The organism is Brenneria goodwinii (genome assembly GCF_002291445.1).
In the GTDB taxonomy this organism is placed as follows: Bacteria; Pseudomonadota; Gammaproteobacteria; order Enterobacterales; family Enterobacteriaceae; genus Brenneria; species Brenneria goodwinii.
Genome location: NZ_CP014137.1, coordinates 4029594 through 4144936 on the forward strand (window position 1 = coordinate 4029594; position 115343 = coordinate 4144936).

Consider the following 115343-nt stretch of genomic DNA (forward strand, 5'->3'; position numbering starts at 1 on the left):
GGCTGCTGAATGGAGGGCGTCGTCTGCTGTATACGCTTTTGCTGCTGTTGTAATTGTTGCTGCTGCTGTTGCTGCAACTGACTGTTGCGCTGCTGTAATTGCTGATTCAATTGTTGTTTCTGCAACTGTTGATTCTGCTGCATGCGTTGTTGTAACTGCTTCTGACTATTGATGCCGTTTTCATACTGCTGCTGTTGCGTCGATGGCGCCTTCGCCGTGTCGGCCTGAGTAACCAACGGCAGTGAAAACAAGGCAAACAGTAATGCCGTCAGCGTGATTGTGTGCTTCATTCGGTCCTCCATGGCACGGAATGTGCCAAACCGTATCGCTATTCGGAACCGCCTATATTCTCGGTCCCGTTGATATATAGTGTAATCGCTACGAACGGAAACGTCGTGCAGAGTTATCTGCATTCTGTGTCCGTCAGGCTTTGGGCCGCCCATCGGGAATGGTATATACTGCGGCGGAATTTTTCTTTGCGATTGAAGTTATCTCATGTTTCATATTGCGCTCTATGAGCCACAAATAGCGCCAAATACCGGCAATATTATCCGCCTGGCGGCCAATAACGGCTGTACGCTGCACCTGATTGAACCGCTGGGCTTTGATTTTGAAGAGAAGAAGCTGCGCCGGGCCGGGCTGGATTATCACGATCTCGCCAACGTCAAGCGTCATAAAAATTATCAGGCGTTTCTGACGGCGGTCGCAGGACAGCGTATCTTCGCCTGCACCACCAAAGGCAGCCGCCCTTACGATCGGCCAGACTATCAACCCGGCGATGTTCTGTTGTTTGGTTCGGAAACCGCAGGCCTGCCTGACGATATCCGTAACGGCTTTGCCGCCGATTTCCGCATTCGCATTCCCATGCAGCCGGAGTGCCGCAGTCTCAACCTGTCCAATGCCGTCGCCATTATCAGCTATGAAGCCTGGCGGCAAAACGGCTTTGGGGGACGAACCTAGTCGGTTAAGGTTTTTTTCGTGGCGGATTAACCAGAAAAATGACCTCCCCGCGATAGTAGGGGGAAGCCGCAAGCCGCCGTTGCCACTTTTTGTCCCATTTACCGTGCTGCACCAAGCCCAGCCGAAAAGGGATCGTCAACTTTTGCAGCGCGGGCAGGTAGTCGGCATAGTGGGTTACGGTACTGCGCACCTGATAGGTTTGGATCACCAGTTCGTCAATGCTGTTGCGCAACCGGTTCAACTCGGCCACCTCGCCGGTTTTCGACCAATCGAGTAGCCCGGTGATGCTAATCCGGCAATCTTCCGGCAATCTCTGCCGTAATTGTCGTAAAAACGCCGCATATCCCGCCAGTTGATAGCTTTTAGCGTCAAAATCTATCTGAATACCCCTGACCTGATTACCGTGGCGACGCCAACTTTCCTGTAGCTTCAATATGCGGGTAAGGTGCTCATCCGACAGCGACAACGTCGTCAGCCGATAAGACAGCCATAGGGATGTAACGCGTAACTTGCTGGCGGGGATCCCCTGACGCAGAAAAACCACTTTTCCCTGGCGACGAGCGATCTCCCCCTGGTGCAGATAGAGCGTCTGCGCCTGATGCAGCACGCTCTGCGGTCGAACAGCCGCCCATAGCCAGAAGGCCTGATATTGCGCGGCGTCGACGCCGCCGGCCTGGGCCGACGCGCCACTTCGCAACGGCAAGACCAGGAGTATTATCCAGGCTACCAGTAATACTTGAGCTTGTTTGCCCACAGGCTGCCTTTAAACTCGGTTTTCAACTGGGTAAACCAGGATTTACGCGTCGCTTTACTGATATCCTGCCCGCCGCAGTCATTGAAACCGCTGGGCGCATAGCAGTAGACCGCCCGGTAGAGCGCATAGCTTTTATCTTCCGGCGGCGCGTCAGGAGCGGCGATAACCCGCATGTATCCATCCAACCGGTTATACTCCGTACCTTTGAACTGTGTCGGCGCGTTGATTAACTCATCCAGCATATTGCTCTCCCCCCAGTCAAACCCGACGGTATCGCCGGTGCGCAGGAAGAACTCGCCGAGACAGTTAATGGAGCGGGCGTCATTAGGCCGCTGATTCAGCGTGTTCACCACGCTATCCAACGCCGGACATTGATATCCTTCTTCCGTATCGCCGCCGTCCCAGTCAAAAACGGTCAGGTCGTCCAGGCTCCAGTCCATGTTTTCCGAATCTTCCAACGGCGCAATGTCTTTTCTGAGCGCGCTATCTTGCAGATAGCCGGCATAGTCCGCGTGCGTCAGCGACTTGGTTAATAACGTATGCAGAGCGATGGCCCGTTCTTCATGGGTTTGCCGCGCTCCCGTCTGCTGACGCAGCAGGTCGGCGCTGGCGCTGACTTTCAACACCGCGGAACGAAAGCGCAGGTTTTTAACCGGACTATCGGCGGCGAATATCGCTTCCGGGCGTCCGGCCTTAGCCAGCGTTTCGGCCAACGCCAGTTGCAGGAACTGCTGCTGGGTATATTCGGTGTTCAGGGACAGCAGGCGACGCCAATGCATTTCCGCTTCATTCCACCGGGCCTGCTGCTGGAGCGCCTGACCACGCAACACCTGCAGACTAAAACGCGTGGCATCGGTGAGATCCCGCTCGTTAGTCTCCGCAACGCCGTTCACTACGGCGGCATAATCTTTCAACCGATAAAACTGATAGGCGGTCTGCAGATAGTGATATTCGTTTTGCATCCCCGCCTGGTCGAACAGGGTCTGCTGAGCCGCCAACTCTTCGGCGGATAATTCCGGGAAACGCCCCCAGCCGCCGTGAACTGCGCGCAGCCGTTTAAGATCCTGCACCAGCACCAACAGCGGACTATCCGGCGCGATGGTAAAGGTTTCCCGCTCCAACAGTTTGTTGTCGATCTCATCGCTTAATGCCTGTAGATCGCCGGCATTGTCGGCACGGTCCAGCACCTGCTGATAAATTTTGGGTAACGCGTTCAGATCGCCAAGGATCCAATATGCCCGACGGTAGAGTCCCTGCGCGGAGTCAGCATACAACCCCTGCGGATACTGCTTCAGATAATCATCGATACGCCGTATGGCGGACGCTGCCGCGTTCTTATCGGCTTTGCCGGCATCGAACATATTGTATTCATCCAGGGCGGACTGCATCGCGGCGTTAATCGCCACGCGAATCAGCATATAACGAGATGTTTCAGCAACCCACGGTTGTCCGGCCTGGGTCAGCGCCTGAAAACCGTTGTTGTCCTGCTCGAACGCCCCCTGATAGAAAGCCTGGGTATTGATCAGGTAACGCTTAAGTTCGCCCGCATGCCCTTCATCCGGCAGACGGCCAAGCTCAGCGGATAACGACGATGAGGAATAGTCCGGAGACAGGATGATTAAACGCGCCAGGGCAAGCGGCGTGCGCTGGGCATCGGTTAGCTGTTGGTCGGCCAGCAGCACATCAAAAAAGTCTTCGACAGTCGCCAGATCGTTGGATATCTGCCGCCCTTCGCCATCGTTGGACGTCAGCGTAGCGAATTTTTCCTCTACGTCAGACGATAACTTCAATTGACGGGCTTTATTTAACAACGTGCCGCCACCCGCGACGCTCTCCGTTGAAGCCTCATCCGCCGACGGCGCCGGGCCTTCCGTCGCCACCAAACCCATAACGCGATAAGCGGTGAACGGATCGATACGTGAACGCGTCTGGTCAGGAACAGGCTGAGGCACCGGCAGGGCAATATGTTTGCGACTGCTCTGCAGCAGCATCAGATTGGTTCTGGTGTCGTTATCAGGCAAAAGGTAAGGAAATGCCGGCATTCCGCACTCAGCATCAGAAAAACCGCAAATACCGTCAGCGGAGCTAAAAGCGTGGCAGCTAAAAAGCGTGGTCAGTAGACCTGCCAGCAAAGTTAGTCCTTTCATGTACATATTCCTGTTGAATTAAATTTCCGGCCATATTGGCTGCCGGTTGGCTGTTGTTCCCGCTATCACTGGGGATTGCGCTATCCCAGCGTCAATAAGCTTAGCCTATCGATTCAGAAAGATACGGCGGGCGCTGATACTCAGCACCCGGAGAGGATAAAGCAGGAAGGTTTAACCTCAGGTTGATGACAACCCCATCGCGGTAAGCCCGAAGCACCCGGCGCGGTCAACGGCCTGAGGTTATTGCCGTTTATCGTTGATGTAATGGTAGCCAGATAACCAGCCGTAATCCACCCAGCGGACTATCTTCCGCTTTCACCCAGCCCTTATGCTGCGCGATCGCCGTTTCTACGATAGCCAGCCCCAAACCGGTGCCGCCCGATTCCCTATCGCGGGCTTCATCCGTACGGTAAAACGGCCGGAAAATCTGTTCCCGATCTTCCGGGCTGACGCCTGGGCCGTCATCGTCCACTTTGATGGTGATCCCTTGATTATCAACGGAGAAGGCGACCTCGATATGGTGGTGAGAATAACGCAGCGCGTTGCGGACAATATTTTCCAGCGCGCTGTCTAGCGCGGAAGGATTGCCATACAGCGTCCACGGACCGGGAGGATAAGGCACATCCAGCGTTTTCCCCATCTGCTCCGCTTCAAAACTGGCGTCATCCAACACATCGCTCCACAGTTCATCGGCGCGGATAAATTCGCGGGTGAGCTCGTTCTTATGCTGATTACGAGACAGAACCAGCAGGTCGTTGATCATGCTGTCCAGCCGCTGCGTTTCGGTCTCAATACGGTTTAGCTCATTGCCTTCCCCCTGACGCCTGCGCAGCAGCGCGGTGGCCAGTTGCAGGCGGGTGAGCGGCGTGCGCAGCTCGTGCGAAATATCAGACAACAGCCGCTGTTGCGCCGTCACCATACGCTCCAGCGCGCTGACCATCTGGTTAAAACTGACCCCGGTCGCCAGGAATTCCTGCGGGCCGGCTTCCAACTCAGGATGTTGACGCAGGTTGCCCCGCGCCACTTCGTCCGCCGCATATTTCAGCTTACGCGCCGGTTTCGCCAGACTCCAGGCCAGCCATAACAAGAGAGGCGAGCTGATCAGCATGGTAAAGATCAACAGTAATAATGGCCGGTCAAACAATAGGTTAATAAAATCCGACTGCGGACTGCTGGCCGGGCGAATCAGGTAAAGCTGGTAATTATCTTCGCCATCCCGGATAGAGAAGGGCCCCAGCAACTCAACGCGGCCATATTTCTTTTTTTGCGGATGATCGGCATTGTCGGACAGGCCGATAAAGTTACGCACAATTTGCGTTTCATTTTTCTGCGCGCCGAGCACGCGCCCTTCGCTGGTCACCAGCAAAAGACGCTGCCCCGGCGGCGCCCACTTTTCAATCACCCAGAACAAGCGCAACCACCAGCGTAAATCGTTGGCGGGGGTATTCGCCAGATCGGCTTCGATATGTTGCTCCAGCATGATCCCTTGCCGCTGCTCGCTTTCCAGCAGAGCCGTCAACTGGCGTGAATCAAGCTTGGGCACCATCAGTACCAGCATGAGTACCAACGCCAGCGTCAGCCAGAAAATAGCGAAAATACGCGCAGTCAGGCTATTAATCATGCAGCAGACACCATCAGGTAACCCCGTCCGCGCAACGTTTTAAACCACGGCAAACCGTCTTTGCGTTCGGGTAATTTACGGCGCAGATTAGAGATATGCATATCTATCGCGCGGTCAAATGGCGTAAGCCGTTTCCCCAAAACCTCCTGGCTAAGGTGCTCGCGTGACACAACCTGACCCAGCCGCTGCGCCAGCAGATACAGCAGCGTGAATTCGGTGCCGGTCAGATCCAGCACGGTTTCATCAAAGCTGGCTTCCTGCCGGCCGGGATTCAGCCGCAGTCCGTCAACTTCCAGCGTTGGCGCGCCGCTTTCGCCGGACTGTTGCTGATCCGTCCAGTTTGAACGCCGCAAAATGGCGCGAATACGCGCCACCAGTTCACGGTCATTAAAAGGCTTCGGCAGATAATCATCCGCGCCTAATTCCAGGCCGAGAACGCGATCCAGCTCGCTACCGCGGGCCGTCAACATGATCACCGGGGTTTGATGCTGCTGACGCAGTTCTTTCAACGTATCAATACCGTTTTTCTTCGGCATCATGACATCCAGCAATAGCAGGTCAACGGTGCTATCCAATACGCTTAACGCCTGTTCGCCATCGTAGGCGACAACGACGTTAAAACCTTCCATTTCGAGCAATTCTTTCAATAAAGACGTTAGCTCTCTATCGTCATCAACCAACAGGATCTTGTTCATGGTTTCTCTACCTCCAGGGGCAAAATACGTCATAGATTAGCGCTATTCCATGACTTTACGTAGTTTTACATCCTCTGACGCATGTTTGCAGCAAGACGATTAGACTCATATCCATTGATTCACAAAACAGCACGCCAAACCGGGGAGTTATTGATGCCGCAAGTCACAACGTTATCTCTTGCTTCACTGCTGATGTTAAGTTCTTTCACTACATTTGCAGCAGGTTTTGAGAGTGTGTCTGCGAGTAATTGGCATCATGATGACTCTGCCACGAAACAATTTTCCGGTCAGCAAGGGATGTTTGACGGTGTGAAGTTAAGCGAGCAACAGCGGCAACAGATGCGTGACCTGATGCATCAGGGCCGTCAGGACTCCCCTGAGTTTAACGCTGAAGATGTTGAAGCCATGCATAAGCTGGTTATCGCGGAGCAATTTGATGAAGCCGCTGTCCGCGCTCAGATAACCAAGATGATGCAAGTGCAAATTGAGCGCCAGGTTCAAATGACCCGCGTTCGCAACCAGATGTATAACCTGCTGACGCCGGAGCAAAAAAATATTCTGGATCAGAAACATCAGCAGCGAATGAAAGAGATGCGGCAACAGGTTTCAATGCTTAATCAGATGTCGGCGCAATAAGCGGGCATCACCGAGTAACCCTGAGTAGTGTGTAGTTCGAGTAATACCTGTAGTAGATATACCCTGTTTTCCTTGCCATAGACACCATCCCTGTCTTTTGCCCTCCATGATGGAGGGCTTTTTTTTGGTAGTTCATCACGGATTAGCGTGAACCAATAGAAAGCTGCGATTAAGAGATCAAAGCGGCATTTCCCGGTGGAACGGTTAACGATGATGACGGCGTTGAATTGAAGTGAATGCAAATAAAAAACAACCCCAATAACCCTAAAAATATTGCCACCCGGAGTTATTAGGGTTATTGTCGATTTTATCGAAGGGCGGCGGGGCAATAGGGATGGATTTACCAATAGGCACGGTAAAAAGCATCAGGAAACAAGCGGGAATTTAATCCCTTCCCACCTAAAGAGGCTGAATTATGTTTTATCCCATTGCAATCGAAGCGGGTGACGACTCTCATGCATACGGCGTGACAGTGCCAGATCTGCCGGGCTGTTTCTCTGCGGGTGATTCGCTGGATGAAGCAATTACCAACGCCAAGGAAGCAATAACCGGTCATCTTGAACTGTTGATTGATATGGGCCAGGATATTCCCGCCGTGTCGTCTGTCGGTAAGTTGGCGAAGAGGCCGGAGTATGCCGGTTATACCTGGGCCGTTGTTGATATCGACGTAACCCGGCTAATGGGCGGCGCGGAAAAAATTAACGTCACACTGCCGAAAACGCTTATTGACCGCATTGATCGCTGCGTAGCGAGTAACCCGGAATTCAAAAGCCGCTCAGGGTTTCTCGCGCAGGCCGCGTTAGAGCGCATTTCGTCCATTCGGTAAGCGGCATCGTCCCTATGAGCGTGAGGAGAAAATAAAAGCCTTCACCCTCCGCGCCCCTGAATCATTCGGGGAACGGCTGGCCATTGCCGCGGCTGAACGCCAGATTGCAGTGAACGCCTTTATGGATAACGCGCTCACAAAGGCTGAATAAGATCAGTTAGTTGATAATCCCAGTTCTTTAGAAATAGCCTCAGCGGTCGCTTTTAACGGTTTCAACAGTGTTTCCTCGCCAATCTGTTGCAATTTTACCGTAGAGAGGGAAATGGAAACGGCATAGCCAACACGCTGATGAATATCAAACACCGGAACGGCAATACAAGACACTCCCAGCTCATTCTCTTCCCGGTCCATCGCCATGCCTGTCGCACGAATCTGCTCAAGCTCCTTATACATAGCCTGGAGATCGGTAATCGTGTTGCGTGTCAGCGACTTGATTTCATCCTGATGACTCAGCCAATAGTCGGCAATGTAATCAGGCTGACCATAAGCCATATAAATTTTCCCCATTGCCGAACAGTACAACGACAAATGCTGACCAATATAAGCACGGGTACGGAGCATCCCCGTGGTTGGCTCCAGTTTGTAAATCATGATGGCGTGATCGTTTTCCCGAGTGGAGAAATTGACGGTTTCGCCGGTGGCAAGATTCAATGCCTCCAGATGCGGCGCCGCAACATGGATAATATTGAGAGAGGAAAGCGCCTTTTGACCGACGGCGATAAATTTGGTGGTTAAACGGTAGCTACCCGGTGCGGGCGCCGGCGTCACATAGCCGCAGGATTGCAGCCCCTGCAATAGCCGGTGCACGGTGCTTTTGTTTAACTGCGCCAGCTCTGAAAGGTGAGCCAACGGACATCCATTCGGGTAATTACTTAGGATCTCAATAAGTTGGAGTCCACGAAAAAGGCTCTGACTTCCAGCGGGTTTCTCTTTGGCGAGTTCCGTATCTTTCATTATTTTATCCCCTTGTATAACGGTAATTGCGCAAGGTTAACGTAAAGTGAGGTCCACGATAAGCGATACTCACACAGACGCGTGTCCCAATTTTTTCGCCGCTATCTCTCTTTTAAGCCACCGGTATATCTCACCCTCAATCCACTGTCACGCCCCTTTAAAACATCTCTTTCTGTGCGCATAGGGAATTGTGTTCCTCATCACACTAATGAAAATATTTTAATAACATGTTGATATTCTTATTTTTTTAAAATCTCAACGGCTTTGACTTGTAAAAAAATGACCTGTATTATTTTTGAAATCAGATATCACATATTGAAATTTAAAGAACAAAAAAAATACAACCCAGGGATATGTTTCAGGAGAATCCGATGAAAGTCACCTTTGAACAGTTAAGACAAGAATTTGAGCGCGTGCTGATAGCCCGTGGCGTAGAAGCAGAGACGGCATTCGCCTGTGCAACCATGTTCGCCCAGACAACGGAGTCCGGCGTTTATTCCCACGGCGTGAACCGTTTCCCACGGTTTATTCAGCAGTTGGAAAATGGCGACATTATCCCGGAGGCCAAGGCGACAAGGGTACAGGCGCTGGGAGCGATAGAACAGTGGGACGCTCATCGCTCCATCGGTAACTTGACGGCAAAGCAGATGATGGACCGCGCCATTGAGCTCGCAGACAAACACGGCATCGGTTTGATTGCGCTGCGTAATGCCAATCACTGGATGCGCGGCGGCAGCTACGGCTGGCAAGCGGCGGAAAAAGGCTACATCGGCATCTGCTGGACAAATTCCATTGCGGTGATGCCGCCGTGGGGCGCCAAAGAATGCCGCATCGGCACCAACCCTTTAATCGTGGCGATTCCGGGCAGTCCCATCACGATGGTGGACATGTCCATGTCGATGTTTTCTTACGGTATGCTGGAGGTGAATCGTCTTGCCGGGAAACAGCTGCCCGTTGACGGCGGTTTTGATGACGACGGCAACCTGACCCGCGAACCGGGCATCGTAGAAAAAAACCGCCGCATCCTGCCCATGGGTTACTGGAAAGGTTCTGGTTTATCCATTGTGCTGGATATGATCGCTACCCTGTTGTCTGACGGCGCTTCGGTTGCCGAAGTCACTGAGGACAATACGGATGAATACGGTATCTCTCAAATCTTCATTGCCATTGAGGTGGATAAGCTGATTGACGGCGACAGCCGGGATGCCAAGTTGCAGCGCATTGTCGATTATGTAAAAAGCGCCGAACGCGCCGATCCCGATGTCGCCATCCGGCTGCCCGGCCATGAATTCACGCAACTGCTGGCAGATAACCGCCGCAACGGCATCACGGTTGATGACAGCGTTTGGCAAAGAATCCGCTCACTTTAACAGAGAGGAGCCGTCTGATGATCAGCGGACACATTACTCATGACAATCCTTGCGCGCTGCCGCAAGCGATCCAGCGCGGTCTTGAATTCCTGCGCACAACCGATTTTAGCCAGCTACCAACCGGCGTAGTAGAAATCGACGGCCGAAAAATTTACGCACAAATTCTGGATCTGGAAACACAGCCGAAAGAAAATAACCATCCCGAGGTCCATCGTCGTTATATTGATATTCAGTTTCTGGCCAGGGGTGAAGAAATTATTGGTTTTGCCGCCGACACAGGTAACAACGTCATTGCTGAATCATTATTAGAGGAACGGGATATTATTTTCTATCATGACATGGAAAATGAATCGCCGTTAACAATGACACCCGGTAGCTATGCAATATTCTTTCCACAGGATGTACATCGACCGGCCTGTATTTATCATCAGCCGGCAATGATAAGAAAAATTGTAGTTAAGGTTGCGCTGACGGAAATAAATTAATTTATCTAAACGTCTATTCCTGCCGGCAAGATTAGCTCAGTCGGTTAAAAAATGGAAAAGGCTCTGAATTCCATATCGGTGATATGATAATCCCGAAAAAAATGGAGTAAAAAATGTCTGACAAAGAAATCGCCTTTATTGTCGGCGCCTATCCGTGCGCGCCCAGTTTCCACCAGAAAGATGAAGCGATGGAAATAGAGTTCTGGCGTAAATTATCCGATATTCCACATATTCGTGGTATTGAACAACCCTGCCTGACCGACCTACACCCCTATGGCGATGACTTTCTGTTTAAACATTTGCCGCAAAAATGGGAAATAGTCGTGACCGGCGTGATGGAAACGATGCGTCGCCGCGCCCAGACACCCGCGTTTGGTCTGGCATCGGAAGATGAAGACCAGCGTCAGGCCAGCCTGAATTACTATCGCCACGTACTGGATAAAATCAATCAGACCAACGATCGCTTCGGCGCAAAAAAAGTGATCGCCCTTGAGCTACAGGCCGCGCCATTAGCCAAATCAACCGATGTCACCGCCGCCGCTGCCTGTTTCCAGCGTTCGCTACAGGAGTTGCTAAGCTGGGACTGGCCCTGCGAAATCATCATTGAGCACTGCGATGCCATGAATGGCATCCAGCCGCGCAAAGGTTTTCTGCCGCTGAACGAGGAACTACAGGTTTTAACCACCGTTAATCCGCAGGCTAAAACACGCGTGGGAATCGCCATCAACTGGGCGCGTTCGGTGATAGAAACGCAGAGCACTGCTACGCCGTTCGAACATGTACAACAAAGTCAGCAAGCGGGTTTGCTCAAAGCGCTGATGTTCTCTGGTACTACGCGCAACGGTCCTTATGGCGAATGGCAGGATTTACACGCGCCTTTTGCGCCATTCCCGAATGCCAAAGCCGGCTGTCAGGCGTCTTTAATGACCGTTGAGGCCGCCGGGGAGTTATTCCGACAGGCGCCGTTATCCAGCTTAAGTTTCGCCGGCATAAAACTGCTGGAGATCGATCCGTCCGCCGATGTACAACACCGTATCGCCATTATTGAAGACGGAATTAATGCATTATTAAAAGCCCAGCCTGACTCATAAAATTTTAATGTAATAAAAAGATAAAAATAATTAACGAGCGATAATTTAATAAATTATTCATTCATCTGCCGACGGCCAGTTTCACAGAGTGCCCTTTCTGCATAGCAGAAAGAAAGATTCTTCACATTATTGTGAAAGATATTTTAATAATAATGATTAAGGCATGACGTAAAATGAACATAGACTCAAGTACCCTACAAACGAATATTCCCAAAGAACGTTGGCTGAGGATTATCCCGCCAATCCTGATCACATGTATTATCTCTTATATGGATCGCGTGAATATCGCGTTCGCCATGCCGGGCGGTATGGATGATGAATTGGGAATTACCGCATCGATGGCAGGTCTGGCGGGCGGTATTTTCTTCATTGGTTATTTATTCCTGCAGGTTCCCGGCGGAAAAATCGCCGTACACGGCAGCGGCAAAAAATTTATCGGCTGGTCGCTGGTAGCCTGGGCGATTATTTCCATCCTGACTGGCCTGGTAACCAACCAATACCAGTTATTGGCATTACGCTTCGCGCTTGGCGTTGCCGAAGGCGGGATGTTGCCCGTGGTTCTGACCATGATCAGCAACTGGTTTCCCGATGAAGAGCGGGGACGAGCCAATGCCATCGTCATTATGTTCGTTCCGATTGCCGGGATGATAACTGCCCCGCTGTCCGGCTGGATCATCGCCGTTATGGACTGGCGCTGGCTATTTATCATCGAAGGATTGCTATCGGCTTTTGTGCTGATTTTATGGGCATTCACCATTAGCGATCGCCCTCAGGCAGCACGTTGGATATCGGACGCGGAAAAAAACTGGCTGATTGATACTTTGGACAGAGAACAACGCGCGATTGCCGGAAAAGCCGTGAAAAACGCCTCGCTCTCCGCGGTCTTGTCCGATCGCACCATGTGGCAACTCATTGCGCTCAACTTCTTCTACCAAACCGGCATTTATGGCTACACCCTGTGGCTGCCCACCATTCTGAAAGAACTCACCAACACCGGCATGGAAAAAGTCGGGATGCTGGCCATCCTGCCTTTCGTCGGCGCCATGCTGGGCATGTACATCGTTTCACTGCTGTCTGACCGGACAGGCAAACGCAAGCTGTTCGTTTTCCTGCCGTTATCCGGTTTTGCGATTTGCATGTTCCTGTCCGTGACGCTACAGCAGCATATCTGGTGGTCTTATGCCGCCCTGGTGGGTTGCGGAGTCTTCCTGCAAGCCGCCGCCGGTGTGTTCTGGACGATTCCCGCCAAACTGTTCAGCGCTGAAATGGCAGGCGGCGCACGCGGCGTGATCAATGCTCTCGGTAATCTTGGCGGATTCTGCGGTCCTTACGCCGTCGGCCTGCTGATCACCTATTACAACAAAGACGCGGGCGTTTATTGCCTGTCAATCTCACTGGCTATCGCCGCCATCCTGGCACTGCTTCTGCCTGGGAAATGCGACCAACTGCCGGTGTCCCGCCCCCAATTACAAACGAAACGAACCACATTCTAAGTAATTAATCGCGTGGCTGCGGCGTATTGCGGCCACCAGCAAAGGTGACAAAGATGGAATATTGGTTAGGTATCGACTGTGGCGGCACTTACCTAAAGGCCGGGATCTACGATAGCCAAGGGCGGGAACAGGGAATTAGCCGCCAGCCGTTGCCGGTTATCAGCGATCATCCCGGCTGGGCCGAACGCGATATGGACCAGTTATGGACAGCCTGCGTAGAAACGATCGCCGCTGTTTTGCAGCGGTGCCGGATCAACGGTCATCAAATCAAGGCGATCGGCATTTCCGCTCAGGGTAAGGGATTATTCCTGCTGGATAAACAGCACAGGCCATTGGGCCGGGGCATCTTATCCTCCGACCGCCGGGCGATGGATATCGTCCACGACTGGCAGCATGACCACATACCGCAGCATCTTTATCCCCTTACGCGACAAACTTTGTGGACCGGTCATCCCGTTTCTCTGCTCCGCTGGGTTAAACAGCATCAGCCGGAACGCTACCGGCAGATTGGCTCCGTCATGATGGCGCATGACTACTTACGCTTCCGCCTGACCGGCCGGCGGGGCTGCGAAGAAACCAACATTTCCGAATCCAATCTCTATCACATGGATAAAGGCGCTTATGCGCCGGAGCTAGCCGATCTGCTTGGCATTGGCGAAATCACTCCCGCCCTGCCGCCTATTGTCGGCTCTGCACAGGTATGCGGTGAGGTCACCTCGCAGGTGGCCGCGCTCACCGGTCTGGCGGCGGAAACGCCGGTCGTCGGCGGGTTGTTTGATGTGGTGTCCACCGCGTTATGCGCTGGCTTACATGATGAATCAACGTTAAACGCCGTGATGGGAACCTGGGCGGTGACCAGCGGCATCGCTACCGAAATACGGACGAATGAACCCCATCCTTATGTTTATGGACGCTATGCCGATGCCGGACGCTACATCGTTCATGAAGCCAGCCCGACCTCATCCGCTAATCTGGAATGGATAACCCGTCAGTGGGGAACGCCGGATTTTAACGAGATAAACCATGCCGTCGCCAGTCTTCCCAAAGCGGGCAGTGAGGTGATGTTCCTGCCGTTTCTCTACGGCAGCAACGCCGGGCTGGAGATGACCGCCGGATTTTACGGCTTGCAGTCTCTCCATCGTCGAGAGCATTTGCTACAGGCCGTTTATGAAGGCGTTATTTTCAGCCATATGACGCACTTGAAGCGAATGCGTGAACGTTTTCAACAGGTTGATACGCTGCGGGTCACGGGCGGCCCCGCACAATCACGGGTATGGATGCAAATCCTGGCCGACGTAAGCGGACTACCGGTTGAACTCCCCCAGGTAGAGGAAACCGGCTGTCTGGGCGCGGCGCTGGCGGCCCTGGTCGGCAGCGGCGTTTACTCCAGCTTTACCGAGGCGCAGCGCCACCTGCAGCCCGCGTCACAAATCATTGAGCCCGATCCCGTCGCGCAGCCCGCGTATCAAAAAAAATTAATTCATTATCAGTATCTTATTGAAGCATTGCAGAGTTATCACACTCGTTGTGCTTCCCTTACCCCCGCAAGGAGTGATCAATCATGAGCCGACCATTGCTGCAACTGGCACTGGATCATACGGATCTGGATGCCGCGTTATTGACCGCCGCAAAACTCAAAAAGCATGTCGATATTATCGAAGCGGGCACCATTCTCTGTATCTCAGAGGGGTTGGCCGCCGTTCGTAAGCTGCGTGAACTGTGCCCGGAACATATTATCGTGGCCGACTTAAAAGTCGCCGATGCGGGTGAGACGCTGGCAAAACAGGCTTTTTCCGCCGGGGCGAACTGGATGACCGTTATCTGCGCCGCGCCTATCGCCACCGTCGCCAGAGCACAAGATGTCGCCTCGCAATACGGCGGGGAGATCCAGATCGAGCTATTCGGACGCTGGACGCTGGATGATGCGCAAGCGTGGCGCAATCTGGGCGTAAAACAGGCGATTTATCACCGGGGACGCGATGCGCAGGCGAGCGGTCAGAACTGGAGTCAGGATGATCTGAAGACCATGTCCGCCCTGACGGAGCTGGGGATTGAGCTGTCCATTACCGGCGGGATCACGCCTGCCGACCTGCCGTTATTTAAAGATATTTCCGTACAGGCGTTTATTGCCGGGCGCGCACTCTCCGATGCCGAAAATCCGGCCGCTATCGCCACCGCATTCCACCAGCAAATAGACGCTATCTGGGGTAAACGCGCATGAGACATCACCCGCTCGGCATTTATGAAAAGGCGCTGCCTAAATCACTAAGCTGGCCGGAACGACTAGCGTTGGCCAAAAGCTGTGGTTTCGACTTTGTTGAAATGTCTGTTGATGAAACGGATGAACGTCTGTCCCGATTAACCTGGAGCACGGCGCAGCGGGCATCGTTAGTGTCGGCGATTCTGGAAAGCGGCGTGACTATTCCCTCAATGTGCCTGTCAGCCCATCGCCGGTTCCCCTTTGGCAGCCATGACGAAGCCACCCGTGAGCATGCTCAGAAAATCATGTTACAGGCGATCCAGTTGGCCCGCGATCTCGGCATCCGCACGATTCAACTGGCAGGTTACGACGTCTATTATGAACAACAGGATAGCGGCACACGGCAGCGCTTTACCGAAGGGCTGGCATGGGCGGTAGAAAAAGCCGCCGCCGCGCAGGTTATGCTGGCGGTCGAAATTATGGATACGGAATTCATGAACTCCATCTCCAAATGGAAAGAGTGGGATCGCCAGCTTTCCTCCCCCTGGTTTAGCGTCTATCCGGATATCGGCAATCTGAGCGCCTGGGGAAATAACATCCCGCAGGAATTAGCGCTGGGGATCGATCGTATCGCCGCCATTCATTTAAAAGACACCTATCCGGTAACCGCCACATCCAAAGGCCAGTTTCGCGACGTTCCTTTTGGAAAAGGCTGCGTTGACTTTGTCGGCCTATTCCAGAATTTAAAAAAGCTAAATTACCGCGGCGCATTCCTGATTGAAATGTGGACGGAAAAAGCCAGCGAACCCTTGCTGGAGATCATCAACGCCCGGAAGTGGATTGAAGACCGCATGCAGGAAGGAGGTTTCATATGTTAGAACAACTGAAACAGCAGGTATTGGAAGCCAATCTGGCGTTACCTCAACACCATCTGGTGACCTTTACCTGGGGGAATGTCAGCGCGATTGACCGTCAACAGGGGCTGGTGGTGATCAAACCCTCCGGCGTCGAATACGATGAAATGGGCATTGATGACATGGTCGTTGTCGAACTGACCAGCGGCAAGGTGGTTGAAGGAAATAAAAAACCGTCATCCGATACCGCTACTCATTTAGCCCTTTATCAACGTTTTGACGGTATCGGCGGCATCGTGCATACCCATTCGCGGCACGCCACCATCTGGTCGCAGGCCGGGCTGGATCTCCCCGCCTGGGGAACGACGCATGCCGACTATTTTTACGGTTCAATTCCCTGCACACGCCTCATGACCGAACGGGAAATTGCCGGACAATATGAACGGGCAACCGGTGATGTGATTATCGAAACCTTCGTGAATCGCGGCATCGATCCTCTCCAGGTGCCGGCAGTGCTGGTAAATTCCCATGGGCCTTTCGCCTGGGGTAAAAGCGCCGCCGACGCGGTACACAATGCGGTTGTGCTGGAAGAGTGCGCCTATATGGGGATTTTCGCGCGCCAGCTTATGCCGGGGCTCCGCGACATGCAACCATCGCTGCTTGATAAACACTATTTACGCAAACATGGCGCTAACGCCTATTACGGTCAACATTAATTTTCCTGACGGTTTCCCCCTATCTCCACAAAGCGCGGGAAACGGCCACGTGAAGGTGGCCGTTTCTCCTGCACATTAGGCGCTCTGCGCGGCGTTTTTCCCGGCGATGCGGCCAAAGACGATACAGTCGGTCATGGCGACGCTGCCGAGCCTGACCGCGCCATGTACGCCGCCAACCGTTTCGCCGGCGGCGTACAAATGGGGAATGGGCTTCAGATCAAATCCGATCACCTGAGCATCCTGGTTTATCGCCAGCCCGCCCATGGTGTGGTGCACCCTCGGCCACAGACGCGCCGCGTAAAACGGCGGCGTGACGTTTGGCGCCGCATCCTCGAAAATCATACAGTCGAGGTCAGGATCGCGGTGCTGGCTAACGAATCCGTTCCAACGATTGACCTGTTCGACAAACGCCGCAACCGGTATATCGTACGCTTTCGCCACCTCTTCCAACGTGTCATACGCCTTTAGCGAGCCGTTCTTTAATGCGCCTTGCAACTGTCCGGGATCCACCATATTGGTGGTATTGGTCTTATCCGCCATGATAACGGCGGGATGGCCCAGTTGAATAATCGCATCGGCCCGCTCTTTACGGTTACCCGTCTCTTTAAAGAAGCGCTTCCCGGTAGCAGGATCAACCATCAGCCCATAACCGACGACGCGTTCAACGAACTGCGGGATATAGCCGAATCCCTGCTCGTCCGGGCTGGTCCAGGGGCCCAGTTGGATCCAGTCCATCTGGGTATCCAGCGCGCCTATCATGCAGGCCGCCATAATCGCCTCGCCGGTTGCCCCCGGATGATTGGTGGAAGTGAACGCCTCGGTCAGCCTGGGATCGTACATCTGTCGTAACGCCACGCCCTGCGAGAAACCGCCGGATGCCAGCACCACGCCCTTTGTGGCGCGAATGTAGGCGATATCGCCGGACGCCTCGTCCGGGAAGCGGTATCCGCGTCTGACCTCGGCGCCAATCACGCCGCCGTCCCGATCGACAATCAGCCGCAGCAGTTTGGTTCTCTGCTCAATAACCGCGCCCAGCTCTTTGGCCTTCTGCTGCTGTTTCACGATCAGGCCGGAACCTGAACGCTGCGCCAGTTGATGCGCCCGTTTCACGGAATGACCGCCGTGATAGTTGACGACGTTAAACTCCGCGCCGATGCTCTGCGCCCACTCAAGGGCTTCTACCGAATGGTCGGCCACCGTTCTGGCCAGTTCCGGATAATTGAGCCAGTTACCCGCTTTCATCATGTCCTGATACATCAGTTCCGGCGAATCCTGGATCCCCAGCTCTTTTTGCATTTTGGATCCCGCGGCGGCAAGATCCCCGCCGTTAAGCACGGAGTTCCCGCCCAGCAGCGGCATTTTGTCAATCACCAGCACGCTAGCCTTGGCGTTACGCGCCTCAATAGCGGCCGCCAGCCCGGCAAACCCGGTTCCGACAATCAGGACATCCACCGTGGTATCCCACTTCTCCGGCGCCGATGCGGGGACAGGCACCGCCTGCGCCGTCCGGGACAATGCCGCCCCTCCCAGAGCACCAATTACGATGCCGGTTGATTTTAGAAAATGACGACGACTCTTCGGATCATCTGTTGGCTTGTTACTCATTGGATTATCTCCATGTCCAGAAACCGTAAATCACAATAAAAAGCGGAAGATACTCGGGATAATGCGAACGATGAGGCAGGTGATGAATGCAAGACTAAGCACCTGTTTACATTTCAACACAAAGCATGCGGGTTAAACGTGAGTCCCTTCGCACTGTCGTTATTGGCTCAGCGCGGCGGAAGAAGCGGCGGCCACGAGGCGACGGAAACCTCGCGGCGCGAAAGGAAAGGAGAGAAGGATGGCGAATAACGCCCGGCGGTTTACTCAGCGTTGCGATAACGCAAACGCCATGTCAGCAACAGGCCGCAGATCCCCAGTATCGCCGCCGCCAGATAGATTGAAGCAATACCGGTATAGCCCATCAGCACCCCGGCGGCCGGACCAACCACCCCCAGCGAAAGATCGAGGAAAATGGTATAGGTGGCCAGCGCGCTTCCCTGGTTCTGCGGCGATACCACTTTGACCGCCACCACGCCCAGCGCCGGAAAAACCAATGAGAAACCGGCGCCCGCCAACAGCGCGCCCAATTCAGCCACAAACGGCTGCGTCGCGCTCCACACCAGCAATAAGCCGGCGATCTCCACCACAAAGCAGACCAGCGCCACGCGTAATCCGCCAAAGCGGTTAATGCTATTCGGAAACAGCAGGCGAGTCCCCACAAAGGCGCAGCTAAAAATCGTCAGCGTCAGTGCCGCGCCCTGCCAATTTCTGTCGGCGTAAAACAGCGTGATAAAGGTTGCGATCACCCCAAAACCTGCCGACGCGAAGGCGAGAATCATGCCATAGATCCAGACTCTCCCCAGCACTTCCTTAAACGGGATCTTCTTGCCCGGCGTCACCGCTACGCTCGGTCGCCGCAAAGCAAAGGCGATAGCCATTGCCGCTACCAGAATGATGACAATCGACAGCAGTTCCAGGCCGCCGATATGGCTTAGCCACACGCCCAGCGGCGCGCCGATCGCCATGGCGCCGTAGGTGGCGATGCCGTTCCACGAGATGACCCGTCCGATATAGCGCGACCCCACTATCCCCGCGCCCCATAAGGTTGCGCCGGTGCCGGCAAAACTCTGCCCGGCGCCAAGAATTAAACGCCCAATGCACAGTAGTAGTAATGCAAGGGTTGGAGAAGCATCATTCCAGGCGGCCAGAAGATAAAACACGCCGCTCAGCAAGGTGCCGGCCAACCCCAACACCACCACCTTTTTGGGGCCTTTCTCATCGGCATAGCGCCCGGCATGGGGCCGGCTCAGCAAGGTGGAAAAATATTGCAGACTAATCACCAATCCCGCCCAAAAAGCGCTGTAGCCCATGTGATCATGAACATAGCCGGGTAATACCGCGATCGGCAAACCGATGGTCAGATAGCTGGCGAAATTGAAAATAACGACGGACACAATACGTAAATTCAAACGTAATGCACCAACAGCAGATTCTGGTGGAGACGAAACAGACATGAGGCCTTTTACTCACTATCACACTAAATAATTCGAGTTGCAGGAAGGCGGCGACGCAGCGAATCCCCGGGAGCTTACACCAATAAGTGACCGGGGTGAGCGACAAATCTGCCGGGAGCAGATTTGAACGCCGCTAGCGGCGGCCCCAACGGGCGAGGCCCATGGATGGGCCGAGTAACAAAGCCAACGCACATGCGACTTGAAGTATGACGGGTATAAACGTCATTGCTTAAGGCAAAAACATTAACCACAGCTCGCATTGAAGCGTTCAAGTATAAACAAGCGTTTCCCGGCTTTCACGCTCAAATAATGCTAAAAAGTAACGGGAGTCATTATTAGTTTGTGCATTCAAAAGGATGCGAATTGGCGATAAACCAGAGAAATCGTAACGTTCTCATCTTGTTGGTTATAATTAAGCTAGCCACGCAACATCAAATCCAAGCACAGGAGAAGTTCAATGCCAGTACCGGCAGACAAAGAGCGTCACGCTCAGCCGGCCCCCACGGAAAAAAAAGAGGGCGAATCACCACAACAATCTCGAACCCTTTTAAACCGCAGCAAAAGGTGGGCGGAACGTATTCAGGCTATCCCCAGCGTGGCGCATATGATCCGTGCGGGAGAGCGTTTTAATGACCGGATGGGAAACCAGTTTGGCGCCGCGATCACCTATTTCTCCTTTTTGTCCCTGATACCCATCTTAATGGTGTCCTTTGCCGCCGTCGGTTTTGTGCTGGCTTCCAATCCGGACCTTTTGACGGAGTTGATTAACCGCATCGTCAACAGCATCAGCGATCCCAATCTGGCGAACACGCTGAAAAATACGGTGAACACCGCTATCCAGCAGCGTACGACGGTCGGGATCACCGGGTTACTCATTGCGCTGTATTCCGGCGTCAGTTGGATGGGAAATTTGCGTGAGGCGATCCGTGCGCAATCGCGCGATGTCTGGGAGCGTAACCCGCAGGATGAAGAGAAAATCTACTTTAAATACACCCGTGATTTTTTATCCCTGACCGGGCTGATGATCGCGTTGATTTTTACCCTGTTCCTGACCTCCGTTGCCGGCACCGCGCAGAATATGATCGTCAGCGCATTGGGGTTGGAGGGCATTGAATGGCTGCGTCCGGCGCTGACTCTGATTGCTTTATCGATTTCGATTCTCGCCAACTACTTACTGTTTTTATGGATCTTTTTTGTATTGCCGCGGCATAAGCCGAAACGTAAGGCGCTATTCCGGGGAACGTTACTTGCCGCCATTGGTTTTGAAGCGATTAAGTTTGCCATGACCGTCTCGCTGCCCAAGCTGGCAACCTCGCCCTCCGGCGCCGCCTTCGGTTCGGTTATCGGGCTGATGGCCTTTTTCTATTTTTTCGCCCGGCTGACGCTCTTTTGCGCCGCCTGGATTGCCACGGCGAATTATAAAGGCGATACCTCGACGGACCGTAACGAACAGCCGGACAACGCGCAGTAACGATCCAGAACAGGAAGCAAATCCGTCTTTATTGAAAGATGAAGAGGATATCGACATAGTCTCAATCGACAGTATTAATACTACAAACAGGAGCCTCTATGCCGTACGTCAATATAAAAATCACCCGTGAAGGCGCAACCGCCGAACAAAAGAAAACCCTGATCGCCGGCGTGACCCGGCTTCTTGCCGATACGCTGGGGAAAAACCCCGCCACCACCGTCGTGGTAATCGAGGAAGTGGACACCGATAACTGGGGGATCGGTGGGGAAAGCGTCACCGATCTTCGCAAAAAATAGCCGCCCGGCCCAGATCATCACCGGCAAAATGGATCGGAGCGATCTTTGTTTTCCGATCCATATCATAAAAAAATAAAACATCATTTCAACGCTATTGACTCAGCGTCTCGTTATGTTGAGACTGACGGTAATTCCTGCGTTTTACTGACTCCTTATTTTTCAAACAGGCCAGCGTTGATGACAACTAACAACATCGCCGTAATCGGCGAATGCATGATCGAACTGTCGCAAAAAGGCACGGATCTGAGCCGTGGATTTGGCGGCGATACCCTGAATACCGCCGTGTACATTGCCCGTCAGGTGCAACCCGATGCTTTGGGCGTGCATTACGTTACCGCACTCGGAACCGATAGCTTTAGTGAAGAGATGATCGCCGCATGGCAACAGGAAGGGGTACAAACCGACCTGATCCAGCGGCTGGATAATAAGCTGCCCGGTTTATATTTCATTGAAACCGACGACAGCGGCGAGCGCACATTCTACTACTGGCGCAATGACGCCGCCGCCCGCTATTGGCTTGATAACGCGGATGCAGAAAAAATCTGCCGGGAACTGGCGCATTTTGATTACCTCTATCTAAGCGGTATCAGCCTGGCGATCCTGAACGCCGAAAGCCGCCAGCGCCTTTTGGCTTTATTGCTCGCCTGCCGCGCCAATGGCGGTAAAGTTATTTTTGACAACAACTATCGCCCGCGTCTGTGGCAAAGCAAAGAAGAAACGCAACAAGCCTATACCGATATGCTGTCCTGCACCGATATCGCGTTCCTGACGTTAGATGATGAAGATATGCTGTGGGGAGCCAAACCCGTCGCCGAAGTGCTTGCGCGCACCCATGGTTTGGGCGTGACGGAAATTATCATTAAGCGCGGCGCGGATTCCTGCCTTGTTTCGCAACCGGGGCAAGAGTTGATCGATGTCCCCGCCGTGAAACTGCCGAAAGATAAAGTGGTGGACACCACCGCGGCGGGCGACTCCTTCAGCGCGGGCTATCTGGCCGTGCGCCTGAATGGCGGCAGCGCGCAGGAAGCGGCGCGGCGCGGACATCTCACCGCCAGCACGGTTATTCAATATCGCGGCGCGATTATCCCACAGGAAGCGATGCCGGTTTAAGCGCGAATACAACATCAATCAATAAAGGCAGGTCGTGGTTTACGCGCCTGCTTTTTTATATTCTCGTAACCTGTCGTAGTAAATAAAACAATTAACATAACAGACTAAGAACAATAATTATTAATTCATTGCCAGGTAATTATATAAAAATAAATTAATATTTTCACTAAGCATTATTCTTTTATTTTTCTGATAAAGAAGTTGAATATATTTATCAGACAGACATAATACGTGCCATTAGCAAAGCGCTACGACGTAGAGTGTGTAATACGGCCCGCACGGATATGCGAATTGATGAGGACATCAAAATCCACGCTCTACAAATTTAGCGATACATGCTTGTAAGAAAATTGGCTATTCATAATTTAATGGATTGAAAAGCCTTCCACAGGACAAGGAAATAATTAACCGAAGGAATTGGCTATGTATCATAGTGATTTGATAATTCGTGACATGCAGGCTGGTAAACTTATGGCGCTTCAACTTGAAAAAGCGCTTTCAGGCGTCAAGGTTCAGGTTCTTGAACAGGCCGATAAAATTGGTGATGGTGCTACCCGCTTGTTATATTACCTGTCATGTTATACCGACAATTATCAGGATATTTGCGCAAAACTGAAAGTAGAAGACATCAGATTTTTTGATGGTCTCCAGCAACTTATTAAAGATAGAAACATTATCTTAGAAATGTTCAAGGTTTATATTGAGTTACTATTTGAGAATAAAACGCCACAACAACTTGAGTATATCAAACGTTTATTGATGAAAGCCAATGTATATATTTCCACTAGTACTCTCACTAATCAGGCATTTGCGTTGGGGATAACGATGGCAATTTGTCTGGGGTTTAATGTTAGCATGCATATTCGCAGCAGGGTCGGTAGCGTATCTGGAGCGGCTGCCGGAGGCCTCGGGATTTACGGCATCATTCAGGATGCCGCAGACAGTGCCCAACGGCTACAGATGATGAGTTCCGTGTATTATCAGGCTCTGTATTTGCGAAATTTAGAAATGATGTACTTTTTAATTGAGCCCATCTTTATAAAATCCAGCGCGTTTAAAACAAATATTTTATCGGATGATGATGTAGCGAAGACCATCATTAACATGGTAAAGTGATCATGATTAACTTTCTGAAGCAGTGGTTAAAATCTCAGGCTAAATATTTTTTCTGGACCTATATTCCGATACTCCTAACGTTGATATTTGGTATGTTCATGGTTAATTATTTCCGTGATATTGCCATACTTGCCATTGGGTTATTCTATTTCGGATTGCTGGTCCTTGTTTTTTTTCTCAGTAATTAAGTCTATGTCTACTCCAACCCACTGTGGGCGGACAGACGAAACGGTTGATGTGGCAAGCCACATAATTAATATGGTGCGATAATCATGATTGATTTCTTAAAGCAATGGCTTAGAGCGCAGGCATCATTTTTCTTTTGGACATATGTTCCATTAATTATTACTGTAATTTTCGCCATGCTTATGGTTCATCATTTCCCTAGTATTGCAATTCCATTAATAGGAATATTTTTTGTTTTAATGGCGATTTTTGTTTTTTGGATTAAGCGACCTCGCTAACTATTTAACTTTAAAAAGGAAATCTTGTATGTCCACCCCGGCTCATCTTTGGTTAACAAACGAAAACGGATCGCCTATTGTTGGCGGATGCTTAATGCCGACACGATTAGGTTCAATAGAATTACGTTCAGTAAGCCATAATGTCACTATTCCTGTAGATCCTAATATGGGGAAATTAACAGGGACAAGAGTTCATGCGCCGATTACTATACAAAAGGAATTCGATCAAACAACACCTGTGCTTTTTCGTGCACTATGCCAGGGAAGAACGCTTAAGTCTGCAACGATAAAAATGTATCGTATTCTTGATGCTGGCGTTGAGAGTGAGTATTTTAATATTCTCCTTGAGAACGTAAAGATAACAGCAATTTCACCCTCTTTGCTTCCTAATGGAATGACCAGCACCCATCTGGAAAATATAGAATTACGTTATGAAGCTATCACCTGGAAACACACCGAGGGTAATATCTTATACAGAGATGCGTGGAATGAGCGCATAACGGCTTAGAATCTATTCCATAGGACTATTTCATTTTTCATTATTACCTTGGCAGTGATTGAATAAACTCTATTGCGTATTTTTGTGCGCTGTCCGTTGCCAAACTGGCCGCGCCAATCACCGCCCACAGGAAGCGATGCCGGTTTAACACGCGGCGAAATTGCGCATCTGGTCATCAATTCCACCAGTTGAAAGTTCCCCTGCGCGGGAAGGGAGCAGATCCGGCGTTTTCAATGGGTTAGTTCCTCCCCCTGACAAGGGCTGTCTCTTAGTCACATTTTTATGCGGACTTGGAGATAGTTTCGTGCGCCACAATGCCGCTATGTCTATGCTATGTCGTAGCACGCGCCCGACATAGGGGGCTCAAACGCCAGCCCCCTATGAACCCCGGCTTCCGGCTAAATTATGTCGCTGCGCGATGCCTTCGGAATCGGATCGCTCTTACCGAACCGCCAGTGACGCGTTCCCGACGCGGCACTGGCTTGAACCGCATCCCTGCGGTTCATTCGGGAGCCCTCCGCTTCCTCAGCATAATTTCTTACGCCGGGTAACGGCAAAGTCCCTCATAGCCCCTACATTTGTGTATAAGAGACTGCTGACAAAGCCCCTAATATACCTCTGTCATCCTTCACGGCCCCAGCGCGGTCATTCCCGCAGTAGTAGGCGGGAATCTCCTGCTGAAACCGTAAACAGCCATTGGCTGATTCCCGCCTACGCGGGAATGACGGGTTTGGGAAGGTTTGTCATCAACCTCCGGCCGCTTACGCGGCCTTATATTAAAGGTTACTGCGCGGCGGGCGCTGCCGCTTCCTCTTGCGGTTTGGGCTCTTCCTCGGCGGCCGCCGGCGTCATAATTTGGCTATAGGCCGCCTGAAGCTCCTTCATATGAGCCTCCGGCTCGCCCTGCTGCTGTATCAACATCAGAGTGGCGTCTTGCGACAACCACTGATGCAACTCCTGATTCAGCGCATCCAGCGTCAGCCCAGATAAAGCCGTCTGCCGTAATTTTTGGTACTGTTCCGGGGCAATATCCACCACGCCGTTTTGTTGCGAGCGTAAGCGCTGCTCCATTAGCACATCCGTACTGGTGCGGGCATAGGTGGCGAATAGCTTGCTCAGTTCATCGGTTTTACGCGCGATCAGCCCATCAAATTCCTGCTGTGTCAGCCCGTTATCCCTCAGCGCCGCCAGCTCCTGAGCCAAAAACGTCATCGCCGGCGTCACGCTGTCAATACCGGGAATATCCATATGAATGGCGCACTGCGCGCGGGTATAGAAGACGTTACAGTTGAAACGGAGGTTATTGCCCTTCTGCGAACTTTTCTTCAACGCCTGCTGCACATGCCAGAATAGGGCTTCTCTTGCCAAATCGCTCTGCCAGTAACGAGCCAACGCTCTATCGTCCCGAATGGGGTGCCACGGCATATCCCACACCAGCGACAGCGTGTCTTGCTGCGCGTTCTTATTGATCAGACTAATGGCCTGGGGCGGTAATGGGCTTAACGTCGGCACCGGCGTCGGATCTTCGCGTTTCCCCTGTAGCGATGAGAACGCTTTACTGATTTGTTCAACGATACTGCGGTGATCAACATGACCGACGATATAGAGCGTCATGGCGTCCGGGGTATACCAGGTTTTATAAAACTGCCGCAGCGGCTCGCTGCTTAGCGGCGGGGTGACCTCCTGGCCGGGATCGTGGGCCAACAGCGTGGATCCCTTCAGCCGATAGCGCCAACCGGGATCTTGCGGGTTGACCGGAAAGGTCGCCACCCGATCGGGCCCGTTTAACGCCGTGTTGATGCGTTGATCGTTGATATCTAACTGACCGACCGTTTCCGATAGCCAATTCAACGCTTCTTTCAGCAATTCCGGCCGATTATTCGGCAAACTCAGGTTGTAAAAGGTGAAGTCATATGACGTGACCGCCGGCGGCAACGTCCGCCCGCCCTCCTCTGCCGGTGTCCACAAAGAAGGCAATTGCGCTGCCGAAAAGCTATCCCCGGGGGTTAACGCCAATCGGGGAATAAAATGGGCGAATCCTGATTGCTGAGTATTTTCAGCCAGAGAACCGGTATTCACCATCAGACGTAACTCGACCCTGTCGCCCGGCCGTTGCGGGGTCGTCAGTAACTGCCAGGTAAAACCATTATCAAGTTTCCCCTGCTGCCAGGCAGGATCGGGTTGTAGTGTTTCAGCCTGCACGTTGCTGCCGGCAACTGCCAGCAACATTCCACCAACTAAAAGTCCAATTTTGGTGCCCTGCATGTGAACCCCTACTTAATAACTATCCAGATTGTTGTTGATAATAATAGCGGCCTTGCGCTTGCCGCCAAAACACTCTCATGAATACATCACGGAAAATGGGAATGGCGAAGTGTACCATCCCCTTGGACCACGCGCTTTCATCTATGTCACTCCAACCGACTAAATAATGTTCAAAAAAGGGAAATATTGATATTAAACAGATTGATGATGCGCTCATCGTCATCGGATCAGGACAACGTTAGGGGTGGTTGCCCGCAATCGCGCCGGTTTTTACGGCATAGATATTCATGCATGGGAACGATGAATGCCGGCGGGCATACACAGCCCGACATTCGACAACGATAATTTACATTTTCTCCTTAATTTTTCCACGATTCGTTAAACATTACCGGATAAAGTAAATCACAGCAGACATGCTGCAATAATAATGATTTAAGTCTTAACACTATTCGGTTAAATATTGAGAGAGTCAGGACGATCGCCAGGGAAAGCGGCCCTCCTGCGGAAAATCGCATTCCCGCATGTCCGTACCGTCAGACTTAAAGGATTTTTGCAGGATAACGTTACCTGTCACTGATTCTGACCGTTCATACATGGCGTATAAAACTCTGCTGAGGAGCTGTATTTAAATGGCGAATTTTTTTATCGATCGCCCCATTTTTGCCTGGGTATTGGCAATTTTACTCAGCTTGTGCGGTACTCTGGCGATCGTTTCGCTCCCCATCGAGCAATATCCCGATTTGGCGCCGCCCACGGTACGGATCAGCGCCAACTATCCCGGCGCTTCCGCCCAGACCATTGAGAACACCGTGACGCAGGTTATCGAGCAGAGCATGACCGGGCTTGATAATTTGATGTATATGGCGTCAAACAGCAGCAACACCGGACAAGCGCGGATAACGCTCAGCTTCGAGGCCGGAACCAATCCGAACGAAGCCCGCCAGCAGGTGCAGAACCAGCTGCAATCGGCGTTGCGAAAACTCCCGCAGGCCGTGCAACAGCAGGGGGTCACGGTCAATAAAACCGGCGATACCAATATCCTGATGATTGCCTTTGTTTCCACCGACGGCAGCATGGATAAACAGGATATTTCAGACTATGTCGCCAGTAACATTCAGGAACCGCTCAGCCGCATCAACGGCGTCGGCGGAGTGGACGCCTACGGATCGCAATATGCGATGCGTATCTGGCTCGATCCCTTGAAACTGACGGACTACTCGCTCATCACCGCGGATGTGGTCTCCGCCATCGAGTCGCAAAACAGCCAGGTTTCCGTCGGTCAGGTGGGGGGAACGCCATCGGTGGATAACCAGCTGTTGAATGCCGCCATCAATGCCCAGTCGCTGCTGCAAACGCCGCAGCAGTTCCGTGATATTACCCTGCGGGTCAATAAGGACGGTTCCGCGGTCACCCTGGGCGACGTCGCCGAAGTCGAACTGGGCGCGGAAAGTTATGACTTTCTCAGCCGATATAACGGCCAGCCGGCTTCCGGTCTGGGGGTAACGCTGGCATCCGGGGCCAACGAGCTGGAGACGGACAAACTGGTGCGTGCGCGTATCGAGGAGCTATCGCACTACTTTCCCCGCGGGCTGGAAGCCAAAATCGCCTTTGAAACCTCCCCTTTTGTTAAGGCTTCCATTACCGATGTGGTGAAAACCCTGTTTGAAGCGGTACTGCTGGTATTTCTGGTCATGTACCTGTTCCTGCAGAACTTCCGCGCCACGCTGATCCCCACCATCGCCGTACCGGTTGTGCTGCTGGGCACCTTCGCGGTGCTTTACGCCTGCGGATTCAGCCTCAATACCCTCACCATGTTCGCCATGGTGCTGGCGATCGGCCTGCTGGTGGATGACGCCATCGTGGTGGTGGAAAACGTCGAGCGCGTTATGAGCGAAGAGGGGCTTTCCCCGCGCGAAGCGACACGAAAATCCATGGGCCAGGTTCAGGGGGCGCTGGTGGGGATTGCGATGGTGCTGTCGGCGGTATTCGTCCCCATGGCCTTTTTCGGCGGGACGACCGGGGCGATTTATCGCCAGTTCTCCATTACCATCGTTTCCGCCATGGTCCTGTCGGTGCTGGTGGCGATGATCCTCACCCCGGCCCTGTGCGCCACGCTGCTCAAGCCCATCGCCAAAGGCCATCAGCACGGACGCAAAGGGTTTTTCGGCTGGTTTAACCGCAACTTTAACCTCGGCGCGGCGCGTTACGAGCGCGGGGTGGCGAAAATCCTGATAAGAAGCGGCCGCTGGATGCTGCTTTATCTTGGCATCATCGGCATCATGGCGTTCCTGTTTATCAAACTGCCGACCTCCTTTCTGCCGCTGGAAGACAAGGGCGTGTTCATGACGCAGGTACAATTGCCGCCCGGATCGACGCAGCAACAGACATTGAAGGTGGTAGACAAGATTGAGCGGTACTACCTCACCCAAGAGAAAGACAACGTGGTATCGGTATTCGCCACCGTAGGTTCCGGCCCCGGCGGCAACGGACAGAACGTCGCGCGTCTATTCGTCCGCTTGAAAGACTGGGATGAACGCACGTCGGCGGACAATAGTTCCTTTGCGATTATCGAGCGCGCCACCAAAGCGTTTCGCAACATCGACGAAGCGCGGGTCATCGCCAATAGTCCGCCGTCCATCAACGGTCTGGGCAATGCGGCCGGCTTTACCATGGAATTGCAGGATCACGCCGGGCTGGGCCACAACGCCATGATGCAGGCGCGCGACCAACTGTTATCGATGGCCGGCGATAATCCGGCGCTGACCCGGGTACGCCATAACGGTCTGGACGACAACGCGCAGTTGAGGATCGATATCGACCAACGCAAGGCGCAGGCGCTGGGCGTCTCTATCGACGATATCAACAACGTACTGCAAACCGGCTGGGGCTCCACCTATGTCAATGATTTCATCGATCGCGGACGGGTGAAAAAAGTCTACGTGCAGGCCGCCGCCAAATATCGCATGCAGCCGGACGATATCAGCAAATGGTATGTCCGCAACAGCGATGGCGGAATGGTGCCCTTTACCGCTTTCGCCCACACCTCATGGGAAAGCGATTCACCGCGTCTGGAGCGTTATAACGGCTACTCCTCACTGGAGATCGTCGGCGAAGCCGCGCCTGGCGTCAGCACCGGGACGGCCATGGACATTATGGAAGATCTGGTGAAAAAATTACCGGAGGGTCTTGGCCTGGAATGGACGGGGATGTCCTACCAGGAAAGGCTAACGGGCGCGCAGGCGCCGGCGTTGTACGCCATTTCGCTACTGGTGGTGTTCCTGTGTCTGGCCGCGCTGTATGAAAGCTGGACCGTTCCTTTTTCGGTGATGCTGGTGGTGCCGCTCGGCGTGCTGGGCGCATTGCTGGCCACCTGGGGACGGGGGCTGGAGAACGACGTCTATTTCCAGGTAGGGCTGTTGACCGTTATCGGTCTGGCGGCGAAGAACGCCATTCTGATCGTCGAGTTTGCCAATGAGATGAATCAACAGGGACGGGATCTGGTTGAGTCAACGCTGATAGCGTCGCGCCAGCGGCTACGGCCCATACTGATGACCTCGCTGGCGTTTATTTTCGGCGTGCTGCCGATGGCGACCAGTAACGGCGCCGGTTCCGCCAGCCAGCACGCCGTGGGAACCGGCGTCATCGGCGGGATGGTTTCCGCGACGATCCTTGCCATCTTCTTGGTACCGTTGTTCTTTGTCGTGGTCCGCAGACGCTTCCCGCTGAAAGCGAAGGAGGAGTAACGCCTTAAAAAGGTTGCAGAAAAACGCACAGGAAAATATTAGCCGCTTATATATATCCAATGAATATAAGTAAGAAGAAACCATAATAGAAAACAATCTACCGTCGCGATTAAAGTAACCGATTACTGTCTGAAGAAACGGGTTCAGGGTATCGGGATGACGGCATTACTGGATATACGGGGGTTGAGCGTTCATTTCCCCGGACATGTGGCGGTGGATAACCTCGACCTGCGTATCGCGAAGGGAGAGATGCTGGCGCTGGTGGGGGAATCGGGCTGCGGCAAGTCCACCACGGCGCTGAGCATTATGCGGTTGCTGCCGGCGCAGACAAAAATCAGCGGCGCGATAACTCTCGGCGGCAAAGACTTGCTGCGTCTGGGAGAACGGCAGTTGGCCGAGGTGCGCGGCAACGACATCTCAATGATTTTTCAGGAGCCGATGACTTCACTGAACCCGGTGATGTCTATCGGGCGTCAGGTTGAAGAAGCATTGACCCTGCATCTGACGCTAACCCGGGCGCAGGCGCGCGCCCGCGCGATTGAACTGCTGAAACAGGTCAAACTGCCCGACCCTGAGAGCCGCTTCGACGATTACCCCCACCATCTATCCGGCGGACAACGCCAGCGCGTGATGATCGCGATGGCGATCGCCTGTCAGCCCGATCTGTTAATTGCCGACGAGCCGACCACGGCGCTGGATGTGACCATTCAGTCGCAGATACTGGCCCTGCTCGATGAACTGCGGCGCGAGCTGAATATGGCCGTGCTGCTGATCACCCACGATCTGGGCGTGGTTTCCCAGTGGGCCGACCGCGTGGCGGTGATGCATAACGGCCGTAAGCTGGAGGAAGGCCCGGCCGATCGGATATTGCTCCATCCGCAGCATACCTATACGCAAGGGCTGCTGCATGCGTCGCTGCATCTGGAGCAGGATGCGCATTATCGTCAATCACGGCTGGCGGAGATCCGCTACAGCGACGAACAGGGCTTCACGCTGTTTCAGCCCCCGGCGCGCACCGCGGAGACAGCTGCGCCGGCGAGCGCGCCGCAGCCGCTGCTGGCGGTCAGCAACCTGACGGTAACCTATGAATCCGCACAGGGCGATCTTGCGGCGGTAAACGATGTGTCCTTACGGCTGCACGCCGGGGAAACGCTGGGGCTGGTAGGCGAATCGGGCTGCGGCAAATCCACGCTGTCGCGCGCCATCATGCGGTTGGAGCAGGCGCAGAGCGGCCAGATCGTCTTTGACGGACAGGATCTGCTGGCGCTGTCGCGCCGCCGGCTGCTGCCCTGGCGTAAGCGTATCCAGATGGTGTTTCAGGATCCTTACGGCTCGCTCAATCCACGCCAAAGCATTGATGAGATCCTGGGCTACGCGCTGGCGATCCACGGCATCAAAGAGCGGGGCGAACGCGAGCGGCGCATCATGCGCATTCTTGACGATGTCGGCTTACCCCAGTCGGCGCGCCAGCGCTACCCGCACGAATTCTCCGGCGGACAACGTCAGCGCATCGGCATCGCCCGGGCGCTGGTATTGCGTCCGCAACTGCTTATCTGCGATGAACCCGTTTCCGCCCTCGACGTTTCCGTACAGGCGCAAATCATCAATCTGCTGGTGGACTTAAAGGCCGAACTGGGGCTGACCTACCTGTTTATCTCCCACGATCTGGCGGTCGTGCGCTATATCGCCGACCGCGTTCTGGTGATGAACGGTGGGCGCATTGTGGAAGAGGGCGATCATGAACGCATCTGGCATCATCCCCAGCATCCCTATACCCGGACGCTGCTGGATGCCGTGCCGGGACGCCAAAACCGCGGGCAGCGGCCATCCGCCGCCCCGTCATTCGTTTCCGCGCTGAGTTGAGCGGTTGACTTACTTCGATTTTATTGACAGGCACAGGGGCAACAAATAATGAATAAACGTCCATCAGACAGCAATATCGACGCGCTGGTCGAGTATGAACTCAACCGCCGCAAGTTTCTGGGCATCTCCGGCGCCATTCTGGCATCGGGGGTATTTGGCGGCATCTGGCCGAGCGAGAGCGCGGCGGAAGTCGGCAGCCTGCCGAATACCGTGACCGGCGCAATACGCGGCGGCACGCTGGAGGCGGTGGTGCATCCCGAACCGCCGACGCTGGCGTTCTTTATCAACACGTCGACGCCCGGCCGTACCGTCGTCAGCAAGATTTTCGACGGACTGTTCGACTACGCGCCGGATCTGACGCCGCGCCCGCAGCTGGCGGAAAAGGTGGCGGTATCGGACGACGGGCTGACCGTCACGCTATCTCTGCGCCGCAACGTGCTATGGCACGACGGCCAGCCTTTCAGCGCGGCCGACGTAAAATTCTCGGCGGAAAATGTCTGGAGACAATACTCGCCGTTCGCCCGCCGGGTGTTCCAATACCTGTCCGCCGTGGAAACGCCGGATGAACATACCGTGATCCTGACGCTTTCCAAACCCACGCCGGTGGTGCTCAACGCGCTGGACGTGGTGGCCACCCCTATCCTGCCGCGTCATCTGTATGAAGGCACGGATATTCCCAACAATCCATACAACAACAAGCCCGTCGGCACCGGGCCGTTCGTGTTCCGCGAATGGCAGCGCGGCAGCCACATCGCGCTGGAGCGATTCGATAAATACTGGCAGCCCGAGCGCCCGTTCCTGGATAAGCTGCTGTTCAAAATCATCCCCGATGTTTCCGGACGCGCCACCGCCTTTGAAACCGGCGAAATCCAGTACGGCGAACGAAATCCCGTCACCTTCGCCGACGCCGCCCGTCTGGCGCAACTGCCGAATCTGACGCTGGATACCGACGGCTATAATGGCTTCGCCACCTCATTCTGGCTGCTGCCCAATCTGCGCGATCCCATTCTGAGCAACCTGAAGGTACGCCAGGCCATCGCCCACGCCGTCAATAAGGATCTGCTGGTCAGAACCGTGTGGGGAGGCTACGCCAAACCGGCGACCGGACCGGTATCCTCGCAGCTCAGCACCTTTTATACCGCCGACACCCAGCAGTATCCGTTCGATGTCAAAAAGGCGCAGGCGCTGCTGGATGAAGCGGGATACCCGAAAAAAGCGGACGGCTGGCGCTTCAAGCTGAACCACGACTTCATCCCGTTTGGCGATGACTACCGCCGCACCGGAGAATTCGTCCGTCAGGCGCTGCGCGCCATCGGCATCGACGTCACGCTGCGCGCGCTGGATCTGGCCACCTGGACGACCAACATCTTCAAGAACTATGACTACCAGCTTGCCAGCTCCTGGGGCGTGAACTGGACGGATCCGCAATTGGGCGTCGAACAACTCTACTGGTCCAAAGCGGAAAGCAAGGGTACGCCCTGGACCAACGCCTCAGGCTACGCCAGCCCGGAAGCCGATCGTATCATTGAGGCGGCGCAGATCGAGGTCGATCCGCAAAAACGGCTGGCGCTCTATCACGATCTACAGCGCATTGTGCAACGCGATCTCCCCCAGATTAACCTGTTTGAATTCAAATGGTTCGGCATCTGGGCCCGCAACCTGCGCAACGTGACGGATACCTTCAACCACAGTCAGAATAATTTCGCTCATGTATGGCTGGATAAAAAAGGCGCCTGAGCGAGGGGCGTAACACCATGACGGCACGTATTTTTTTCCGGCTGCTGCAGCTGGCCGGGGTGGTTGTCGGCATCGCCACCCTGAATTTCTTTCTGCTTAAGGCGCTGCCCGGCGATCTGGTGGACGTCATCGCCAGCGAAAGCGGCAGCGCGACGCCGGAATATATCCAGCAGCTACGCGAGCTCTACGGTCTGGATCGTCACATCACGGCACAGTGGGGATCGTATTTGTGGCAACTGGCGCAGGGCGATCTGGGCTTTTCATTTCGTTTCGGCGAGCCGGTATTGAATCTGATCGTCGATCGGCTGCCGGCGACCCTGCTGCTGGTGGGCGGCGCCCTGTTGCTGTCGGTGGCGGGCGGCGTCCTGCTCGGCGTCGCGTCGGCGCGCCGTCCCCACGGCATCGCGGACTCGGCCATCTCCATGCTCTCCACCATCGGTTACTCCGCGCCGATGTTCTGGGTGGCGCTGATGTTGATCGTACTGTTCGCCGTCAAGCTGGAGTGGCTGCCCGCCAGCGGCTGGCAGGATATCAATGCGGGCTACGCCGGGGTGGATAAGCTGCGGGATATTGCGGCGCATCTGGTGCTGCCGGTGCTGACCCTGACCATTTACTACATGGCGGTTTACGCCCGGCTGGCGAGAGCCTCAATGATTGAAACGCTGTCCGAGGATTTTATCCGTACGGCGCGGGCCAAAGGCGCCCGCGAAGGACGTGTGATTTTCACCCATGCGTTGCGTAACGCCATCATCCCGGTGATCACCATGCTGGGGCTGCAAAGCAGCGCCCTGCTGGGCGGCTCCATCGTCGTGGAAACCGTTTTCGCCTGGCCGGGGCTGGGGCAACTGTCGTTCGAGGCGATCAAAAACCGGGATATCCCCATCCTGCTGGGCGTATTGCTGTTCAGCAGCGTACTGGTGGTGGTGTCGAACCTGCTGGTGGATATGGCGCACGCCGGGCTTGACCCGCGGGTGCGCATTACCGGCGGCAGGCGAAGAAAAACCGTAATAAGGAAAGAGAGGTAATATGCGTCGCTGGTTATTACAGCCGTCCGCGCTGATTGGTCTGGCGGTGCTGGCGCTGGTTGTCGCCGCCGCCTGCCTAGCGCCCTGGTTTTTCCCGGACGACCCGATGAACATGGTGGCGGAGCCTTATCTCTGGCCGGGACAGGATCCCCAGTTCCCGCTGGGAACCGATCTGATGGGGCGCGATCTGCTGGCGGGCTTACTGCACGGCGCGCGCGTGTCGCTGTTGGTCGGCGTGACATCGACCGTGATCGCCCTGTTTATCGGCATTGCCGTCGGCGTGGTTTCCGGGTTTTATCGCGGCCCGGTAGATCGAGTGCTGACCGGCATTACCACGCTGTTTCAAACTATCCCGGCTTTTTTGCTGGCGATTATTCTGGTGGCCGTGCTACAGCCCTCCATCGGTACAATCACCTTTGCGCTCGGCATCACCTCCTGGACCAGTATCGCCCGCCTGGTGCGCACGGAGTTTCTGTCCCTGCGCCAGCGGGAGTTCGTGCGCGCCAGCATTTCCCTGGGAGCAAGCGATATGCATCTTATTTTTCGCGAAATCCTGCCTAACGCCTGGACGCCGGTGGTGGTTTCCACCGCCCTGCTGATCGCCAATGCGATTCTCTCCGAAGCCGGATTGTCTTTCCTCGGTCTGGGCGATCCGAATGTGGTGAGCTGGGGCTCGATGATCGGCACCGGGCGGGATGCGCTGAGAACCGGCTGGTATATGACGGCCATTCCGGGCGTCGCCATCATGCTGACGGTGATGGCGCTGAATTTGTTGAGCGATGCGCTGCACACCGCGCTGAACCCGCGCCTGCGCCGGCGGCGTTCAACGTTTTCCATACTGTGATTCGGCGCGCGGGTTCGCCAGACGTCCTACGCTGAAAAAAACTTTCCCCACTGCACAAGCGTACAGTGGGGAAAAGCGGTACGGGCGGGAAAACGTGGATTATGACAACGTCGTCGTTTCCGCCGTTTTATCGCCTTTATTATCGGTATCGCCTTTATCGCCGGAAAGCACGGCGTTCATCTGATCTTGATCCAGTTCACGGCAATATTTCGCCACCACGATGGTGGCTACGCCATTGCCAATCAGGTTGGTCAGCGCGCGGGCTTCCGACATGAAGCGGTCAATACCCAGAATCAACGCCAGCCCCGCCACCGGCAGATGGCCGACTGCGGAAAGGGTGGCCGCCAGCACGATAAACCCGCTGCCCGTGACGCCCGCCGCCCCTTTGGAGGAGAGCAGCAACACCACCAGCAGGGTGATCTGATGCCAGATGTCCATATGGCTGTTGGTTGCCTGAGCAATAAAGACGGCGGCCATCGTCAGGTAAATCGAGGTGCCGTCCAGGTTGAACGAATAACCGGTGGGAATAACCAGGCCGACCACCGATTTCTTACACCCGACCCTCTCCATTTTCTCCAGCATGCGGGGCAGTACCGATTCGGAAGAGGAGGTTCCCAGCACGATCAGCAGCTCTTCCTTGATATAACGAATGAATTTAAAGATGCTGAATCCCGTCGCTTTGGCAATACTGCCCAGTACCAGAAACACGAACAGCAGGCAGGTGATATAGAAGCAGAGAATTAGCTGACCTAACTGCACCAGCGTGCCCAATCCGTATTTGCCGATGGTGAATGCCATGGCGCCGAACGCGCCTAAAGGCGCCAGCCGCATGATCATATTGATAATGCCGAAAATAACTTTGGAGAAACTTTCGATCACATCAAATATCATCTTGCCCTTTTCACCCAGGCGATGCAGCGCGAAGCCAAACATGACCGCAAACAGCAGTACCTGCAAAATATTTCCGCTGGCAAACGCCCCGACCGCGCTTGCCGGGATCACGTCCATCAGGAACGGAATCAACCCCTGCTGAGCGGCCTGCTGGGTATAGACCGCCACGGCGGAGGCGTCCAGAGCGGCGGGATCGACATTCATACCCGCGCCTGGCCGCACCACGTTCACAATGACCAGCCCGATGATCAGGGCAATAGTACTGACGACCTCGAAATACAGCAGAGCGGCCGCCCCGGTTTTACCCACGGACTTCATACTTTCCATGCCGGCGATACCAGTCACCACCGTACAAAAAATGACCGGCGCAATAATCATTTTAATTAATTTAACAAATCCATCGCCCAGAGGTTTCATCTGCTCACCGATTTCGGGATAGAAATGGCCCAACAGTATCCCTATCGTAATAGCAGTAAGCACCTGAAAATAAAGACTTTTAAAAATAGATGTTTTCATACTTATGTCCTATGGTAGGGAGACACAGGTGATTAATAGAGTATATATAGGAAATACCACCTGTGATTGCGCCGGAAAATAACACCGCAATAATAGTCTGGAAATGTTTTCTAACTTTAGTTTGTGAACGTTTGGTTAAAAACTAGAGAGGAATCGCTTCAGCTGAGATGAATACTAAACATTAGCGCAATTTATTTGCAACAAAGAGTCAAGTTACGTAACACTCAAAAGGCGAAAACGCCATTTAGGACCATCAATTTGGCGGCAAGAGACCGCTAATAGTGAGCGTGTAAAATAATGATCTGCCTATTCATTTGTAAAAACGTGAACGCCATTCTTTCTATCGTGACGAGCCAATTGCATAGCAAGATGCGCCTGTGACAGGAAAAGCGCCGTGCGTTGCATCGCGTTTATCGCGGGAACATCAATATTGAGCACTCCGGCACAAACACGCGGATAAGGCTGGCTATCCGTTAACCGCAATGATGCGTTTATTTGCTGAATGACGCGCTGGCCCCAGGTCTGGGCCGGCTCTCCGCCTATCTGCCGATTTCCCAATAGCGCGAACTCGTCTTTATCCAGATAAGCCAATAAAACAGGCTCCTTTCGCCCCAGTTCATCAACCGCCGCTTGCAGTTGATTAACCAGGTTAACCGTCATATCGGCCGGCGGATTGCCATGGTCGGCCGGCGCCGGATCAACACCGATCACCATCAGGCTAAGCGGCGCGTTTTCCGCCAGCCGCTGTTGCAGGCAAACCATAAAATCGGCTTTATCCGGTAAACCATATTGCGCCGCGGCAGAGGTCAGAGATTGCGCCGCCAACTGCTGATTGCGGTTATAGCTGCGAACCAACATGCCAAGCTCATCATCTTTATGCCATTCCGGCAGCGTCAGCCGATGGTGGGGGATCTTTTCCGCCGTCAGCCCCTGTAACTCGGCAATAATCGCCCGCAGCGGATGCACCATCAGCCGGTTCATGCACCAGGTAATGGAGATGGATAAAATAAGCGCCAATAGCAGATAAGTGGCCAGCATGGTCGAGAACGTACTGATAATAAACTGAAACATGCGATAAGAATCGGCCTGCAAGACCAGGTGCGCCAATGGCGTCGAATTTTGCGTCTGCGGCGGGGAATAGAGCGGCACGGAAATACGTATCGGCAGTTCAAAGATCCTGGCTATCCACGCCGGCACCGCGCGTTCGGTCGGGAAATCGGCATGCAGCGTCTGAAACTCATCGGGCAAAAGCACATCGGCGCGGCTCAGAAAACCGGCCGGCAACAAATTGTTCAGAATATCTTCGGCCCGTTGCACTTCCCCCTGCAGCACGGCCTCCGTTAACGGCTGGCGCACAGAGTAAGCGATAACCTCCAGTTGCCTGGCGTAATCGTCACGACGTTGATTCACGAAGTGAAAAAGCTGTATCACGATGAAAAGGCTGATAGTCACCAATGCCACAACGGACACAGCTGTCATCTGCTTAATAGTTAACGAACGTCTAAGCCGCAAGCACTTTCTCCGTCAATTCCAAATTGCTGCCGTGTTTCTCACAAGAAAACCCAATCTGTCGCGAACGCATCCGACCAGGGGCTTAAAGTAGTTAAATTGGCGTCTTTCATCTCTGACGTCTGATAAATCCCGGCTAGTATAAGGCAGCCGCCCTTCGCTCCAATGCTGTTTTCTTCTTGTATCTTCGGGATTTCATCTTAATCCTAAGCCCCTGACAATGCAGGATCCACCTTTACGCCTCAGAATATGAGGCATCCCCATGACAAACCCATGGTGAACAAAAAGTAATGGGGCGGGATGAAGAATTGATGAAAGCGGAAATGACGGGGTGTAAAGAAAGATGACGCGCCGCTCAGCGTATTACCGGCAGGGGAAGCAACAAGCGCAAGCCAAGGTTGATGACCAAGACCTTGCCTACAAACCCGTTCCCCGCATGCGCGGGGATGGCGACCATAAGCCAGGCTGGTCAACGGCCAGAGGCGGAGGCAACCCCCGCCCGGACACACATAAATTACTGCGGATAAGGCACCCACTCCCCGCCATTAAGACGAATATAAGGTTTACCCTGATACGGCATGACAACCGCGTTTTCATTCTCTGAAATCGCTTCCGTTTGCGGTAAGTCTTTTACCAATACCGGCCAGTCAATTACCGGCGCAGAGAAGACTTTTCCATCCACCATGCGTGAAATCAATGCGGAAATGGCCAGGAAACTGCTCTTGGATTTAACATCCAACGGCGTGCTTTGCGGCGGAGCCTGTAAACCGAACAGCTTCACGCCGGTGGGGACATGAGTAATGCTTGGGCTGGGTATCTCGCGCAACCCGGACATCTGCATTTTATCGCCCACCAATGCCGCCCCATGTTCCGGCACGACGACGACCATGACTTTTCGTCCTGACTTTTGCAGCGCATCGAAGAAAGTATCCAATTGATCGAACAGAATTTTCGCCCGTGGTCTGAAGTCAGCCGATTTATTCGTGCCGACAAAACGGTTACCGTCATGCAGCGGAATCAGGTTGAAGAAGGTCGCGTTGCGCCCTGTCCCTGAACGATTATTCAACCAGCGGTTAAGTAACTCCAGATCGTTATAAAGCGGCTCGCCTTCAAATGAGGCCAGCTGGTAGCTGATTCCTGCCTGAGACATCATCGTCGACGGCAGCCCCCCGTAATCATGGAGCCCCTGCAGGTAACTCCCCGACAGGGAGGACGCGCCTGAGTGATCGAGCATCAGTTGCTTTTCAAAGCCCAGCTTAGCCAAATTATCAAACAGATAGCATTGTTGATTTGCGGGTTGATATAAATCGTGATGCGACTCCTGGCCGCAGCTTGCCCGCAATAAACGAATGGCGGCAGGCCCGCTATAAGCCGTCGCTGAATTGAAATTACTGAACAGAATATCGAACTTACCCCACAGCGGATGATTCATCAGCTGTGAGTCCTCCATATCCGACCACGAAAGCGAACAGATATTGATAATCAATAAATCAAAGGGTTGCGCATCCTCAGGCAGCGACTCGGGAAAGGCCGATACCCGTTCCTTTTCCCGCGCATAAAACTGATTCAGGTAGGCGGTCAAGTTCTCATTGGTGGGCGGAAGGTCATCGGCGGGCAACGATAGCGCCGCGCCGCCAGCCGGGCTTGACGAATTGCCGGCAACCGCCGCCGTCGCATTCGGCGTCAGAGAAACCATGGGGCCGGTGAGATGAACCACGTTTAACCATCCCAGGATGGCGACGGTAAATACCGTTATGCGAATCCATTGGCAGAAAAACAGATAAGCCACCACCATCACCAACGCGGCGCCAACCATCTGCCAGTTAACAAATCGATTGATTAACTCCAGCAAATATAGCGCGTCGAAGTCTATAAGGTAGCCGCCCTGATGAAAAATCGTATTTATTCCCGGCAGCCACGTATCGTGATAAAACAAGCCGATCCCGATCGGAATAGCAATAATATGCCGCCAACGGTGCAACCAGAGCGGCGGAATCGGCATCAATAAAAACGCCAGAAATACCAGATTAAGTAATGGGTGAAAATTAAGATAGCCAAACCATAGCAAGGCGAACTTAAGTAAAAAGTAGAGATTCCAGCCGCCCAATCCACGCCAGTAGCGCCACGCATTTTGATTTTGTTGCGCATGTGTTTTTTTCTCGTTCATTTTATTTCTTAATTTTTGATAAAAAACCGTCGCGCATCAACATGCCGGCGGATTTAAGGTATTTCGGTGGTAATAACCGGTATTCCCCATACTGAAGCCAGCGGGGAATAAAATGATGCGCGACGTAGCCAAGCGTAAAAAACACTACGGCGCTCAACAATACCAGTTGAACGATATCGCTCAGGTTTAGCATGTATTTTCTCTCTGTTCTCCGGTGAGTAAAGAAATAGTGACAGGTTGGCGGCGGACTATCTGATTTGCCGGTGATAGCGGTTTCCGATGTGCGGGAATATCATTATTCGTCGCGGATATTCCGTCATCCCCGCGGCTTGCGGATAATGCGCTAATTTCAGAAAAGATTTGTGGATCCTGCGACCACACCACGCGATGACTGAATATTTCATCCACCGATAAACGAAAAATTGTTTTCAACGCCATATCAAGTTCATTCATCCGGCAGGTGAAAAGAAATAGCAATAAACGCCCTTGAGATAGGGTAATAACATCGCCGAAGCGCCTTAAGTGGCAAATGGTCAATGCCTGAGCGGCACGCAACCCGGCAACCGGACGCAACGCCACCAAAAGACCTTTGCTTCCTTCCGGGATCATCGTGTTGCTCATGAGCTGGTTAACGCATTGGGCAAATCGGTCGGGCGGTAGATAGCCCTTAACGTTTGAAGGCCGCGTCATACTCAGCAACGGCTCGATATCCGTGGCAATAAGCCTGGTGAAATGCTGTCCCTGTACGCTTTCAAGGCGGGAAAGAAAACGGGAAAGCGGCTCGGTATACGCCACGATGGTATTGGCGCCGCACGCCAGCAGCAGACGTTCATCACTGGATCGCAAAGCGTGCCTCATTTCCCGCACCACCATTTTCAGCATGTTGCCCCGCTGGCGGCGCAAACGGTGAATTTGTCTGGCCAGGCCGTCCACCTGACTGGTTTTATGAAGCGCAAAAACCAGGGTTGCGGCATGGGCCGACATGCCACGATCGGTAATTTTTTGATTTTCATCAAAAAGATGCCAGCTGCCCGATAAAGCCGGCGCGCCTTCCAAAACGCTTTTTTCCGCCAGGAACAATCCCTCATCATTCAGGAAAGGCGCCGGTAACCGTTCTTCATCATCCACCACCCGCCACCCTTCCGCTTCCGGCTGCAACATCTGCACCTGGTTGGCCGTCATGCCATTTTCCGTGCTCCACCAGGACACCGAATAGAGTGCGCGATCCTGCTGCCGGTACAGGCTGGCTAAACCAGACAATGCGCGATGCTGGGAAATAAGCATATTTCCCAACTTGCCGGTATCGCCGCCATAGCTAAGAATGATCAACGTACACTGCCGCTGCCGTAACCATTCGCCGGTTTCGGTCACCCAGCGCTGAATTTCTTCCTGGTCGATATTCCGCCAAAGACTGGCCGGCGCATAAAAGACGAATAACCATTCTTGCGGCTTTAATTCCCGCATCAGGTCATTAGTGAAATGAAATAACGCTGCCTTTTTTTTCGGTAAAATATAGTAAGGGAATTGTTTTAGTTTGGTTAAAAATAATGACGTAAATAGTGGTTCGTTGTTTTCGCCGCAACAGATTAATGCCGCGCGCGCATTATTGGTTTGCGCGCTAATTAATTGCCGGCAAAATAATACGGCATCCAACTGCCTTTCAATATTAACCCAATAAAAACCTGGCGGCTGTAGTAATGATATTTCATTCCAAAGCCGCCGGACACCTAATGAAAATGACTGTGTCATATGATAATTTTCTTTTCTGACAATGCCGTTATGATCTATCATAAATAACAATTGAGACGTAGACTTTAACACTACATTTTGAAATCTCAACCTTCAGTTATATAAATAGGAATGTTCTCTAATAAGCTATTTATATCTTAATTAACCCGAACAGAGGGAACGCGTCGTTATTGGAAATTTCTATGAGATTATTACTAAAATTAGCGATCGGGATAAAAGCCAAATATGTCAGCAGCGGGTTTAAATGCGCCCGGTAGCGGTTCCAGTAAGGTTTATATCCGGGAAATAACCGGATAATCAGGCTTACGTTTCCGTACCTAAAATATGTATGGATATAATTGTTACCCCCCACAACTATTATCAAAAAATAAGCCTGTTTTTCAGAGAAATTGGGATGAATGATAAAATTGAGTATTCGCAAACGGTAGTCTATGCCGGGTTGCACGACGATCTGCGTGTATTAAAGCAGGCTTTTTCGTTGCCGGAAATAAACTATATAGACATATCTCTTCAAACACGTTTAACCCAAATGATGAAACGCTGGCCTCTGCTGGCGGAACTGCAAGCGTCGACGGGGAGCCGCTGAATATGCCGGTAATTGTATTACAAGGTATTCGTGGCGGCGTAGGAACAACCTCCGTTGCCGCGGGGCTGGCGTGGGCGTTGCAGCTGTTGGGCGAAACGGTACTTGCCATTGACTTCTCGCCGGATAATTTATTGCGGCTCCATTTTAATATGCCTTGCGCGCAATCCAACGGCTGGGGGCGCTCGCAAGTGGATGGCGCGCATTGGCAACAGGGCGCGATGCAATATGCGCCCAATCTTGATTTTCTGCCGTTTGGTCAGCTCAATTTAATCGAGATCACGGCGCTGCAACAGCATTGCATCCACTCCCCCCTTTTCTGGCAGGACAACCTGGCGCAGCTCAATGCGCACGGAAAGCACCGATGGATTTTGATTGACGTGCCGGCGGATAACAGCCCGCTGACCCGCCAGGCGCTGGCCGCCGCCGACGCGGTTTTGCTGCTTCTTACGCCCGATGCGAACTGCCATGTGCGCTTACACCAGCAGGCATTGCCGGATCGGCGCCATTTCCTGGTAAACCAGTTTTCTCCCACCAGCGTGTTACAGCAGGACTTGCATCAGCTATGGCTGCATACGCTTCCACATTTGCTGCCGCTGGTGATTCACCGCGACGAGGCGCTGGCGGAATCGCTGGCGGCGAAACAACCGCTGGGAGAATACCGCGCGTTAAGCGTTGCGGCGGAAGAAATCATTACGCTGGCGAACTGGTGCCTGATCAATCTGACGAAAGAGGCGGTATGAACCAGATACTACGCTTTTTTCTCGCGCCTGCGGCCTATCAGGCGATGCGAAAACGCTATGACGGTTATCGTCGCCAGGGGGCATCGGCTTTTACCGCTTTTCTAACGACGCTGCTGGCGATACTTGGCTGGATATTCCTGCCGTTGGGATCCGATAGCTGGCAACAAATTCGGCAATCACGCCGCCATTGGTTTGCGCATATAGCGCCGCGCCGCCCCCGCCCTGCCGATCCCCTGCGCTATCTGATACAGGGGATATGGTTATTGACCGTCAGGAACGGACAAACGGCGGCGCCCGGCAAAAATTATTTTTCCGGGCTGCGACGCCGCCTGCAACGCTATAGCGACGGATTGCCAGGCCTTTTCCCACGCGGCGCGCATTCGGCGGCCTGCGCCGATACGCAAGCAGAAAACCAGGCCGCCGCTCCCCGCGCGGCAACGGGTTTGCAGACGCTATCGCTTATCGTCATCAGTCTGTTATGCGCCGCTCTGGCCCTCCTGTGCATCACTCAGCCGTTCGATCTTTTATCACAGTTTATTTTTATGCTGCTCCTGTGGAGCATGGTGATGATTGTCCGCCGCATACCGGGGCGCATGCCGACGCTAATGATGATCGCGTTCTCCCTGACCGTTTCCTGTCGTTATATGTGGTGGCGTTATACCGCAACGCTCAATTGGGATGACCCCTTGAGCCTGACCTGCGGCGTGCTGCTGCTGGTGGCGGAAACCTATGCCTGGGTCGTGCTGGTGCTGGGCTACTTTCAGACCATCTGGCCGCTTAACCGTGCCCCGGTTTCCTTACCGGCGGAGAGTGGAAAATGGCCGACGGTGGATCTGTTGGTGCCGACCTATAACGAACCGCTGGAGATAGTAAAATCAACCATTTACGCCGCCATGGGCATGGACTGGCCAAAAGATAAACTCAATATCTATATCCTTGATGACGGCAGCCGTCCTGAATTCAAAGCCTTCGCCGAAGACGTCGGCATACGCTACATCGCCCGCACGACCCATGAACATGCGAAAGCCGGGAATATCAACCACGCGCTGAAACAGGCTAAAGGCGAATTCGTCGCCATTTTCGACTGCGACCATGTCCCCACCCGTTCATTCCTGCAATTAACCATGGGATGGTTCTTTAAAGATAAAAAGCTGGCGATGTTACAAACGCCTCACCACTTTTTCTCGCCCGATCCCTTCGAGCGCAACCTTGGCCGTTTCCGCCGCACCCCCAACGAGGGAACCCTGTTCTACGGCTTGGTGCAGGACGGTAACGATATGTGGGATGCCGCCTTTTTCTGCGGCTCATGCGCCATTCTGCGCCGTAAAGCCCTGGATGAAATTGGCGGCATCGCGACCGATACCGTCACGGAAGACGCCCATACGTCGTTGCGCCTTCACCGGCTCAACTACACCTCCGCTTATATTCGTATCCCGCAGGCCGCCGGACTGGCCACAGAGAGCCTGTCGGCGCATATCGGACAACGCATCCGCTGGGCCAGGGGAATGGCGCAGATCTTCCGGCTGGATAATCCGCTGTTGGGAAAAGGCCTGAAATTGGGGCAACGGCTATGCTATGCCAACGCCATGCTGCATTTTCTGTCGGGTATTCCCCGTTTGATTTTCCTTACCGCGCCCTTAGCCTTTCTGTTATTGCACGCCTATATCATTTTCGCCCCGGCGGTAACCATCGCCCTGTATGTTTTCCCGCATATGGTTCACGCCAGCCTGACGAACTCTCGCATTCAGGGGCGTTACCGCCACTCGTTCTGGAGTGAAATCTATGAAACCGTGCTGGCGTGGTACATCGCCAGGCCCACCACCGTGGCGCTATTTAACCCGCATAAAGGCAAATTTAACGTTACCGCCAAAGGGGGGCTGATAGAGGAACAGCACGTTGACTGGATAATCACCCGGCCTTATCTGCTGCTGGTGCTGTTGAATATCGCCGGGCTGATAGCCGGAATATGGCGTCTGTATTGCGGCGCCCCCGAAGAAATGATGACCGTTATCATCAGTCTGCTGTGGGTTGTCTACAACATGACGATCCTTGGCGGAGCCGTCGCGGTTGCCGTAGAGACGAAACAGGTGCGCCAGTCGCACCGGGTGGAAATGTCGATGCCTGCCGCGGTTCTCTGCGCTGACGGCCACCTCTTCTCTTGCATAATGAACGACTATTCCGACGGCGGCGTAGGGATAGCGATGCGCGCCCCCGGACTGCTGCGGGAAGGCGACGACGTTTCCCTGTTATTAAATCGCGGCCGCCAGGAGTACGCCTTTCCTTTTAAAGTCACCAGAGTCGCCGGCAATAAAATCGGCCTACAGATGGCGGAACTGACCACCAGACAACATGTTGATTTTATTCAATGTACCTTTGCCCGGGCAGATACCTGGGCACTATGGCAAGACCGCGTCCCCGAAGACAGACCGCTCGAAAGCCTGCGTGATGTACTGCTGCTGGGCTTCCGTGGCTACTTACGTATGGCGGATTACGCGCCCCCGGTTATCCGCAGCGTCATTGTCGCTTTCACCACCCTGATTACGTGGGTGCTGTCGTTCGCACCGCGTTACGTGGGGAGAAGCCCGACATGATGCCGCCAACAAAAATGCCGGCTTATACGCCCTCCGCAAGGCGGTAACGCTCTATTCCCTCTCGCTAGCGCGAGACAGGCTTTTAATATCGATGATGACATGATGACGAAAAAAACTACCTGGTTTACCGTAATTGCCTTAGGCATCAGCTCGTTGTCTCAGGCCGCCATTACGCCGAGCACTGAGACGGCAGCCCTGCCCCAGCCCACCGTAAGCGCACCGATATCGCCGGAGACACCACCGGACAACCGCGCGCCCGTACGCAGCGTAAAGCTGCCGTTCGCCCAGATTGCGCCCTCGCCGGGCGCCATTTCCCTGCGCGGCACCAGCCCGTACGGGCAGATCGAGTTCGGCGTACGCGGCGATGAGGTGGTTACGCAGGCCGCGCTCGATCTGGAATTCACCCCATCCCCGTCGCTGACGCCCATCGAGTCGCACCTCAAGGTTTATCTGAATGATGAACTGATGGGGGTCGCCGGCATCACCCAGGATCGGTTAGGCAAACCCAGCCGGGTGCAGATGCCGATCGACCCTCGCTATATCAGCGACTTTAACCGTATACGGCTGGAGTTTATCGGTCATTATCCGAACATTTGCGAAAGCCCGGCCAGCTCTTCGCTGTGGCTGGACATCAGCAAATCGAGCGCTCTCGAACTGCGGTTCCAGACGTTACCCCTGAAAAACGAACTTTCTCCTTTCCCGGCGCCCTTTTTTGATAACCGGGATAACCGGCCGTTGACGCTGCCGATGGTATTCAGCGGCCAACCGGATCTGGCGCAACAGCGTGCGGCGGCGATCCTGGCGTCCTGGTTCGGCAGCAAAGCCCAATGGCGCGGGCAATCATTCCCGGCCATGTTTAACCAACTGCCGGATCGGCATGCCGTGGTGTTCGCCACTAATGCGCAACGCCCGGACTTCCTGCGCGATATGCCGCCGGTCAATGCCCCGACCGTTTCCATCATCAACCATCCGGACAACCCGTATACCAAACTGCTACTGGTACAAGGCCGTGATGACAGCGATCTGATCACCGCCGTGAAAGGCATGGTGCAGGGCAACATCCTGTTCCGCGGGCAGAGCGTCACGGTGGATAAGGTTGAACAGCTGGCGCCGCGGCAGCCTTACGATGCGCCGAACTGGGTACGAACCGACCGTCCGATGACCTTTGCCGAACTGCAACAGTATGAAGGACAGCTGCAAACCAGCGGTACGGTGCCCTACCCTATTGCGCTGAATCTGAACCTGCCGCCCGATCTTTTCCTGATCCGCAGCCAGGGTATCGATATGAAGCTGAAATATCGTTATACCGCACCGCAACTCAAAGACGGTTCCCGCCTGAGCGTACACCTGAATAACCAGTTTGTTCAGGCGTTCTCGCTGGCGCCGGAGCACGATCAGGATTCGCTGCTGCTGCGTTTGCCGTTGACGCAGGGATTATGGGATTCAGATAAGAACCTGAAGATCCCGGCGCTAAAACTGGGAACCATCAATCAACTGCGTTTTGATTTCACCTACACGACGCTGCTTGCCAGCGGCGCGGCCGGACGATGCGAAACCTACACCCCGGTCGTCAACCACGCAATGATTGACGGCAGCTCAACAATCGACTTTTCCGGCTACCGTCACTTTATGCCCATGCCGGATCTGAGCGCCTTTGTTACCGCAGGCTACCCTTTCAGCCGTTTGGCCGATTTGTCGCAAACGCTGGTCCTGATCGATAAACATCCCACGGCCTCGCAGGTCAGTACGTTGCTTAACGCCTTAGGCAGCATCGGCGCACGCATCGGTTACCCGGCGTTAGCCATGCAATTAAGCGATGACTGGGTAGAAGCCGGCAAGCAGGACGTTGATATTTTGCTGATCGGCGCCATCCCTCCCGAACTGCGTAATGATGAAAAAATCAATCTGTTGGTGAATGCCGCCCAAAGCTGGGTAAAACAACCGGTGCGCCAGGCCGCGATGGCGGACATGGGCGCGCCGGCCGATGACGTCAAGCCAGACACCAAAACGGCCATCAGTTCCGAAGCGCCGATGTCCGCCATCATCGGCATTCAGTCTCCCTATCACGATCGGCGCAGTATTGTCGCGCTGCTGGCGGATAGCCCGCAGGGCTACGCGCTGTTGAATAATGCGCTGACCGATGACGGCAAACGCGCCGCCGTGTTCGGCTCGGCGGCGGTTATCCGCGACTCCGGCGTCAACAGCCTGCTGGTCGGCGACGTCTATTACGTCGGCCATCTGCCGTGGTGGGAGCGAGTCTGGCATGCGCTGGCGACACACCCGGTATTGCTGGCGGGCATTTCCACCCTGACCGTCGTCGTCATCGCCTGGTTGTTATGGCGCGTGCTGAAGAGAATCAGCCGTCGCCGTCTGTCGCCCGATGAAAAAGATTAAACCTCATGAGGATACTGAAATATTTAAGCCGCAGGCTGCTGTGGGCGTGTGTCGCCCTCGCCGCCGCGGCCCCGATGGCGCAGGCTACGGAAGCGGTTTCGCCGCAACAGTTTCTGATAGAACAGATACACCTGGGAGAGGCGCGCTACAAAGACGATCTGGTGCGTCAGTCGCTTTACCGTTTGGCGCTGATCGACCCGAATAATCCGGAGATTATGATGGCGCGGATGCGCCTGGCGCTGCGTCAGGGCGATCAAACGCAGGCCCGTCAACAGCTGGAAAAACTGCGCGCGATCGCGCCGGACTCGGCGATCTATCGTCAGGCGGAGATGCATCTGGCGCTGACGCGGCAAGACGTCCGGCAAAAGCTGCAGCAGGCCCGTCAGCTAGCAAGCGCCGGCCGTTACGCCGACGCCAAAGTTCAGTACGATGAACTGTTTCACGGCGAGCCGCCCACGATAGAACTTGCCGTTGAATACTGGCGTCTGACCGCGCGCTTGCCAGACCAGGAGCCGATTGCCATTAAGCAGTTGGCGGCGCTGGATCGGCTTTATCCCGGCAGCGTGCAGCTACGCATCGCGCTGGCCCGCCTGTTATTCAGCCAGCACCATAACGAGCAGGCTTACGATATATTGCGGCAACTCGCGTCAGATTCCGCCGGCGCCGGTTCGGCAGGATCACTGTGGCTGGAAATCGTCGGCAGAATGGACGTGACGCCGCAAAGCGTTGATGCCCTGCAACGCTTTATCGAGGTATTTGAGGGGAGCGCTCAAGCCGAAACCGGCCGCCGAATGCTGAAAAAACAGCAGGCCATGCTGGCCGATCCGGCCTATCAGGCGCGGCTCAGCAGCCTGGAGAAAATCAGCAGGGGCGATAGCGGCGCCGCCGTTATCCACGAGTTGAACAACGCGTTGGCCGCATCGCCCAACGACCCTGAACTCATCGGCGCCATTGGCGTAGCTTATTTGCGCGCCGGTAATCGGGAAAAAGCCTTAAGCCAGTTTCAACTGGCGCTACAGGCCGATATAAACCATCTGAACGCCGGCAAATGGCAAACGCTGATCAAAAGCACGCGCTACTGGCTGACGATAAAAGAGGGCGACGACGCGTTGCAGGCCAACAACCTGATGCTGGCGCAACTCAAATATCTGCAGGCCCGACAACTGGATAATACCGACGCTTACGCGCCGATCGGTCTGGGCGATGTCGCCGTCGCCGCCAAAAACGACGCCGCCGCCGAGGTCGCCTATCAGCAGGCTCTGCGCCTCGCGCCCGGCAACGGCAGCGCGTTGCGCAGGCTGGTAAACCTCCACCTGCGCCAGTCGCCGGAAAGCGCGCTGTCCTATATCAACGGGCTGCCGCGCGATCAGCAAGATGCGCTGCGCGATACGCTCAATAGCCTGCGGCGCGATATTGCCAAGCAGCAGGCGGAGCGGTTTTTCGCACGGCGGCAATGGGAGCAGGCCGCCGAACAATATCGTCAGGCGCGGCAGTGGGATCCCGACGATATCTGGCTGGCTTATCGCTATGCTCAGACCTTGCGTAATCTGGGACACTGCGATCAAGCTGACGGCATGTTGCAAAACGCGGCCTCTCAGCCCCCCGCCAATGCTGAGAAAAACTATGCGTACGCGCTTTATCTCTCCTCGACCGATCGAAACGCGCAGGCGCTGGCATACCTTAATACGCTGCCCACCGAACAGTGGAACAGCAACATGCATGAACTTGCACAGCGCCTGACGCTGCAGCTGACGTTGGCACAGGCGCAAGCGATGCGCGATGCGGGCGATGAACGCGGCGCGATAGCCTATCTGCGCCGGCAACCGGCCAACCGGCGCATCGATCTTGAACTGGGAGACTGGGCGCTGACGCGCGGCGAATACGATGACGCGCTGGCGGCTTATCAACAGGTCATCGCACGTGAACCACAAAACCCCGACGCGCGACTGGGCGAGGTTGAAGCCTTTATCGCGCAGGGAAGGCTGGACGAAGCCCGCCAGCGCCTGCAGCAGCCCGCCGGGCAAACCGATAACACGCTCAACAGCCGGCGCAGGGTCGCCAACGCCTGGCAGGCAGTCGGCAACACCGAACAGGCGGCGGCGCTTTTTCAACGGCTGCGCATCGACGCGCAAAAAGACACGCCCGGACCAGACCAGGCGCTGGTTTACCGCGATGCCGCCCGCTTTGAACGGCGGCGATTACAGCCGGAACAGGCGCAACAGGATTATCGCCGGGCGATGGTCGCCGGCGGCATCACGCCGGTTGCGCCGCAGGACAACGCCGCCTACACCAGGCTAACGCGTAGTGACCCCAGCGATGACTGGCTAAAACGCAGCGTTCGCGCCGACGCCGCCGACCTGTATCGCCAGCAGGATATTAACGTCACGCTCGGCCACGATTACTGGCGTTCCAGCGGCACCGGCGGCATTTCCAACCTGAAAGCGCATGACACTATGCTGCAGGCGGACATGCCCTGGTATGACGGACGGGCGTTTCTGCGTACCGATACCATCCGCATGAATGCGGGCTCGTTCGCGCTAAACAAACACGGTTTCAACGATGCCGGATTCGGCACCTGCGCGGATCTGCAATGCGCCAAAGGGAAAAAACAGAAAACCACCGGCACCAGCATCGCCGCGGGCTGGAAAAACGATCGCTGGGAAGCGGACATCGGCACCACGCCGATCGGTTTTGAGGCGGTCGATATCGTCGGCGGCATCAGCTATAGCGGCGACTGGCGGAATATCGGCTGGACCGCCACCGCCTCACGCCGTCCTATCTCCAGCTCATTGCTGGCTTTCGCCGGCGCCAAAGATCCGGGAACCGGCGTTACCTGGGGCGGCGTACGGGCAAACGGCGCCGCGCTGGGGCTAAGCTATGACCGGGGCGCGCAACACGGCGTCTGGAGTCATTTCAGCGCCCATCAAATCACCGGGAAAAACGTTGCCGATAACCTGCGCCTGCGCGCCATGGCGGGGTATTACTACAAAGTCGTCAATCAGGACAACCGCCGGGTTACCGTCGGCCTCAACAATCTGTGGATGCATTATCAAAAGGATCTGAGCGGTTATTCGCTCGGCCAGGGCGGGTATTACAGTCCGCAGCAGTACTACTCCGCCAGCATACCGGTTAATTACCGCCAACGTACCGATAACTGGTCGTGGGAAGTGGGCGGTTCGGTTTCCTGGTCGCACTCCTCCACCAAAGACCAGCGGCGTTATCCGCTATCCAGTCTGGCCGCTAATGCCGGATTGACTGACGGTGACAGGAACTACGTTGAACCGGGAGGCAACAGCCACGGATTTGGCTATACCGTACAAGCGGTGGTCGAACGCCGGCTTAGCGCGCACTGGACGCTGGGGGCCGGCGTCGATATTCAGAAAGCCAAAGACTACACCCCCAGCCACGGCATGATCTACATACGCTACTCCGCCGCCGGCTGGCAGGGCGATCTGGACAGCCCGCCCCACCCGCTGACCCCGTATGCCGATTTTAAGTAGCGCTATCCCGTTCGGCCGAAAACGTCACTTTCGAGGTTCCCCAAGCGAGGGGAACCTTAGCCTGCCTGAACAACGGCTTATACCTGCCATCCTTACAGATGACACAACAGAATTTTTTTGCATGCCGTTTAAACATTAAAAAACCTAACCATTTGATAAGTATACATACATATGTCAACCGCCATCATATCTACTGATCTTTTAACTATTTAGGTAATAATGGGGATGACTTTCATAAAAAATCATACACATTAAAGGTCATTATATTAAATTTCTCTAACTATATGATTTTTAATAGCGAAGATATTCACCTTATGTAAAATTCGCGCCAATGTAAATTAACGTAAGGTTTTTGTTTGTTTTGTGTAAGCATCGCACTCTTTTAGGTCTCCTCTTGCTATTTGTTGTCTCCCCATCTCTGGCAATAGATGACGTCACTCCGGCAGATCGGAATACGTTAGAACTGCGGCAAAAAGCCCTGCTCGAACAAAATAAACAACAACGCAAAGCGCTGGAAAACGCCGTGCAGATCGGCGAACCCGCCGCCTTGCCGGTAAACGCGGACGGCCCCTGCTTTCCCATCCATAACATCGCGTTTAACGGCGCGGTACATCTGTCTTCTCACGATAAATCCGCTTTACAACAGCGTTATCAAGATCGTTGTCTGGATTTAGCCGCCATTAGTAACGCGGTGAGAGAAACCACCAACCGCTATCTCACCCACGGCTACATCACCAGTCAGGCCTATTTGCAGGAACAGGACCTCGCCAACGGTACGCTGACCATCAGCGTCAGCGAAGGCAGATTGGAATCCATCCAGTTAGAAGGGGAAACACCGTTGCCGGTAAAAATGGCTTTTCCCAGCCTGGCTGACCATATCCTCAATCTGCGTGATTTAGAACAAGGTATGGAACAGCTTAATCGCCTGCCTTCTCAACAAATCACCATCGATATTCAGCCAGGGAAACAGCCGGGGAGCTCTATCGCGGTACTCAGACGCACAACCCGCGCATTACCGGTTGAACTTTCCATCGGCGCCGACAACAGCGGGCAGAAAAGCACCGGCCGGGAACAACTTTCCGCCAGTCTGGCGATCGATAATCCGCTGCATCTGGCCGATCGCTGGTGGCTGACGGCCAGCCGCGACAGCGCGTTTAGTCACAGCTACGGCAGCCGCGCCCTGTCCGGCGGGACTTCCGTCCCTTACGGCTACTGGACGTTCAGCTACCAGTATGCCTGGAATGAATTTTTTCAGCCGACGCCCATCGGCGATGAGCATTACCGCTATGCAGGCCAAAGCAACACACATCGGCTCAATGTCAACAGAACGATGTACCGGGATGGTAAACAAAAACTGGCGTTGGAAGGGGCGCTGAACCGCCGCCGTACCGAAAATCGGCTGGCGGGAGAACGCCTTGACGTCAACAGCCCGACGTTGAGCGGCGCCAGCGTCGACCTCAGCTACAGCGCCGCGCTAGCGGGCGGCTATATCACGCTCAACCCAACGCTGAGCCACGGCTTGAGAGCCTGGGGAGCGACCGACGATACAGATGAAGCGAGCGAACTGCCGCGCAGCGAATTTCGTAAATTTGGACTGAGCGCCAGCTATTTCTATCCGCTGACGCCCTCGCTGTATTTCCTCACCTCCGCCTATGGGCAAACCACGCCCGACAACCTCTATCCCAGCGAGCGTATTTCCCTCGGCGGAGAGTATTCCGTGCGGGGTTTTAAAGAGCAAACGCTGACCGGCAACCGCGGACTTTACTGGCGCAATGAGCTGAACTGGCAGTTCGCCGCTCTGCCGCTGTTGGGTAATCTGGCCCTCACCGCCGCCCTAGACAGCGGATGGATCTCAGGCAAAGCCGGCAAGGTGGACGGCGGCAATATGACCGGCGCCTCGCTGGGTTTATCCGCCGCCTCCCGTTGGACTAATCAATCCATTTCACTCGGCGTGCCGCTGCATTTCCCGGATGAACTGCACCCGGATAACGCCGTGCTTTACTGGCAGATCACCCTGCCCGTCACCGCTTTTTTTCATTGAGTTAATCGCTTACAGCAAAAGGAAAACAAGGAAAGTCACATGGAAAAATTCAATAATCGCGCCACGCGCGGGCTCAGCTATCTGCTGATATACCTGACCGCCATGCAGCCGCTACACCCGGCATTCGCGGCTTTGACGCCGGATAACCCCCGCACGCAGGTCAAAAATACGGGTAACATTCCGGTGGTCAACATTGCCGCGCCGAACGCGGCAGGCATATCCCACAATACCTATAAAGACTTCAGCGTCGGGACGCCGGGCGCGGTGTTGAATAACAGCACGGCGGCGGGTAAATCACAGTTAGCCGGCCAGCTTGGCGCCAACGCCAATCTTAAAGGCAAAGCCGCGGGGTTGATTATCAATGAAGTTACCGGCACCGCCCGCTCTAACCTGCAAGGCAAAGTGGAAGTGTTCGGCAACAAAGCCAACGTGCTGATCGCCAACCCCAACGGCATCACCTGCGATGGCTGCGGCTTTATCAATACGCCTGCCGTCACGCTCACCACCGGTAAACCGCTGCTGGATAAACAGGGCGCGCTTGACGCGCTGGAGATTAAAAAAGGCGGCATCACCATCGGCGGCAAAGGGCTGGACGGCGGCGGCGCCAATTACGTCGATATTCTCAGCCGCGCCGCCGAACTGAACGGTAAAATCAACGCCAAAAACCTGAGCCTGACGCAGGGTAGTAATCGGGTAAACCTGAAAACGGGAGTGATCTCGCCCATCAATGGCGAAGGAGCCAAACCGCAACTGGCGGTGGACAGCAAAGCCTTAGGCGGCATGTACGCCGAACGCATACGCCTGATCGCCACTGAAGAAGGGGTGGGTGCGAATCTCGCCAACCTGACCAGTACGCAACAGGACATTACGCTGAGCGCCAAAGGCAAGATCCAGTTAGGCAATACCAGCGCCAAAACCGATTTAAATCTGGATGCCAGGGAAACGAATATTGCCGCCGGTATTAATCTACGCAGCGGACGGGATATGACGCTGTCCAGCGCGACGCTGAACAATAACGGCAGCATCGTCTCTAATGGGGATATGCGAATATTTGGCGATACGGTACGCAACGTCGGCAACAAGGCCGTTATGCATACTAATAAAAATATGTGGATACAGAAGGACGCCGCCGGAAATAAGAGCAGTAAAGTCGAAAACCGTTCCGGGACGATAAAGACCAATTTCGGGGATTTGGTGATTCGAACGGGGCAGTTGGAGAATGTTAGGGACAAATTTTCCATCACCGCCACCATTTCCCCGACAGATAATAAAGATCTTGACCGCTGGTTGGCCGATGGCACTGAATTTGTCCCTGACTACCATGGATATTGGCGCAAGGTGGAATATCTAGCAAACATTGAAGATAAAAACTTCAAATGGGTGGGACATCTGGACTTCAAAACGTCGCTCTTTGCGAACAACGCAAAGTCCAGGTTTTTGGTTACCGCTGACAGCCATCCCGGTGAAATCCTTTCGGGCGGCAGCATATATATTAATGCGGCCAATATCAATAATAATGTCAGCGCCATCAAAGCTGCTGGAGATTTGATATTAACCGGCAATGAGCTGAATGTGCGCGGTGACGTGACGGGGGAATTAAATGATTATGTCAGGTTTTCACCAAAGAGAACCACTCCTATTCCGCTGGGTGCAAAGGTAACCGGCCGGAGCAGAACGAATAGAGAAATTGGTTACGTCCATGACGCACCGCAGGAATCTTGGACCGTGACCGGTTATTATTCTTCATTGCTACAGGCCGGCCGTAGTTTGACTGCGGATTTTAAAAAATCAATCAATATTATAACTCCACAAAAATACGACACCAGTAAAGCCAAAGAGATTATCGCGCCTCCACGTTCCAATGTGCTAAACGCCAAAAACATTCTGCTTCATGCCAATACCATCACTAATAACGAAGTTATCCGAGCTGGCGGCGATATTACTCTTTTAGCCAATGACCTGATACAGTTCGATCAGGGAAGCGTATACGCCGGGACTCATTTATCAATGGCGGCAGTTAATAACATTAATTCCTGGCAAAGTGAAGTTCAAGGCAAAGACGTTACGCTTACTGCCAGAAACGGCGAAATAAAGTTCCGGACAAGCACTGGCCCGCAGTTTTTCAACGCCGACGGCTCCCGCCGACTGGCCACCTTGTCCGCCAGCGGCGACCTGACGGTGACGGCGGGCACGGACATTCTCCTGCTTGATACTGTGCTAAGTCCAGGCCGCAATATCGCCCTGAGCGCCGGGAAAAATATCGCCGTCGAGAATGGCGACGCCCTGCTGTCCTACAAAAAGCCCGGAAAAACTGTCACTGCGGAGCAGGAACGAGCGAAATTTAACCAGCAGTTGGCCGCCACCGGCCGGTTCGACGCCACCGGCTCAATAACCCTGAACGCCGGCGGCGCACTTTCCCTACAGGGCGCTTACGTCAAGGCCGGTAAGGATATCGATCTGAGCGCGGCGCAGGGCGTCGACCTGAGCCCCCGGACGCTGCCCGACACACTGGCGGCGCTGTTCCCTTCCTCGCGCACACCGGAGATGAGCAGCTGCCTGAACGCCGGTAATAACCTGTCCGTATTCAGCGGCGCGGATATCGCCGCCGGCGCGGCGCAAATCACCGCCAAAGGGCATACGGTGCTGTCGGCCGGACGGAATATCCTGTTGCCGGCGCCGGCCTATTCATCCATCCACAGCGGAAACGACAACAACAAGGACGACCGCCATATGACGCCGCTGGTGCAGGGGGAACAGCGTCTGACGCTCTCCGCCAACGGCGCGATGACCGCACAGGGAGCGGCGTTGCGCTCCGCCGGCGACGTCACGGTGTCCGGAGGCGGCAACCTGCGCTTCGAGTCGGTGCGGAATCACACTTATCGCGAAGAAGGCCGGTCATTTACTGAAACCGCCGCCCAGCAGCCCACTACGCTGGACAGCGGCGGCATCCTGACCGTCCTATCCCGGGGCAGCATTCTGTTCCAGGCCACGCGGCTGGTGGCCAAAGGCGCGATGGACGTGGCGGCGCAGGGCGGCTATCTGTTCGCCCAGGCGATGGAAGAATCCAGCCACTACGAGAAAGTCACCAAAAAACGCAAATGGTACGGCAAGAAGAAAACCATCAGGCAAATCAGCCACAACGTCACCAACAAAGTGACGGAATTTACCGCCGGCGGCGATATCAACCTGCTGAGCCGTGACGACAGCACCTATGAAGCCAGCAAAATTAACGCGGGGAAAAACGCCAGACTCACCAGTACCAAAGGCAAAGTCAATTTCAAAGCGGTAAAAAACACCACTTTCGAACAGACGATTACCACCTCGAAAGGTTTTTTTATTAAGAACGCCGACAAGGGCTACACCAAAGACACCTGGCTGCTGCCGAAAATTTACACCGGCGGCAAACTGACGGTTGATGCCGCAACCGGTATCACCGCCGATGTCAAAAACAAAAACGTCCGCTCGCTGCAAAATGCCTTGCTGACATTGGGCAACACGCCGGGCACGGCATGGATGAAGGGACTGAACACCCGCAAAGATGTGCAGTGGAACGCGGTACAGGATGCCTATAGTAGCTGGAATCAGAAAAGCCAGAGCCTGAACCCGGTGGTCGGCGCGGTGATCGCCATTGCCGTCGCCGCCGTCACCGCCGGCTCTGGACTCGCCGCGATGGCTGCTAACGGCGCGGTTACCGCGACTGGCACCGCAGGGATGACCGCAACCGTTGTCCAGGGCGCGGCCTACTCAGGAATGACCGCGCTGACCTCACAAGCCGCCGTGGCGCTGGTTGATAACAAAGGCAATCTCTCCAAAACATTGCAGGCAATGGGCCGCAGCGAGTCGGTGAAATCACTGGTCACCTCAATGGTGATTGGCGGCGCGCTGTCCGGTTTTGACTCTGTGATGGGTTGGGATAAAACCGCCCACGGCGCCACCCCCCTCGATCCCGCCAAAGCCAAACTCCCCGTACTCAGCAACGGTGACTGGAGCAAGGTCGCGCAACGCGTCGCCGGGCAGTCGGTGATCCATTCCAGCGTAGGTACAACCATCAACGGCGGCAGTTTTAAAGATAATTTCACCAATGCCCTGCTCGCCAACGTCGGTAATCAAATCAATGCCGAGGGCGTCGGCCTTATTCATCAGTCGGGCTACGTGCAAAATACCGTCAGTAAAGCGCTTAGTTACGCCTCCGTCTCCGCGCTTGCCGCCGAAATAGGCAAAGGCGATGTCAAAGGCGCCGCCGCCGGCGCCCTGGCGGCTGAACTGGCAACGGCAGTGATGGGCGATACCTTTACTGACCCCGATACCCGTTACGCCAGAATACAAAACAGCGCGAAATTTATCGGCGGGTTGGCCGGAGCTATAGCAACAAATAAAGCTGCCGGCGCCAATAGCGGCGCCAACGCCGGTGAAATCGTCGTGGTGAATAATTATCTGAGTGACAGTCAAAAGGCACAAAGAAACAAGGAGTTTGACAACTGCAAAGGCGACCTGAAATGCAAAGTTCAGATCGGCGTTAATTGGGATGCTATTGATATTACGCAGGAAAGCGCTTACGGCGTTGGCATATTAGCCGGCGTTTCTTCCGGATTGATTGATAGCGTTCGCTCCCTTCTGGCGCTGGGACTCAATCCCAACGAGACACTGGGCGCATTGAAATCACTGTTTAACAACGGCGATGTATTAGGCAACGTCACTTCCGCAGTCAAACAGTCATACATTGACCGTATCAACAAAATGGAGAATGAATACCAGAAAGCCGGACCTTTCGGGGCGTTTAACTCCGGTGTTGAAGGCGGTAAACTGGTCGGGGATATTGCCGGTCTGGTCGCCGGCGGCGCCGGTATCGCCAAAGGCGGTGCGCTACTGACGGAGAAAATTGTTGCGAAAACCACTGGTATGGTTGAAACAGCATTAAAATCTTCGGTTGTTAATAAAATTCTTGAAGCAGATCGGATTGGCAGTGGACTGAAGCCAGATCCTACTCATAGAGGTGCTAGTTACTTGAGCCGTGAACAATTGATGGATGGAAAAGTTTTCACTATCAAAGGTGGTGATGGTATAGAAAGAAAATTACTGCAAGCTGAAGGTTCCTTTAATGATAAGAAAGGTATATTTGAATATATCTATGATAATAAAGGAAACGTTACTCACCAACGATTCATTGAAAGCGGCAGTATTACTGGCATTCCTAATCAACGGCCACCGAAGGTAAAATGATATGAATTTATACCCAATACCGTTTGATTTTATTGATAAAAAAACTCATTTGTCATGGCATGAGGTGAAATGGGGTTATGAAAATAACCTCATTACATCGGAGGTACCGATAAAAAAAGCGGAAGGAATAGTGTTAACAGGTAATTACACCGATACTGAGCTTGAATTATCATTTATCATACCTGGTCAAACAGACCATATAGCACCTTTTCTAAAGGCAACTTGTTCAGAAGTTGAACAAGAAGATGATTCAATAATTAAACAAAAATGGCTATTTATTGTTCTTAGCTGGCTTTGGTGTAATCGCAATAATTTTGATGATCCATTGGGTGAAATAGAAAATATTTATGCTGATTTTGATTATCCTAGTGAAATAGAAGGCTTTGTTAAATATATGCCTCCGTCAGATGGATATGACCCATCAGCGCATACCCGGGTGGAAAACATTAACCGTTTAATGAATAACTGGGAAGAATATTTAGAAAAAGTATCTATCATATTTAAACATTAAAAACCCCCCGCCCTTGGCGGCGGCAATGTCAAAGGCGCGGCGGCAGGCGCGATGGCGGCGGAACTGGCCGGGATTATCATCAATGATAATTTGGTGAAAACAGAAGGCTGGCAGGAGCAACAGGCACAAATTAGCCGTGTCGCCGGGGCCTTCGCCGGGACGCAGGCAACCGGGAGAACCAGTGGCGTAAACAGTGGCGCCAATGCTGATGAAATTGTCGAACGTTTCAATCGTCAGCTTCATCTCGACGAACTACGGGCAATCAAAGAACTGGCCAAAGGCGACAAGAAAAAAGGAGAACGCCTGCTGGCCGCGTCCTGCCGCAAGGTTAACTGTGTCGCCCAGGAGTCTTTAAGTTCCGCTGAGCGTCAGCAATATGAAACGCTGATGAAAAAACACCCGGCTACCCACACGGAAGATGGCTTGCTCGCCAACTACTGAGTGCAAAAAGAGCGGCAACGTACCGGGAATTATCCGCTTTATGCCGGGTATGATATGCAGCAGTTGTTCACCTATACGATCGGTGACAGTATTTCTGACAGCCAACTATTTGCACGTAATCAGTGGGTTGAAAATGCCAGTACCATCACCGGCTGGTCGAAAGAATCGGTCGAAACGCTGGGAATTACAGTATCGATTGCCAGTACCTTCGCAGGGATGGGAAAAGCGAATGTTGGCAACCAGTATTTATCCACAAAGCTCGTCGCCCCAGCAGCTGGCTGGAAAAGTTATCTGGTTAATGAAAAGACTATTCAGCAGGCGGCAACATTTAAAAAACAGATAACTGAATTAAGAGCTGGTTTATCTTCGGATCCCAAACGTAGTGGCAATGTCGCTGTCGCATATATTAATATTCCTGGTATGCCGAAAACACTGGCTGCACACAGTGGTGTGAATGTACCTGGAAAAGGTTTAGTTGGTAAAGGAAGTGAGAACTTCAAATACCAGGAGATACCAAATAATAAAGGAATCCCAATAGCCAGAAATACGGACTCTGAATATAAAATATTGGATAATCTTTCAGACAAACTAGGTAGTAACGTGTCAACTAAAGGAGCTGTGACCATTTTTACAGAGCGCCCAGCCTGCGGAAGTTGCTTGGGAGTGGTAGAACAATTTCAACAAAATATCCGGGCATCAAAGTGGATGTACTTGATAATAATGGTGTTATGCTTAGACCTGGAGCAAAGAAATGAGCTACGAAAGAATTAGCTATGACGAAATAAGGGATTCTTTTTTAAGATATTATTATATCTATTGTAGAAACAAGCTTGACTCATTTAATCGTCGAGGTGAAGGGTGGAGCGAACATGAATCAGAGATAGGCTATGCTTACTATCAATTTGAAAACGCTTATGAATTAGAGATAGAAAACTTGATGCTTAATGTTCTCACATTGGTTCTTATGGCTGGAAGAGGACCGGAACAAGTAGAAAAAAACCTCAGGAAAGATATCAAAGATATGCTGTCAGAGCACAAACTCGATGAGCTTATTGCTGACATCAGTGAAGAGGAAAGACAGGATCTTATTTATGACATGTCTTTATTAAAATTGATTTGATCCATTTCCCTTTTATGTCTCGGCAAAGCCCAACTATCCGTTGGGCTTTATTACGTACAGCCTTATGCCATTAATGGCGGCAGAAAGTTAGCGATCGATGGAACAAAACCGCACAACGCGCCGCCGAGCAGTCGGCTATCAGTTCCACCCGCTGACCCCATATGTCGATTTTAGGTAGCGATTTGACAGAGGTCTGGAGCCAGTTCGGCGCTGCACAGAGCATCTGGCGGTTCATCGTCACGACACGCCAACCGGAGACCTCCTCCTCTGTCAATCAAAAAAACAACAAAAATGTTGTGTTACATAACTTTCATGATATTCTGTTACCGGTTTCAATAAATCGAAGGTGTTATATGTTCAATTACCCGGCATTGGTGAGTTTTGATGAAGACTCAGGACAGTATGAAATTCTTTATAGAGATTTCAAAAACTTAACATCCACCGCATTCACAGAAGAGGATATCGTTCTGGAAGCGGCCCGTTGGTTAACAGAAATTATTGGAGAATATATTGATGCAAGGATACCGATTCCGCAGCCGTCAGCGTTGCAGCACGACGAAATACGTATCCACCTTCCCGTATTGGTCAACCTGAAAGCGGCGTTGCATAACGCAATGATCCAGACCGGTACGCGAAAAGCGGATTTGGCTCGCAAGCTTAATCAGAAAGGACCGCAGATAGACCGCCTATTGGATGTGAACCATGCGTCAAAAATTGAAACATTAGAGCAGGCTTTATATTTACTCGGCTATGAAGTTTCTGTTTCCGTTGCAGAACTAGATGCTTAATCTATTGGATATAATGTAATAAAAACAGATTATACCTGGTAAATTAACTATTATTTTCATGCATTACCGCGTTTTCTATTTTTATTATTTAAACTCATTAAAAAAGCGTATAAACAGAGCGAAAAAACCGTATTCTCAACGAGTTTACGGTTTTCGCTCATGAAATGGAATAAACTCATTCATCTGTGGCACGATAGGTTAAAAACATTGCAGAACAATAAAAATTAGTAACCTGTAAAATAATTATTAATTTAAACCTTTTCCCCAGATATAACCCGCAATATTTCAAAATAATTTTCATGAATTGAGTCACAAAATAAAACATCTATATCTCGCTATACTGATCGAATACTAAAAATAAATTAAACGCTGTTAATTAACATTACTGGAGCAAATATCATGTTTAAAACTTTATTTGAGCCTAAGAAAATAAATCAGTGCGTTATCCCCAACCGATTGATTGTTACCGCAATGGTGGCCAACTACTGTCATTCCGACGGCACCGCCTCCGATCGGTATATCGCCTACCACGAGGAGAAGGCGAAAGGCGGCTGGGGATTAATTATCACCGAAGACTATGCGGTCAACCAGCATGCGATGGGATATCAATACATTGCCGGCTTATGGCACGACGACCAGATAGCGAGCCACAGAAAATTAACGGATACCGTGCATCGCTATGAAAGCAAGATTTTCGCCCAAATCTATCATGCGGGCCGGCAGAGCTGCCGCGCCGTCAACGGCGGAATGCAGCCGGTCGCGCCTTCCGCCATTCCCTGTCCGTGGCTAAGAGAGATGCCGCGTGAACTATCGACGACGGAAATTCAGCAATTGGTCAAAGATTTCGGCCGGTGCGCGCGGCGGGTCAAGCAGGCGGGTTTTGACGGCGTCGAAATTCACGCGGCTCACGGCTATCTGATCGCCGAGTTTCTCTCTCCCTATGCCAATAAGCGCGTCGATAAGTACGGCGGCTGCCTGGAAAACCGGGTACGGTTTTTAAAGGAAATCTATCAGGAAGTTCGGCGTAACGTCGGGCCGGACTTCCCGGTGATCGTGCGCTTTTCCGCCGACGAGGGCTTTCTTGGCGGCCGCGATATCTCCGAAGCGCGGGTGTTGGCGCAGCTATTTGAAGAATGGGGGCTGGATGCGCTGGACGTATCCGTCGGCGCTTACGGCGATCACAATAAATACGGCACCGTATCCCCCATGTATGTCGGCCATGCCTGGACGGCGCCGTTGGCGGAAGAAATAAAAAAACTGGTGAACATTCCGGTAATTACCGCTAATCGCATCAACGATCCAAGAATGGCGGATACCCTGCTGACGATGGGGAAAGCCGACTTTGTCGGCATGGGACGGGGTTCGCTGGCCGACCCGCATTTACCCCGCAAGGCCAAAGCCGGCGAACTGACGTCGATTCGCTACTGCATCGGATGTATGCAGGGCTGTACCGGTAGTCTATATCTGGGCGAGCCGCTGAAATGTCTGGTCAATCCGTCGCTGGGAAGGGAAGGCGTTCTGGACTACAGCCAAACCGCAATGCCCAAAAACGTTTTCGTCGCCGGCGGCGGGCCGGGCGGGATGGAGGCCGCAAGGGCCGCCGCGATGCGTGGCCACCGCGTGACGCTGTTTGAAAAGCGCAGCCAGCCAGGCGGACAATTTCTTTCTGCGGCCTACCCTCCCGGTAAAGGCGAGTTGGCGACCTATACCTCATGGATGATTGAGGAGTTGGAAAAGCTGAACGTGACCATAAAATGCAATACCGAGCTGACAGAAGAGATAATCCGGCAGGAGAAACCCGACGCCGTGATTGTGGCGACCGGCGGCAAACCGGCTATCCCGCCGATTAAAGGCGTCAATCTGCCTCACGTTGTTCTAGCGGAGGATGTGTTATTGGGCAACGTGACCACCGGAAACAACATTGTCATCGCCGGCGGCGGCGAAGTGGGCGGAGAAACGGCAGCGCACCTTGCCATGCAGCAAAAGAACGTCGCCATTATTGAAATGCGGGATAATCTCCTACAGGAGTTGGACGGCGTGAGTAAATTACACGTCTTAAAGCTGCTCGATGAATTCAACGTTAAGCAATATCTGAATACCACGGTCGCCGAAATCACCGAACAGCATGTGGTGGTTGAAAATCAGCAAGGACGCATGAATATCGCAGCGGACACCGTAGTGCTGGCGCTGGGCTATATTCCCGTTAACCAACTGGCGAAACAGCTAGCTGAATACGGCGAAAATGTTGCGGTAATCGGCGGGGCGGTGAAAACCAGCAATGCGCTGGTGGCCATCCGCGAAGGATTTGACGCCGGTATGGCGGTGGTTTAACGCCGCACGTTAAAATCCCGGCAATCATAACGGGGCGAATGACCGTTCGCCCCGTCGCCGCAGTTTTAGCCGACGGCCTGATAGTAAAACGGGCAATAACACTCGGTGGTAAACCACCTTGTCGCTTGTCAACCGGCTCGCCAGCAGCGAACCTCAATGCCCTGCGCCGTCGACTGCATCGGCTGTCGCCGCTCGCATCCGGCCGTCGCCTGCGGGCAGCGCTCGCGGAAAAAACAGCCCTGCGGCAACACGCGGTTGCCCGGCAGTTCGCCTTTTCGATCCTCTACCTCGCCGTCCAGCGAACTGTCCACGCGCGGCACCGAATCAAGCAACAGTTTGGTGTAAGGGTGTTTGGGCGCGCAGAGCACCTGCTGAGCATCGCCCAATTCGACAATTTGCCCCAGATACATCACCGCGACGCGGTCGCTCATATGACGCACCACCGATACATTGTGCGAAATCAGCACATAGGTTAGTTCGCGCTGCCGCTGCAACTTCACCAACAGATTGAGAATTTGCGCCTGAACGGAAATATCCAGCGCCGACGTCGGCTCATCCAGCACGATGATATCGGGCTGCGACGAGAGCGCGCGGGCAATGGAAATTCGCTGGCGCTGACCGCCGGAAAAAGCATGCGGCAACCGATCCAAATATTCCGAGCGAATACCCACCAGTTCCGCCAACTCCACCGCTAATTCACGGCGTTCGCGTTCGCTATTGTGTTTCTGTAGCCAGACCGGTTCGGTAATAATGCGCCAGACGGGTAAACGCGGATCCAGCGAGGAAAGCGGATCCTGAAATACCATCTGCATACCGCTGCCCAGCCATGAGGTCGGACTGCGGGCGCGGGAACACTTGCCGGCGGCGGGCGCCAACATGCCCATCAGTAACTGGGCCAGCGTGCTTTTACCGCAGCCGGACTCGCCCACAATGCCCAGCGTTTCCCCGCGAACAATGCGCAAATCCAGACCGTTTAGCGCATGCACCTGTTCGGTGACTTTGCCGCGCCAGTTTTTCCGGGCGGGGAAATTGACGTGAACATCCTGTAGTTCAAGCAAAATATCAGACATGTTCCGCCTCCCGTTGCGGATGCCAGCAGGCGGCGAGTTGTTCACCGGCGCCGCAGGACGTTAATGCGGGTAGCTGCCCGCAGCGCGCATCGGCGGCAAAACAGCGATCACGGAAAGCGCAGCCGACCGGCAAAGACGCCAGATTAGGCACGGTGCCCGGAATAGCGGGCAGCGGCGCGCGCGGCGCCGCTTCTTCCGGCGCACAGCGCAGCAGGCCAATGGAGTAGGGATGGACGGGATGTTTAATCACATCCCGCGTGGCGCCGCACTCTACCACCCTGCCGGCGTACATCACATACAGCCGATCGCAAAGCTGAGACACCACCGCCATGTCATGGCTGATAAACAGCACCGACGTACCGCTGGCGCGCGCTTTCTGCTGCAGCAGACGCAGCACCTGCCGCTGCACGGTGACATCCAGCGCAGTGGTCGGCTCATCGGCGATAATCAGCTCCGGGTCGCAGGAGAAGGCCAGCGCGATCACCACCCGCTGGCGCATGCCGCCCGACAGTTCAAAGGGGTAGCGCTCCATCACCCTGGCGGCATCGGAAATCTGCATTTCATTCAGCAGGCTGATGGCCTTTTCACCCGCCGCTTTGCGGGTAAGGGGCTGGTGCTGGCGGATCACGTCGGTCATCTGCTGTCCGATACGCCGCGTGGGATTCAGCGCCGTCATCGGCTCCTGAAAGATCATCGCCACTTTTGCGCCGCGCAGTCGCCGCATCTGTTTCTCGCTGGCGTTCAGCACATCCTGACCGAGAACGGTAAGACTGCCGCCGTTGATGAGATAGCTGTTGGGCGGCAGCAAACGCATCGCCAGCATCGCCGTCACCGACTTACCGGAGCCGGACTCCCCCACCACGCCGACAATCTCGCCGCGTTTCACCTGCAGTGAAACCTCGTTCAGCGCGCTGACCTGGCCGTTATACACCGGGAAGCTCAGCTGTAAATTATCGATATTCAGAACGTCGTCACGCATTAGTGTCTCCCTCCGCTTTTCGGGTCGAGCAGGTCACGCAGGCCATCGCCAAACAGGTTAAATCCGACGGCGGTAATCAAAATCGCCAGGCCGGGGAAGGTGCAATACCACCACTGGTCGAGCACATAGTTACGGCCGTTGGCGACCATCGCGCCCCACTCCGCCGTCGGCTGCTGCGCGCCAAGACCGATAAACCCCAGCGTGGCGGCCATCAGTATGGCGGTGCCGATATCCAGCGACGCCTGCACAATCAGCGGCGGCAGCGCATTGCGCAGAACGTGCCAGCTAATCAGATGCCAGCGCGTGGCGCCAAAAATTCTTGCCGCCTGGACATAGGCCAACTGACGCACCACCAGAGTTTGTCCGCGCGCCAGGCGGACATAAAAGGGAATGCGCACGATGGCGATCGCCAGCATCGCGTTAAACAGGCTCGGCCCCAGCGCGGCCGCCAGCGCCATGGTCAATACCAGCGAGGGAATCGACAGCATGATGTCCATGATGCGCATAATCAACGCGTCGGCCCAGCCGCCCAATACGCCGGAAAAGCAGCCCAGCAGCGAACCGATAATGCCGGAGAACAACACCACCGCCAGACCCGCGGCCACCGACTGCTGGCTGCCGACCAATACGCGGCTGAACAGATCGCGCCCGACTTCGTCCGTGCCGAACCAGTGCTGCGCCGAGGGCGGTTGCAAACGGGCCGCCAGATCGATGGCGTTGGGGTCCAGCGGCGTTAACCACGGCGAGAAGATCATCATCAGCAGCATAACCAGCATAATGACGCCGCCGATCAGCGTCAGCGGGCTGCTTTTCAACAGCCAGAAGCGTTTACCCCAGCGCTGTCGCCATTCGCTTTTGCGCGGCGCGGCAATAGTTTCGTTGATTGACATCATTGCGCCCCTCCACGTCCAATGCGGGGATCGATCCATAAATAGAGCAGATCCACCACCAAATTAACCACCACATACGCCAGTGAAACCACCACCGCGAACCCCATAACCGCAGGAAAATCAAGCGACTGAATCGACGACACCACATAAGCGCCCATTCCGGGCCAGGAGAAGACGGTTTCCGTCAGTACCGCGCCATACAGCAGGTCGCCCAGGGCCAGCCCCAGCACGGTTACAGACGGGATCAGCGCATTGGGCAACGCATAGCCGAGGATGACGCGCCAGGCGGGCAGGCCGCTGGCGCGCGCGGTGCGAATATAATCTTCGCTGAGCTGCTCCAGCATGGCGGAACGAATTTGCCGCGCCACAATCCCCAGATGCACGAACGCCAGCGTCAGCGCGGGTAAAATCAAATGCTGCAGGCTGTTCCAGAACGCTTCCCCGTTCCCCTCCAGCAGCGAGTCGATGGTATAAAAGCCCGTCACATGCCGCGGCGGGTCGAGCCAGTCATCCAGTCGTCCGCCGCCGGGCAGCAAATTAAGGTGTCCGTAAAACAGCACAATGACGCCCAGCCCCAGCCAAAACGCAGGGGTAGAGATCCCGGTGATCGCCAGTAAACGCACCAGATGATCGAGCCAGCGGTTGCGATACACCGCCGATAGCACGCCGAGCGGCACGCCCAGCATCAGCGCCAGCAGCAGGGCGCAAAAGGCCAGTTCCAACGTTGCGGGAAAGAACGCGCGTAAATCGTCCAGCACCGGACGGCCGGTGCGAATGGAGGTTCCCAGGTCGCCATGCAGTAAATCGCCGACATAGCGGTAAAACTGAACATACAGCGGCTGATCCAACCCCAGTTGCTGGCGGATGTGCTGCACGATCTCGTCGCTGGCGCGATCCCCGGCCAGCAATCGCGCCGGATCGCCGGGGATCAGGTGGGAAATAATAAAGGTGATGACGCAAACCCCGGCCACCACCAGTATGAGTCCCCAACAGCGCTGCCGTAAAATGCTCCAGAAGGTCATATCAAGCCCCCAGTCAAAGAACAGGGCCAGCCGCGGCCCTTAATAAAAGTGTTGCTTATCTTCTTATTTGCTCATCGTCGCGACGTTAAACACCTGCTCCAACATCGGATTGAAAACAAAGCCTTTTACCTCTTTGTTCATCGCGACCTGATAGTTTTTCTGGAACAGATAGACGTAGGCGGCCTCATCGATGACGATCTTCTGCGCCGCCTGATAGTCTTTGGTGCGCTCGGCCTGATCCGCCGTAGAAACGGCTTTTTTCAGCAAATCGTCGACGGTTTTGTTGTCATAAAAAGAGCGGTTGCCCGGCAGGCCTTTCTTATCGGACTCGAACCAGTAGTTCATAAACATATAGGGATCGGCGAAGTCAGGGCTCCAGTTGCCGATGGCGATGTCGTAATCCCCCTTGCCGACGCGATCGCGCATGGTGGCGTTGGCCAATTTCTCCAGCTTGACGTCGATGCCCAGGGTTTTGAGACTCGCCTGGGTGGAGATGGCGATCGGCTCCCAGTTGGCATCGCTGTCCGAATAGAGGAATGTCAGGCCGGATGGTTTCTCGGCAACCTTGTCATAGGCGGCTTTCGCTTTTTCCGGGTCGAAGCTGTACTGCATGGCTTGCGCGTCGTAGCCCCACATCCCTTCGGGGATCGGGCCGCGCATCTGTTTGCCGTTGCCGCCAAGGAGACCGTTCACCATGCCCTGATAATCGGTTGACCAGGAGACGGCGCGGCGCAGATCGACCTGATTTAGCGGCGCCTTGCCGTTGTTGAGATAGAGATAGGTCACGCGCAACGACGGATATTCATCGACGGCGACGTTCCCCTCTTTCTTCAACGCCGCCAGCTGATCGACCGGCAGCGATTCGGCAATATCAATATCGCCGCGGGAAAGCTGCAAACGGCGGGACGCGCTCTCGCCGATGATCTTCACGGAGACGCGTTTAAAGGCCGGTTTCGCGCCGTGGTAGTGCGGATTGGGAACCAGAACCAGCTGCTGCCCTTTCTGCCAGCGCTGCAACATATACGGGCCGGAACCGGCGGTGTTCTCCGCCAGCCAGCCTTTGGCGTCATCGGCGCCGTGCTCTTTCATTACCGCGGGATTAATTATCGCGGCGCCATCGTTAGCCAACGTGTAAAGGAACGGAGAAAAAGGCGAACTAAGGGTAAAACGCACCGTTAGAGGATCAACCACTTCGACGTTTAAATCCTTCGGATAAGCCTCCGACGGCCCTTGTCCAATCTTCAGCAAACGCTCGAACGAGAACTTGACCGCCTCCGCCGTGACCGGCGTGCCATCAGCGAATTTGGCATCGTTTTTCAGCGTAAAGGTCCAGACTTTCTGATCGTCGGAAGCCTGCCAGCTTTCCGCCAAATCGCCTTCCACCTCCGTGGAGCCTTTGCCATTTTCCGTTTTATACTGCACCAGGCGCTGATAGGCGGGATAAGTGACCGTCCAGTCGTTATTATCAATGGTGACCGCCGGATCGAGCGTCTGCGGATCGGCAGCCTTGCCAATCACCAACATATCCTTTGGCACCGCCGCCAGGACTGGCGTGATACTCATGGCAATCGCCGCGGCGATCAACGCCGGTCGAAACAATGAAACTGCGGTAGTCGTTATCTTCATGACAGTGCTCCTGGTTTCAAAAGTAAGTTAAGGGGTGGTGACGTTTTGCGGGGCGATGCAGCTAAAGCGATCGCTTAACAGCGGGTAGGCCGTAGAGTCGGGCAGTTCGAAGTGCCACCATTCACTGGCGATACCGATAAAACCGCCGCCGAACATGATGGCGTTCAGCAGCAGACGATTACGTTGCGCCGCAGGCGGCACATCCGGATGGTAAGGGTGAGAACGTTCATTCATCTCATCAAAGCCGGTGCCCATATCCAGAACCTGACCGTTTTCGTCGATCAGCGTGACATCAACGGCGGTGCCGCGGCTGTGATTGGAGCCTAACGAGACCTCCACCACATACTTCGGATCCGGACAGGCCAGCCACAGATACTCTTGCGCTTTCTTTGGGCGATAGGCGTCGTAAATCAATAACCTGACCCCCGCCAGCGCGGCGATGTCCACGCTGCGCATCAAAGCGCTGGCGGCCTTGGGATGCAGCAAACAGCGATTTTCGCTGTAAATAGTCTGGCCCGTAATATTATCCGGCGTTGCATACTTCATATCGATGCGCACCTGCGGCATTGCAGAACAAACATCAACCAATTCAATTTCTTGCGTCATATAACAGACCTTGTTTAATGTTCAAATTGCCCAAATTCCTGTTGCAGCCGGCGGTTTAACGCCAAACGCGACTCCAAACGTTCGCCGAGCCGCTCCACGACGGCCGAAAGCAGCAGGTTAAATAAGCAGCTAAGCGGCGCCAGTGAATCCCAAAAATGACCGGTATCGGTATGCACCTGTAATAAATCCATGGGGTAATCCCGCGCCCACGGACACCAGATATCGGTAACCAGCGCCAGCGGCAGATTGCGCTCGCTGGCGGCCCGGCAATACTGGCGAGCCACCGCGGAATACGCGCGCGTATCGGTAACCACCAGATAGGGCCGTTCAAATTCCGAGTTAAGCGACTCCACCCAGGTGCCCGATAGGCCATCGACATAGCTGACGCGCGGACGCAGATACTCCAGATGGCTGAAAAACGCGTTGGCGATACCGCGCGTGGACTGGATGCCCAAAACAAATACCGCTTCCGCCTCGGCCAGCTGCTGGCTGACCCGGGCGAAGGTCTCGCTCTGGGCTAACTGATAAACCTTGGCGATGGCATCCAGTTCAAGCTGCAGCGACTGGGAAAAACGGTCTGATAACCCGTGCTGCTGCCGCCATGAATCGAGGCGGTCAATCACACCCCAGGGTTTATAAGGAATGTCCGGCGCAGTGCGCAAACTGCTTTTGGCATCTTCCAGGTTGCGATAGCCCAATTTGCGTAAATAGCGGCCCACGGTGATACCGCTGGTCCCCGTCGCTTTGGCGATGCTATCCGCGGTTTCAAACGGAATCTGATCGATATGCGTGAGCAGCCAACCGGCAATACGCTTGCCGCTTGGTGTTTGCTGGCTAAAACTCGCTTCAATTCTTGCGATTAATTCCGTTTTCTCCGCCATCTTGCGCCCCGATGTTATTTATCTGTCATTTATCCAAATGATGTTATGCAAATAACAATGCAGGGTGCGTGCCAGGTTTGATCAGAGGCGAAAAGGGCACGCTGGCGGTACGTTGGAGAAATAAAGGGAGAAAGAAGAAGGGAAGAAAAGCGCAAAAATTGTGCGCGGACGATCAATTATGGTGCAAACTAATAACTGGCTAAGCATTTTCGCGAATTAGCCATCTGCATCCGTCAGGAAACGGCCCCTGGCGCTCAGAAAAAAGGATCTCAAGAAGATCCTTCTTTCTGGCATCAAATCACCACCTCAGTCTTGAGGTGGGAAGGAATGTTACAGCCTCGACCATTTCACCCATGTCGTAATAAACACACATCGTCAGCGGAATATGAAAATCCTCGACCGTAAAACGCTCAATCCAGCCAATTTCCATCTTTAAAACAACTTTTGGCGGATTACTTTTATCAGGGTCGCCAAAAGTCTCATGGACCCATCTGCGGGACATATTTTGTTGAAGTGGAGAAGGTAACTCATTAGGGAAAACCCAGTCTTTTTTTTCTGTTTTCAGCTTTAACACTATCTCACTAAGAGACTTATTAGCGTCATTATCAAACGTTAAAAAAAGACCTTCTTTTTTCATTTCCAGAGTCAGGTAAGGATCGCACTGCGTCCCCTGCGGCGGGGTTTTATACGTAATAATTCCCGCATCGCGGATAGCCTGCCAGGGCTTTTCCAGACTGCATATCAATGCTTCAATATTCACCGTCATTTGTATAACCCCAGTTCAGTATTAATCCTGTGCATCTCTTTTCTTGCTGCTTCCAGCGCGGCCTCTGTCGCACCATAATCCTGCATCAGCACCGGTTTGATTTGGTCAAAGTCCTTGTCGATGGCCGCTCGCAGATTGTGCGAGTCTGGCCCCATCTGTGAGCGATTCCGTCCGCCATAGGTCGCGCTATCCTGACGATGAACCTTCTCTGGAACAGCAATAGCTGCTACCTGATCCACCATAGCCTTAATTTTGTCAGGATGAATATCTGGAAACTCTCGTTTCAGATACAAAACCACGGCCTGCCGTGACGGCATATGATCCACATGATAAAGCCTCTGTCGTGTGCGTCCGTTAAAATCACGATACGGCTTCACCTCCAGGAATTCCACCGGCGGCTTGCTCAGGTACACGTAGATCGGAGGATGCACGTTTCCCGGAAACACCAGAATGTAGTCCCGGAAGTCCTTCTCCTCCGGCGCGGGCGTTGTTGTTACCCTCACATCGTGCGTATCCGGATATTCCAGCCCCGGTACCGTCACCGTCACCGTGCCAACCGGGGCCGAATCATTCCCGGTATGCCAGCCTTCGGCATCGCTGCTGCCCGGCGCATCCGCCGGTGTCCAGGTGATCAGCGGTTTGCTCAGTTCTCCGTCTTCCCAGAACTCATAGCCGCCACTGAGGTTTTTCTCCAGCAGCCGCACTTTCACCCGATCGCGCCCGCTGTCCGGCCCAGTGTGATACCCCACGGCTTTCAGCCGCCCCGTTTCCAGGTCGTCCTCCCAGCGGTAGCGAACCCGCGTCGGCACCGTTCCCTTACGACCGGCTACGGCCAGCAGATTATCCGCCGTCAGCAGATCGCTTTTCTCGCCCTTCAGCATCGACTGTAGCACTACCCCCATCACCACGAACGGCAGGTTCATCGCAATGCGCCCCTGCCACACCTTCGGCCCGGAAAGGTGCTTCATCCGGTGCGTCAGCGCCTGTGCCGCATCCTGATTCGCTTTGCCCATCGCGCCTCCGGCAGAGGCTGCCATCCCGGCTTGCGCGCTACCGCCCATCACCACCGGCGGGGGCGGCAGGGGCATCGCTTCGGCCTCGCCGAAGAAGAAGCCTGTCACCTTATCGAACAGGGATTTTTTCTTCTCAGGCGCTGCGGCTTCCGCCTTCCCGGTCGCTGGCTGTTTCTTCTTCGCCGTCTGTGCATACTGCACTGTTTCACTGTCTGCTGTCGGTGATGGCGTGGAGGATGTGGAAGGGGAAAAAGGCAGCGACTGATAAAAACTCATCGTCGCAAAGTTTTCCTGCGGTTCTTCGGTCGTTCCGGCATCGTTGCATCCGGCGCCACGCAGACAAGATTTCGCAAACACCGGCGGAGGAACCGGTTTTACCGGCGCGGGCTGAACAGCCGGGGCAGGAGGAGAAGCGGCCAGCTTCGCCTGTGTGCCGAACGGATCTTTCGGCAGGTCTTCCACCCAGTAGCTCGTATTGGCAATAACCTGATTATTGGGGCAGCGGCACAGCACCCGGTCACCGGTTGCCACATGGGTTTTCCCTATCGAACTCCAGTGGATGGCTGTTCCCATTATCTGGAAAGCGCCTTTACATTTCGGACACAGCGCCATATCACCGGTCATGACCAACGAGATCCCGTTATCACTGAAACCGGATGTGGCGCTGATTATCTGCCCGCCGCTGGTCGTTTTATCGCCCAACTTCGCTAGTTGTCTTGACATGATCCCTCATGAATTAAATGCTTATAAAACCAGCGCATTATACAGGAATCATGACTTGACCAAAAACTGATCGTCAGCCCCCGAAACGGGCCTGGTGCGCGGGGCATCCCATCCCCACGCGATATCAAACGCGGTTAATGGCTCACGCCTGCGCCAGTTTCGCCACCAGTTGCGTTTTATTCAACGGCACGCAATAGCAGGGCGTATCGCGTTCAAAACGCCAGCCTTGCGCGAGCGCGCCGGCATCCACGCTATCAAAACCGATCTGATGCAAAAATTCGGCGACCTGCCGCTTCGCCTGCGCGTCATCGCCGGCAATCGGCAGCGCGCGGCGATCGGCTGCTCCCGCGGTTCTGGCGTCGTTCAGCAGATCTTTGGCATAGATGGCATTAAACGCTTTCACCACTTTCGCCCCCGGCAGCATTAGCGCCAACATTTCGCTGGTGGTGGTTTCATGGTTGTCGAGCTGCGGATAGCGTCCGTCCCGATCCGGGTAGTAATTGTTGGCGTCCATTACCACTTTTCCCTGCAGGGCATCGGCAGGCAACGTCTTCAACTGGTTAAACGGGATCGCCACCAGCACCAGATCGCCAAATGCGGCAGCCTGCTCTACCGTGCCGCCTTCGCATTTCAACGTACGCAACGTGCTGAAAATCGTTTCCGGGCCGCGAGAGTTGCTCAGCATCACCTTATGCCCCGCTTTTATCGCCAGTTCGGCCACGCCGCGGCCAATAAACCCTGCGCCAATTATTCCAATGTTCATTTCTCACCTCTGATAAATACGGTCGATAAATCCACGATCGGTGGGTGTAATGACAATATTTGATTACGAATAACGGATAAATAGGCCTTTCTTTACGACAGATGAAACGATAAGTTTCTAATCGGGCATCGTTAGCGGAGGAAACGTAATGGACAGACTCACCAGCATGGCGGTTTTTATTAAGGCCGTCGACTGCGGTTCGTTTGCCGCGGCGGGCAACGCGCTTAATCTTTCGCCGCAGATGGTGGGTAAGCATGTATTGACGCTGGAAACGCAGGTCGGCAGCACGTTGCTGCACCGCACCACCCGCCGCCAGAGTCTGACCGAGGCCGGGCGCCTGTACTATCAGAGCTGTAAACGGGTTTTACAAGAAGCGGAAGACGCCGATCGGCTGATGGCGTCAATTCATGCCGAACCCGCCGGGCTGTTGCGGGTCAATGCGCCCGTCACTTTCGGCGCCTGTAGCCTGATGCCCGCCGTCACCCGCTATATGCGGCAATATCCGCAGGTTCAGGTGGAGCTGACGCTCTCGGATCAGTTTGTCGATTTATTGGAGGATGGCTATGAAGCCGTGCTGCGGATCGGTCGGCTTGATGATTCCTCGCTGATTGCGCGCGAGTTGATGCCTTACCGCTGCGTGGCCTGCGCCTCACCCGCCTATCTTGCCGAACGGGGCATGCCGCTCAAGCCGGCGGATCTGCTGGAGCATGAGTGTCTGGGATTTACCTACTGGGCGAATAAGCCAACCGGAAACTGGGTCTTCGCCAAAGAGGGCAAAACCGAGCATGTGCATATCAATAGCCGCCTGCAAATCAACGATAGCAAAGCGATGCTCAGCGCCGCGCTGGAAGGCTTCGGCATTGTATTGGGCGCGGAAGTCTTGCTGAACGAGGCGCTGGCGCGCGGGGATTTGGTGCGTATCTTGCCGGACTATGAAACGCCTTCACGTCCGATGCATCTGCTGTTTCACGGCGAACGCCATCTGTCGTCGCGCCTGCGCACCTTTGTCGATTTCATCATGCGGGAATTTAGTCCTCACCCGCAGGCATAGCCGACGCCGCGTCCCACCTGGCCGTCCGGCAGATCCGTCTTTATCACCATTTTTTCTGCACAATAAAGGGGCAATGGCGCACTACCGCCAGGCAAAGGGGATAACGTTTATCCCCTGTGCTAACGATTTACGCCTCTGGCGCTTTTCCATAACTTATTAATTTTTACTTTATTAACAATAAGATAATGATTATCTCCTCATTCTATTTCCCAATTTGACAGACTGGCACGCATCATGCTTATGTAATTTCATGCAAGTTACTTGAATAAAATGAATGCCACTTTCACCAGGGGAATACTATGATACGACGCAAGTTCACCACCGCCTTTTGCGCGTCCGCACTGTGTGTGGCCAGCGCCCTTGCCTTTCCCGTTCACAGTGCCGACCTGCTGGATAGGATAAGCGCCAATAAAACCATTACCATCGCCACCGAAGCCCGTTATGCCCCGTTTGAGTTCGTGCAGGACGGGAAAATCGTCGGTTACGATGTTGACCTGATGAACCATATTCTGCAAAAACAGCTGCCGGACGTGAAGGTGAAGCAGTTGGACCTGCCGTTTCAGGGCATTCTGCCGGGGCTGGACGCGAAAAAGTTTGATTTCGTGGTGACCGCCGTCACCGTGAATAAACAGCGCGTCGCCCATTTTGCCTTTACGGTGCCGATAGCCGAATCCACCGTCGCCCTGCTTAAGCGCGAAAATGATACCTCCATCACCTCGCTGGACGATCTCAACGGCAAAGTGGTCGGTTCACAGGCCGGCTCCGGCCAGTTGCAGATTTTGCAGTCGTTTAACCAGCAATTAAAAGCCAGCGGCAAGCCCGGCATCAAAGAAATTAAACAGTACGTCTCCTTCGATGAGGCCTATGCGGATTTGGCGAACCGCCGTCTTGACGGCGTCGCACAGTCGTTGGCGAATCTCGGCCCGCTGATCAAAAGCCGCCCCGGCATCTTCAACACACTGCAACCGATGCTTGGCCCTACCACCTACTTCGGCTGGGTAGGCCGTAAAGACGAAGACAGCGCCAGACTGGTAAAAATGTTCAGCGACGGCATTGCCGAAGCCAACCGCGACGGCACGATGAAAGCGCTACAGGAGAAATGGTTTGGCTTCACGATGACCGTTCCGGCGGATCAAATGCCTGAGCCGAGTCTGTAAGGGAGACGCATGGCGGACTTTTACGCACAGTTCCTCTCCTGGTCCCCGGTTCTGCTCAACGGCGCCGTCACCACGGCATCGTTGTGCCTGACCGCTATCGTCGCCGGTTTCTTCGTCGGAGTGGGCATCCACCTGATGGAGCGCAGCCGGCTGCGGCTCTGCCGGGGGATCGCCGGCGCCTGGGTCAGCCTGTTTCGCGGCACGCCGGTACTGGCGCAGATGTTACTGTGCTTTTATTTACCCGGCGAACTGGGGCTGGAAATTTCCAGCTATCTCGCCGCCGCTTTAGCCCTGACGCTGAATACCGCCGCCTATCAATCGCAAATCCTGCGCAGCGGTTTTGCCGCCATCCCGCCCGGTCAACTGGAGGCCGCGGCGATCTGCGGTCTGAGCGCCCGCCAAACCCTGTGGCGCATTCAGGTGCCGCAGGTGCTGCGCCTGACGCTGCCGTCGCTGATCTCCGAGTTGATCGACGTGGTGAAAGCCTCCGCCGTGGTGTCGATTATCGCCATCACCGATCTGATGCGGGTAGGCCAGCAACTGGCCTCGGCAACCTATCAGCCTTTGCGGGTTTATATCGCCACGGCGCTGGTCTACCTGCTGCTCACCAGCCTGCTGGCGCTGGCGGGCCGCTATTTTGAACGCCGTTGGGTTAAGGAAAGAACATGAACGAGCTGCTTCTCTACTTACCCGACTACCTGCGCGCGATGGGCGTTACGCTGTGGATCAGCGCCTGCTCCGCCGCATTCGGCGCGCTGCTCGGTTTCTTACTGCACGCGGTGTGCCGCAGACAAGCATGGCTCTATGCCGCATGGCGGTTCTATGTCTGGGTGATTCGCGGCACGCCCTATCTGGCGCAGTTGGCGGTCATTTACTTCGGTCTGCCGTCGGTCGGCGTCATGCTGAGCGCCGTCGAGGCCACCATTTTATCGCTGACCTTGTACAGCGCCGCCTACTTCAGCGAGATCTTCCGCGCCAGTTGGCAAAGCATTGCCCGCGGCCAGTTGGAAGCGGCGGCGGCGCATAATATTTCGCCGTGGCAGAGCTTCTGGCATATCCAAACGCCGCAGGCGATGCGCTTCAGCCTGCCGATGCTCGGCAATCAGTTCATTCTGACCATAAAAGAGAGCGCGGTGGCATCGGTGATCACCGTTCCCGAACTCACCATGACGACGGGACAGATCGTCGCGAATACCTATACCTATGTCCTGCCCTACGCCTTGCTGATTCTGAGCTACTGGCTGCTGGCGCAGGGCGTCAGTCTGAGCGTTCGCCTGCTCAGCCGCTGGCAAACCTCGAAAGGATAACCCTATGGCAGAAACGCTTATCGAACTGCGCGGCGTCGGCAAGTCATTTGATGGCAACCGGGTGCTGAAAGATATCAATCTGGCCGTCAGCGCGGGCGAGATCGTCACGCTGATTGGCCCGTCTGGCTCAGGGAAAACCACCGCCTTACGCTGCATGAACTTTCTGGAAGCCTATGACGAAGGCGAAATCTGGATTAAAGGCCAGCTATTGGGCTACAGCGGGCCGGGGCGCGAACCGCGGCATCGTGATAGCCCGGCGCTAATTGCGGAAGTCCGCCGCCCGCTGGCCATGGTGTTTCAGCAGTTCAACCTTTGGCCGCATATGACCGTGCTGGAGAACGTAACCGCGCCGCTGGTGCTGGGGAAAAAATTATCGCGTCAGGAAGCGCGGCAACGGGCCGCCGCCGCGCTGGCGCAGGTCGGCATGAGCGAAAAAGCCGCCGCCTGGCCATCCCGGCTGTCGGGCGGGCAACAGCAGCGCGTAGGCATTGCCCGCGCGCTGGCGCTGGAGCCGGAACTGCTGTTGCTGGACGAGCCGACGTCGGCGCTCGATCCCGAACGGGTCGAAGAGGTGCTGGATGTGATCAAAGCGCTGGCGCAGAAAGGCATCACCATGGTGATGGTGACCCATGAAATGTCGTTTGCCGCCCATATTTCGTCGCGCATCGTTTTTATGGCTGACGGCGGCGTGGTGGAAAGCGGGCCGCCCGCTGCGCTGTTCCGTAATCCGCAAACCGAACGCCTGCGGGCCTTTCTCGCGCCGTGGTTTCAGCGCCCTTTACAATTAGATGAATCAGGATGCGCCGATGGTCAGTGAACAAGGAAAGCGAGCCGCGAACGGCGTCAGTCAGGCGCGTTTACTCAACAATCTGGCCGCGTTGGCCCGCTTCGGCGCGCTGCCTTCCGGCGGGGTAAATCGGCAGGCGCTCTCCGCCGACGATCTTGACGCACGCGCCTGGCTGATCGAACTGGCGCTATCGCTGGGCTGCGAGGTGTCCACCGATGCGTGCGCCAATCTGTTTATTCGCCGCGCGGGAATGCAGGATCTGCCGCCGGTAGTTACCGGCAGTCACATTGATACCCAGCCGAGCGGCGGCAATCTGGACGGATGCTACGGCGTGATGGCGGGCATCGAGTGTCTGAGCGCGCTTAATGAAGCCGGGATAACGACCCAAAGGCCGCTGGAAGTGGTGGTCTGGACCAACGAGGAAGGCAGCCGCTTCGCCCCCGGCGCGATGGGCTCCAGCGCCTTCGTTAATCCAGACTGTCTGGCCGGCTATCTGGATAACCAGGATCGGGACGGCGTCACCGTCAGCGCGGCGCTGACCAACTGCCACCGCCGCTTTGCCGATCTGCCGCGCCGCGTTAAATACCCGATGGCGGCATTTATCGAGCTGCATATCGAACAGGGGCCGGTGTTGGAACAGGCCGGGCTGTCGCTGGCGACCGTACAGGGCATTCAGGGCGTCAGATGGTATCAGATCCGCTGCGTCGGCCAGAGCGCCCACGCCGGCACCACGCCGATGAACCGCCGCGCAGACGCCATGACGCTGGCGCGCCGTCTGACGGATCGCATCGAACGCGCCGTGGCCGATGTACCGGCCGACCAGTTGCGCTTAACCTTCGGCTGCTGGCGGGTGGCTCCCAACGCCATCAACACCGTGGCGGGCGAAGTCAGCTTCACCATCGATTTCCGCTCCCCCGACGACGATGCGTTAACCCGCTTTGATGCGCTGATAGCGGGGCTTGCCGCCGACAATGTGATTGTTACCCCATCGCTGCGCCAGCCGCCGATCGCGTTCGATGCGCATCTGCTGGCGCAGCAACAGGCGTGCTGCGACGCGCTGGATATCCCGACCGCTAAACTCGTTTCAGGCGCGTTTCACGACGCGATGTATCTGGCCCAGCACTGCCCGACCAGCATGTTTTTCGTTCCAAGCCGTAACGGCGTCAGCCATAACCCGGCTGAATATACCGATCCCCATTCGCTCTGGCTTGGCGCCAGAGCCCTCGCCTGCTGTCTGACAGAACTGGCAAACCCATTAACAGGAGTCAATTCATGAGCACGATCAACTACCCTGCCTGCTGTGAAAAAGATAACGGCACCGCACTCGGCACCAATGCCACCGCCACCTCGCCGATTTCCGCCGACGGCACGCCGACGCCCGGTGAACTTTACACCGTACCGGCCCGCTGCGGCCGCGCCGTGCGTCTGCAAAAGGGGCAGGTTATCCGCATTATCAACACGCCGGGAAGCCAGGTGTGCGATACCTGGCTGTTCAACAGCGACGATCTGAGCGAGTTCTCCTCCATGGAACACACGCGCGCGTTCATTGACAAAATCATCCCCCAACCGGGCGATGTCTTGGTCACCAACCATCGCCGTCCGATCGGCACGCTGCTGACCGATACTTCGCCGGGCATTCACGACACCATGATTGCCGCCTGCGATCTGTTCCGTTACAGCAATATGGGGATCACCGAATACCACGACAGTTGCGCCGACAACATGCGCCTGGCGCTCAACGCCATCGGCCTGCGCGCCCGCGAAGTGCCGCAGCCGCTGAACCTGTGGATGAATACCCCGGTCAACCCCGATTACACCATCTCCTGGCTGCCTACCGTCAGCAAAGCGGGCGATTATGTAGAGATCCGTGCCGAATTAGATTGCATCGTGGTCATGTCCGCCTGTCCGCAGGACATCGTGCCAATCAATGGTTGTAATCCTCAGCCAATTCATTTTAGTGTAATTGACTAATCAGCCATGCTGCCCGTTGTCAGGCGGACGACGAGCAGCGCTTACTTTCACAATCGACAACTCGTTATGAAAAAAAACGGCGATACCGGCAATACTGTATTATCCAATCTGGGCATGCGGCTACGGCACGCCCGGCTGGCGCAGGAAATGACGTTAAAACAGCTGGCGAAGAAGGTGGAGTGCTCTGAAAGCCTGCTGTCTAAATTGGAAAACGAGGTGGCGACGCCGTCTCTGGCCATGCTGCACCGCCTGGCCCACTCGCTGGAAACCAATATTTCAGACCTGATGGCTGAAAACTGGGTCGCGGACTCACCGGTGCTTAAGCCGGAACAGCGGCGGCGAAAACGTTTCCTGCAACGAAATAAACAGGGCGGCATTGAACTGGAAAACCTGACGCACAACCATAAAGGCGGCTTGCTGCAGGGGAATATCCACATTATTGAGCCGGGCGTTGCCAGCGATGGCCTGATTGAACACCACGGCGAAGAGATGGGATATGTGATATCCGGCGATATCGAATTGTATCTGGGGGAGGACACCCACCGTTTAACCGCCGGAGACTCCTTCTATTTTCCCAGCCACATCCCCCACGGCTATTGCAATATTGGTAAAACGGCCGCCCACGTGCTGTGGGTCAATACCCCGGTCACCTTTTGAATCGCGTATTTTCTCCCTTCCAGCCTGGCCGATGCCATACCGCGGCCAGCGCGTAATACCGGCGCTGGTTTAGGTTTAACGGCCACGGCATACGGTATAACGCCCGCCAGGCTGCGTTTAATCCGTTCGCCGCGTCGTGTCGCATGATGAATCCTTGACCTTTTTTAGTGCGAAATCTCAACAACCTGCTCCATTTCTGCACAGCTTATTCCGGCGGCCCGCCGCATTAGGGCGACTGCGGCTCGGCGAACGGAAAATGAACGGAAAATACGCACGGTTTTATCCGCCGCCTTTTCCGTTTCTCCACCATCACGAATCACGGCGAAGGCCCGGCCGGCGCGGCTCAAACGCTGTTTTCCCCCTCTTCGACGCCATAGCCGAACCACGCATCCCAGCCTCTGTTTCTCCTTTCTTTAGCCACAAACAAAAAGCAGGCATGAAATTTGCTTTAATAAAAATCAAGTTACTTGAAAGAAAGTTAATTTAATTGAATAGGAGAATAAAGATGGCCACCTTGCTTACCCCGCGTCCCTTTACCGTACTCCATCGGATAGCGGCCGTCGCCGCGGTTTCGATAACGCTGGCTTACGCCAGCCTGGTCAACGCGCAACCGTTGAAAGTGGCCATCGTGATGGCCGGTAATATCACCGACCATTCGTTTAATCAATCCGGCTATGAAGGCGTGATGCAGGCGGGCAAAGCGCTGGACATCGAAGTCGCCTACAGCGAGAAAGTGCCCCAGCCCGATCAGGCGCAGGCCTTGTCAGACTACGCCCGCCGCGGCTACGACATCGTGATCGGTCACGGCGGCGAGTTTCAGGACGCGGTTGACCGGGTCGCCAGACGCAATGCCAACACGCAGTTCCTGATCGTCAACGGGACGAAAAGCGGCGGTAACGTCTCCACGCTGGCGTTTGACATGAAAGATATGGGCTATGTCATCGGTTATATCGGCGGTAAAAGCTCGCAAACCGGCGTCGGCGGTTTTATCGGCGCGCAGAAAATCAAAGCCTACACCGACCTGAACGACGGTTTTGTCGAGGGCTTTACCGCCGCCCGCCCGGACGGCAAGGTGTTAAGCGCCTGGACCAACGACTGGGACGATCTGGCGAAAGGCAAAGAAGCGGCGCTGAACCTGATTGACCAGCAGGCGGACGCCCTGTTCCCGACCATGGATAACGCGGTGCTTGGCAGCCTTCAGGCGATAAGAGAGAAAAATAAGCAGGGTTTCGGCATTTACTATGATGCGCTGCAGGACTGGCCGGATAATCTGCTGCAATCCGCGGTGCTGGATATGCGCGGCGCGCTGTTGGCGATTCTGACGCAGGCCCAGAAAGCGCCGCTGGCGGGCAAGACCTATGTCTACGGCTTCGAGACGCCGGCGGCGTTCCGCCTGGGCAGCTACGGCAAGGGCGTATCGGAGCAGACCAAAACCGAGGTTGCCGCGCTGATTGAGGAGATCAAGCAACGCAATGCCGCGGCGGCTCAGCCATAATGGATTACCTGCGCATTGACGGCCTGAGCAAACGCTTCGGCGATTTCACCGCGCTGGATACGGTTTCGCTTCACGTTGGCAAGGGCAGCATCCATGCGCTGCTGGGTGAAAACGGCGCCGGTAAAACCACGCTGATGAATATCCTGTACGGTCTGTACCAGCCCGACGGCGGGCAGATCAGCCTGGCAGGCGCCCCGCTGAGAGCCTCCTCGCCCAAGCAGGCGCTGGAAAACGGCGTCGGGATGATCCACCAGCACTTCATGCTGGTGGATAACCTGACCGTGCTGGAAAACGTGATCCTCGGCGCCTCCGGCGGGCTGCGATTGCGGCTGGCGGAACACCGCCGCAAACTTATCGACCTGAGCGAACAGGTGGGCCTGGACATCGATCCCGATCTGCCGATATGGCAGTTACCTATCGGCATGCGCCAACGGGTCGAGATCCTCAAGGCGCTCTATCGCAACGTCGACCTGCTTATCCTCGACGAACCCAGCAGCGTTCTCGGCCCCGAAGAGATAGACGCGTTTTTGCAGATCCTGGACAGGCTGCGCGGCATGGGAAAAACCATGCTGTTCATCACCCACAAGCTGGACGAAGTATTCCGGGTCTGCGACCGGGTGACGGTGCTGCGGCGCGGCAGAGTCGTGGGAAATGCGGAGATTGCCGAGACCACCCCGCAGGCGGTTTCCCGGCTGATGGTCGGCCGCGAGCTACCCAAGCCGCCCGCGCTGCCGCCGACGCCGCCGGGCGAGGTGGTGCTGACGGTTTCGTCGCTCTGCGCCAACAACGATCGGGGAATAGCCGCGCTGCGCGATATCTCGTTCCAGATCCGCGCGGGCGAAGTGCTGGGTATCGCCGGCGTCGACGGCAACGGCCAGTCGGAGCTGGCCGAAACCATTACCGGTCTGCGCCAGCCCACCTCCGGCGATATCAGCGTGCGCGGAGAATCGATGCTGGGCCATGACGTCGGCGCACGCCGGCAGCGTTTCAACGTGGCCTACGTCCCGGAAGATCGCCATAGCACCGGTTTGGTGCTGGATTTCTCCCTGTGGCAGAACGCCATGCTGCGCGACGCCCGGCGCGCGCCCTTTGCCCGCAACGGATTGATCGACGCCCATACGGCTCAGGAAATCACCCGTAGCTGGTGCGAAAAATACGATATCCGCATGCATACGGTGAATCAGAAGGTGCGCTTTCTGTCCGGCGGTAATCAACAGAAGTTAATCTTTGCCCGCGAAGTGGAATGCGATCCGGCGCTGCTGGTGGTGATGCAGCCATGCAAAGGACTCGACGTCGGCGCCGTCGAAGCCGTACAGCGCGTGGTGCGCGAACAGCGTATGCAGGGCAAGGCGATACTGTATATCTCGACCGAACTGGATGAAATCATGGTCATTTCCGATCGTATCGGCGTAATGTGCGCCGGCCAGCTTACCGGTATGTTGACGCGCGCCGAGGCGACCACGGCACGCATCGGCGAACTGATGACCAGCGATGTGGTGGAGGGCGTCAACCATGACTAATCTACGGCAGATACTCTACGGTTTACGCATGGTACTGGCCGTGCTGGCGGCGTTTGCCGTCGGCTCGTTGCTGATTCTGGCGACCGGCCACAGCCCCATCTACGCCTATCACGCGCTGTTTCAGGGGGCGTTTTTCGACTACTACGGCCTGGCCGATACGCTGACCAAAATGAGTCCTATGCTGCTGGCCGGGCTGGCGGTCATCATTCCGATGCGTTGCGGCTTGTTGAACGTGGGCGGCGAAGGGCAGATCTATATCGGCGGGCTGGCGGCGGCGGCCGTCGCGCTTTATCTGCCGGCGGCGCCCGCCTGGCTGCATCTGCTGCTGTGCCTGCTGGCCGGCATGCTGGGCGGCGGGCTGTGGGGCGCGATCCCCGGCTACCTGCGCGCCGCCCGCGGCATCAACGAGGTGATAGTGACGCTGCTGATGAACTATGTCGGCATCAATATCGTCAGCTATTTCGCCGGCGGCCCGATGATGCAGGCAGGCGCGCCCTACCCTTACTCTTACGAAATCAGTGAAAGCCTGTGGCTGCCGATTTTCCTGCCGCAGACCGATACGCATATCGGCGTGTTCATCGCCGTCGCGCTGAGCCTGTTGGTGTTTTGGGTTTTACGCTACACCACCGTCGGCTTTTCCATGGCGGCGGTCGGCAAAAGCCCGAAAGCGGCGCACTATGCCGGCATGTCCATCAAACGGCATTTAATCGGCAGCATGATCGCCGGCGGCGCGGTGGCCGGGCTGGCGGGGGCGATAGAGGTCGTCGGCGTCAAATACCGGCTGTATCACCTGTTCAGCCCCGGCTATGGCTATGACGGCATCGTGGTGGCGTTTATGGCCAGCCTTAATCCGCTGTTCGCCACGCTATCCGCCTTTTTCCTGTCCGGCTTAAGCACCGGGGCGCAGTATATGCAACGGGCCATCGGCCTGGATGTCACGGCGATCGAAGCCTTGCGCGGCCTTATCGTTATCTTTGTCGCCGCCGGTCTCATCTGGAAGATCAGACAGCAAAAACCGCCTGCCGCCGTTAATCCGCCGATTCTTTCTTCCCTTTCATCCCGGAGTCAAAAGTGATGGATGCCACCTATCTCGCGATCGTCTCAACCGGGTTACGCCTGTCCGTACCGCTGATCTTCGCCGCGCTGGGCGGCATCTGGTCGGAGCGCGCCGGCGTGTTCAATCTGGCGCTGGAAGGCAGTCTGCTCAGCGGCGCTTTCGGCGCGGCGTTGGGCAGCTTCTACTTCCACAGCGCCTGGGCCGGACTGGCGGTCGGCCTGTTCGCCGCCGGGCTGACCGGCCTGCTGCTCGCGGTGATGACCGTCTGGCTGTCAATCAATCAGATGGTGGCGGGCATCGCCATCAACATGTTCGTTATCGGCATCACCGCCTTTCTCTCGCGCATCGTGTTCAGCGGTCAGGGCGCGTCCGACAGCCTGACGGGCTTTACCGCCGTCGCCATTCCCGGACTCTCCTCGCTGCCGGTGGTGGGGAACCTGTTGTTCAATCAGGATGCGCTACTGTATCTGATGTATGCGCTGGTGCCGCTGGCCTGGTGGCTGTTATTCCATACCTCCTGGGGGCTGAATCTGCGCGCCACCGGCGAGTACCCGCGGGCGGTGGACAGCGCCGGCCTGTCGGTATTTGGTATTCGTTTTATCAGCGTGATCGGATCCGGCGCTATCGCCGGTCTGGGCGGATGCTACCTGGTGCTATCGCAGGTGTTTATGTTTACGGAACACATGAGCGCCGGCAAAGGCTTTATCGCACTGGCCGCGCTGATACTGGGCCGCTGGCACCCGATCGGCGCCGTGGCGGCCTGCTTGTTGTTCGGGCTGGCGGATGCGCTCCAACTGCGGCTGCAATTCAGCCATCCTGACGTACCCTATCAACTGTTCGTCGTTCTGCCCTATGTCGCGTCGATCGGTGCGCTGATTATCTTTGCCGGGAAAATCAAGCCGCCCGCCGCCGCCGGAGAACATTACCAGCGCGGGGGAAAATAACGCTCGCGCCCTTTTTTTTCACTTTATCGCCAGGCAATGCTATGACAACAAAACACAGTATGATCAAAAACCCCATTCCGTGGCCCAACGGCGCGCGCTGCGCCGTGGCGATCACCTTTGATGTGGACGTGGACAGCTTTCTCCATCTGCAACGTCCGGCCGACAGCTATAAGCGGGTCAGCACGCTTTCAACCCTGCAATACGATCCGCAGGTCGGCGTGCCGAGGATCCTGCAAACGTACCGCGAACTGGGTCTTAAGCAGACGTTCTTCGTGCCGGCGTGGTGCATTGAGCGTTATCCGCAGATGGTGGAAGCCATCGTCAGCGACGGCCATGAGGTCGGCCACCATGGCTATATCCATGAACACGTCAACGAGCTTAGCGAAGCCGAAGAACGTTTCTGGCTGCGCAAATCCATTGAGATTATCGAACGCCACACCGGAAAACGTCCGCGCGGCTTTCGCGCTCCGCTGTATAACTTTTCCCCGGCCACCACGGATCTACTGATAGAAGAAGGGTTTCAGTACGATGCCTCGCTGATGGGAGACGACATGCCTTATCTGCTGCGCGGTAACAAAGGGCATCTGGTGGAGCTGCCCACCCATTGGGCGATGGACGACTGGCCGCCGTATGTGCATATGAGCGATATCGACTACGTGATGCCGATCCGCTCGCCGCAGGAGGCGATCGGCGTGTATAAGGCCGAATTCGACGCCATGTGGGAGTACGGCGGTCTGCTGGTGGCGGTGTGGCACCCGTTCGTCACCGGACGGCTGGCCCGCTGGCATGAAACGGTGCGTTTTATTGAATATATGCAGTCGCGCGGCGGCGTATGGTTCGCGACGCTTGAAGAGATCGCCGCCCACGTGAACCAGATCCATGCCGCGGGACAGGCGCCGCTACGCGAGGAATCCATGCCGCCCTATCCGGGGCCGGTCACCTACGACAGGTTCTGATGCGAGATCAATCCGCGCCGCAATTGGGCTTTGGGCTACGAGCCGGCGCCAACCGAAGGATGGCACTGGTTTGTTGACATTGATTTTGTAGGCATCCCTTAGCCCCACAGGGGCGCCCCGTCCTCACATTGAATCAATAACCGATGGCGGCTCCCGCCGGACGGCGGATGTCGTTGGCGCCGTACAGATAGCCTTCGCGCACTTTGCCGGATAGCGCGGAGTCATTGCCGGAATTGGCGGGCGTCACCCCCGCCACGCCTGGCAAGCCGACCAGAATCAGCTCTGCCGCGCCCCAGGGCGTTTGCTCGACCATCTTGTACCCCCGCAGTTTCAGCAACGCCAGCGTATCCGCCGACAGGCCGCGTTGTTCGTAATAGACCTCATCCGGCAACCACTGATGGTGGATGCGCGGCGCGTCAACCGCCTCCTGCGGCGCCATGCCGTGGTCGATGACATTCAGCGCCGTTTGCAGCGTAATCGAGATAATGCGCGAACCGCCCGGCGAACCGAGCACCATGAATACTTTTCCGTCTTTCGTCACCAGCGACGGGCTCATGGATGATAGCGGGCGCTTACCGGGGGCGATGGAGTTACGCTCTCCCTGCACCAGTCCGTACAGGTTTTTCTCCCCGACTTTGGTGGTGAAATCATCCATTTCGTCGTTGAGGAAGAAGCCGGTGCCCGGCGCAATGACCACCGCGCCAAAGCGGCCGTTGACCGTATAGGTGGTGGAAACGGCGTTTCCCTGATTATCAACAATCGAATAGTGGGTGGTTTCCGGTTTCTCATGCGGTCCGATCCCCGGCTCCACCTGCCGCGACGGCGTGGCGTTCTCCGGCTCGATTTTACTGCGGATTTCCGCAGCGTAATCTTTACTTAACAGGCGATTCACCGGGTTGCGCACAAATTCCGGATCGCCCAGATAGGTATTGCGATCCATATAGGCGTGACGCATGGCTTCCGTCAGCACATGCACGGAAGCCGCGGAATTAAAGCCCATGGCTTTGAGATCGTAACCTTCCACGATATTCAGAATTTCACATATCGCGATGCCGCCAGAGCTGGGCGGCGGCGAGGAAACGAACGTATAACCGCGGTAATCACAACTCACCGGCGCGGTTTCAGTAATGTGGTAATTGGCGAAGTCGGCCGCCGTCAGAATACCGCCGCCCTGTTTTGCCGCCTGCTCGACCGCCAGCGGAATTTTTCCCTTATAGAAAGCGTCCGGGCCGTTATCGGCAATGGCCTGCAAAGTATTCGCCAGATCGCGCTGCACCAGTTTATCGCCGGGCTGCAACGGGCTACCGTCAGGACGCAGGAAGATACGCGCGGATTCCGGATCGTTTTTAAAACGCGCAACCGTGGTATCCAGAATGTCGGTGTCCGCCCTGGTGAGTTCAAAACCGTAGCGCGCCAGCTTGATCGCCGGCGCCATCACCTGTTCGCGGCTCAGCCTGCCGTACTTTTGCTGCGCCGTATCCAGCCCCAGCACCGTGCCCGGCACGCCGGCGGCCAGATAACCGTACAGGCTGGCGCCTTTCTTCACGTTGCCCTCGGCATCAAGGTACATGTCGGCGCTCGCCGCGGCGGGCGCGGTTTCACGAAAGTTAATGAATGTATCTTTGCCGTTCGCCAGATGAATGGTCATAAACCCGCCGCCGCCGATATTGCCGCAGCAGGGGTTAACCACCGCCTGGGCATAACCCACGGCGACGGCGGCATCAATGGCGTTGCCCCCCATCTTCATGATATCGACCCCGACCTGCGAAGCCAGATACTGCGAACTGACCACCATGCCGTTTTTCGCTTCCACCGCCGGGGCGGACGCCGCCTGCAACGCTCCGCTGAACAACAATGCCGTCACGGTCAACGACACGAGCAATTTCCCTTTTTTCATAATAACCGTCTTCAGTCCTGTTGATTTTGCTTGAAAAGTGACGAGGTTTACTCTTGCGAATCTGCAAAGTTCGCGCCAACAGTGCGCTGGGCAAAAAAACACGCGCACTGCCGGGCAGGTAACCGTAAAAGCGTAGAAAATAGGCGGGAGAATGGCGAAAACGCGATGCGTTTTTGTGAAGCCGCACAACAAATACGCCCCGTTTAAGGGCAAAGGCTAAGCATGTTTCGCCAATCGATATGTCCACAGACGGGAACCAAATACATTGATTAGCAGCCCCAGCATAATCATCAGGGCGCCCACTATCTGTAATCCGGACAGGGTTTCGCCAAGGAGCAGCGCGGTGCTGACCAGCCCCACGACCGGCACCAGCAAAGAGAGCGGCGCAACACGCCAGGTTTCGTAACGCGCCAGCAGGTTTCCCCAAATGCCGTAACCGACGATCGTCGCGATGAACGCCAGGTAAAGCAGCGACAGAATGGTTGGCAGTTGAATATTCACCAGGCTGTCGACAATCAGCGTTTCCCCCTCGAATAACCATGAACAGGCGAAGAAAGGCACGATGGGGATTAGCGCGCTCCACACCACCAGCGACATAATTTTCACGTTACCGTTCCGGCTCATAATCACCTTGTTGCTGATGTTGCCGAACGCCCAGGACAGCGCGCCGGCCAACGTCAGCAGTAGTGTAACCAGCGTCATGCCGCCCGCCGTTTGCGTCACCGGCCGGCCTTCGGCCAGTACCACTATCCCAGCCACCGCCACCAGGATACCCGCGATATGGTTCCACCTGAGTTTTTCCCCCAGCAACACGACGCCGATCAGCAGCGTAAAAAACGCCTGCGCCTGTAAAACCAGCGAGGCAATGCCTGCCGGCATCCCCAATTTAATCGCGCAGAACAGAAAAGCGAACTGACCGAAGCTCATCGTCATACCGTAGGCCAGCAGCCAGCGGAAAGGAATGCGGGGAGCCGGCACAAAGAAGATGGCCGGTAACGCCACCAGAGAAAATCGCAGCCCGGCGAGCAGAAAAGGCGGCATACCATGCAGGCCGACCTTAATCACCACAAAATTCACGCCCCATAAAATCACCACACAAAGGGCGAGCAGCCTGTCTTTTACCGACATGATGAGCTCCTTATTTAAATAACAGCAAGAAAAATAACAGCAAGAACCGTCATCGCACATCCGACGATAACGTCCTGATAAAGAGGGACATGGGTAAACACGCTACATGCAAAATAACAGCACGAATATAAACAGATCGGCGCGATTTGAGATATTACAGATGTGATTAGCCGCTGATCGATGAGTTAACCAGCAAGGGGAATGCACATAACCGGCGTTCTCTTTTTTTCACAGACGCGCGCCCAACCGTCAACGCCCCCGGCAAACGCCATTACGCCCGACTCCACCATGGTTACGCCAGATTTAAATAGTTTATCCCTATCACAATATTAATATTATTCAATTTTATCTATTAACAGACACCCTCTAAGATGGGTCATCCGTTAATTGGATCGCTGGCTGTATGAGTAAGCCTCTTGAAAATGGCGATGCATGCTGGTGATGGAGATTCTGGCGGCGCTGATGACCACATCCGGGCCACCGAAGCGTATACCTAACCCGGTTGCAGGGAGACAGATCGGCAAAAAGCGGAGTTTCCTGCAACAAAATTTCGAGCCCGATACCAGGGACCCGGCCATCCGGCAAAACCGGATAACAGATTACTCAGAATATAGGTAGGGGATATTATGTCAACTGAAGCGAAGTGCCCATTTGATCATGGCGCCGCCGCCAAACTCACCGCCGGCGGCGGCACCACCAACCGTGATTGGTGGCCTAGTCAGCTACGCGTCGATCTGCTGAGCCAACACTCATCCCGATCGAATCCGCTGGATCCGACGTTCAACTACCGCGAAGCATTCAAGAAGCTGGATTACCAGGCGCTGAAGAACGACCTGCGTAAATTGATGACGGATTCGCAAGAGTGGTGGCCCGCCGACTTCGGCCACTATGGTCCGCAGTTTATTCGTATGGCGTGGCACAGCGCCGGCACCTACCGCGCCGCAGACGGGCGCGGCGGCGGCGGTCGCGGCCAGCAGCGTTTCGCGCCGCTGAACGCGTGGCCTGACAACGTCAATATCGATAAATCCCGACGCCTGCTGTGGCCGATCAAGCAGAAATACGGCCAGGCGATCTCCTGGGCCGACCTTTTTATCCTGACCGGCAACGTTGCGCTGGAGACCATGGGTTTCCGCACCTTCGGTTTCGGCGGCGGCCGCGAAGACACATGGGAACCGGATCAGGACGTCAACTGGGGTTCCGAAAGCGCATGGCTTGCCCACCGGCCGGCCGATAAACTCGACGATAGCCTCGGCGCCACCGAGATGGGCCTGATCTACGTCAATCCGGAAGGTCCGAACTCCAGCGGCGATCCGGTCGCCGCCGCTCACGCCATCCGCGTGACGTTCGGACGCATGGGGATGAACGACGAAGAAACCGTTGCGCTGATCGGCGGCGGGCACACCTTCGGCAAAACCCATGGCGCCGCGCCGGAATCGCATAAAGGCGCAGATCCTGAAGCCGCCGGCCTGGAAGCGCAAGGCCTTGGTTGGGCTAGCGATTACGGTACCGGACACGGCGGCGATGCCATCGGCAGCGGCCTGGAAGTCATTTGGACGCAGACGCCGGCGCAGTGGAGCAACTACTTCTTCGAAAACTTATTCAAATTCGAATGGGTACAGACCCGCAGCCCGGCCGGCCTGATCCAGTGGGAAGCCAAGGACGCCGAAGAGATCATTCCCGACCCGCACGATCCGTTTAGAAAGCGCAAGCCGACCATGCTGACAACCGATCTATCGCTGCGCATTGATCCGATCTACGAGAAAATCTCGCGCCGGTTCCTGGAAAATCCGCAGGCTTTTGCCGAAGCATTCGCCCGCGCCTGGTTCAAACTAACCCACCGCGACATGGGGCCGCGTTCACGCTACCTCGGCCCGGAAGTTCCCAGAGAAGAGCTGATTTGGCAGGATCCGCTCCCTGCCGTCACTCATCCGCTGATTGACGAGACGGATGCCGCGGCACTCAAGGCCAGAATCCTGGAGGCGGGTCTGACCGTATCCGAACTGGTTGGCACCGCCTGGGCTTCGGCCTCCACCTTCCGTGGCGGCGATAAGCGCGGCGGCGCCAATGGCGCGCGCATCCGCCTGGCGCCGCAGAAGGATTGGGAGGTTAACCAGCCCGAAAAACTGGCCCAGGTGCTGAGTGTTTTGGAAAGCATCCAGCGCGAGTTCAATCAACAGGCGGGCAACGGTAAACAGGTGTCCCTGGCGGATCTGATCGTGCTGGCCGGCAACGCCGGAATCGAACAGGCGGCGAAGTCGGCCGGCTATGAGGCGACCGTCCCCTTCACGCCCGGCCGCACGGATGCCTCGCAGGAGCAGACCGACGTCGATACCTTCTCTAAACTCGAGCCAGCCGCAGACGGCTTCCGCAACTACGAGATGGCCGGACTGACGACGCCCGCCGAGGTGGTGCTGATCGATAAGGCGCAGCAACTGACGCTGACCGCGCCCGAGCTGACCGTACTGATTGGCGGCCTGCGCGCGATCAACATCAATGCCGACGGTTCCACCCACGGCATCTTCACGGATCGGACGGGTACGCTGACCAACGATTTCTTCGTCAACCTGCTGGATATGGGGACTACGTGGAAAGCGAATCCGGCCAGCGCAAACCTGTATGAAGGACGCGACCGCGTGACCGGAGAACTGAAGTGGACCGCAACGCGCGCCGATCTGGTGTTCGGTTCAAACGCGCAGTTGCGCGCTCTGGCGGAAGTGTATGCCAGCGCAGACTCCCAGACGAAGTTTGTTCAGGACTTTATCTCCGCCTGGCACAAAGTGACGATGCTGGATCGTTTTGACCTGGCGTAATACCAAAGATCGGAACTGACCTATCTCCCGCCCGTCGCCACGCCGGGCGGGATTTTTTTGTCCGGCGATGGGGCGGTTTGTCTATCACGCATCGGTATGAACCGCACCGCGCTGACGAATCCCGCGCCGGCGCCTAATCAGGCTCAAATTTCCCATAAAAAAAGCGCCCAGATGACCATATCATCAGGACGCCTCTCTGACCGGGCGGGTTGTCTCTTACCCATCAACGCATGGTCACAAACTCTTCCGACGCCGTCGGGTGGATGGCGACCGTGTTATCGAAGTCTTTTTTGGTCGCGCCCATTTTCAGCGCCACCGCAAAGCCTTGCAGCATTTCGTCCATACCGAAGCCGATACCGTGGATGCCCACAATCTTCTCATCCTTACCGACGCAGACCAGCTTCATGCGGCATGGCTGACGATGCTGCGTCACGGCGGTGTACATGGCGGTGAAGGAAGAGGTGTAAACCTTCACCTTGTCGTCGCCATACTGTTCGCGCGCCTGCGGCTCGGTCAGCCCGACGGTGCCGATCGGCGGATGGCTGAAAACCACGGTCGGAATGTTGCTGTAATCCAGATACTCGTCCGGTTTGTTATTAAACAAGCGCTCCGATAAACGGCGGCCCGCGGCAACGGCGACCGGGGTCAGTTCCACCGCGCCGGTGTTATCGCCCACGGCGTAAATGCCCGGCACGTTGGTGTTCTGGAAGCGATCGACCCGAATATAGCCTTTCTCATCCAGCCCGACATCGATGGCGCCCAGGTTCAGGTTATCCGTCGCCGGCTCGCGGCCGACAGCCCAAATCAGGCAATCAACGGTTTGTTCCTTGCCGTTTTCCAACCGCAGCGTCAGGCTGCCGTCAGCATTTTTCACCACGGCTTTGGGGATCGATTCGGTATGCAGCGTCGGCCCTTCGCTGCTCATCACCTCAACCAGCGTCTCAACAATCAGCGGATCGAAGCTGCGCAGCGGCGACTGTTTACGCACGAACAGATGCGTTTGCGAACCCAGCGCGTTCACGACGCCGGCGATCTCAACCGCGATATAGCCGGCGCCCACGATAGCGGTGCGTTTGGGCAGGGCATTCAGTTCAAAGAAACCGTCGGAATCAATACCGTACTCGGCGCCGGGAACATCAGGCCGCACCGGGCGTCCCCCCGTTGCGATCAGAATGTGGTCGGCGGTGATTTTCTCGCCGTTGACCTCCACGGTATGCGTATCGACGAAGCGGGCAAAGCCGTGAATCACATCCACTTTGTTTTTGCCCAACGCGTTATTGTAAGACTGGTGGATACGGTCAATGTAGGCGCTACGGTTGTTAATCAGCGTCTTCCAGTCAAAGCGGTTAACCGTAGTATCAAAACCGTAATCCGGGCCATATTGATGGATCGCTTCGGCAATCTGCGCCGCATGCCACATCACTTTTTTCGGCACGCAACCGACGTTGACACAGGTACCGCCCAGATATTTCGCTTCGATCAACGCACATTTTTTCCCATACATCGCCGCGCGGTTAATCGAGGCGATCCCGCCGCTGCCGCCGCCAATCGCCAGGTAGTCATAGTGTTTAGTCATCAGAATATCCATGCTTGGGTAAATAGAGATTTTTAAAGTGTAACGTCTGAATCTAGCGCGCCGCAAAGGTTATACCTATGATTGCGATAGGAAAAAACCGCGGCGATGGTTTTGCGTATCCCGCCGTCACCGGCTAACCGAACCCGTTACTCCGCTACAATCTGTTCAACGCTCACATGCCCGGTGCCCGCCGGAACCAGCACGTTGTGCAGCCAGGGCAGCACGCTTTCCATTTGCGCCTTCAGCTTCCACGGCGGATTGATCACCACCATGCCGGAAGCCGTCATACCGTGCCGATCGCTATCCGGCAACACCGCCAGTTCGATCTGCAAAATGTTGCGAATACCGGTAGCCTCCAGATCTTTCAGTAACCGTTTGATCTGCTGCCGCAGCACCACCGGATACCACAAGGCAAACACCCCGGTGGCGAAGCGCCGGTGGCCTTCCTGAATCCCTTTGACCACCGCCTGATAATCCGTTTTCAACTCATACGGCGGGTCGATCAGAATAAAACCGCGGCGGGACAACGGCGGCAGCTGCGATTTCAACTGCTGGTAACCGTCTTCACGTAATACCTTGGCGCGGGCATCGTTCTGAAACTCATTGCGCAGCAGCGGAAAGTCGCTGGGATGCAGCTCCGTCAGATGAATTTTATCCTGCTCGCGCAGCAGCTGGCGGGCGATCAGCGGCGAACCGGGGTAATAGCGCAGTAGATCATTATGATTATAGGTGCGCACCGCCCGCATGTAAGGCGCAAGCTCGGCGGGAATGTCGTCACGCTGCCAGATCTTGGCGATACCGTCCAGATACTCGCCGGTACGCGCCGCATGCTCGCCACTTAGCTGATAACGCCCGGCTCCCGCGTGGGTATCCAGATACAGGAAGGGTTTTTCTTTTTCTTTCAGCGCGGTAATGATCAGGCTCTGAACGGTGTGTTTCACCACATCGGCATGATTGCCGGCGTGAAAACTATGGCGGTAACTTAGCATAGCGACTCTTGCTTTCCGGTGAGATATTTTATGAGAAAAATCAGTTAATGCTTTTTACTCCCCTGCACCGTTCCGCGACAATCTCAGCGTGGCGGAAAACAGAGAGAACAGGAAAGAAAAGCCATGATGCACAGTATACGGTCTGCCGGGAAAAATATCCTCACAATGCGGCATCAGGCCGCATGCCTGATGGGGAATGACTCACTTCATTATAATCTTTATACTTTTCATCATATTGTTTTTTGAGTATCGCCGCTTTTAACACATAGAAAACTATCGATATTAGCGAACATCAAGTACGATTTTCCGCCACGTGCGATGACATGGGACCTTACTGATATGGAATCAGAACACCAGCGTTGGTTACTGGCGCTTTCCGCCCCTATGGCTGCGCTCAATCTCAAATATGGCGCCAATTACGGCGTCCATTCGCTTTATCCCCCCGGATCGACCGTCAATATTAGCGACTCCTGGGGAATCGATTCCCGCGACTCCTTGATCGCCATGATCAATAGAATGACCGATGACGGCCATGCGGAGAGTCTGGCTTATCATTATTTCCTGTGGCATCACATCTCACTGGCGGACTGGCAGGATTACTGCGCCCATCAACCGCCGGAACAACAGGCGGTGATGACGTTGATCGGCGAAACGGCAGTGCTGTGCGGCGAAGGGGGAATACGCGCCTGGGATCTGGGGAGAATGAGCTTTCTGAGCCGGGTCGGCGTGTTAAACGGGTGGATTAATGAAACGGAAAGCCTGTGGATCCATACCCGGTTGGCCGACCGCGCCCGCTATTACTACCGCAGTTGGCAAAATTATTTCGCCGCCTTTTTCGTTGGCCGCACCTATTGGCTGGCCTCGGATGAAGAAGATCCGACGCTGCAACGCTATGCCCATAGTCACCACACCGAAGATCCAAGCTACATCAATCAAATCAGCTCGCTTTACACCCATCCCGACAGCCCGATTCATGACCTTGAGTGGGATGTTGATGTTTTTCAAATCGACAGGCCTGAGTCGCTATCAGGAGTAGAGATATAATGGACGCGCGTTGCTGGCAGATACTGGGCATACAGCCAACACCAGATCAAGATATTATTCGTCAGGCTTATCGGCAAAAAGTGCCGCAATTCCACCCGGAAACCGACCCGCAAGGCTTCCAACTGCTGCGTCAGGCGTACGATACCGCCTGCAAACTGGCGCAAACCCCGGCACCCGAAAACAGCGTTGAAGACGAAGCCGATACCCCGGAAGCCGATAGTGAATTAACCTCGCTACAGGCCGCCTTTGATCAACTGTTGAGTAACCCGGCGCAGCGGTGCGACCCGCAATATTGGCAACGTTATATTCACTTACTGAACCAGCACAATGTAGACGTCATTGACCGCATTCGCTGGCCCATGCTGCAACGTCTTTATCAGGAACCCGGACTCTCAAATCACTGCGCCCGGATACTGGCCGAACGTATGCGTTGGCAACAGCGCCTGCCCGAACTCGCCGAAGGCCCATCGGAGGAAATCAGAAATTTTCTGGACTCGCTTGAGCAAGACGACCTGTTCGATTTTTCAGTCTTATCGCACCTTAGCCTGCCCGCTCAGTTGCAAACCATCACCTACTTTCAGCAGGCCAACGGACTGTTTTGGAACCGTCCGCCGTTTATGCTGAAAGCCCTGCTGGGCGGCGCCACCACCATTTACTGGCCCGACACGCCGGATCTGATGCTGCGGTTGGCCCGCTGGCACAGCTATGCGCAAGAACCCAGTAGCCAATTGCGCGATTACTGTCTGCAACAGATGGCGGAAAAACCGGAAGATGATGACCGGCTGTATCTCGCCGCCCGTCACTGCTCGCTGTGCGATGACCAGCAACAAGCATTCACGCTCTGGTTCAGACTTTATCAGCGTAACGGCCATCCTCAAGCCGAACAGTGGATTCTAAACTGGTGCTTCCGCTATCAGAACGATCTGCTGCCTTTGCTGATTCATTCGCTCAATCACACGCCGGCGCCCGATCTGGCGGGTCTGCCGGTTGATGCGCCGCAACAATCCTTCTTTATTTCGCAACACAATACGCAAATGATGACGCGCTGGGGGCTGGCGCTACAGCAGTCTCCCGCCCCGCGGGCGAGAGACTATATACTGTGGAAACTGGGTAAACAGGATGTGTCGGTCATCTACCGCCACCTGTTGCAAAACGACGGCGGCGGCATTCCCCAGATGCTCTACTGGCATGCCTGCATGCTGACGCTAGGCGATGAGCGCCTGTTGCAAGACATATTGGATCAACCGCAACCGGAAGACCCGCTGCACGCCCTGATTCTCCAGGGATTACAAACGCAGGCTGCGCAACGGCTGTCATGGCTGAGGTCATCCGCGATTATTCAATCTTTCACCCAATGGCTGGCAGACCCGGCATCCCCGCTGCCTGAGGCGTTCAGACAGGAAGACTCGGCAAGTTGGCGACAGGCTCAGGCCTGGCTTCGGCAATATCGTCCGTTGTCGCCGGACAGCCTGCGGAAACTCTATAACGAGGAATTACCGCAGCAGCGGATTGAACCGATAAAAGATTGTCTGGCCGATCTGTTGCCCTATGCCGAGATCGATCTTGCCCGCGTCGAAGAAAACATCAGCGCCCGGGATTCGCTACGGCAAGCCATACTATTAACCATCATGCTGGACGATCCGCTGGATGACATCATCACCGACGCCCTGCCGACGCTGCCCCAGCCGACGCCGGCGCACCCGGCCTATTCGCTCTTTACACTATTAAATGAGGCGGACAACCAGCAGGATGAGGCGATAGCGGCGTTGAAGCAGCGGTTAACGTTGAGCGATCCGTTGCATTACCGCTATTGGCTGAAGCTGCCGGTTTCGCTGGAAGAGTATGTCGACAATCCGGAAAGCGTCTGCTTTTTAGCCGCCGACGATTTCTACCGCAGCAACCGGCATTGGCAAGCCACGCTGGCGCAATCCCCCGTGATTTATCAGCTGTTCTTTCATGCCCTTTACGCATTACTGAGCGAGGGGGAACCGGCCGAGCGGCATCGTAGCCATCTGGAACAACTGGAGGTCAACACTGAACTGGAGGAGCAAATCAGAAATGAACTGCTTAACGGGCCGTCAGAGGCGTTACCCAAGCTGTTAACACAGCTTTCCAGTGATAAAAGGATCACCCAGACAGGCGGCATTCTATGCGATTTATCTACGCAGGACAGCAAGTTGCCCGATAGTAGCGAAGAGGATTTTTTGCTCGAATACGTCAACTATCCGCATGAAAATATCACCCTGCGGTTGATAGCGAAAACGTTACTGCAACTGACCAAGCAACGGGAAAGTCATTTCAGAGCGACTGCTCCGGCCAAGGCAAGCCACGTATGGCAGTTCTGGCGCCTCAATAGCCGCCTCAACCGTCGTGGCTATCTGCTTCAGGCGGGGCTGGGCAGCATAATTATCCACTACGCAGGTCACTGGATCCCCCCGTCCATTCCCTATCACCACCTTGTGCCGCTGTTGCTGATAGTATGCAATGTCTTTATCGCAACGCGCCGACGATTTAATGATATGGGGCATAGCTCGCCGCAAAAGGGGGCGGTCATTACTATGTTGTTGCCTATATTGCTGCTGTTACCGTTAATCGGGCCCGGTTCGAAGGGGTGGAATAAATTTGGACCACCGCAGTAACAGGCAAACAGCTAAACATCCGCAAGCGGTACCGCCATGTACCGCTTTATTGAATTACCATTGTATTTCATCCAGATCCCGCTCAATACGTCGACGCGTCTCTTCAATCTCCTGCGTATTCTGCGCCGCCAGTTTCCGCTCGAACTCACGTAGCCAGTCGCCGATCAACGCGCGCTCATCCGACCGGGATTGCGCCCAGGACTTCTCCAATCGGGCCAGCAAATTGCGATTAATCAGATTGTCTCTGGGGTGGATTTTCAACGCCTTTAAGCGTTGACGGCTGGTCTGCTGTTGCTGCTGACTCAACCCCGTAGGACTGCGGTCAATCACCTTGGTGAACGTATCTCCGCTATCGGGCAAATTGACATCCACTTCAAGCAATCCGTTGATGTCATAGCTAAAACGAACATCAATAGACTGGCGACACGCCTGTGGTTTTATCGGCATATCGAATTCATCAATAAAGACGTTATTGGCGACATAGGGGCTTTCCCCCTGATAGATGGCGATGCGGATATTATCCTGACCGGGCGAGGCCGTAGAGAAAGTTTCTATCCGCGAGGTCGGTACGACGGTATTTCGTTCCAATATCGGCGAAAACAGACCGTCCTGCGTATCGTTTGCCGTTCTGATGCCTAAGGTGTACGGACAGACATCGGTCAGGATCACTTCCTCAATATCCTGTTCGCGCAGCCGACAGGCGGCCTGCACCGCCGCGCCCTGCGCAACCACCGTATCAGCATCCAGATGTTGATACGGCAGCTTGCCGAAGAGCCTAACGACCAACTTCTGAATAACGGACATTTTCGACGCCCCGCCCACCAGCACAACGTGATCCAGCTGTTCGGGCTTCAAACGCGCATCATGCAACGCTTGTTCAATCGGCGCGCGTATTCGGTTCAGCAACGGTAACCAGGCCGCTTCTATCGATCGCTCATCCGAAACCATAGGCCAGTCTTGCTCCCGCCAGTGCCAAAGCATGGCGTTCCCGGCGACAGGATAACCCGGCTGGCACTTAAGGGCTTCGGCATGACTATACAAACCAGCCAGCTCCTGTGCCGGAATATCTCGCTCATCCAGTTTCCACTGATGCAAACAGGCTTTCACTATCGCCTGAGTAAAATCCTCGCCGCCGAGATAGTTATCACCCGCCGAGCTATGTACTTCAATCAAAGGAAAAGCGTATTCCAGCACTGTGACGTCAAAGGTTCCGCCGCCCAGATCGAATACCAGAGTCCGGCCCAGCTCCTGCGTGTGCAAACCATAGGCCATAGAGGCGGCGGTCGGTTCGTTAATCAGCCGCACCGCATTCAACTCCGCCAGTTCCGCCGCAAAACGCGTCTGTTTGCGCTGCTCATCGCTGAAATAAGCGGGTACGGAGATCACCACATCCTTGATGGCGCACCCAAGAAAACTTTCGGCGTCCGCCTTGAGCGATTTTAACACCATGGCTGAAAGTTCGGTGGGGGAAAAGGTCTGTTCGCCGAGCCGGAAAGTTTTTTGACTTCCCATATAGCGTTTGAACAGCGATGCCGACAGATGGGGATGCGTAGTCAGACGAGACGCCGCGGGTTTGCCAATCAGTATGCTGCCGTCATCATCAATACTGATCGCCGACGGCGTGGAGTATTCATCCAGCGCGTTCGGGATCAGCTGCGCTTTCCCGTCCCGCCAGACGCAAATCAGGCTATTGGTGGTTCCCAGATCGATACCAATTGCCAGAGAAGTATGCTGGGAATGAGTCATGCTGTTGTTCCTTTTTATTCCCTTAACCGATGCGCGGGGGATCGACGACAACCTGTGCGGCGAAGGCAGACACCAAATTCAACCTGCCAGGCGATGGCCCGACAGTATAAACATAACCGCCTGACGCAGAAAAGGATCCCTGTGTTTTCTTGGGTGTGGATGTTCGTTTAACGCAGCGCCAAACTCAGTGTTGGCAAGAAACGGGCATGGTATTGGCGGGAAAACACAGAAGGCGGCGAATAGCGCCGCCTTCTGCGAAGAGAGACTTGCGGATTAACCCCAGACTTCGTCGGCGATGGCTTTCACCAGCGCGATTTTCGCCCATTGCTGTTCTTCCGTCAGAATGTTGCCCTCTTCCGTGGAGGCGAAACCACACTGGGTGCTGAGACACAAACGCTCCAGAGGAATATAGCGGGTCGCTTCGTTGATGCGGTTAATCACCGCCTGCTTATCTTCCAACTCGCCCACTTTCGAGGAGATCAGCCCCAGCACCACCTGTTTATTGCCGGAAACCTGTGCCAGCGGCGAGAAATCGCCGGCACGTTCGGTATCAAACTCCAGGTAGTAGGCGGAAACGTTCTCACGGGCGAACAGAACATCGGCCACCGGCTGGTAACCGCCGCTGGCCGCCCAGGATGAGTGGTAGTTGCCGCGGCAAACGTGAGTGGTCAGCGCCAGATCCGCCGGAGCGCCTTCAATCGCGGCATTGTTGGCCTTCAGATACAACTCGGCCAGCGTATTAACCTTGCCATTCTTCGGCACTTCGCCGTGGGAATGACCGCAACCGCAGCCGTCGGTGGATTTCGGCGTATCCGCCGCGCCCGAACCGGCAAATTTCGGGTCGACCAGCATGCCCCAGGTGCAATCATCCAGTTGCAGATTGCGGCAACCGGCGGCATAAATTTCTTTGATGAACGTCTGATACGCCTTGGCGATATCCGCCACCAGTTCGTCTTCCGTCGGGTAGATCTCGGCGGTCAGCGCCTTGTTATCCGGGCGCTGGAGTTCCGCCAGAAATTGAGCCGGCGACGGAACCGTCATCCGGGGCACGATACCCGGTTCGGCAAACTGGAGCAGAAATTTGAAATGTTCGACAAAAGCATGGTTCTCGCCGGAAATTTTCCCGGTCAGACGGGCCGTTTCTGGGCGTGTTTCTTTATCCGCAAACACGTATCCCTTGGAGATAGCCGCTTTTTCAACGCCGTTCAGCGCCCACATAAAGTCCAGATGCCACCAGCTACGACGAAATTCCCCATCGGTGATCACCTGTAATCCGGCGCGTTTCTGTTTTTCCACCAGTTCGGTAATCGCTTTGTCTTCAACGCCTTTAAGTTGCTCAGCGGACAATTCGCCTTTGGCAAACTGGGTACGCGCGTCATGCAGGTACTGAGGTCGAAGGTAACTACCGACGACGTCCGCGCGGAAAGGAGGGGTTTGCTGTTGTAATGTGCCCATATTGATTCAGTCTCTGTTTTTCATTTTAGGATGATGAAAAGAGACTACCACGTAACATTCCGGCCTTGAGCTGAAAACTCTTCACCAGAAATAACGAACTTGAAATTTCTTCATGATGTCGGTTGACCGCTCATCATAAAAATAGCGGAAAAGAGAGCGATGCATTCGCCGCAGCAGTGGGAGCATCAACCGGGAATACGGGTGATGAATTCATGCCAATCGCGCCCGCCGCCATTGATTTTAACTATAATTGACCTCATCTTAATGGTTAATCAGCTATTTATATCGGCCTTGTCGATCCCATAACATCAGGACTGCGCTATGACGAACCCATTACTGTCCCCCTTTACCCTTCCCCCCTTTTCCAAAATTAAAACGGAAGACATTGTCCCGGCGGTAAAAGACGCACTGGAAGCGTGCCGTCAGACCGTGGAAAACGTTGTCGCCCAGCCAGGCCCGTTTACCTGGGATAACCTCTGCCAGCCGCTGGCCGACAGCGACGATCGCCTCGGCCGGATTTTTTCGCCGATCGGCCATCTGAATGCAGTAAAAAATAGCCCGGAACTGCGCAGCGCCTACGAACAGTGTCTGCCGCTGCTGTCCGAACACAGCACCTGGGTCGGCCAGCATGCCGGACTCTATCAGGCGTACCGCAGCCTGAAGGAAGGCGAACATTACGCCGCCATGAGCGTGGCGCAAAAGAAAGCGGTCGATAACGCCCTGCGTGATTTTGAGTTATCCGGTATCGGCCTGCCGCCCGAAAAACAGAAGCGTTACGGTGAAATCGCGGCCCGGCAGTCCGAACTGGGCTCGCAGTTCAGCAACAATGTGCTGGACGCCACCATGGGCTGGAGCAAACTGATCACCGACGTATCCGAGCTGGAAGGGATGCCGGAAAGCGCGCTGGCCGCCGCCAAAGCACAGGCGGAAGCCAAAGAACAGGATGGCTGGCTGCTGACGCTGGATATGCCCAGCTACCTGCCGGTGATGACCTACTGCGCCAATCAGGCGCTGCGCGAAGAAATGTACCGCGCTTATACCACTCGCGCCTCCGATCAAGGGCCGAATGCCGGCAAGTGGGATAACAGCGATATCATGGCGGAAAAGCTGGCGCTGCGTCATGAACTGGCGCAACTGCTCGGCTTTGCGAGTTATGCCCATAAGTCCCTGGCGACCAAAATGGCGGAAAATCCGCAGCAGGTGATCGATTTTCTCTCCGATCTGGCCAAACGCGCGCGTCCCCAGGCGGAAGAAGAGTTGGCGCAGCTACGCGCTTTCGCTAAAAAGACCTACGGCGTCGCAGACTTGCAGCCGTGGGATATCACCTACTATAGCGAACAGCAGAAACAGCATCTTTATTCCATCAGCGATGAGCAGCTGCGTCCCTATTTCCCGGAACAGCGCGTTGTCGAAGGGTTGTTCGAAGTGGTTAAGCGCATCTATGGCATTACCGCCAAAGAGCGCAAGGACGTGGATGTATGGCATCCGGAAGTGCGTTTCTTCGACCTGTTTGATGAAAATGGCGAGCTGCGCGGCAGTTTCTACCTTGATCTCTACGCACGCGAACACAAACGCGGCGGCGCCTGGATGGATGACTGCGTCGGCAACCTGCGCAAAGGCGACGGCGAACTGCAAAAACCGGTCGCCTACCTGACCTGTAACTTCAACCGTCCGGTTAACGGCAAGCCGGCGCTGTTCACCCATGACGAAGTCACCACGCTGTTCCACGAGTTCGGTCACGGCCTGCATCATATGCTGACCAGGATTGATACCGCGGGCGTCGCCGGGATCAGCGGCGTGCCGTGGGATGCCGTCGAGCTGCCAAGCCAGTTTATGGAAAACTGGTGCTGGGAGCCGGAAGCGCTGGCCTTTATCTCCGGGCACTATGAAACCGGCGAACCGCTGCCGCAGGAACTGCTGGATAAAATGCTGGCGGCGAAGAATTATCAGGCGGCGTTGTTCATCCTGCGCCAGCTCGAGTTCGGTCTGTTCGATTTCCGTCTGCATGCGGAATTCGATCCGGCCAAAGGCGCGCAAATTCTGCCGACGCTGGCAGAGGTCAAAGCGCAGGTCGCGGTGGTGCCAAGCCCAAGCTGGGGGCGCTTCCCGCACGCGTTCAGCCATATCTTCGCCGGCGGTTACGCGGCCGGTTACTACAGCTATCTGTGGGCCGATGTGCTGGCGGCGGACGCCTATTCCCGCTTCCAGGAAGAAGGCATTTTCAATCGCGCCACCGGTCAATCTTTCCTGGATAACATCCTGTCGCGCGGCGGTTCCGAAGAGCCGATGGTGCTGTTCAAACGCTTCCGCGGCCGTGAGCCACGGCTCGATGCCATGCTGCGCCACTATGGTATTAAAGAGTGAATGGCGTTAAAGGATGAGTATCTGCCTGATCGCCGAGGAAGGCGCCAATAACGGCGCTTTGACCGCGCTGGCCGAGCGCTGGGGGTTGATATCCGATCCCGCAGCAATCATGGCTCTGGTGCTGACGCCGGCGCGTCTGGAATTGCGTAAACGGGACGAACCCCGCCTAGGGGCGGTCTATGTTGATTTCGTCTCGGGCACGCTGGCACATCGTCGCCGTTTCGGCGGCGGACGCGGTGAAGCGGTCGCCAAGGCGGTCGGCATTAAAAAGGATTACCTGCCCGATGTGGTCGATGCCACCGCCGGGCTGGGGCGCGATGCTTTTGTGCTGGCTTCATTAGGGTGCCGGGTACGAATGCTGGAGAGGAACCCCGTGGTGGCGGCGCTGCTGGATGACGGCTTGCAACGCGGTTATCAGGATGAGGAGATCGGCCGGTGGCTGCGCGAGCGGCTGACGCTGCTGCACGCTTCCAGCCTGCACGCATTACGCGACATCACGCCGCCCCCGGACGTTGTCTATCTCGACCCGATGTTTCCACATCGGCAAAAAAGCGCGCTGGTGAAAAAAGAGATGCGGGTGTTTCAATCGTTGGTGGGAGCGGATGATGACGCCGATGCTTTGCTGGCTCCCGCTCGGCGGCTGGCCAAAAAACGCGTGGTGGTAAAACGGCCGGACTATGCGCCGCCGCTGGCAGGCATTCCCGCGCAATCGATGCTTGCAACCAAAAGTCACCGCTTCGATTTTTATCTGCCGCAGGCACAACAATAATACCAATCCTCGCTTGTGCGAGGATTGGTCGCTATGGCATGACACCCCGCCTTAAACCTATCAGCCGGCAGCCGGCAGCCGTTTGCCGCCCTTTATTCTTCTTCTGCTTCGTCGTCATCCCGCAACGGCACAATCAACATATCGATATGTACCGTGTTAATCAATTGACGTGCGGAAGACATGAGTTTACTCCAGAAATCCTGATGATGACCGCACAGCACCAAATCCATATCGTACTTCTTGATGGCATCAACCAGAATTTGCCCCAAATCGCCGCTACCGCTCAGTGTCTGAGTAATGGGATAACCGGCATTCTGGGAAAGCTCAAGCAGCGCATGCTGGGTTTCCTCAGAGATCCGTTGCTGCATATCACCCAAATTGACGTCGATAAGCCCAGTGTAAAGATCAGAGTAATTCACATCGACGTGAATTAAAGACACTTTCGCGTTATACGGTCTGGCCATGGAGACCGCTTTTTCCACTAACACTTTGCTTTCCGGAGAAAGGTCAACAGCAACAAGGATATGTTTGTAAGCCATAATAAGACTCCTTCCGTAAAGGCTAACATTGGTTAAGCAGATTTTCTGCTGCCAATCTGATATTTAATAGCGATTTATATGATAGCACTTTGCTGCCTCACGGTATGTTTAGCAGATCACAACGCCATGCTTTAGCAAATACCGTACAAGATTACCCAGTAATGGAAAGCTAACATCTTGATTCTTCCATTAAAGACCTATTTTAAATCCTGTCAATATTATGCGCTAGTTTAGTAGAAAGCGCTTCTCTTTGCGCTGAAAGCACATAGTTTGTGCTTCCCTTCCCGGCATTACGGCAGAGAAAGTCGTCTAATGCGTCGATTTTGCTGTAACTGTAGAAAAAAAAGACGTTCCTCTTCTACAATAAAAATGAGGGGCACGCTACATCACATCCCTCAGGGGAGAAGCAACGATGGGGCCGTGATGCGTTGGTCATCCGGTCGCGCGATAAAATCACGTGGAGAACGTGTGGCATAAATATTCGCAGGCAGGCAATTGATTCTGACGAATATGACACTTATCCGGGAGGGAAGCATGATCAGTACATTTGCGCTTTTCTGGGCTTTATGTGTTGTCTGCATCATCAATATGGCGCGATATTATTCCTCATTACGCGTATTACTTCTGGTATTACGTGACTGTGATCCATTGCTTTATCAGTACGTGGATGGGGGTGGATTCTTCACATCGCATGGTCAACCAAGCAAACAAATCCGACTGGTACGCTATATCTATGCTCAGCGTTATCTTGAGCACCACGATCCTGAATTTGTGCGCCGCTGTGAAAGGGTGCGGGGTCAGTTTCTGCTTACAACCGCTTTGTGCGGATTGGTGGTTATCAGCCTGATAGCGATGCTAATTTGGTATTGAAGAGATGGGCTGTTATCGACAGTAAAAGGCGATCCGTTAAGAATCGCCTTTTTTATTTTTCGCGGGTTCTCGTCTACGGCCGCAGAGCAAGACGGCCGAAAGCCGCCTAATCAACGGCCTTTTTTCGTGACTAAATGAGTTTCAATGCCAGCCAGTACAGGGTACCCGACAATATCAATGAGACCGGCAGCGTCAGTACCCAGGCCAACAGGATATTTTTCACCGTCTTACCCTGAACGCCGCCGCCATCGACGATCATCGTTCCCGCCACCGCGGATGACAACACGTGGGTAGTGGAAACCGGCATCCCGGTATAGCTGGCGACCCCAATCGACAACGCGGCGGTGACCTGCGCCGATACGCCCTGTGCGTAGGTCATTCCTCTCTTGCCAATTTTCTCACCAATAGTGGTGGCGACCCGGCGCCAGCCCACCATCGTACCCAGTGAAAGCGCCAGCGCGACAGCAACGATGATCCAAATCGGCGCATATTCGACAGTCTGCAACAAGTCCTTACGCAGATTGCTCAGGTAGCGCTTATCATCAGACTGCGTTTCCGGCAGCTTAATAATCCTATCCATGGTATCAGCTATACACATCAGCAACCGCCGCGTCTTGCCACGATCGTAGGCGTTTAACTGCTCATAGCTTTTCAGGTTATTCAGCATATTCTGCGTCTGTTCGATAGCCATCATGACACGGGAGCTATCGCAGTAAAACTCAGTCGCGCCATTCTCATCGGCCGGAATGCTTTTTTCCTGGGTTGGAATAAGCGGCGGCGACAGATCGATAACATGCCCCAGCGCGGCGCCATGCTGAAGATAATATTCCTGCAGGTTAATCACCGAATCGCGGGTACGGCTGATGTCATAGCCGGACGCATTGATATTGACAATAAATCCGGCCGGCGCCACGCCGATCAACACCAGCATAATCAAACCAATACCTTTCTGACCGTCATTGGCTCCGTGCGAAAAACTGACGCCGATGGCCGATAAGATCAGTGCGGTGCGCGTCCAGAACGGCGGTTTGCGTTTGCCATCCTGCTTTTCACGATCGTTTGGCGTGAGATGCACGCGTTTACGTTTTTTACTGTTATTCCAGAAATTACGTAATAAAAAAACCATCGCGCCGGCAATAATCATCCCGACGATCGGCGACAAGATTAACGACAGGAAGATACTGATCATCTTGGGAATATTGAGCGCATCCATCACGGATGTATCCGTCAGCAGGGCATTGGTTAAACCGATACCGATGATAGCGCCAATCAACGTGTGCGAGCTTGAAGCGGGAAGCCCGAAATACCAGGTTCCAAGGTTCCAGATAATGGCGGCAAGCAGCATGGAAAAGACCATTGCCAGACCATGCGCTGAACTGACATTCAGCAACAAATCCGTAGGAAGCAGATGAACAATGGCGTAAGCAACGCTTAGTCCACCCAACAGTACTCCCAAAAAGTTAAATATTCCCGCCATAACAACAGCGAACTGCGCTTTCATCGCACGGGTGTAAATAACGGTAGCAACGGCATTGGCTGTATCGTGAAAACCATTAATAGCTTCATAAAACAATACAAATAACAAAGCCAGAATCAACATCAGGCTAGTGTAATAATCCAGTCCGGCAAATAAATGTAGCATAAACGTTAGGCCATTGGTGGTCATGAACGCGGCGCATTATCTGCGACAAGCGGTGGTGGGGAAAAGAGAAATATGACATTTTTTTGACTTAGCATATTATGCCATAAGGCAAAAAAGATGATTAATTAATAAAAATCAAACAATTATAAATTTTTACCAAACCATGTAAATTGTTACGCTAGTATCTGACTGAAGCGAACACTACAATTTGCCGCCCAGATGACCGTCGGCCCCGCGCATCAGGGTAGAAAATACGCGAAATCATATCGGAGAATTTATTGTGGAACAGTTTGACGTCGTCATCATCGGCGCCGGCGCGGCGGGATTGTTCTGTGCCGCACAGGCCGGACAACGGGGGCTACGCGTTCTGCTGCTCGACAATGGCAAAAAGCCCGGACGGAAAATCCTGATGTCCGGAGGGGGGCGCTGCAATTTTACCAATCTGTATGCCGAACCTGCCGCCTATCTGTCCCTGAATCCCCATTTCTGCAAGTCCGCTCTGGCGCGATATAGCCAATGGGATTTCATCAGTCTGGTCAATAGCCACCATATCGCCTATCACGAGAAGACCCTCGGCCAGCTATTTTGTGATGATTCAGCCCAACAGATCGTCGATATGTTGGTTAAAGAATGCGAACAGGCTAACGTCACGATCCGTTTACGCAGCGAAGTGGCGGCGGTGGAAAAGGCGGACGACGCATTTACTCTGCAATTAGCCAACGGGACGGCGTTGCGCAGTTCGGCGCTGGTGATTGCCAGCGGCGGCCTGTCCATGCCGGGTCTGGGGGCAACGCCGTTCGGCTATCAAATCGCCCGGCAATTTGGATTGAATGTGTTGCCCACGCGCGCCGCGCTGGTGCCTTTTACGCTGCATAAGCCACTGCTGGAGCATTTACAGACGCTCTCCGGCGTTTCCGTACCGGTGGCGATCGCCGCAGAGAATGGCGTAACGTTCCGTGAAAATATCCTGTTTACCCATCGTGGGCTTTCCGGCCCCGCGGTGCTTCAACTCTCCAGCTATTGGCAGGCCGGCGAATTCGTGACCGTCAATTTTCTGCCGGATCAGGATGTTGCGGCGCTGATTAATGATGAACGGCTGGCGCACCCCAATCAAAGTCTGAAAAACACGCTGGCGCAGTGGCTCCCCAAACGATTGGTCGAGTGTCTGCAAACGCTGGGGCAATTGCCAGACGTCACGTTGAAACAATTGAATAGCGCCCAACAGCGGCAAATCGAGAAAACTATCGGGCAGTGGCAGGTACAACCTAACGGCACCGAAGGTTACCGAACGGCAGAAGTCACCATGGGCGGCGTCGATACCCGCGAGTTATCATCAAAAACCATGGAGGCCAGCAAAGTACCGGGACTGTACTTCATCGGCGAAGTGGTTGACGTAACCGGCTGGCTGGGCGGCTATAATTTCCAGTGGGCCTGGAGCTCGGCCTGGGCCTGCGCGCAAGCGCTTCTTCCCGCAAGCTCGAAACGATAGCCGTCGTTGTTGGTCATGTCCTATCGTCATGACATCGCAAAAAGGGCGTTCATAGAAACGACCTGCTTCGCACCGGGTCACAAATCATCAGTAAAAACAATGCATTTTACTGGCTTTACAGGCTTGCCACCGCTGATGACTCACGTATCCTCATCCAAGGCATTGGATCCGCGAAAAAGGAGATGCGGATGATTTCCGGACATGGCAAGAAGCGTAAAAGCCATTGGCTTCTATTATTGATCGCGGGTGTGTTGCCGCTGCTGCTTGGGCTGCTGTTTACCTTTTTTGAATCTCGCATAATGGTGAGACGAGACCTTGAATCTACCGCACAAATCGTCATGTTTCATGCGGAACACATCGCCGAACAAGCATGGTCGATGGTTGCCGAACTCAATCAGTTGACGGGGCGGCCATGTAGCGCCATCAGCGCCGACCTACAGCACCTTGGTTCGATATTCTCCTACTTTCGCGTGATAGGCGTAACCCGAGGCGGCAAAGTTTACTGTTCGTCGATGCCTCACAACATCCCAACGCCGATGGATATTGCGGTTCAGCACTCTCTATCTGCTTCAACCTCTGAACGATGGAGTCAATCCATCAATAGAGTATTCAACGTAAGAGAGCGGCCAGCGATCGTTTTCGCTCAGTTGCCCCCACGGGGTTATGGATCCTATGTCGTGGTCGATTCCCGGCATCTTACCGATCTGATGCGCGCGGTCGGTCAGGTGCGCAAATATTTGCTGACGTTAACGGTAAACAAGGGGGATCCCATCCAGATTGGTCGGCCAATCCCGCCCCATTCAGGCTTTTTTCCCAACATGGAATTGGTCCTCAAATCAAATCAGTTTCCGATTACCATACGCATAGCCGCCCCGGTGGATGAATCGATAAGAACCTGGAAACAAACGAGTTTTATTTTCCTTCCTCTTACGGCCGTTCTGTCGCTGATTTTCACCGTTATTATATGGCGCAGGCAAAAACGGAAGCACTTTTTCCAGGATAAAATTCGCAAAGGGATGGCTAAAGGTGAATTTTCCGTCTACTACCAGCCGATTTATAACGCCAAGTTGCAAAACTGCACGGGCGTTGAAGCCCTACTGCGCTGGCGGCGCAGCAATGGACAATGGATCAAGCCTGAAGTGTTTATCGCGACCGCCGAAAAAGAAGGCATGATTATTCCCATCACTCGCCACCTGTTTGATCTTGTCGCATCAGATATCGCGAGCTGGGGGGTAAAGCCGGGGTTCCACCTTGGCCTCAATGTGGCGGCGGAACATTTACACCACCCGGATTTCGTTGCGGATGTCCGCGACTTCGCAGCAAGAGTCGCGTCATATCAGTTGAACATTACGCTGGAACTCACGGAACGGACCCTGATCAGCACCGGCGTCGACGTAATACAGCGATTACATCAACTGCGCAAGGATGGATTCCGCATCTCAATTGATGATTTCGGCACCGGTCACTGTTCGCTGTCGTACCTGCAAAATTTTCCGCTGGATTTTCTGAAAATCGACCGGGGGTTTGTCAGCGCCATCTCGTCGCCGGATGAGGAAGCGCCTATCCTTGACGCCATCATTAACCTCAGCCATCGCATGAAACTGGGAATGGTGGCGGAAGGCGTCGAAACCGCCGAACAGCTGGCCTACCTAAAACAACGCGGCGTTATTTTCATTCAAGGATTTCTGTACGCCAAACCCATGAGCAGCGAATCCCTTATCGTCTGGCTTCATTACAACGGCGACAGATCGCTGGAGAGGATGATAAGTAAAGAACATTAGAACATAACCGGCGGGGATCAACGCCTGCCGGTTATGGTTGGCGACGGTAGGAAATCAGAAGCGGTAGCCAACGCCAACGTTGAAACTGTCGGCTCGTACATCAAAGATCTTCGTGCCTTCATAACCAACGTCAATCACCCAGTTTTCGACAGGCGCGACCTGCACGCCAAAACCATAGGCAAAGCTGGTTTTCTTTTCGCTGCCGGATTGACGCATTACGTCGCCTTCTTCCCAGCTCGACTTACCATAGCCAATACCAGCCAGACCATAGACGCTGACAATGTCGTTAAAGCGGTAAGACGGCCCTGCCATCAATGAGTAATATTTAAACTTATAGGTGTCATTGCTGGAATTTGGATAATAATCGGTCTGTTTTGCCCCTAAATAGGTGAAAGAACCGATAATACCGACGGCGGAATCGCCCTGATAATGGTACTTGGCCGTAATACCTTTCAGGTCTTTAAAATCGTCAACCTTCGCTTGCGCATAACCTAATGATACCGTCTGAGTTGCATTCGCAACCGACATTCCCATACCAAAGGCAGTCAAAGCAGAAATCAACAGCGTCGTTTTTTTCATCATTGAGACATCTTCCATGTTTGCATAATCGTGACAATGCAATGTGTAAACTACGTGATAGTTAAACACCGCACCTATTTTGTTCGCGCACAAAATTACATTTAACAAAGATTTTGTAAACAGACTTACATTTCAGTATTAACCGAAATGCAACAGAATTTTTTAACCCATTGATTAATAAAGAAGAGAAAAATGACAATCAGCGCAATCAACTGTTTTTTGAGAAATATCTTATGACTGAAAAGTTCACCATCACGAAATGACGGAGCCGATCACGATTAACGATGATGACATCGGCACATCAGCTATCAGATGTAATAAAAAAGGAACGGAAAACAGAGAGAAAAGCAAAGAAAGGAATTGGTCGGTGAGAGAGGATTCGAACCTCCGACCCCTTCGTCCCGAACGAAGTGCGCTACCAGGCTGCGCCACTCACCGAATGCGGGCGCATATTACTGCTACCCTATTGAAGCGTCAATCCCTTTTTAGAAAAAGCATTATAGCTGTTGGTAAAGTATCCAGTTACCGCTCCCGCCCCTATCCCCATCGTCAAATCCACGCTGAAACGGCCGGATGAAATCTGGAAAACGTGTCAAATACGGAACAAACGAACAAGACTTGAACGATACCACCAGTGACGTTAAGGTACTCGCCTGTTACAACGCCTGGTTTCCCCATGATCACGATTGCACTCATTGACGATCACCTTATCGTTCGTTCCGGTTTTGCCCAATTGCTGGCGCTTGAGCCGGATATGCAGGTGGTCGGCGAATTTGGTTCCGGCCGCGAAGCGCTGGTCGGGCTACCGGGACGCACCGTGCAAGTCTGCATATGCGATATCTCAATGCCGGATATTTCCGGGCTCGAACTCTTAAGCCAGTTGCCGAGTGGAATGGCGGTGGTGATGCTGTCGGTTCACGACAGCCCGGCGCTGATTGAACAAGCGCTAAATGCCGGCGCGCGCGGGTTTCTTTCCAAACGTTGCAGTCCCGATGAACTCATTGCCGCGGTCCGTACCGTGGCAACCGGCGGTTGTTACCTCACGCCGGATGTCGCGCTGAAGCTGGCTTCCTCCAAACAGGATCCGCTGACCCGCCGCGAGCATCAGGTGGCGGAAAAACTCGCGCAGGGGATGGCGGTAAAAGAGATTGCCGCGGAACTGGGGCTGTCGCCCAAAACGGTACACGTTCACCGCGCCAACCTGATGGAAAAGCTCGGTATCAGTAACGATGTGGAACTGGCCCGTCGCATGTTTGATGGTTGGTAATGCGTCCGTTATTTACCCGGCTGATTTCCATTGTCGCCAGCTTTTTTATCTTCTCCGCCGCGTGGTTCTGCCTGTGGGGCATCAGCCTGCATCTGGTGGAACGCCCTGATCTGGCCGTGTTGCTCTTCC

Annotated in this window: 90 protein-coding genes, 1 tRNA gene and 1 pseudogene (2 of these 92 cut by a window edge); 58 read left to right on the forward strand and 34 right to left on the reverse strand. The window is 54.7% G+C overall.

Annotated elements, in window-relative coordinates:
• Positions 1–290 carry the 5' portion of a hypothetical protein gene (locus ACN28R_RS17950; RefSeq protein ID WP_048636663.1) on the reverse strand. The gene continues 13 nt to the left of window position 1, outside the view, so 290 of the gene's 303 nt are visible here — the first part of the coding sequence; the start codon lies at positions 288–290; its stop codon lies beyond the left edge, outside the window.
• 205 nt (positions 291–495) lie between these two features.
• Between ACN28R_RS17950 and ACN28R_RS17955 the strand changes: the two genes are divergently transcribed.
• Complete coding sequence (locus tag ACN28R_RS17955) at positions 496–960, forward strand: tRNA (cytidine(34)-2'-O)-methyltransferase (RefSeq protein ID WP_048636664.1); 465 nt, start codon at positions 496–498, stop codon at positions 958–960.
• Positions 961–964: 4 nt separating this feature from the next.
• On the opposite strand, the gene ACN28R_RS17960 is transcribed toward ACN28R_RS17955, so the two are convergent.
• From ACN28R_RS17960 to cpxR, 4 genes are all read right to left on the reverse strand, one after another.
• Entirely contained in the window at positions 965–1714 is a 750-nt protein-coding gene (locus tag ACN28R_RS17960) for a DUF3142 domain-containing protein (protein WP_095835102.1), read from the reverse strand.
• Positions 1684–3861, reverse strand: a complete 2178-nt coding sequence (locus ACN28R_RS17965) for a PA5441 family protein (RefSeq protein WP_095835103.1) — start codon at positions 3859–3861, stop codon at positions 1684–1686. Before ACN28R_RS17965 ends, ACN28R_RS17960 begins: the two co-directional genes overlap by 31 nt.
• A 250-nt stretch (positions 3862–4111) precedes the next feature.
• Positions 4112–5482 carry an envelope stress sensor histidine kinase CpxA gene (gene cpxA, locus ACN28R_RS17970; RefSeq protein ID WP_048636667.1) on the reverse strand — a complete coding sequence of 457 codons (1371 nt, stop codon included), beginning with the start codon at positions 5480–5482 and terminating at the stop codon, positions 4112–4114.
• Positions 5479–6177 (reverse strand): envelope stress response regulator transcription factor CpxR, encoded by a 699-nt coding sequence (gene cpxR, locus ACN28R_RS17975; protein WP_048636668.1) that lies wholly within the window; start codon positions 6175–6177, stop codon positions 5479–5481. The genes cpxA and cpxR overlap by 4 nt, the downstream gene beginning before the upstream one ends.
• Positions 6178–6330: 153 nt before the next feature.
• On the opposite strand from cpxR, the gene cpxP reads away from it, so the two are divergent.
• The 3 genes and pseudogenes from cpxP to ACN28R_RS17990 form a co-directional block, all read left to right on the forward strand.
• On the forward strand, positions 6331–6813 hold the full coding sequence (gene cpxP / locus ACN28R_RS17980; RefSeq protein WP_048636669.1) for a cell-envelope stress modulator CpxP: 483 nt from the start codon (positions 6331–6333) through the stop codon (positions 6811–6813).
• Positions 6814–7228: 415 nt separating this feature from the next.
• Complete coding sequence (locus tag ACN28R_RS17985) at positions 7229–7639, forward strand: type II toxin-antitoxin system HicB family antitoxin (protein ID WP_048636670.1); 411 nt, start codon at positions 7229–7231, stop codon at positions 7637–7639.
• Positions 7640–7667: 28 nt separating this feature from the next.
• A pseudogene (locus ACN28R_RS17990) lies at positions 7668–7790 on the forward strand (toxin-antitoxin system HicB family antitoxin); the annotation flags it as partial.
• Positions 7791–7792: 2 nt separating this feature from the next.
• On the opposite strand, the gene ACN28R_RS17995 reads toward ACN28R_RS17990, so the two are convergent.
• The gene (locus ACN28R_RS17995; RefSeq protein ID WP_048636671.1) at positions 7793–8593 is read right to left on the reverse strand and encodes an IclR family transcriptional regulator; all 801 of its coding nucleotides are present in this window, start codon (positions 8591–8593) and stop codon (positions 7793–7795) included.
• Positions 8594–8964: 371 nt separating this feature from the next.
• On the opposite strand from ACN28R_RS17995, the gene yiaK reads away from it, so the two are divergent.
• The 8 genes from yiaK to araD all read left to right on the forward strand — a co-directional run bounded on the left by yiaK (position 8965) and on the right by araD (position 16802).
• On the forward strand, positions 8965–9963 hold the full coding sequence (gene yiaK, locus ACN28R_RS18000; RefSeq protein WP_048636672.1) for a 3-dehydro-L-gulonate 2-dehydrogenase: 999 nt from the start codon (positions 8965–8967) through the stop codon (positions 9961–9963).
• Positions 9964–9980: 17 nt separating this feature from the next.
• The gene (locus ACN28R_RS18005) at positions 9981–10448 is read left to right on the forward strand and encodes a NanQ anomerase/TabA/YiaL family protein (protein ID WP_048636673.1); all 468 of its coding nucleotides are present in this window, start codon (positions 9981–9983) and stop codon (positions 10446–10448) included.
• A 113-nt stretch (positions 10449–10561) separates the two neighbouring features.
• Positions 10562–11539, forward strand: coding sequence for a DUF4862 family protein (locus ACN28R_RS18010; protein ID WP_095835104.1), 978 nt, complete (start codon positions 10562–10564; stop codon positions 11537–11539).
• Positions 11540–11712: 173 nt separating this feature from the next.
• The gene (locus tag ACN28R_RS18015; protein WP_095835105.1) at positions 11713–13032 is read left to right on the forward strand and encodes an MFS transporter; all 1320 of its coding nucleotides are present in this window, start codon (positions 11713–11715) and stop codon (positions 13030–13032) included.
• 53 nt (positions 13033–13085) lie between these two features.
• Positions 13086–14597, forward strand: coding sequence for an FGGY-family carbohydrate kinase (locus tag ACN28R_RS18020; RefSeq protein WP_095835106.1), 1512 nt, complete (start codon positions 13086–13088; stop codon positions 14595–14597).
• Positions 14594–15253: a 3-keto-L-gulonate-6-phosphate decarboxylase UlaD gene (ulaD, locus tag ACN28R_RS18025; RefSeq protein WP_095835107.1), complete on the forward strand. Its 660-nt coding sequence runs from the start codon at positions 14594–14596 to the stop codon at positions 15251–15253. Before ACN28R_RS18020 ends, ulaD begins: the two co-directional genes overlap by 4 nt.
• Positions 15250–16110 (forward strand): L-ribulose-5-phosphate 3-epimerase, encoded by an 861-nt coding sequence (locus ACN28R_RS18030; protein ID WP_095835108.1) that lies wholly within the window; start codon positions 15250–15252, stop codon positions 16108–16110. Before ulaD ends, ACN28R_RS18030 begins: the two co-directional genes overlap by 4 nt.
• Complete coding sequence (araD, locus tag ACN28R_RS18035) at positions 16104–16802, forward strand: L-ribulose-5-phosphate 4-epimerase (RefSeq protein ID WP_095835109.1); 699 nt, start codon at positions 16104–16106, stop codon at positions 16800–16802. The genes ACN28R_RS18030 and araD overlap by 7 nt, the downstream gene beginning before the upstream one ends.
• A 75-nt stretch (positions 16803–16877) precedes the next feature.
• Here the strand turns inward: araD and ACN28R_RS18040 are convergent, their stop codons facing one another.
• Complete coding sequence (locus ACN28R_RS18040; RefSeq protein WP_095835110.1) at positions 16878–18407, reverse strand: flavocytochrome c; 1530 nt, start codon at positions 18405–18407, stop codon at positions 16878–16880.
• A gap of 260 nt (positions 18408–18667) precedes the next feature.
• Positions 18668–19861, reverse strand: coding sequence for an MFS transporter (locus ACN28R_RS18045; protein ID WP_095835111.1), 1194 nt, complete (start codon positions 19859–19861; stop codon positions 18668–18670).
• A gap of 457 nt (positions 19862–20318) precedes the next feature.
• Between ACN28R_RS18045 and yhjD the strand changes: the two genes are divergently transcribed.
• From yhjD to ACN28R_RS18070, 5 genes are all read left to right on the forward strand, one after another.
• The gene (gene yhjD / locus ACN28R_RS18050; protein WP_048636682.1) at positions 20319–21332 is read left to right on the forward strand and encodes an inner membrane protein YhjD; all 1014 of its coding nucleotides are present in this window, start codon (positions 20319–20321) and stop codon (positions 21330–21332) included.
• Between the two features lie 98 nt (positions 21333–21430).
• A complete protein-coding gene (locus ACN28R_RS18055; protein WP_048636683.1) occupies positions 21431–21628 on the forward strand; it encodes a 2-hydroxymuconate tautomerase family protein in 198 nt (65 codons plus the stop codon).
• 177 nt (positions 21629–21805) lie between these two features.
• Positions 21806–22738, forward strand: coding sequence for a 2-dehydro-3-deoxygluconokinase (kdgK, locus tag ACN28R_RS18060; RefSeq protein WP_095835112.1), 933 nt, complete (start codon positions 21806–21808; stop codon positions 22736–22738).
• A 423-nt stretch (positions 22739–23161) separates the two neighbouring features.
• A complete protein-coding gene (locus ACN28R_RS18065) occupies positions 23162–23854 on the forward strand; it encodes a hypothetical protein (protein ID WP_095835113.1) in 693 nt (230 codons plus the stop codon).
• A gap of 492 nt (positions 23855–24346) precedes the next feature.
• A complete protein-coding gene (locus ACN28R_RS18070) occupies positions 24347–24826 on the forward strand; it encodes an Hcp family type VI secretion system effector (RefSeq protein WP_095835116.1) in 480 nt (159 codons plus the stop codon).
• Positions 24827–25600: 774 nt separating this feature from the next.
• On the opposite strand, the gene ACN28R_RS18075 is transcribed toward ACN28R_RS18070, so the two are convergent.
• Positions 25601–27082 (reverse strand): M16 family metallopeptidase, encoded by a 1482-nt coding sequence (locus tag ACN28R_RS18075; RefSeq protein ID WP_095835118.1) that lies wholly within the window; start codon positions 27080–27082, stop codon positions 25601–25603.
• A 629-nt stretch (positions 27083–27711) separates the two neighbouring features.
• Here ACN28R_RS18075 and acrD point away from each other — a divergent pair.
• From acrD to ACN28R_RS18100, 5 genes are all read left to right on the forward strand, one after another.
• Entirely contained in the window at positions 27712–30825 is a 3114-nt protein-coding gene (gene acrD / locus ACN28R_RS18080; protein WP_095835119.1) for a multidrug efflux RND transporter permease AcrD, read from the forward strand.
• Between the two features lie 156 nt (positions 30826–30981).
• A complete protein-coding gene (locus tag ACN28R_RS18085) occupies positions 30982–32688 on the forward strand; it encodes an ABC transporter ATP-binding protein (RefSeq protein WP_048636687.1) in 1707 nt (568 codons plus the stop codon).
• 48 nt (positions 32689–32736) lie between these two features.
• The gene (locus ACN28R_RS18090) at positions 32737–34425 is read left to right on the forward strand and encodes an ABC transporter substrate-binding protein (RefSeq protein WP_095835120.1); all 1689 of its coding nucleotides are present in this window, start codon (positions 32737–32739) and stop codon (positions 34423–34425) included.
• Positions 34426–34442: 17 nt separating this feature from the next.
• Positions 34443–35450, forward strand: coding sequence for an ABC transporter permease (locus ACN28R_RS18095; RefSeq protein ID WP_048636689.1), 1008 nt, complete (start codon positions 34443–34445; stop codon positions 35448–35450).
• Position 35451: 1 nt separating this feature from the next.
• Positions 35452–36294 (forward strand): ABC transporter permease, encoded by an 843-nt coding sequence (locus ACN28R_RS18100; RefSeq protein ID WP_095835121.1) that lies wholly within the window; start codon positions 35452–35454, stop codon positions 36292–36294.
• Between the two features lie 99 nt (positions 36295–36393).
• Here the strand turns inward: ACN28R_RS18100 and ACN28R_RS18105 are convergent, their stop codons facing one another.
• The 5 genes from ACN28R_RS18105 to bcsE form a co-directional block, all read right to left on the reverse strand.
• Positions 36394–37701, reverse strand: a complete 1308-nt coding sequence (locus tag ACN28R_RS18105; RefSeq protein WP_048636691.1) for a dicarboxylate/amino acid:cation symporter — start codon at positions 37699–37701, stop codon at positions 36394–36396.
• Between the two features lie 306 nt (positions 37702–38007).
• On the reverse strand, positions 38008–39180 hold the full coding sequence (locus tag ACN28R_RS18110; protein ID WP_053085511.1) for a HAMP domain-containing protein: 1173 nt from the start codon (positions 39178–39180) through the stop codon (positions 38008–38010).
• A 544-nt stretch (positions 39181–39724) separates the two neighbouring features.
• Positions 39725–41377 (reverse strand): cellulose biosynthesis protein BcsG, encoded by a 1653-nt coding sequence (gene bcsG / locus ACN28R_RS18115; RefSeq protein ID WP_095835122.1) that lies wholly within the window; start codon positions 41375–41377, stop codon positions 39725–39727.
• Position 41378: 1 nt separating this feature from the next.
• Positions 41379–41570 carry a cellulose biosynthesis protein BcsF gene (gene bcsF / locus ACN28R_RS18120; protein WP_095835123.1) on the reverse strand — a complete coding sequence of 64 codons (192 nt, stop codon included), beginning with the start codon at positions 41568–41570 and terminating at the stop codon, positions 41379–41381.
• Positions 41564–43126, reverse strand: coding sequence for a cellulose biosynthesis protein BcsE (bcsE, locus tag ACN28R_RS18125; protein WP_095835842.1), 1563 nt, complete (start codon positions 43124–43126; stop codon positions 41564–41566). Before bcsE ends, bcsF begins: the two co-directional genes overlap by 7 nt.
• 394 nt (positions 43127–43520) lie before the next feature.
• On the opposite strand from bcsE, the gene bcsR reads away from it, so the two are divergent.
• The 13 genes from bcsR to ACN28R_RS18190 all read left to right on the forward strand — a co-directional run bounded on the left by bcsR (position 43521) and on the right by ACN28R_RS18190 (position 65389).
• The gene (gene bcsR, locus ACN28R_RS18130) at positions 43521–43712 is read left to right on the forward strand and encodes a cellulose biosynthesis protein BcsR (protein WP_048639707.1); all 192 of its coding nucleotides are present in this window, start codon (positions 43521–43523) and stop codon (positions 43710–43712) included.
• Between the two features lie 2 nt (positions 43713–43714).
• Positions 43715–44452, forward strand: coding sequence for a cellulose biosynthesis protein BcsQ (bcsQ, locus tag ACN28R_RS18135; protein WP_048636694.1), 738 nt, complete (start codon positions 43715–43717; stop codon positions 44450–44452).
• On the forward strand, positions 44449–47043 hold the full coding sequence (gene bcsA, locus ACN28R_RS18140) for a UDP-forming cellulose synthase catalytic subunit (RefSeq protein ID WP_095835124.1): 2595 nt from the start codon (positions 44449–44451) through the stop codon (positions 47041–47043). The genes bcsQ and bcsA overlap by 4 nt, the downstream gene beginning before the upstream one ends.
• Positions 47044–47145: 102 nt before the next feature.
• Positions 47146–49437 carry a cellulose biosynthesis cyclic di-GMP-binding regulatory protein BcsB gene (bcsB, locus tag ACN28R_RS18145; protein ID WP_095835125.1) on the forward strand — a complete coding sequence of 764 codons (2292 nt, stop codon included), beginning with the start codon at positions 47146–47148 and terminating at the stop codon, positions 49435–49437.
• Positions 49438–49442: 5 nt separating this feature from the next.
• A complete protein-coding gene (bcsC, locus tag ACN28R_RS18150; RefSeq protein ID WP_095835126.1) occupies positions 49443–52937 on the forward strand; it encodes a cellulose synthase complex outer membrane protein BcsC in 3495 nt (1164 codons plus the stop codon).
• Between the two features lie 394 nt (positions 52938–53331).
• Positions 53332–54978, forward strand: a complete 1647-nt coding sequence (locus ACN28R_RS18155; RefSeq protein WP_236840152.1) for a ShlB/FhaC/HecB family hemolysin secretion/activation protein — start codon at positions 53332–53334, stop codon at positions 54976–54978.
• A 39-nt stretch (positions 54979–55017) separates the two neighbouring features.
• A complete protein-coding gene (locus tag ACN28R_RS18160) occupies positions 55018–60198 on the forward strand; it encodes a DUF637 domain-containing protein (RefSeq protein ID WP_095835128.1) in 5181 nt (1726 codons plus the stop codon).
• Between the two features lies 1 nt (position 60199).
• On the forward strand, positions 60200–60709 hold the full coding sequence (locus ACN28R_RS18165) for a DUF2247 family protein (RefSeq protein WP_095835129.1): 510 nt from the start codon (positions 60200–60202) through the stop codon (positions 60707–60709).
• A 51-nt stretch (positions 60710–60760) separates the two neighbouring features.
• A complete protein-coding gene (locus ACN28R_RS18170; RefSeq protein ID WP_095835130.1) occupies positions 60761–61150 on the forward strand; it encodes a hypothetical protein in 390 nt (129 codons plus the stop codon).
• 54 nt (positions 61151–61204) lie between these two features.
• A complete protein-coding gene (locus tag ACN28R_RS18175) occupies positions 61205–61921 on the forward strand; it encodes a deaminase domain-containing protein (protein WP_220701751.1) in 717 nt (238 codons plus the stop codon).
• Positions 61902–62270, forward strand: a complete 369-nt coding sequence (locus ACN28R_RS18180) for a hypothetical protein (protein ID WP_095835131.1) — start codon at positions 61902–61904, stop codon at positions 62268–62270. The genes ACN28R_RS18175 and ACN28R_RS18180 overlap by 20 nt, the downstream gene beginning before the upstream one ends.
• Before the next feature lie 353 nt (positions 62271–62623).
• Positions 62624–63058: a type II toxin-antitoxin system HicB family antitoxin gene (locus ACN28R_RS18185; RefSeq protein ID WP_048636700.1), complete on the forward strand. Its 435-nt coding sequence runs from the start codon at positions 62624–62626 to the stop codon at positions 63056–63058.
• A gap of 399 nt (positions 63059–63457) precedes the next feature.
• Complete coding sequence (locus ACN28R_RS18190; RefSeq protein ID WP_095835132.1) at positions 63458–65389, forward strand: oxidoreductase; 1932 nt, start codon at positions 63458–63460, stop codon at positions 65387–65389.
• A gap of 128 nt (positions 65390–65517) precedes the next feature.
• Here ACN28R_RS18190 and ACN28R_RS18195 read toward each other — a convergent pair whose 3' ends face one another.
• The 10 genes from ACN28R_RS18195 to ACN28R_RS18240 form a co-directional block, all read right to left on the reverse strand.
• Positions 65518–66459, reverse strand: a complete 942-nt coding sequence (locus ACN28R_RS18195; protein WP_095835133.1) for an ABC transporter ATP-binding protein — start codon at positions 66457–66459, stop codon at positions 65518–65520.
• Positions 66452–67438, reverse strand: coding sequence for an ABC transporter ATP-binding protein (locus tag ACN28R_RS18200; RefSeq protein WP_048636703.1), 987 nt, complete (start codon positions 67436–67438; stop codon positions 66452–66454). The genes ACN28R_RS18195 and ACN28R_RS18200 overlap by 8 nt, the downstream gene beginning before the upstream one ends.
• Positions 67438–68331, reverse strand: coding sequence for a D,D-dipeptide ABC transporter permease (gene ddpC, locus ACN28R_RS18205; protein ID WP_048636704.1), 894 nt, complete (start codon positions 68329–68331; stop codon positions 67438–67440). The genes ACN28R_RS18200 and ddpC overlap by 1 nt, the downstream gene beginning before the upstream one ends.
• Entirely contained in the window at positions 68328–69350 is a 1023-nt protein-coding gene (locus ACN28R_RS18210; RefSeq protein ID WP_048636705.1) for an ABC transporter permease, read from the reverse strand. The genes ddpC and ACN28R_RS18210 overlap by 4 nt, the downstream gene beginning before the upstream one ends.
• A gap of 63 nt (positions 69351–69413) precedes the next feature.
• A complete protein-coding gene (locus ACN28R_RS18215; RefSeq protein ID WP_095835134.1) occupies positions 69414–70976 on the reverse strand; it encodes an ABC transporter substrate-binding protein in 1563 nt (520 codons plus the stop codon).
• A gap of 27 nt (positions 70977–71003) precedes the next feature.
• Complete coding sequence (gene ddpX / locus ACN28R_RS18220; RefSeq protein WP_095835135.1) at positions 71004–71582, reverse strand: D-alanyl-D-alanine dipeptidase; 579 nt, start codon at positions 71580–71582, stop codon at positions 71004–71006.
• A 14-nt stretch (positions 71583–71596) separates the two neighbouring features.
• A complete protein-coding gene (locus ACN28R_RS18225; protein ID WP_095835136.1) occupies positions 71597–72463 on the reverse strand; it encodes a MurR/RpiR family transcriptional regulator in 867 nt (288 codons plus the stop codon).
• Positions 72464–72761: 298 nt separating this feature from the next.
• Complete coding sequence (locus ACN28R_RS18230) at positions 72762–73229, reverse strand: DUF6392 family protein (protein ID WP_048636709.1); 468 nt, start codon at positions 73227–73229, stop codon at positions 72762–72764.
• Entirely contained in the window at positions 73226–74965 is a 1740-nt protein-coding gene (locus ACN28R_RS18235; protein ID WP_095835137.1) for an S-type pyocin domain-containing protein, read from the reverse strand. The genes ACN28R_RS18230 and ACN28R_RS18235 overlap by 4 nt, the downstream gene beginning before the upstream one ends.
• A gap of 142 nt (positions 74966–75107) precedes the next feature.
• Complete coding sequence (locus ACN28R_RS18240) at positions 75108–75728, reverse strand: NADPH-dependent F420 reductase (protein ID WP_095835138.1); 621 nt, start codon at positions 75726–75728, stop codon at positions 75108–75110.
• 148 nt (positions 75729–75876) lie between these two features.
• On the opposite strand from ACN28R_RS18240, the gene ACN28R_RS18245 reads away from it, so the two are divergent.
• From ACN28R_RS18245 to ACN28R_RS18305, 13 genes are all read left to right on the forward strand, one after another.
• Positions 75877–76779, forward strand: coding sequence for a LysR family transcriptional regulator (locus tag ACN28R_RS18245; RefSeq protein ID WP_095835139.1), 903 nt, complete (start codon positions 75877–75879; stop codon positions 76777–76779).
• 299 nt (positions 76780–77078) lie between these two features.
• Positions 77079–77936 (forward strand): transporter substrate-binding domain-containing protein, encoded by an 858-nt coding sequence (locus ACN28R_RS18250; RefSeq protein ID WP_048636712.1) that lies wholly within the window; start codon positions 77079–77081, stop codon positions 77934–77936.
• Between the two features lie 9 nt (positions 77937–77945).
• Positions 77946–78605: an amino acid ABC transporter permease gene (locus ACN28R_RS18255; protein WP_048636713.1), complete on the forward strand. Its 660-nt coding sequence runs from the start codon at positions 77946–77948 to the stop codon at positions 78603–78605.
• The gene (locus ACN28R_RS18260) at positions 78602–79243 is read left to right on the forward strand and encodes an amino acid ABC transporter permease (protein ID WP_095835140.1); all 642 of its coding nucleotides are present in this window, start codon (positions 78602–78604) and stop codon (positions 79241–79243) included. The genes ACN28R_RS18255 and ACN28R_RS18260 overlap by 4 nt, the downstream gene beginning before the upstream one ends.
• Before the next feature lie 4 nt (positions 79244–79247).
• Positions 79248–80060, forward strand: a complete 813-nt coding sequence (locus ACN28R_RS18265) for an amino acid ABC transporter ATP-binding protein (RefSeq protein WP_095835141.1) — start codon at positions 79248–79250, stop codon at positions 80058–80060.
• Positions 80050–81306, forward strand: coding sequence for a M20 family metallo-hydrolase (locus ACN28R_RS18270; protein ID WP_121514193.1), 1257 nt, complete (start codon positions 80050–80052; stop codon positions 81304–81306). Before ACN28R_RS18265 ends, ACN28R_RS18270 begins: the two co-directional genes overlap by 11 nt.
• Positions 81303–82001, forward strand: coding sequence for a DUF1989 domain-containing protein (locus ACN28R_RS18275; protein ID WP_048636717.1), 699 nt, complete (start codon positions 81303–81305; stop codon positions 81999–82001). Before ACN28R_RS18270 ends, ACN28R_RS18275 begins: the two co-directional genes overlap by 4 nt.
• 66 nt (positions 82002–82067) lie before the next feature.
• Positions 82068–82658, forward strand: coding sequence for a cupin domain-containing protein (locus ACN28R_RS18280; RefSeq protein ID WP_048636718.1), 591 nt, complete (start codon positions 82068–82070; stop codon positions 82656–82658).
• 505 nt (positions 82659–83163) lie between these two features.
• Positions 83164–84153 (forward strand): BMP family protein, encoded by a 990-nt coding sequence (locus tag ACN28R_RS18285; protein WP_095835143.1) that lies wholly within the window; start codon positions 83164–83166, stop codon positions 84151–84153.
• Positions 84153–85673, forward strand: a complete 1521-nt coding sequence (locus ACN28R_RS18290; protein WP_095835144.1) for an ABC transporter ATP-binding protein — start codon at positions 84153–84155, stop codon at positions 85671–85673. The genes ACN28R_RS18285 and ACN28R_RS18290 overlap by 1 nt, the downstream gene beginning before the upstream one ends.
• A complete protein-coding gene (locus ACN28R_RS18295) occupies positions 85666–86748 on the forward strand; it encodes an ABC transporter permease (protein ID WP_095835145.1) in 1083 nt (360 codons plus the stop codon). Before ACN28R_RS18290 ends, ACN28R_RS18295 begins: the two co-directional genes overlap by 8 nt.
• On the forward strand, positions 86748–87674 hold the full coding sequence (locus tag ACN28R_RS18300) for an ABC transporter permease (RefSeq protein WP_048636722.1): 927 nt from the start codon (positions 86748–86750) through the stop codon (positions 87672–87674). The genes ACN28R_RS18295 and ACN28R_RS18300 overlap by 1 nt, the downstream gene beginning before the upstream one ends.
• A 41-nt stretch (positions 87675–87715) precedes the next feature.
• Positions 87716–88630: a polysaccharide deacetylase family protein gene (locus tag ACN28R_RS18305; protein ID WP_095835146.1), complete on the forward strand. Its 915-nt coding sequence runs from the start codon at positions 87716–87718 to the stop codon at positions 88628–88630.
• A gap of 133 nt (positions 88631–88763) precedes the next feature.
• Here the strand turns inward: ACN28R_RS18305 and ggt are convergent, their stop codons facing one another.
• Both ggt and ACN28R_RS18315 read right to left on the reverse strand, forming a co-directional pair.
• Positions 88764–90527, reverse strand: a complete 1764-nt coding sequence (ggt, locus tag ACN28R_RS18310) for a gamma-glutamyltransferase (RefSeq protein WP_095835147.1) — start codon at positions 90525–90527, stop codon at positions 88764–88766.
• A gap of 216 nt (positions 90528–90743) precedes the next feature.
• Positions 90744–91655 (reverse strand): EamA family transporter, encoded by a 912-nt coding sequence (locus ACN28R_RS18315; RefSeq protein WP_048636725.1) that lies wholly within the window; start codon positions 91653–91655, stop codon positions 90744–90746.
• Between the two features lie 626 nt (positions 91656–92281).
• On the opposite strand from ACN28R_RS18315, the gene katG reads away from it, so the two are divergent.
• Positions 92282–94465: a catalase/peroxidase HPI gene (gene katG / locus ACN28R_RS18320; RefSeq protein ID WP_095835148.1), complete on the forward strand. Its 2184-nt coding sequence runs from the start codon at positions 92282–92284 to the stop codon at positions 94463–94465.
• Positions 94466–94688: 223 nt separating this feature from the next.
• On the opposite strand, the gene gorA is transcribed toward katG, so the two are convergent.
• Positions 94689–96041: a glutathione-disulfide reductase gene (gorA, locus tag ACN28R_RS18325; RefSeq protein ID WP_095835149.1), complete on the reverse strand. Its 1353-nt coding sequence runs from the start codon at positions 96039–96041 to the stop codon at positions 94689–94691.
• A 146-nt stretch (positions 96042–96187) separates the two neighbouring features.
• Positions 96188–97030, reverse strand: a complete 843-nt coding sequence (locus ACN28R_RS18330) for a 23S rRNA (adenine(2030)-N(6))-methyltransferase RlmJ (RefSeq protein ID WP_048636729.1) — start codon at positions 97028–97030, stop codon at positions 96188–96190.
• Between the two features lie 339 nt (positions 97031–97369).
• Between ACN28R_RS18330 and ACN28R_RS18335 the strand changes: the two genes are divergently transcribed.
• A complete protein-coding gene (locus ACN28R_RS18335) occupies positions 97370–98074 on the forward strand; it encodes a DUF1266 domain-containing protein (RefSeq protein ID WP_095835150.1) in 705 nt (234 codons plus the stop codon).
• Complete coding sequence (locus tag ACN28R_RS18340; RefSeq protein WP_095835151.1) at positions 98074–100713, forward strand: J domain-containing protein; 2640 nt, start codon at positions 98074–98076, stop codon at positions 100711–100713. The genes ACN28R_RS18335 and ACN28R_RS18340 overlap by 1 nt, the downstream gene beginning before the upstream one ends.
• A 54-nt stretch (positions 100714–100767) precedes the next feature.
• Here ACN28R_RS18340 and ACN28R_RS18345 read toward each other — a convergent pair whose 3' ends face one another.
• Positions 100768–102459 (reverse strand): molecular chaperone HscC, encoded by a 1692-nt coding sequence (locus ACN28R_RS18345; RefSeq protein ID WP_095835152.1) that lies wholly within the window; start codon positions 102457–102459, stop codon positions 100768–100770.
• Between the two features lie 273 nt (positions 102460–102732).
• Positions 102733–103914: a uroporphyrinogen decarboxylase/cobalamine-independent methonine synthase family protein gene (locus ACN28R_RS18350; protein WP_095835153.1), complete on the reverse strand. Its 1182-nt coding sequence runs from the start codon at positions 103912–103914 to the stop codon at positions 102733–102735.
• Between the two features lie 321 nt (positions 103915–104235).
• On the opposite strand from ACN28R_RS18350, the gene prlC reads away from it, so the two are divergent.
• Together prlC and rsmJ are read left to right on the forward strand one after the other, a co-directional pair.
• A complete protein-coding gene (gene prlC, locus ACN28R_RS18355; protein ID WP_095835154.1) occupies positions 104236–106278 on the forward strand; it encodes an oligopeptidase A in 2043 nt (680 codons plus the stop codon).
• A 13-nt stretch (positions 106279–106291) separates the two neighbouring features.
• Complete coding sequence (gene rsmJ / locus ACN28R_RS18360) at positions 106292–107047, forward strand: 16S rRNA (guanine(1516)-N(2))-methyltransferase RsmJ (protein ID WP_095835155.1); 756 nt, start codon at positions 106292–106294, stop codon at positions 107045–107047.
• Positions 107048–107139: 92 nt separating this feature from the next.
• Here rsmJ and uspA read toward each other — a convergent pair whose 3' ends face one another.
• A complete protein-coding gene (gene uspA / locus ACN28R_RS18365; protein WP_048636733.1) occupies positions 107140–107586 on the reverse strand; it encodes a universal stress protein UspA in 447 nt (148 codons plus the stop codon).
• 534 nt (positions 107587–108120) lie between these two features.
• On the opposite strand from uspA, the gene uspB reads away from it, so the two are divergent.
• Positions 108121–108456, forward strand: coding sequence for a universal stress protein UspB (uspB, locus tag ACN28R_RS18370; protein WP_048636734.1), 336 nt, complete (start codon positions 108121–108123; stop codon positions 108454–108456).
• 130 nt (positions 108457–108586) lie between these two features.
• Here the strand turns inward: uspB and pitA are convergent, their stop codons facing one another.
• The gene (gene pitA, locus ACN28R_RS18375) at positions 108587–110098 is read right to left on the reverse strand and encodes an inorganic phosphate transporter PitA (RefSeq protein ID WP_095835845.1); all 1512 of its coding nucleotides are present in this window, start codon (positions 110096–110098) and stop codon (positions 108587–108589) included.
• A gap of 280 nt (positions 110099–110378) precedes the next feature.
• On the opposite strand from pitA, the gene ACN28R_RS18380 reads away from it, so the two are divergent.
• Positions 110379–111587 carry a BaiN/RdsA family NAD(P)/FAD-dependent oxidoreductase gene (locus ACN28R_RS18380; protein ID WP_095835156.1) on the forward strand — a complete coding sequence of 403 codons (1209 nt, stop codon included), beginning with the start codon at positions 110379–110381 and terminating at the stop codon, positions 111585–111587.
• 188 nt (positions 111588–111775) lie between these two features.
• Positions 111776–113368 (forward strand): EAL domain-containing protein, encoded by a 1593-nt coding sequence (locus tag ACN28R_RS18385; protein ID WP_095835157.1) that lies wholly within the window; start codon positions 111776–111778, stop codon positions 113366–113368.
• A gap of 54 nt (positions 113369–113422) precedes the next feature.
• Here ACN28R_RS18385 and ACN28R_RS18390 read toward each other — a convergent pair whose 3' ends face one another.
• Together ACN28R_RS18390 and ACN28R_RS18395 are read right to left on the reverse strand one after the other, a co-directional pair.
• Complete coding sequence (locus tag ACN28R_RS18390; protein WP_236840153.1) at positions 113423–113950, reverse strand: Ail/Lom family outer membrane beta-barrel protein; 528 nt, start codon at positions 113948–113950, stop codon at positions 113423–113425.
• Positions 113951–114308: 358 nt separating this feature from the next.
• A tRNA-Pro gene (locus ACN28R_RS18395) sits at positions 114309–114385 on the reverse strand.
• A 238-nt stretch (positions 114386–114623) separates the two neighbouring features.
• Here ACN28R_RS18395 and uhpA point away from each other — a divergent pair.
• Both uhpA and uhpB read left to right on the forward strand, forming a co-directional pair.
• Complete coding sequence (uhpA, locus tag ACN28R_RS18400) at positions 114624–115214, forward strand: transcriptional regulator UhpA (protein ID WP_048636737.1); 591 nt, start codon at positions 114624–114626, stop codon at positions 115212–115214.
• On the forward strand, positions 115214–115343 hold the 5' end (the start) of the coding sequence (gene uhpB, locus ACN28R_RS18405) for a signal transduction histidine-protein kinase/phosphatase UhpB (protein ID WP_095835158.1). The gene runs 1367 nt beyond the window's last position; the window shows 130 of its 1497 coding nt (coding positions 1–130); it begins with the start codon at positions 115214–115216; its stop codon lies off the right edge, out of view. The genes uhpA and uhpB overlap by 1 nt, the downstream gene beginning before the upstream one ends.

Bases quoted from the DNA above. Each gene is read 5' to 3' on its own strand.
- ACN28R_RS18190 (WP_095835132.1), top strand. From the start codon at position 63,458: ATGTTTAAAACTTTATTTGAGCCTAAGAAAATAAATCAGTGCGTTATC.
- ACN28R_RS18095 (WP_048636689.1), top strand. From the start codon at position 34,443: ATGACGGCACGTATTTTTTTCCGGCTGCTGCAGCTGGCCGGGGTGGTT.
- cpxP (WP_048636669.1), top strand. From the start codon at position 6,331: ATGCCGCAAGTCACAACGTTATCTCTTGCTTCACTGCTGATGTTAAGT.
- bcsE (WP_095835842.1), bottom strand. From the start codon at position 43,126: ATGACACAGTCATTTTCATTAGGTGTCCGGCGGCTTTGGAATGAAATA.
- ACN28R_RS18215 (WP_095835134.1), bottom strand. From the start codon at position 70,976: ATGAAGATAACGACTACCGCAGTTTCATTGTTTCGACCGGCGTTGATC.
- ACN28R_RS18335 (WP_095835150.1), top strand. From the start codon at position 97,370: ATGGAATCAGAACACCAGCGTTGGTTACTGGCGCTTTCCGCCCCTATG.
- ACN28R_RS18275 (WP_048636717.1), top strand. From the start codon at position 81,303: ATGAGCACGATCAACTACCCTGCCTGCTGTGAAAAAGATAACGGCACC.
- pitA (WP_095835845.1), bottom strand. From the start codon at position 110,098: ATGCTACATTTATTTGCCGGACTGGATTATTACACTAGCCTGATGTTG.
- ACN28R_RS18240 (WP_095835138.1), bottom strand. From the start codon at position 75,728: ATGAACATTGGAATAATTGGCGCAGGGTTTATTGGCCGCGGCGTGGCC.
- ACN28R_RS18330 (WP_048636729.1), bottom strand. From the start codon at position 97,030: ATGCTAAGTTACCGCCATAGTTTTCACGCCGGCAATCATGCCGATGTG.
- ACN28R_RS17965 (WP_095835103.1), bottom strand. From the start codon at position 3,861: ATGAAAGGACTAACTTTGCTGGCAGGTCTACTGACCACGCTTTTTAGC.
- ACN28R_RS18210 (WP_048636705.1), bottom strand. From the start codon at position 69,350: ATGACCTTCTGGAGCATTTTACGGCAGCGCTGTTGGGGACTCATACTG.
- araD (WP_095835109.1), top strand. From the start codon at position 16,104: ATGTTAGAACAACTGAAACAGCAGGTATTGGAAGCCAATCTGGCGTTA.
- ACN28R_RS18065 (WP_095835113.1), top strand. From the start codon at position 23,162: ATGTATCATAGTGATTTGATAATTCGTGACATGCAGGCTGGTAAACTT.
- ACN28R_RS18185 (WP_048636700.1), top strand. From the start codon at position 62,624: ATGTTCAATTACCCGGCATTGGTGAGTTTTGATGAAGACTCAGGACAG.
- yiaK (WP_048636672.1), top strand. From the start codon at position 8,965: ATGAAAGTCACCTTTGAACAGTTAAGACAAGAATTTGAGCGCGTGCTG.
- kdgK (WP_095835112.1), top strand. From the start codon at position 21,806: ATGACAACTAACAACATCGCCGTAATCGGCGAATGCATGATCGAACTG.
- ACN28R_RS18285 (WP_095835143.1), top strand. From the start codon at position 83,164: ATGGCCACCTTGCTTACCCCGCGTCCCTTTACCGTACTCCATCGGATA.
- ACN28R_RS18315 (WP_048636725.1), bottom strand. From the start codon at position 91,655: ATGTCGGTAAAAGACAGGCTGCTCGCCCTTTGTGTGGTGATTTTATGG.
- ACN28R_RS18295 (WP_095835145.1), top strand. From the start codon at position 85,666: ATGACTAATCTACGGCAGATACTCTACGGTTTACGCATGGTACTGGCC.
- ACN28R_RS18040 (WP_095835110.1), bottom strand. From the start codon at position 18,407: ATGAGTAACAAGCCAACAGATGATCCGAAGAGTCGTCGTCATTTTCTA.
- katG (WP_095835148.1), top strand. From the start codon at position 92,282: ATGTCAACTGAAGCGAAGTGCCCATTTGATCATGGCGCCGCCGCCAAA.
- ACN28R_RS18250 (WP_048636712.1), top strand. From the start codon at position 77,079: ATGATACGACGCAAGTTCACCACCGCCTTTTGCGCGTCCGCACTGTGT.
- acrD (WP_095835119.1), top strand. From the start codon at position 27,712: ATGGCGAATTTTTTTATCGATCGCCCCATTTTTGCCTGGGTATTGGCA.
- ACN28R_RS18260 (WP_095835140.1), top strand. From the start codon at position 78,602: ATGAACGAGCTGCTTCTCTACTTACCCGACTACCTGCGCGCGATGGGC.
- ACN28R_RS18255 (WP_048636713.1), top strand. From the start codon at position 77,946: ATGGCGGACTTTTACGCACAGTTCCTCTCCTGGTCCCCGGTTCTGCTC.
- yhjD (WP_048636682.1), top strand. From the start codon at position 20,319: ATGCCAGTACCGGCAGACAAAGAGCGTCACGCTCAGCCGGCCCCCACG.
- ulaD (WP_095835107.1), top strand. From the start codon at position 14,594: ATGAGCCGACCATTGCTGCAACTGGCACTGGATCATACGGATCTGGAT.
- ACN28R_RS18195 (WP_095835133.1), bottom strand. From the start codon at position 66,459: ATGTCTGATATTTTGCTTGAACTACAGGATGTTCACGTCAATTTCCCC.
- ACN28R_RS18180 (WP_095835131.1), top strand. From the start codon at position 61,902: ATGAGCTACGAAAGAATTAGCTATGACGAAATAAGGGATTCTTTTTTA.
- ACN28R_RS18160 (WP_095835128.1), top strand. From the start codon at position 55,018: ATGGAAAAATTCAATAATCGCGCCACGCGCGGGCTCAGCTATCTGCTG.
- uspA (WP_048636733.1), bottom strand. From the start codon at position 107,586: ATGGCTTACAAACATATCCTTGTTGCTGTTGACCTTTCTCCGGAAAGC.
- ACN28R_RS18105 (WP_048636691.1), bottom strand. From the start codon at position 37,701: ATGAAAACATCTATTTTTAAAAGTCTTTATTTTCAGGTGCTTACTGCT.
- bcsQ (WP_048636694.1), top strand. From the start codon at position 43,715: ATGCCGGTAATTGTATTACAAGGTATTCGTGGCGGCGTAGGAACAACC.
- ACN28R_RS18175 (WP_220701751.1), top strand. From the start codon at position 61,205: ATGCAGCAGTTGTTCACCTATACGATCGGTGACAGTATTTCTGACAGC.
- ACN28R_RS18090 (WP_095835120.1), top strand. From the start codon at position 32,737: ATGAATAAACGTCCATCAGACAGCAATATCGACGCGCTGGTCGAGTAT.
- ACN28R_RS18030 (WP_095835108.1), top strand. From the start codon at position 15,250: ATGAGACATCACCCGCTCGGCATTTATGAAAAGGCGCTGCCTAAATCA.
- ACN28R_RS18100 (WP_095835121.1), top strand. From the start codon at position 35,452: ATGCGTCGCTGGTTATTACAGCCGTCCGCGCTGATTGGTCTGGCGGTG.
- bcsC (WP_095835126.1), top strand. From the start codon at position 49,443: ATGAGGATACTGAAATATTTAAGCCGCAGGCTGCTGTGGGCGTGTGTC.
- ddpC (WP_048636704.1), bottom strand. From the start codon at position 68,331: ATGATGTCAATCAACGAAACTATTGCCGCGCCGCGCAAAAGCGAATGG.
- ACN28R_RS18110 (WP_053085511.1), bottom strand. From the start codon at position 39,180: ATGACAGCTGTGTCCGTTGTGGCATTGGTGACTATCAGCCTTTTCATC.
- ggt (WP_095835147.1), bottom strand. From the start codon at position 90,527: ATGAAAAAAGGGAAATTGCTCGTGTCGTTGACCGTGACGGCATTGTTG.
- bcsF (WP_095835123.1), bottom strand. From the start codon at position 41,570: ATGCTAAACCTGAGCGATATCGTTCAACTGGTATTGTTGAGCGCCGTA.
- ACN28R_RS18225 (WP_095835136.1), bottom strand. From the start codon at position 72,463: ATGGCGGAGAAAACGGAATTAATCGCAAGAATTGAAGCGAGTTTTAGC.
- ACN28R_RS18245 (WP_095835139.1), top strand. From the start codon at position 75,877: ATGGACAGACTCACCAGCATGGCGGTTTTTATTAAGGCCGTCGACTGC.
- uhpA (WP_048636737.1), top strand. From the start codon at position 114,624: ATGATCACGATTGCACTCATTGACGATCACCTTATCGTTCGTTCCGGT.
- ACN28R_RS18350 (WP_095835153.1), bottom strand. From the start codon at position 103,914: ATGGGCACATTACAACAGCAAACCCCTCCTTTCCGCGCGGACGTCGTC.
- bcsR (WP_048639707.1), top strand. From the start codon at position 43,521: ATGAATGATAAAATTGAGTATTCGCAAACGGTAGTCTATGCCGGGTTG.
- ACN28R_RS17955 (WP_048636664.1), top strand. From the start codon at position 496: ATGTTTCATATTGCGCTCTATGAGCCACAAATAGCGCCAAATACCGGC.
- ACN28R_RS18230 (WP_048636709.1), bottom strand. From the start codon at position 73,229: ATGACGGTGAATATTGAAGCATTGATATGCAGTCTGGAAAAGCCCTGG.
- ACN28R_RS18265 (WP_095835141.1), top strand. From the start codon at position 79,248: ATGGCAGAAACGCTTATCGAACTGCGCGGCGTCGGCAAGTCATTTGAT.
- ACN28R_RS18270 (WP_121514193.1), top strand. From the start codon at position 80,050: ATGGTCAGTGAACAAGGAAAGCGAGCCGCGAACGGCGTCAGTCAGGCG.
- ACN28R_RS18075 (WP_095835118.1), bottom strand. From the start codon at position 27,082: ATGCAGGGCACCAAAATTGGACTTTTAGTTGGTGGAATGTTGCTGGCA.
- ACN28R_RS18015 (WP_095835105.1), top strand. From the start codon at position 11,713: ATGAACATAGACTCAAGTACCCTACAAACGAATATTCCCAAAGAACGT.
- ACN28R_RS17985 (WP_048636670.1), top strand. From the start codon at position 7,229: ATGTTTTATCCCATTGCAATCGAAGCGGGTGACGACTCTCATGCATAC.
- ACN28R_RS18300 (WP_048636722.1), top strand. From the start codon at position 86,748: ATGGATGCCACCTATCTCGCGATCGTCTCAACCGGGTTACGCCTGTCC.
- ACN28R_RS18020 (WP_095835106.1), top strand. From the start codon at position 13,086: ATGGAATATTGGTTAGGTATCGACTGTGGCGGCACTTACCTAAAGGCC.
- ACN28R_RS18165 (WP_095835129.1), top strand. From the start codon at position 60,200: ATGAATTTATACCCAATACCGTTTGATTTTATTGATAAAAAAACTCAT.
- ACN28R_RS18070 (WP_095835116.1), top strand. From the start codon at position 24,347: ATGTCCACCCCGGCTCATCTTTGGTTAACAAACGAAAACGGATCGCCT.
- gorA (WP_095835149.1), bottom strand. From the start codon at position 96,041: ATGACTAAACACTATGACTACCTGGCGATTGGCGGCGGCAGCGGCGGG.
- cpxR (WP_048636668.1), bottom strand. From the start codon at position 6,177: ATGAACAAGATCCTGTTGGTTGATGACGATAGAGAGCTAACGTCTTTA.
- ACN28R_RS18085 (WP_048636687.1), top strand. From the start codon at position 30,982: ATGACGGCATTACTGGATATACGGGGGTTGAGCGTTCATTTCCCCGGA.
- ACN28R_RS18290 (WP_095835144.1), top strand. From the start codon at position 84,153: ATGGATTACCTGCGCATTGACGGCCTGAGCAAACGCTTCGGCGATTTC.
- ACN28R_RS18385 (WP_095835157.1), top strand. From the start codon at position 111,776: ATGATTTCCGGACATGGCAAGAAGCGTAAAAGCCATTGGCTTCTATTA.
- ACN28R_RS18055 (WP_048636683.1), top strand. From the start codon at position 21,431: ATGCCGTACGTCAATATAAAAATCACCCGTGAAGGCGCAACCGCCGAA.
- prlC (WP_095835154.1), top strand. From the start codon at position 104,236: ATGACGAACCCATTACTGTCCCCCTTTACCCTTCCCCCCTTTTCCAAA.
- ACN28R_RS17995 (WP_048636671.1), bottom strand. From the start codon at position 8,593: ATGAAAGATACGGAACTCGCCAAAGAGAAACCCGCTGGAAGTCAGAGC.
- ACN28R_RS18305 (WP_095835146.1), top strand. From the start codon at position 87,716: ATGACAACAAAACACAGTATGATCAAAAACCCCATTCCGTGGCCCAAC.
- ACN28R_RS18005 (WP_048636673.1), top strand. From the start codon at position 9,981: ATGATCAGCGGACACATTACTCATGACAATCCTTGCGCGCTGCCGCAA.
- ACN28R_RS18390 (WP_236840153.1), bottom strand. From the start codon at position 113,950: ATGATGAAAAAAACGACGCTGTTGATTTCTGCTTTGACTGCCTTTGGT.
- ACN28R_RS18235 (WP_095835137.1), bottom strand. From the start codon at position 74,965: ATGTCAAGACAACTAGCGAAGTTGGGCGATAAAACGACCAGCGGCGGG.
- cpxA (WP_048636667.1), bottom strand. From the start codon at position 5,482: ATGATTAATAGCCTGACTGCGCGTATTTTCGCTATTTTCTGGCTGACG.
- ACN28R_RS18010 (WP_095835104.1), top strand. From the start codon at position 10,562: ATGTCTGACAAAGAAATCGCCTTTATTGTCGGCGCCTATCCGTGCGCG.
- bcsG (WP_095835122.1), bottom strand. From the start codon at position 41,377: ATGAACGAGAAAAAAACACATGCGCAACAAAATCAAAATGCGTGGCGC.
- ACN28R_RS18345 (WP_095835152.1), bottom strand. From the start codon at position 102,459: ATGACTCATTCCCAGCATACTTCTCTGGCAATTGGTATCGATCTGGGA.
- rsmJ (WP_095835155.1), top strand. From the start codon at position 106,292: ATGAGTATCTGCCTGATCGCCGAGGAAGGCGCCAATAACGGCGCTTTG.
- bcsA (WP_095835124.1), top strand. From the start codon at position 44,449: ATGAACCAGATACTACGCTTTTTTCTCGCGCCTGCGGCCTATCAGGCG.
- bcsB (WP_095835125.1), top strand. From the start codon at position 47,146: ATGACGAAAAAAACTACCTGGTTTACCGTAATTGCCTTAGGCATCAGC.
- ACN28R_RS18170 (WP_095835130.1), top strand. From the start codon at position 60,761: ATGGCGGCGGAACTGGCCGGGATTATCATCAATGATAATTTGGTGAAA.
- ddpX (WP_095835135.1), bottom strand. From the start codon at position 71,582: ATGACGCAAGAAATTGAATTGGTTGATGTTTGTTCTGCAATGCCGCAG.
- ACN28R_RS18280 (WP_048636718.1), top strand. From the start codon at position 82,068: ATGAAAAAAAACGGCGATACCGGCAATACTGTATTATCCAATCTGGGC.
- ACN28R_RS18200 (WP_048636703.1), bottom strand. From the start codon at position 67,438: ATGCGTGACGACGTTCTGAATATCGATAATTTACAGCTGAGCTTCCCG.
- uspB (WP_048636734.1), top strand. From the start codon at position 108,121: ATGATCAGTACATTTGCGCTTTTCTGGGCTTTATGTGTTGTCTGCATC.
- ACN28R_RS18340 (WP_095835151.1), top strand. From the start codon at position 98,074: ATGGACGCGCGTTGCTGGCAGATACTGGGCATACAGCCAACACCAGAT.
- ACN28R_RS18045 (WP_095835111.1), bottom strand. From the start codon at position 19,861: ATGTCTGTTTCGTCTCCACCAGAATCTGCTGTTGGTGCATTACGTTTG.